Below are 99,687 nucleotides of genomic sequence, written 5' to 3'. Positions count from 1 at the left end.
GTCGTACCCGAGCGGGTACGACGGCGGAGGCCGTTCGCCGTGTGCGGGGTCAGCCGTTCGACGGGCCGCCGACCTGGATCCCGGCCATCCGCGACCACTCGTACGGGCCGGTGCGCACCTTGGCGGCGAATTCTCCGTCGAACGTCTCGTGCATCGTGATCCCGGCCTTCTGCGCGGCGCTCTCGGCGATGGCGTACGAGGGGGCGACCAGGTCGCCCCAGCCGCCGTCCTCACCCACGAGGACGATGCGGGTACCCGTCTGACCGGTGTAGGCGAGCTGCCCCTCGGCCCCGCCGTGCGCCTTGGCGAAGGCGCCGATCTGCTTGGCGAGCTTCGCAGCCCTGCGCTCCGCGCGGGCCGCGTGCTTGCTGTCGTCCGTCTGCTGGGTCTGGGGCTCTGCCGTCTCTGCCATGAAAAGGATGCTACCGACGGGTAGATCGATCGGCGACGGGCGGGGGCGTGGCATCGGCCACGTCCCCGCCCGTCGGCGGAGCTGCGTCACTGCGGGGTTACCTCAGGAAGGGGTCCACCGCGATGGCGACGAAGAGGAGCGAGACATAGGTGATGGACCAGTGGAACAGTCGCATCTCCTTGAGCTTGCCGCCGGTCACCCCGGCCTTCGCCCGGCTCTGCAGGCCGTGCGCCTCCCAGAGCCAGAAGCCGCCGGCCAACAGGGCCACCGCCGTGTAGAACCAGCCGGTGTAGCCGAGCGGGGTCAGCAGCAGCGAGACGCCGACCATCACCCAGCTGTAGAGGACGATCTGGCGGGCCACCACCTGGTTGGAGGCGACGACCGGAAGCATCGGGACGCCGACCCGGGCGTAGTCCTCCTTCACCTTCATCGACAGCGGCCAGTAGTGCGGCGGCGTCCAGAAGAAGATGACGGCGAAAAGAATGACCGCGGCCCAGGACATCGAATTGGTCACGGCGGACCAGCCGATGAGTACGGGCATGCAGCCGGCGATTCCGCCCCAGACGATGTTCTGCGAGGTCCGGCGCTTCAGCAGCATCGTGTAGACGACGACGTAGAACAGAAGTGCGCCGAGTGAGAGGGCGGCGGAGAGCCAGTTGACGAGCAGTCCGAACCAGACCGTGGAAATCACTCCGAGGGCGATTCCGAAGATCAGGCACTCACGCGGGCTCACCATGCCGGTGACCAGCGGCCTCTGGGACGTACGGTCCATCAGCGCGTCGATGTCACGGTCGATATACATGTTGAGCGCATTGGCGCCGCCCGCGGAGAGATATCCGCCGATGGTGGTGGTGACCACGAGCCACAGATCAGGCACGCCCTGAGCAGCAAGGAACATCACCGGAACGGTGGTGATCAGCAGCAACTCGATGATGCGCGGCTTGGTAAGCGCCACGAATGCCTTGATGCGGGCCCCGAACGGGCGATGGCCCACTGGGCTCGGAGTCAAGGCGACCCCTGCGGGTCGGGACTCGACGGCCGTCACGCACACCCCTGACAGAGAAATCCCAGCAAGCTCCAGGCATGAAGGCCCGGTAAAGACTTGCGCGAACCAGACCACTGTAGACGTTGCGGATACGCCGCTCTTCGCGGGGGTGGGGTCGTGTTGAGGTAGCGCAGAAGTGAACGGTGGCGCTCATACGGGAGGCGAACTCCGCAGGTCGCCCGCACTGTGGAAAGGGCAGAAGTGAGGCGTAGTTCCGGGGGTAGGCTCGCCAATGCCCGGTGCGGTATCAGTCACCGGTTTACAAACAGTGGAGAGGAGCCCTGACTCAGGGTGAGCACCAAGCCGACCACCACAGACCTCCAGTGGACCGAATTGGACCAGCGGGCCGTGGACACTGTCCGCGTCCTCGCCGCGGACGCCGTACAGAAGGTCGGAAACGGCCACCCGGGTACGGCGATGAGCCTGGCTCCTGCCGCGTACACCCTCTTCCAGAAGGTGATGCGCCACGACCCGGCGGACGCGGACTGGACCGGCCGTGACCGGTTCGTTCTTTCCGCGGGCCACTCCAGCCTGACGCTCTACATCCAGCTCTACCTGGCCGGTTACGGCCTGGAGCTGGACGACCTCAAGGCCTTCCGCACCTGGGGCTCCAAGACGCCCGGGCACCCGGAGTACGGCCACACCACCGGTGTCGAGACGACGACCGGCCCGCTCGGCCAGGGTGTCGCCAACGCCGTGGGCATGGCGATGGCCTCCCGTTACGAGCGCGGCCTGTTCGACCCGGAGGCGGCCCCCGGCACCTCCCCGTTCGACCACACCATCTGGGTCATCGCCGGTGACGGCTGCCTCCAGGAGGGCATCTCCGCCGAGGCGTCCTCGCTGGCCGGCCACCAGAAGCTCGGCAACCTGGTGCTTCTGTGGGACGACAACCACATCTCGATCGAGGGCGACACGGAGACCGCGGTCTCCGAGGACACCCTCAAGCGGTACGAGTCCTACGGCTGGCACGTCCAGCGCGTCGACCAGTCGCCCAGCGGCGACCTGGACCCCGAGGGCCTCTACACGGCGCTGCAGGCCGCCAAGGCCGAGACGGAGCGCCCGTCGTTCATCGCGGCCCGCTCGATCATCGCCTGGCCCGCCCCGAACGCGCAGAACACCGAGGCCGCGCACGGCTCGGCGCTCGGCGACGAGGAGATCGCGGCCACCAAGCGGGTGCTCGGCTTCGACCCGGAGAAGACCTTCGAGGTCTCCGACGAGGTCATCTCGCACACCCGTGAGGCGCTGGACCGCGGCCGTGAGGCCAGGGCCGAGTGGGAGAAGTCCTTCGCCGCGTGGCGCACCGCCAGCCCGGAGCGCGCCGCCGAGTTCGACCGGATCGCCGCGGGCGAGCTGCCCGAGGGCTGGGAGGACAAGCTTCCGGTCTTCGAGGTGGGCCACGGTGTCGCCACCCGTGCGGCCTCCGGCAAGGTCCTGCAGGCGCTCGGCGGTGTCATCCCCGAGCTGTGGGGCGGCTCGGCCGACCTGGCGGGCTCGAACAACACCACGATCGACAAGACGTCGTCGTTCCTCCCGGCCGGCAACCCGCTGCCCGAGGCCGACCCGTACGGCCGGACGATCCACTTCGGCATCCGCGAGCACTCCATGGCCGCGGCCATGAACGGCATCGCGCTGCACGGCAACACCCGTATCTACGGCGGCACCTTCCTGGTGTTCTCCGACTACATGCGCAATGCCGTGCGCCTGTCCGCACTGATGCACCTGCCGGTGACGTATGTATGGACGCACGACTCGGTCGGCCTCGGCGAGGACGGTCCGACCCACCAGCCGGTGGAGCACATCGCCTCGCTGCGCGCCATCCCGGGCCTCAACGTCGTGCGCCCGGCCGACGCCAACGAGACGACGATCGCCTGGCGCGAGATCCTGCGCCGCTACACCAAGGTGTTCGGCAAGGGCGCCCCGCACGGCCTGGCGCTGACCCGCCAGGGTGTGCCGACGTACGCGGCGAACGAGAACGCTGCCAAGGGCGGCTACGTCCTGTTCGAGGCCGAGGGCGGTGAGCCGCAGGCCGTTCTGATCGGCACGGGCTCCGAGGTCCAGCTGGCCGTCGAGGCGCGGGACGAGCTCCAGGCGGCCGGTGTGCCGACCCGTGTGGTGTCGATGCCGTGTGTCGAGTGGTTCGAGGAGCAGGACCAGGCGTACAAGGACAGCGTGCTGCCGCCGTCCGTGAAGGCCCGTGTCGCCGTCGAGGCCGGCATCGGCCTGACCTGGCACCGGTACGTGGGCGACGCGGGCCGGATCGTCTCGCTGGAGCACTTCGGTGCGTCGGCCGACGCCAAGGTCCTCTTCCGCGAGTTCGGCTTCACCGCCGGGCACGTGGCCGCCGCCGCCCGGGAATCTCTCGCCGCCACCACGCGCTGACCCGGTTATACGACTAGTAGGAGATGCAATTCTCATGACAGACGCACTCAAGCGCCTCTCCGACGAGGGCGTGGCGATCTGGCTCGATGACCTGTCCCGCACACGGATCACCTCCGGCAACCTCGCCGAGCTGATCGACCAGAGCCACGTCGTGGGTGTCACGACCAACCCGTCGATCTTCCAGAAGGCGATCTCCGAGGGCCACGGTTACGACCAGCAGCTCACCGACCTCGCCACCCGCAAGGTCACGGTCGACGAGGCCATCCGCATGATCACGACGGCCGACGTCCGCGACGCCGCCGACATCCTGCGCCCGGTCTTCGACGCCACCGGCGGCCAGGACGGCCGGGTCTCCATCGAGGTCGACCCGCGCCTGGCCCATCACACCGCGGCCACCGTCGCCGAGGCCAAGCAGCTGGCCTGGCTGGTGGACCGGCCGAACACGCTCATCAAGATCCCGGCGACGAAGGCCGGCCTGCCGGCGATCACCGAGGTCATCGGCAAGGGCATCAGCGTCAACGTGACGCTGATCTTCTCGCTGGAGCGCTACCGCGAGGTCATGGACGCCTACCTGGCGGGCCTGGAGAAGGCGAAGGCCGCGGGCCTGGACCTCTCCAGGATCCACTCCGTGGCCTCGTTCTTCGTGTCCCGTGTGGACAGCGAGATCGACAAGCGCCTGGACGCCGTGGGCACCGACGAGGCGAAGGCACTGAAGGGCAAGGCGGCCCTCGCCAACGCCCGCCTCGCCTACGAGGCGTACGAGGAGGTCTTCTCCTCCGACCGCTGGGCGGCCCTGGACAAGGCGCGCGCCAACAAGCAGCGTCCGCTGTGGGCCTCCACGGGCGTGAAGGACCCCGCGTACAAGGACACGCTGTACGTGGACGATCTGGTTGCACCCGGCACGGTGAACACCATGCCCGAGGGCACCCTCAACGCCACGGCGGACCACGGACAGATCACGGGCAACACCATCGCCGGCACCTACGAGCAGGCCCGTGCCGAGCTCGACGCCGTCGGGAAGCTCGGGGTCAGCTACGACGACGTCGTCCAGCTCCTCGAGGACGAGGGCGTCGAGAAGTTCGAGGCTGCCTGGATCGACCTGCTCAACTCCACCGAGGCCGAGCTCAAGCGCCTCGCTCCTTCGGAGGGCTGACCACCTTGTCTGGTGTTCCCGGAGCTAACCCGCTCCGTGACGCCCAGGACCGACGGCTCCCGCGTATCGCGGGGCCGTCGGGCCTGGTGATCTTTGGCGTCACGGGCGATTTGTCCCGTAAAAAGCTGATGCCCGCCGTCTACGACCTGGCCAACCGCGGCCTGCTGCCGCCGGGCTTCTCGCTCATCGGTTTCGCACGCCGCGAATGGCAGGACGAGGACTTCGCCCAGGAGGTCCACGACGCCGTCAAGCAGCATGCGCGTACGCCGTTCCGTGAAGAGGTCTGGCAGCAGCTCATCCAGGGGATGCGCTTCGTCCAGGGCAACTTCGACGACGACGACGCCTTCGAGACCCTGAAGTCCACGATCCAGGAGCTCGACAAGGCACAGGGCACGGGGGGCAACTTCGCCTTCTACCTGTCCGTACCGCCGAAGTTCTTCCCCAAGGTCGTCCAGCAGCTCAAGAAGCACGGGCTGGCGGACCAGAAGGAGGGCTCCTGGCGGCGTGCCGTCATCGAGAAGCCGTTCGGGCACGACCTCACCAGCGCGCAGGAGCTCAACCAGCTCGTGCACGATGTGTTCCCGCCGAACGAGGTCTTCCGTATCGACCACTACCTCGGCAAGGAGACGGTCCAGAACATTCTGGCGCTGCGCTTCGCCAACACGATGTTCGAGCCCATCTGGAACAGGTCGTACGTCGACCACATCCAGATCACGATGGCCGAGGACATCGGCATCGGCGGCCGGGCGGGCTACTACGACGGCATCGGCGCAGCCCGTGACGTCATCCAGAACCACCTGCTCCAGCTGCTGGCGCTGACAGCGATGGAGGAGCCCGGCTCCTTCCATCCCAAGGCCCTGGTCGCCGAGAAGCTCAAGGTGCTCACGGCGGTGGAGCTGCCGGAGGACCTGGGCAAGCACACCGTGCGCGGCCAGTACGCGCACGCGTGGCAGGGCGGCGAGGAAGTGCCCGGCTATCTGGAGGAGGACGGCATCGACCCCAAGTCGAAGACCGACACCTTCGCCGCGATCAAGCTGACGATCAACAACCGCCGCTGGGCGGGCGTGCCGTTCTATCTCCGTACCGGAAAGCGGCTCGGCCGCCGGGTCACCGAGATCGCGGTCGTCTTCAAGCGCGCCCCGTACCTGCCCTTCGAGTCCGGCGCGACGGAGGAGCTGGGCGGCAACGCCCTGGTCATCCGGGTGCAGCCGGACGAGGGCGTCACGGTGCGGTTCGGCTCCAAGGTGCCCGGTACCTCCATGGAGGTACGGGACGTCACGATGGACTTCGCGTACGGCGAGTCCTTCACGGAGTCCAGTCCCGAGGCGTACGAGCGGCTCCTCCTCGATGTCCTGCTCGGCGACGCCAACCTCTTCCCGCGTCACCAGGAGGTCGAGCTCTCCTGGAACATCCTCGATCCGATCGAGAGGTACTGGGACAAGCACGGCAAGCCCGCCCAGTACGCGGCCGGCACCTGGGGTCCGGCCGAAGCCGACGAGATGCTCGCACGCGACGGACGGAGCTGGCGCCGGCCATGAAGATCGATCTCACGGAAACCACGTCCAGCAAGATCAACCAGGCTCTGGTGTCGGCCCGCCGCTCCATCGGCACCCCGGCCATCGGGATGGTGCTCACCCTCGTCGTCGTCACCGACGAGGAGAACGCCTACGACGCGCTCCGGGCGGCGGCCGACTCCTCGCGCGAGCACCCCTCGCGGATCATCGCGGTGATCAAGCGGGTCAGCCGTTCTCCGCGCAGCCGGCGCGACGCACGGCTCGACGCCGAAGTGCGGGTCGGTTCCGACTCGGGCTCGGGCGAGACCGTCGTCCTGCGACTGCACGGCGAGCTGGCCAACCACGCCCAGTCGGTCGTCCTGCCGCTGCTGCTGCCGGACGCCCCGGTCGTGGTGTGGTGGCCCGAGGACGCGCCCGCGGACCCGGCGAAGGACCCGCTGGGTGCTCTGGCCCAGCGCCGGATCACCGACACGTACTCGGCCGAGCACCCGCTCGACGAGCTCGCGGTACGCGCGGCGACGTACCAGCCGGGTGACACCGACCTGGCCTGGACCCGCATCACGCCCTGGCGCTCGATGCTGGCGGCGGCGCTCGACCAGCAGCCCGCCCAGGTCGTCTCGGCGACGGTCGAGGGCGAGTCGGACAACCCGAGCTGCGAACTGCTGGCCATGTGGCTCGCGGACCGGCTCGGTGTCCCGGTGGAGCGCACCCTGTCCGCCGGTCCCGGGCTCACGGCCGTCCGGCTGGAGACCAAGAACGGCGTCATCGTTCTGGACCGGGCCGACGGCTCACTGGCCACGCTCTCCATGGTGGGCCAGCCGGACCGTGCGGTGGCGCTGAAGCGGCGGGAGACCGCCGAGCTCCTCGCCGAGGAACTGCGGCGTCTGGACCCGGACAACATCTACGAGTCCACGGTGAAGTTCGGCGTGGAGCGCCTCGGCGGTCCCGCCGAGGCGTCGTCCGTCGGTGCGGGGCACAAGCCGTCGTCACCGGCCGGTGCCGCCGCCCCGGCCGCGAAGAAGGCCGCGGCCAAGAAGGCGGCCTCGAAGTGAGTGCTCCGCAGCTCGTCGTGCACCGCGACAAGGAGCTGATGGCCCAGGCCGCGGCGGCCCGGCTGATCACGAAGATCGTGGACGCCCAGGCCGCACGCGGATCGGCCTCCGTGGTCCTCACCGGCGGGCGCAACGGCAACGGCCTGCTGGCCGCGCTCGCCGGGTCGCCCGCGCGGGACGCGATCGACTGGTCGCGCCTCGACCTGTGGTGGGGCGACGAGCGGTTCCTGCCCGAGGGCGACCCGGAACGCAACGTCACGCAGGCCCGCGAGGCCCTGCTGGACGCGGTGGCGCTGGACCCGTCCCGGGTGCACGCGATGCCCGCGTCCGACGGTCCCTACGGCGGCGACGCGGATGCCGCCGCCGCGGGGTATGCCGCCGAACTGGCCGCTGCGGCGGGCCCGGAGGACCACGGGCCCGTACCGACGTTCGATGTGCTGATGCTGGGCGTCGGCCCGGACACCCACGTCGCGTCGCTCTTCCCGGAGCTGCCGGCGGTACGGGAGACCGAGCGCACCGTCGTCGGTGTGCACGGCGCCCCCAAGCCGCCGCCCACCCGTGTCTCGCTCACGCTGCCCGCCATCCGGGCGGCGCGCGAGGTATGGCTGCTGGCCGCGGGTGAGGACAAGGCCGAGGCGGCGGAGATCGCGCTGTCCGGTGCCGGGGAGATCCAGGCCCCGGCGGCGGGCGCGTACGGCCGCAGCCGCACGCTGTGGCTGCTGGACGCCGCGGCGGCCTCGCGGCTGCCGCGCGCACTGTATCCGCCGGCATCTGCGTAGGCACGTGCCGCCCGAGGCCCGGTTCGCTCCCAGGAGCGGGCCGGGCCTCGGGCATGCCAGGGTGGTGCCATGGTGCGTATCGGGACTGTGGTGATGGGCGCGTCGGACGTACGGCGCGCGGCGGACTTCTGGATGGCGGCGCTGGGCTATGTGGAGCGTGAGCCGCTCGAGGACGACTGGGTGGTGCTGGTCCCGGCCGAGGGACCCGGCACGGGGCTGGCCCTGGGGCGCAGTGATTCGCCCGTGCAGGAGGTGCCGCGCGTCCACCTCGACCTGTACACCGAGGAGCAGGACGCCGAGGTGGAGCGGCTGATGGGGCTGGGTGCGCAACGGGTGGCGTGGGAGCTCTATCCGCCGGATCCGGACTTCGTGGTGCTCGCGGACACCGAGGGCAACCGCTTCTGCGTCATCGATACGACGCACGGCTGACCCGTGCACCTCAGGTGCGCTCCAGGAACGGCTCCAGCAGGCCGGGAACGGCCTCGGCCGCGAAGGCGAGGCCCTCGGAAGCGTCGGCGTCGTGCGCGGTGTACGCGCCCGCTCCGGCAGCCGTCGTCGCGGTGACGCTCAGCAGCCCGGCCCGGCGCTGGAAGCAGGACTGTTTCACCGTCCAGCCGATCACCCCGGTCCGCTGCAGGGCCGCCGTGGAGCGCCGGACGGTGCCGGACCGGGTCACGAGGTAGTCGCCGCTGACGGTGTGCCCCAGAGACCGGTATGCGTCGAGGGCGAGCAGCACGGCGAGCGGCAGGAACACCACCGCGCAGGCGAGCGCGATCCACAGGAGTACGGGCGTCAGCAGGGCGCCCAGGAGCGCCAGGGTCAGCACGGGGACCAGGACGGCCCCCAGCGCGCGGCGCAGCCGCCTGCCGCGGGCCGCGCGGGGGTGGGCGGTCAGCGGAGCACCGGTCGGGGCCCTCGTCTCGCGCAGGACCTCGGCCGCGATCGTGTCGGCCAGCGGGCGGGGCGCGGCCGGGAGCAGGGTGTTGTGGTCGGCGCCCTGCGACTCCTCGTCCGTGGCCAGTCCTGTGGTGATCGCATCCACCCGGGCGGCGCCGAACAGCCGGATGCCGAGCGGTTCCACCAGGTCCACCCCGCGCAGCCGCCGTTCCTCGACGGAGAGGGAGCGGGAGGTCAGCAGCCCCCGCCGCACCCGCAGGGTGCCGCCGGGTTCGCGCTCCAGGCGGTAGTTCCACCACATCTCGACCCAGAGGCCGAGTGCCCCGACGACACCGGCGGCCAGGGCCGCACCCACAAGGACGACGATCGCCCAGACCAGCGGCGTGTCCCGGAACCGGTCGGTGATCCAGTCGATCACCTCTCCCTGCGCCCCGACCCAGTCGCTGACCTGCATCACGCCGCCGGCCGCGGCACCGCCCAGCGCGGGCGCGACGAAGGAGACCGGTGCGTAGCGGATCCAGCGGGGGTCGAGCGTGGCCAGCTCGCCCTCGCGGTGCGTCCCGGAGCTTCCCCCGTCGGCACGGTCGAGGAGTTCGTGGCGCAGCCGCTCCCCCTCGGCCCGGGTGACGGGGTCGAGCTCCAGGGTGGATTCGCCGCCGGTGTGTTCACCGGTGCCTATGCGCACCGTGACGAGCCCGAGGATCCGCAGGAGCACATGGGCGGTGAGGTCGACGCTGCGGATCCGTTCCCGGGCCAGTGAGCGCCGTTTGACCAGCAGAAGTCCGGTGTGCAGGTCGATGCGTGCGGTGCCGACGCGGTAGCGGGTGCGCCGCCACCGCACGTAGTCACCGGCGGCGGCACAGCCGATCAGGAGGACCGCTCCGGCCAGCGCCCAGCCGATGGCTCTCGCATATCCGAACCGGCCTGACAGCGTGACCACGGCCGGTACGGCGGCGCCCACCGCGACTCCTGCCGTGACGAGCGCGGTGACCAGCACCGTACGCGGGTGGATACGCCGCCACCCGGGGCCCTCGTCCGCGGCGGTGCTCACGTGGCGTCGCCGGGGGTGACCTGGGTGATCCTGGTCAGCCGTTCGACGAGCTCGGCCGCAGCCTCGTGGCCGAGGCCCTCGATCTCCACCGCGCCCTTGGCGGACGCGGTGGTGACCGTGACCGTGGCCAGTCCGAAGAGCTGCTCCAGCGGGCCGCGCACGGTGTCCACGGTCTGGATGCGGGACATCGGTGCGATCCGCCACTCCTGCAGGAAGACGCCGGTCCGTACGTAGACCGCGTCGTCGGTGACCTCCCAGCGATGGGTGCGGAACCACCGGAGGGGGAAGAGGACGGCACACAGCAGGCCGATGACCGCCAGCGCCGCGGCGGGTACCAGCAGCCAGATCCTGGCAGGCGCGATGAAGGCTCCCAGCAGGCCGAGCACGGCCACCGGAGCCGCCGTCAGCAGCAGCCATTGGGCGCGCCACCAGCCGACGGCTCTCGGAGCCGGTGCGTTCCGCGGCGGCCTGAGTACTATCGTCCCCTCCCCCTCACCCATCGGCTCAGCGACCTCGCAGCGTGCGGTAGGCGGAGACAAGGGCGGCGGTGGAGCTGTCGAGCTGCTCCGCGCCGGTGCCGTCGGTCAGGACCGGCTCGATCTTCCTGGCGAGGACCTTGCCGAGCTCGACGCCCCACTGGTCGAAGGAGTCGATGTTCCAGATGGCGCCCTGGACGAAGACCTTGTGCTCGTACAGCGCGATCAGCTGGCCGAGCACCGACGGGGTGAGCCGGTCGGCGAGAATCGTGGTCGTCGGGTGGTTGCCGCGGAACGTCTTGTGCGCAACGAGCTCCTCGGCGACGCCTTCCGCGCGGACCTCGTCGGGCGTCTTGCCGAAGGCGAGGGCCTGGGTCTGGGCGAAGAAGTTGGCCATCAGCAGGTCGTGCTGGGCGATCAGACCGGGCAGCAGATCACCGACGGGCGCCGCGAAGCCGATGAAGTCCGCCGGGATGACCTTCGTGCCCTGGTGGATCAGCTGGTAGTAGGCGTGCTGGCCGTTGGTGCCGGGGGTGCCCCAGACGACCGGGCCGGTCTGCCAGTCGACCGGATTGCCGTCCCGGTCCACGGACTTGCCGTTGGACTCCATGTCCAGCTGCTGCAAGTACGCGGTGAACTTGGACAGATAGTGGCTGTAGGGCAGCACGGCGTGGGACTGGGCGTCGAAGAAGGCGCCGTACCAGACACCCAGCAGGCCCAGCAGGAGCGGGGCGCTCTCCTCGGCGGGCGCGGTGCGGAAGTGCTCGTCGACGAGGTGGAAGCCGTCGAGCATCTCGCGGAACCGGTCCGGACCGATGGCGATCATCAGCGAGAGACCGATCGCCGAGTCGTAGGAGTAGCGGCCGCCGACCCAGTCCCAGAACTCGAACATGTTGGCCGTGTCGATACCGAAGTCCGCGACCTTCTCCGCGTTGGTCGACAGCGCCACGAAGTGCTTGGCGACGGCGTCCTGACCGGCCTTCAGCTCGGTGAGCAGCCAGTCGCGGGCGGAGGTGGCGTTGGTGATGGTCTCGATCGTGGTGAAGGTCTTGGACGCGACGATGAACAGCGTCTCGGCCGGGTCGAGGCCCTGTACGGCCTCGTGCAGGTCCGCGCCGTCGACATTGGAAACGAAGCGGACGGTGAGCGAGCGGTCCGTGAAGGAACGCAGCACCTCGTACGCCATGGCGGGGCCGAGGTCGGAGCCGCCGATGCCGATGTTCACGATGTTCTTGATGGGCTTGCCGGTGTGACCGGTCCACTCCCCCGCCCTGATCCGGTCGGAGAAGGCGGCCATCCTGTCGAGTACGGCGTGCACGGCCGGCACCACGTTCTCGCCGTCGACCTCGATCACGGCACCCCGCGGGGCGCGGAGCGCGGTGTGCAGGACGGCGCGGTCCTCGGTGGTGTTGATCTTCTCGCCGCGGAACATCGCGTCCCGCAGCCCGGTGACCTCCGTGGCGGCGGCGAGCTCACGCAGCAGACGGAGCGTCTCGTCGTTGACCAGGTGCTTGGAGTAGTCGATGTGGAGGTCGCCGACCCGGAGGGTGTACGCGCTCCCGCGGTCCGGTGCGTCCGCGAACAGCTGACGCAGATGGGTGCCGCCGAGCTCCTCACGGTGCTTACCGAGAGCCGTCCACTCGGGCGTCTGGTTGAGCTTGGTTCGGCTTTGTGCGTTCATCCGGGAAATCGCCCACTTCTTCTCGTACCTGCAACATCCCCGCTGCCCCTCCAACCTAATTGATCTGGAGGATGCGACGGGGCAACGGGCGGTACAGCGGGCGACATACGGATTCCGGCCGGGCACCCGTGGGGTGACCGGCCGGTGAACAACTTCCAGGGTCTTTCGTTTGGATCCGGCCTGATCCGAACGAGAGGCCCTAGATCTCGCCGCGGAGTTTCGCGAGGGCTTCGGCGAGGATCGCTTCACCGTCCGCGTCGCTGCGCCGCTCGCGCACGTACGCCAGGTGCGTCTTGTACGGCTCGGTGCGCGGGGGGGCCGGCGGACTGTCCCGGTCCTGGCCGGCCGGGAAGCCGCACCGCGGGCAGTCCCAGGTCTCCGGTACCTGCGCGTCATGGGCGAAGCTCGGCTGCGTCTCGTGCCCGTTCGAGCACCAGAAGGAGATGCGGAGACGCGGCGCGGACTCGCCGCGCTCGGCCTCCCCCATCGGCCCCGCTCCGACCCGGCTTCCCCGGATCGCGTTGCCACTTGCCACGGTCGTAACTCCCTGCGTGATGGTGCTCGAAGATGCCCCAGTCTACGTAAGGCCCAACGCGCGTCCAGTGGAAGGAGTTACACCCTCACCGGGAATCGCAAACGACGGGTCAGCTGTCCAGCTTGATGAGCAGACCAAGGACGACAATGCACGCGAACCAGGACAGACCAATCACAACGGTGATGCGGTCGAGGTTACGCTCGGCGACCGAGGAGCCGCCCACGGACGACTGCATTCCGCCACCGAACATGTCGGAGAGGCCGCCGCCCTTTCCCTTGTGCATCAGCACCAGCAGCATCAGCAGCAGGCTGAAGACGATCAGGGCGATCTCGAACGCCAAAATCACGGCTGGTTCCTACTTTCCGGAATCTCTAGGACTGCATGTACGAACAGCGGGGGCCTGAAGGGGGATACCCCTCTCGGCCCCCGCAAGGGTACGACGGATCGGCGCTACCGCATACTCACTGGTCGCGGAAGCGGACGATCTTGACGAACTCGTCGGCGTCCAGGGCGGCACCGCCGATGAGCGCACCGTCCACATCGGGCTGCGCCATGATGGCCGCGACGTTGCCGGACTTCACCGAGCCGCCGTACTGGATACGGACGGCGTCGGCCAGCTCCTGCGAGTACAGCTCGGCCAGCCGGCGGCGGATCGCACCGCAGACCTCCTGGGCGTCCTCGGGAGTGGCGACCTCGCCGGTCCCGATGGCCCAGACCGGCTCGTACGCGATCACGATCGACTCGGCCTGCTCGGCCGGGACGTCCTTCAGGGCGCCGTCGAGCTGCGCGAGGGTGTAGGAGACCTGCTCACCGGCCTTGCGGATGTCCAGGCCCTCGCCGACGCAGAGGATCGGCGTCAGGCCGTGCTTGTAGGCGGCCTTCACCTTGGCGTTGCAGATCTCGTCGTTCTCGGCGTGGTACTGGCGGCGCTCGCTGTGGCCGACGGCCACATACGTGCACTTCAGCTTGGCGAGCATCGGGCCGGAGATCTCACCGGTGTACGCGCCGGAGTCCTGCGCCGAGATGTCCTGGGCACCGTACTTGATCTTGAGCTTGTCGCCGTCCACCAGGGTCTGCACGGAGCGCAGGTCGGTGAAGGGCGGCAGGACGGCGACCTCTACGGCGTCGTAGTCCTTGTCGGCCAGCGCGAAGGCGAGCTTCTGGGTGTGGGCGATGGCCTCGAGGTGGTTGAGGTTCATCTTCCAGTTGCCCGCCATGAGCGGGGTACGACCTTGGGCAGTAGCAGTCATTGAGGGTCAGTCCTCCAGTGCGGCGAGGCCGGGAAGCGTCTTGCCCTCGAGGTATTCGAGGCTGGCGCCGCCACCGGTCGAGATGTGGCCGAATGCGTTCTCGTCGAAGCCCAGGATGCGGACGGCGGCTGCGGAGTCCCCGCCGCCGACGACGCTGAAGGCCGAGGAGTCGACGAGGGCCTGGGCGACCGCTCGGGTGCCCTCGGCGTAGTCGGGGTGCTCGAAGACGCCCATCGGGCCGTTCCAGAAGACGGTGGCGGCGTCGGCGAGCTTCGAGGCGTAGAGCTTGTTGGTCTCCGGGCCGTTGTCCAGGCCCATCACACCGGCCGGGATGGCGTCGGCGGCGACCGTGCTGGGGTGGGTCGGGGCCTTGGCCTTGAGGTCCGGGAACTGCGCCGAGACGACGACGTCGACGGGCAGCACGAACTCCACACCCTTCTCCTCGGCACGCTTGAGGTATCCGAGCACCGCCGGGATCTGGTCCTCCTGGAGCAAGGAGCTGCCGACCTCGTGGCCCTGGGCCTTGAGGAAGGTGTACGCCATTCCGCCGCCGATGAGGATGCGGTCGGCCCTCTCCAGCAGGTGGTCGATGACGCCGAGCTTGTCGGAGACCTTGGAGCCGCCGAGGACCACGGCGTAGGGGCGCGTGACGTCCTCGGTGAGCTTCTTGAGAACGCCGACCTCGGTGGCGATCAGGCCGCCGGCCGCGTGCGGCAGCCGGGCCGGAAGGTCGAAGACCGAGGCGTGCTTGCGGTGGACGGCACCGAAACCGTCGCCGACGTAGACATCGGCGAGCTCGGCGAGCCGGTCGGCGAAGGCGCCGCGCTCGGCGTCGTCCTTCGACGTCTCACCGGCGTTGAAGCGGAGGTTCTCGATGACGGCGACCCGGCCGTCGGTGAGAGCGGCGACCGTGGCGCGGGCGGACTCACCGACCGTGTCGGTCGCGAAGGCGACCTCGGCACCGAGCAGGTCACCGAGGCGCGCGGCGGCAGGAGCCAGCGAGAACGCCGGGTCCGGGGCACCCTTGGGGCGGCCGAGGTGCGAGGCGACGATGACCCGCGCGCCGGCTTCGGCGAGCCTGGCGACCGTCGGCTGGACGGCGCGGATGCGGCCGTCGTCGGTGATCGTGGTGCCGTCGAGCGGCACGTTGAGGTCGGCGCGGACGAATACCCGCTTGCCGGCGACCCCTTCGGCGAGAAGTTCGTCGATCGTCTTCATCTTTTTGCGGTACTCCTTGGAAGGACGGATGAGCACGCAAGGGGCTCGGACGGCGCCACATTGCGCCGCCCGAGCCCCTTGCTCACATCGAGATGCCTGCCGATCCGAGGATCAGAGCTGCTCGCCGACGAAGACGGTCAGGTCGACGAGGCGGTTGGAGTAACCCCACTCGTTGTCGTACCAGCCGAGGATCTTCACCGTGCTGCCCTCCTGGACCATGGTCAGGGAGGAGTCGAAGGTGCAGGACGACGGGTCGCCGACGATGTCCGAGGACACGATCGGGTCCTCGGTGTACGTCAGGAAGCCCTTGAGGTCGCCGTCGTCGGACGCCTTCTTGAACGCGGCGTTGACCTCGTCCTTGGTGACCTCGCGCTGCAGGGTCACGACGAGGTCGGTGGCGGAACCGGTCGGGACCGGGACACGCATCGCGATGCCGTCGAGCTTGCCCTTGAGCTGCGGGAGGACCAGAGCGGTCGCCTTGGCGGCACCGGTCGTGGTCGGAATGATGTTCTCGGCGGCGGCACGGGCGCGACGCAGGTCCGAGTGCGGGAAGTCCAGGATCCGCTGGTCGTTCGTGTACGCGTGGACCGTCGTCATCAGGCCCTTGACGATGCCGAAGTTCTCGTCGAGAACCTTGGCCATCGGCGCCACACAGTTGGTGGTGCAGGAGGCGTTGGAGATGACGTGGTGGTTGGCCGCGTCGTACTTGTCCTGGTTGACGCCCATCACGATGGTGATGTCCTCGTCCTTGGCCGGAGCCGAGATGAGGACCTTCTTGGCGCCACCCGCGATGTGCTTCTCCGCGTCGGCCTTCTTGGTGAAGATGCCGGTCGACTCGATGACGATGTCGACGCCCAGCTGACCCCAGGGGATGTCGGCCGGGTTGCGCTCGGAGAGCACCTTGATGGTGCGACCGTCGACGGTGATGGTGTCGGCGGTGTGGCTCACCTCTGCCTTGAGACGACCCAGAATGGTGTCGTACTTCAGCAGGTGGGCCGTGGTCGCAGTGTCACCCAGGTCGTTGACAGCCACGATCTCGATGTCCGCACCCTGCTCCAGCAGCGCGCGGAAATAGTTACGACCGATGCGGCCAAAGCCGTTGATGCCTACGCGGATCGTCACGAACCGATCTCCTCGTTAGGTACGCCGGTTTTCGACGCCGGCGAGTTGTATGGGATGTCCCCGACCGCCTCCGACCCTACCTCTCCGACGGCCCGGTAGTGACATCGAGTAGGGGCGGAACAGACCCGAAGGCCCGTACTCCCGAGTAGGAATACGGACCTCCGGTCCTGCGGCAACCATGCGGGTGGGAGCCGGCCCCGCCCGCGCGACGGCTACGGAGCGTCAACGCCCCAGGCTTCTCAGCGCCTTTCCGATCAGCTGCTTCCGTTCGACGGCACCGGCCACGTGTTCGAGACCGAAGCCGAGCAGCACGGTGTCCCGGGTCGTGACGGCGGCCTGCGAATGGAAGAGCGGTCCGGAACGGGTCCAGTCGGCCGTGTTCACCGGGCTGCCGGCCGGTGCCCCGGGGGTGTTCCAGGCCCCGAGTGCGGTCTCGAAGCCCTCGGTGTCCCGGGGCGTTCCGCCGATGACGAGCTCGGTGTCGTCCACGAAGACCCCGATGCCGCCCGAGCCCGGGTCGGTGACGTAGGAGACCGAGAGCTCGACCTGCTTGCCCGCGTACGCACCGAGGTCCACCAAGACCTGCTGCCAGCCGTTGGAGCTGCCCGTGAACCGGTGCCAGCTGCCGGTGGTCCCGGTGCCGGTGCAGGCGTCGCCGCCGACGGTCAGGTAGTGGGTGAGGAAGGGGTGGAGCTGGGCGTAGTAGCCCTCCTCGCAGTCCGCGGGCAGGCCGGTGTCGGTACCGCCGTTGGCGTCGGGCAGGGTCGTCCAGTCGTCCTGGCCCACCGTGCGGGCCTCGATGACGACATTGTCGTACCCCTCCTCCGTGTCGTAACTGAGCTGGAACCGCAGGCCGGGTGAGTCGGCTGCGGCGGTGCCCGTCAGGTCGACGGTGCGGGAGAGCCTCTTGTAGGAGTTGTCCTGGTGGGTGGCTGCTGCGAACCAGGCACCCCCGTGCGGTTCGAAGGGTGTGCGGACCCCCGGGTAGTCACCCGCTGCGGCGCTGCGGAACTGCGGGAACTTCTTCGGGTCCAGCGTGTCGGAGGTGACGGTGTACGCGCCCGCCGCCTCCAGCGCGTTGTCCGGGGCGTCGCCGAGCGTGCCGGTCGCCCCGGACAGCCGTCCGGAGCCGGCGAAGGAGGGCGGGGACTTCAGCCCGACCCGGTTGTACGCACCGAGGTAGTACTGCGAGAAGTCGTCGGTGCCCCCTGCGCCGGTGACGGTTCCGCCCGCCCGCTCGCCGGCGTTGATCAGCTTGCCGCCCTCGTTGACGTAGGAGCGGACCGCGAGCATGGTCGTGGCGGCCGGGCGCTCGGCGCCGGTGTACCAGAGGACGGTGCGGAAGTGGCTGAGCACGCCGAGGGCGTGCGGGGCGCCGTAGGCGGCGACGTCCCAGACGGCGGCTCCGTGGCCGTTGGCCGCGAGCGCCCCGGTGTACGCGGCGGTGTGCCGGGCGGTGGCGCCCTCCTCGGCGATCACCAGGGTGTCGCCGCGCGGCCGGTCGGCGACGGTGTAGGTGAAGGGGGTGCTGGAGGTCCGCTTGCCCGCCGTCGTACGGCCGGTGAACCAGACCGTGACGGTGTCGCCCTCGTCGGCGTCCTCGACCTCGGCGCGGTACTGGTCGAAGTGGAGGTTGTCCTCTCCGCCGTAGGTCTCGCCGCCCTTCCATGCCTTCAGCCGCTCGGTGTGCGTGCGGCCGCCGTCGATGCGGTAGTTGAGGCGCTTGTCGCGGACCGACCTGCGGGCGGTGACCGCCACTTCCTGGTCGTCGCCGCGGGCGTAGGAGGTGGTGAAGGCGTCCGGGGTGAAGTCGGGTGCGTCGATACCGACCGGGGAGACCGGCCGGTCGGGGTGCGCGGAGGACTCGGCGACCGCGAGGGCGAACGGGACGTTCTTGGCGAACTCCTGCTGGATCAGCTTTTCGTCGTCCGGGAAGCGGAAGACCGAGCCGCAGTCGGCCGGCTCCCATGCGTCGTCGGGATCGACCCGAGAGGCGGTTGCACAGGTCGACATCTCCGGCGTGAACATCATCATCCTGTTGACGTTGGCCGCGTGCCCGTCGGCCTCACCGTTGGTGACGTACAGCTCGGAGGAGACCTGCGGGTGGTATCCCGGGACGGCGGAGTTCCCGGGCGTTCCGGCGAGCGCCCGGTAGACGATGTCGTCGGGGGTGTCCGTGGCGACCTGCCAGCCCACCCCGTACAGCAACAGCTGTGCGGCGGAGTGGTAGTTGATCCCGTACTGGAAGCCGATGCGCTTCTGGAAGGCGTCCAGCGCCCGGGTCTCCGGCTCGGAGGCGGGGGCGGTGCCGCGGAAGGTCTCGTCGCCGGGGTCCGGCGACGAACCCTCGTTGTCGTAGCCCCACTTGTAGGGGAAGTTGCGGTTGAGGTCCACGCCGTCGCCGCCGGCGATCTCACCGTCGCCGTTGTTGTCGCGGAGGTTCTTGCGCCAGTCCCGCTCGCCGGTGAACGTGTAGTCGTAGCCGTCGGGGTTGGCGGACAGCACGAACCAGAGTTCGGTGGTGTCCACGATCTTCGTGATCCGCGGGTCCTTGCCGTACCCGTCGAGGTAGTGGTGCATCAGCCGGCGCGTCATCTCCGGGGTGATCCACTCCCGGGCGTGCTGGTTGGACATGTACAGCGTGGCGGGCCTGGAGCCGTCCCTGCTCTTCTTGGCGCCCTTGGTGACCTTCAGGGCCAGGATGTCCTGGCCCCGGACGGTCCTGCCGATGCTGACGACCTTGGAGAGGCCGGGGTTGGCCTGCGCGGTCGCGAGGATCTCCTTCTTCAGGCCGTTCTCGCCGCTGTACGGGCGGAAGACGCCCCCACCGGCTGCCGCGACCCGTTTCGAGGCCGTGGCGGAAAGGGTGTGCTCGGTGATCTCGACACCCTTGCCGCGCAGCTCTCCGGCCTGCCGGTCGGTGAGGTACAGCTCCACGGTGGCCGAGCCGCGGTCCGGCACCTGCTCGCTCAGTTCGTGGCCGTCCGTGCCCGCCTCGGCCAGCAGCGGCACCTGGGCCGCGGTGACCTCCGCGTGCCAGACGGACAGCCCGTCGTCCGCTCCGCCGCCCCTCCCCTGATCGGCCTGCGCAACGGGTACCACCAGTCCGGCCATCAGCAATGAAGCCGCGGCGAGGATCGCTCGCGCTCTGCGTCTCATGAGCCCCCCATGCAGTTGTCTGCCACTTCCGTCCGCCGGGTCGGCGGACAGAGGACAGATTCGTGATGGTCCATGACCATGTCAATAGGGCCTCGATGCGGCACGAAGACCGTGTATCGGGCATGAATGAAGAGCGTGTACTGGGCATACCTACGGTCGCCGCGTACCCGGGAGATGTCGTCGCCGACGCCCCTTGGAGGTGCGCCGGCGACGGAAGGCGGGGAGCCGCTCAGCCGACGAGACCGTCGGCCAGCTCCTCACTGAGGGTGGATTCCGTGCCCGGGATACCGAGGTCCTGGGCCCGCTTGTCGGCCATGGCCAGCAGACGCCGGATCCGGCCCGCGACCGCGTCCTTGGTCAGCGGCGGATCGGCGAGGGCGCCCAGCTCCTCCAGGGATGCCTGCTTGTGCTCCATGCGCAGCCGTCCGGCCGCCGCGAGGTGCTCCGGGACCTCCTCGCCCAGGATCTCCAGCGCGCGCCCCACACGGGCGCCTGCGGCCACCGCGGCCCGGGCGGAGCGGCGGAGGTTGGCGTCGTCGAAGTTGGCGAGCCGGTTGGCGGTGGCGCGGACCTCGCGCCGCATCCGGCGCTCCTCCCAGGCCAGTACCGACTCATGGGCGCCGAGGCGGGTCAGCAGCGCGCCGATCGCGTCGCCGTCACGGACGACGACCCGGTCCACCCCGCGAACCTCGCGGGCCTTGGCCGCGATCGAGAGCCTTCGGGCGGCACCGACCAGGGCGAGGGCGGCCTCCGGGCCGGGGCAGGTCACTTCCAGCGAGGAGGACCGGCCGGGCTCGGTGAGCGAACCGTGGGCCAGGAAGGCCCCGCGCCAGGCGGCCTCGGCATCGCAGGTGGCCCCCGAGACCACCTGCGGGGGCAGACCGCGGATCGGCCGGCCCCGGCCGTCCACCAGACCGGTCTGGCGGGCCAGCTGATCGCCGCCCGCCACCACCCGCACGACATAGCGGGAGCCGCGTCGCAGGCCGCCGGGAGCCATCACGATCAGTTCCGAGCTGTGCCCGAAGATCTCCAGGATGTCCCGCTTCAGCCGGCGCGCCGCCATCGCCGTGTCCAGTTCGGCCTCGATCACAATCCGGCCGCTCACCAGGTGCAGCCCGCCCGCGAACCGAAGAATCGCCGAGACCTCTGCTTTTCTGCAACAGGTCCGGGTCACGGGAAGCCGAGAGATTTCGTCCTTCACCGCTGGCGTCATCGCCATGGGCCGATCCTTCCATGCATCCGAAAAATACGGTCGTACGCGGCGGCCAACAGCTCCGGATCATGAATCGGAACGCCGTCGGGCGAGGCCACCGGGGCCAGCTCGACCGCGGCTCCGAGCCGCTTGGCTGCGTCGGCGAGGGATTCACGGTCGGGCACGGCAGCCTCGTCGGCGAGCACCACGTCCAAGGCGAGTTTAGGGGCGTGTCGTCCCAAAACCTCCAAATGACGCTGCGGTGAGAAGCCTTCTGTTTCACCGGGTTGCGGTGCGAGGTTCAGCGAGAGGACCTTGCGGGCCTTCGTGGAGACCAGTGCGTCGAGCAGTTCGGGCACCAGCAGGTGCGGAATCACGGAGGAGAACCAGGACCCCGGGCCGAGGACCACCCAGTCGGCGTCGAGGACGGCGGCGACCGCTTCCGGGACTGCCGGCGGGTCGGCCGGCACCACGTGGACGGACTGCACCTCACCCGGGGTGAGCGCCACGGTGGCCTGCCCCCGCACGGTCACTATGTCCTCGGGACGCTCCGGATCGTGACCCCGCACGAGCGCCTGGAGCTCCAGGGGTACGGCGGACATGGGCAGCACCCGGCCGTGCGCGCCGAGCAGCTTGCCGACCAGGTCGAGTGCCTGGACGTGGTCGCCCAGCTGCTCCCAGAGGGCGACGATCAGCAGATTGCCCACCGCGTGCTCGTGCAGATCGCCCTTGGACTCGAAGCGGTGCTGGATGACCTGGGCCCACGTCTGGCCCCATTCGTCGTCCCCGCACAGCGCGGCCAGTGCCTTGCGCAGGTCGCCGGGCGGCAGGACGCCGAGCTCCTCGCGGAGCCGGCCGCTGGAGCCCCCGTCGTCGGCGACGGTGACGACTGCCGTGAGATCACCGGTGATCCGGCGCAGTGCCGTGAGCGACGCCGACAGGCCCATGCCGCCCCCGAGGGCGACGACCTTGGGCTGCGCGCCCCGCTTACGGCCGGAGAGCGCGGAGGTGGCTCTGCTCAGCCTGCGCAGGCGCAGATTGCGACTGGTCACTCGCGCCCCATGTCCCGGTGTACGAGCACGGTCTCGACGCCCTCCGTGGCCAGTCGGGCGGCCAGCTTCTCCGACATCGCGACGGAGCGGTGCTTGCCGCCCGTGCAGCCGACGGCGATGGTCACATAGCGCTTGCCCTCGCGGCGGTAGCCGGCGGCGATCAGCTGGAGCAGCTCCGTGTACTGGTTGAGGAACTCCTTGGCACCGGGCTGGTCGAAGACGTAGTCGGAGACCTCCTCGTTGAGTCCGGTGAAGGGACGCAGCTCGGGGACCCAGTGCGGGTTGGGCAGGAAGCGGCAGTCCACGACCAGGTCGGCGTCGACCGGCAGGCCGTACTTGAAGCCGAACGACATCACCGTGGCCCGCAGCTCGGGCTCCTCGTCGCCGGCGAACTGGGCGTCCATCTTGGCCCGCAGCTCGTGCACGTTGAGGCTGGAGGTGTCGATCACCAGGTCGGCGTCACCGCGCAGCTCGCGCAGCAGATCCCGCTCGGCCGCGATGCCGTCGACGATCCGGCCGTCACCCTGGAGGGGGTGCGGGCGGCGGACCGACTCGAACCGGCGTACGAGTGCGTCGTCGGAGGACTCCAGGAAGACGATCCGCCGGGTGACGTGCTTGGCCTCCAGGTCGGCGAGCGACTCCCGGAGATTGTCGAAGAAGCGGCGGCCCCGCACGTCGACGACGACGGCGATACGGGCGACGTTGCCCTGGGACCGGGCGCCGAGCTCCACCATCGTGGGGATCAGCGCGGGCGGCAGGTTGTCGACGACGAACCAGCCGAGGTCCTCCAGACACTTGGCGGCCGTGCTGCGCCCGGCGCCCGACATACCCGAGATGATCACCAGCTCGGGGATGGCCGGCACGGCGGCCTCGGCCTTCTCCTTGGCGCTTCCCGTACTCACGTCTGCTGCTCCGTCTGCTCGGTCGTTCTGGCGTTCGTGCGCGTGCTCGGTCATGACGTGCTGCCCCCGTCGTCCTCTTCCATGATCTCTCCTGTGGCCGTGTTCACGGCGGGCGCGGCCGGGGCGGCCGTGGCGAGGGCTACGGCCACTGATTCCGCCGTCCTGCGGCCTATCCCCGGAACCTCGCAGATCTCGTCGATTGTCGCCTGCCTCAGCTTCTTCACGGAGCCGAAATGCTTGATCAGCGCCTGCTTACGGGTTTCGCCGAGACCCGTGACGTCGTCCAGAGGGCTGCTGCGGATGCGCTTGGCCCGCTTGGCGCGCTGATAGGTGATCGCAAAGCGGTGGGCCTCGTCGCGGATGCGCTGGAGGAGGTAGAGGCCTTCGCTGGACCGGGGCAGGACCACCGGGTCGTCGTCATCGGGCAGCCAGACCTCCTCCAGGCGCTTGGCGAGACCGCAGACGGCGATGTCGTCGATTCCCAGCTCGTCCAGGGCACGCTTGGCCGCGGCGACCTGGGGCTGCCCGCCGTCGACGACGACGAGCTGCGGCGGGTAGGCGAACCGCTTGGGCCGGCCGTCGTCCTCCCGGGGCTCCTCACGGGTGTCGGCGGGGGCGTCGGCCGGGGCGGTGGGTACGCCCTGGCCTGCGGGTGCGGGCCCTCCGGGTACGGGCTGTCCGGGTGCAGGCACTCCGGGTACAGGCACTCCGGGTACGGGCTGTCCAGGTGCAGGCACTCCGGGTACGAGCTGTCCGGGTACGGGCACTCCAGGCGTGGGCAGTCCAGGCGCGAGCACTCCGGGCGCGAGCGACGTGGGTGCGGGCACGGGTCCCGTGGCGGCCGGTGTCTCCTCCCACTCCCCCGTCCGTTCCTTCTCCTGGAGGTAGCGCTTGAAGCGGCGGCCGATGACCTCGTGCATCGACCGGACATCGTCCTGGCCCTCGAAGCCCTTGATCTGGAAGCGGCGGTATTCGCTCTTGCGTGCGAGTCCGTCCTCGAAGACCACCATGGACGCGACCACGTCGTCACCCTGCAGATGCGAGATGTCGAAGCATTCGACCCGCAGCGGCGCCGTGTCCAGGCCGAGCGCCTCGGCGATCTCCTCCAGGGCCCGGGAGCGGGTCGTGAGGTCGGAGGCACGCTTGGTCTTGTGCAGCCCCAGGGCCTGCTGGGCGTTGCGCTGGACCGTAACCATCAGGTCCTTCTTGTCACCCCGCTGCGGGATGCGCAGGCTGACCTGGGAGCCCCGCCGGTCGGCGAGCCACTGGGAGACGGCTTCCGGGTGCTCGGGAAGCGCCGGGACGAGGACCTCCTTGGGGACGGAGTCGCCCGCCTCCTCCCCGTACAACTGCTGGAGGGCGTGCTCGACCAGGCCCGCCGTGTCGACGGCCTCGACCTTGTCGGTGACCCAGCCGCGCTGGCCGCGCACCCTTCCGCCGCGGACATGGAAGATCTGGACGGCGGCCTCGAGCTCGTCCTCGGCCACCGCGATCAGGTCGGCGTCGGTGGCATCGGCGAGGACGACCGCACTCTTCTCCATGGCCCGCTTGAGCGCCTCGGCGTCGTCGCGCAGGCGGGCCGCCCGCTCGTACTCCATCTCCTCGGCCGCCTGCATCATGTCCTTCTCCAGGCGGCGGATGTACGTACCCGTCCGTCCGGCCATGAAGTCGCAGAAGTCGTCGGCCAGTTCGCGGTGTTCCTCGGGGGTGACCCTGCCGACGCACGGGGCCGAGCACTTGCCGATGTATCCGAGAAGGCAGGGGCGGCCGGTCCTGGTGGCGTTCTTGAACACACCTGCGGAGCAGGTGCGCACGGGGAAGACCCGCAGCATGAGGTCGACGGTCTCCCGGATCGCCCAGGCGTGACCGTACGGACCGAAGTAGCGCACGCCCTTCTTCTTGGCGCCGCGCATGACCTGGACGCGCGGGAACTCCTCGTTGAGCGTGACCGCGAGGTAGGGATAGCTCTTGTCGTCGCGGTACTTGACGTTGAACCGGGGGTCGAACTCCTTGATCCAGGAGTACTCCAGCTGAAGCGCCTCGACCTCCGTGGAGACAACGGTCCATTCGACGGAGGCGGCCGTGGTGACCATCGTGCGGGTGCGCGGGTGGAGACCGGCAAGGTCCTGGAAGTAGTTCGCCAGGCGCTGGCGCAGGTTCTTGGCCTTCCCGACGTAGATCACCCGGCGGTGCTCGTCGCGGAATTTGTAGACCCCCGGGGAGTCGGGGATCTGTCCCGGCTTGGGGCGGTAGCTGGAGGGGTCTGCCATGTCTCATACCCTACTTGCGGACAGTGACAGCGCGGCATCCTCGCAGGGGAACCGCCCTCCCGGGGGCGCGGGACCGGCGCCTCTCAGGTGCCGGTGACGGAGGTCGACCGCCGTCCGGTCCGGCACCGGCCCGTCCACGTGCGGGAGCCGGGCCTGCGGCCCGGACCCGTCGAAACGGCCGGGTCCGGGAGGGGGCCACCGCTTCCGGTCAGGCCTCGGGGCCCGCGACGAGCTTTCCGCCCTCGACCTTCACCGGGACGGCGGGCAGCGGCACAGTGGCCGGGCCGTGCAGCGCCTTGCCGGTCGTCATGTCGAACCGGCTGCCGTGGCACGGGCAGTTGCCCTCGTTGCCCTCGACCTTGTCCAGGAGACAGCCCGCGTGGGTGCACTGGGCGCTGAACGCCTTGTACTGGCCCTTCGCCGGGCAGCTCACGACGAGCCGCTGCTCCCGGTAGAGCTTCGCCCCGCCGACCGGTACCTCGTCCGCAGCGCCGAGCTCGACGGGTGCGGTGGGCGTCGGCGTCTGAGCGTGGCCGAGCTTCGATTCGGTCGAGCAGGCGGCCACTCCGAGCCCGGCGGCACCGGCGAGAGCGGCGCCCTTCAGTACGGTACGGCGGGCGGCGGGCAGGCCGGACATGCGGTCTCCACGGGTCGGGGGGACAGAGAGCCGCCGTTCCCGCCCGGGCACCGGATGCCCACGGACATCGGGCACAGGCCGCACCTGAAGGCATCGGCGACAGACCCGACGATACCGACGGAGAACGCCGCTCCTTCGACCGGCCCCGCCCCGTCCACGGGCGGCGGGCCGGGACCGGGCGGGCCCGGACAGCACCGGGGCGGCCCCCGGGGTGCCGGGTGCCGCCTCGGTGAACGGTGTCGGTCAGGCCTTCCGCGCGCGGGTGGCCTTCTTGGGTGCGGGCTCCTCGGCCGCGGCCTTCTTGGCCGTCCTGGCCGTGGCCGTCCTGCGGGCCGGGGCCGTCTTCGCGGCGACCGCCTTCTTGGCGGCCGCCCTGCGGACCGGCTTGCGGGCGGCAGGCACGGTGGCCTCATTGATCCGGTCCGCGCCCAGGACCGACTGGAGGAACTTCCCGGTATGGCTGGCCGGCACCGAGGCCACATGCTCCGGGGTACCTTCGGCGATGACCAGGCCGCCGCCGTTGCCGCCCTCGGGACCCATGTCGATGACCCAGTCGGCGGTCTTGATGACATCGAGGTTGTGCTCGATCACGATCACCGAGTTGCCCTTGTCGACCAGCCCGGAGAGCACCGTGATGAGCTTGCTGATGTCCTCGAAGTGCAGACCGGTCGTCGGCTCGTCCAGGACGTAGACCGTGCGGCCGGTGGAGCGCTTCTGCAGCTCGCTCGCCAGCTTCACCCGCTGTGCCTCACCGCCGGAGAGCGTCGGCGCGGACTGACCGAGCCTGACGTATCCGAGGCCCACCTCGTTGAGCGTACGGAGGTGACGGGCGATCGTCGGGACGGCCTCGAAGAACTCCAGGCCCTCCTCGATCGGCATGTCCAGCACCTCGGCGATGGACTTGCCCTTGTAGTGGACCTCCAGCGTCTCCCGGTTGTACCGCGCACCGTGGCAGACCTCGCACGGGACGTACACGTCGGGCAGGAAGTTCATCTCGATCTTGATCGTGCCGTCGCCGGAGCAGTTCTCGCAGCGGCCGCCCTTGACGTTGAAGGAGAAGCGGCCCGGTAGATAACCGCGCACCTTCGCCTCCATCGTCTCGGCGAACAGCCGGCGGACATGGTCGAAGACTCCGGTGTACGTGGCCGGGTTGGACCGGGGCGTACGGCCGATCGGCGACTGGTCGACGTGCACCACCTTGTCGACGAGGTCGTCGCCCTCGACCCGGGTGTGCCGGCCGGGGACCGACTTGGCCCCGTTGAGCTCGCGGGCCAGGTGGGTGTACAGGATGTCGTTGACCAGGGTCGACTTTCCGGAACCGGAGACACCCGTGACCGCCGTGAGGACACCCAGCGGGAAGGACACGTCGATGTCCTGGAGGTTGTTCTCCCGGGCGCCGTGCACCGTGAGCAGGCGCGAGGGGTCGACGGGACGCCTGATGTCGGGCATCGCGATCGACTTCTTGCCGGTCAGGTACTGGCCGGTGATCGACTTGTCGTTGGCCAGCAGCTCCTTGAGCGATCCGGAGTGGACCACCTTGCCGCCGTGCTCGCCGGCGCCGGGGCCGATGTCGACGACCCAGTCGGCCACCTTGATGGTGTCCTCGTCGTGCTCGACGACGATGAGCGTGTTACCCATGTCACGGAGCCGGACCAGGGTCTCGATCAGCCGGTGGTTGTCGCGCTGGTGCAGGCCGATGGACGGCTCGTCCAGCACGTACAGCACGCCGACGAGTCCGGAGCCGATCTGGGTGGCGAGCCGGATGCGCTGTGCCTCGCCGCCGGACAGGGTGCCGGCCGCGCGGTTCAGCGAGAGGTAGTCCAGGCCCACGTCGACCAGGAACTTCAGCCGCTCGTTGACCTCCTTGAGCACCCGCTCGGCGATCTTCTTGTCGCGGGCGTTCAGCTTCATCCGGCCGAGGAACTCGGCGCACTCGCTGATGGACATTGCGGCGACCTGGGCGATGGACTTCTCCATCACCGTCACCGCGAGGACGATCGGCTTGAGCCTGGTGCCCTCGCAGGTCGGGCAGTGCACCTCACGCATGTAGCCCTCGAAGCGCTCCCGGCTGGAGTCGCTCTCGGCCTCGGAGTGCCGCCGCTTGACGAACTGCACCGCACCCTCGAAGGCGGGGGTGGTGTAGGCCCGCTCACGCCCGTACCGGTTGCGGTAGCGGACCTCGGTCTGGATCTTGTGGCCGTGCAGCAGAGCCTTCTTGGCGCGCTGCGGCAGCCCCGCCCAGGGGATGTCCGTACGGAAGCCGAGCGCTTCGGCGAGCGCGTTGATCTGCCGCCCGAAGTACTCCTTGGTGTGGCCGTGCGACCAGGGGTGGATCGCGCCCTCGTCGAGCGACTTGTCCTCGTCCGGGACGATCAGCTCCGCGTCGACCTCCATGCGCGTACCGATGCCCGTGCAGTCCGGGCAGGCGCCGAAGGGGGAGTTGAAGGAGAAGGAGCGGGGCTCGAGCTCCTCGAAGGACAGGTCGTCGTACGGGCAGTAGAGGTGCTCGGAGAACATCCGCTCACGCTCGGGGTCGCCCTCGGGGATGTCGACGAAGTCGAGTACGACCATGCCGCCGGAGAGGCCGAGCGCGGTCTCGACCGAGTCGGTCAGCCGGCGCTTGGCGCTGTCCTTCACCGTGAGGCGGTCGATGACCACCTCGATGGTGTGCTTCTCCTGCTTCTTCAGCGTGGGCGGCTCGGAGAGCTGGATCGTCGCGCCGTCGACCCTGGCCCTGCTGTAGCCCTTGGTCTGGAGATCGGCGAAGAGGTCGACGAACTCGCCCTTGCGCTCGCGCACCAACGGGGAGAGCACCTGGAAGCGGCTGCCCTCGGGCAGACCGAGGACCTTGTCGACGACGGCCTGGGGCGACTGGCGGGAGATGGGCCTGCTGCACTCGGGGCAGTGCGGCTTGCCGATCCTGGCGAAAAGCAGCCGGAGGTAGTCGTAGACCTCGGTGATGGTGCCGACCGTCGAGCGCGGGTTGCGCGAGGTCGACTTCTGGTCGATGGAGACGGCGGGCGACAGACCTTCGATGAAGTCGACGTCCGGCTTGTCCATCTGGCCGAGGAACTGCCGGGCGTACGAGGAGAGCGACTCCACGTAGCGCCGCTGACCCTCGGCGAAAATCGTGTCGAACGCGAGCGAGGACTTGCCCGACCCGGAGAGCCCGGTGAAGACGATGAGGGAGTCACGGGGGAGGTCGAGCGAGACGTTCTTCAGGTTGTGCTCGCGCGCGCCACGGACGATGAGACGGTCGGCCACGCCGGTCCGCACCTTTCTGGAGAGAAGTGGGGGAACTGAGCCCCTGTCCCAGGGTATGGGGGGCGCCACAGCGATGTAGGAAGTTTCGACTCCGAGCGTATAGCACGCGCATTCGATTTACGGACGACTGATGACTCCTTCACCCGAATGAGTGGCGAGGCTAGGCTCGGCCTCATGATTGATCATGTGCACGACCTGGACGCTGTACGTGAAGCGACCGAACGGCTCCTCAGCGCGACGGGCGAACTGGACAACGCCGCCGTCGCCGAGCCGTCACGGCTGCCGGGCTGGAGCAGAGGACATGTCCTCGCCCACCTGTCACGTAACGCCGACGCCCTCGTAAATGTTCTCCAGGGCCGCCCCATGTACGCGAGCAGCGAAACCCGGGACCTCGACATCGACCGCGATGCGCCCCGGCCCCTCGCCGAGCAGCTCGCCGACCTGCGCGGCAGCGGGGACGGCTTCCTGGCCGCGGCCGCGGCGCCTGCCGACTGGTCCCGCACGATCACGATGCGTAACGGCGTGACGGACTCCGCCTCCCGGGTCCCCTTCCGCCGCTGGGTCGAGGTCGAGCTGCACCATGTCGACCTGGGGATCGGCTACGAGCTGGAGGATCTTCCGGAGGAGTTCGTGATCCGGGAGAACGACTTCCTGGCGGAGCGGTTCGCCGGGCATCCCGATGTGGCTCCCACGACAGCGGTGGCCGAGGACGGCCGCCTCTGGACCACGGGCGGGGGCGCAGACATCGGACCGGTCGTGGTCCGGGGCAGCGCGCCCGACCTCCTGGGCTGGCTCTGCGGGCGTCGCGACGGCTCCGGGCTCACCGCGGAAGGCGGCCCCCTTCCCGCACTGCCCCCGCTATAGGCTGAGATGTATGACGTACAGCGGAGCGGTCAAGGTCGGCGGACCTGCAAATGTGCACGAGCTGACGGATCTGATGATCTCCAAGGTCGCTGTCGGCCCCATGAACAACAACGCTTATCTGCTGCGCTGCCGGGCCACAGGTGAGCAACTCCTGATCGACGCGGCGAACGAGGCCGGAACCCTGCTGCGGCTGATCGGCGAGGACGGCATCACCTCCGTCGTCACGACACACCGGCACGGCGACCACTGGCAGGCACTGGGCGAGGTGGTGGCAGCCACCGGGGCACGAACGTACGCGGGACGGTACGACGCCGAGGGCATTCCGGTCCCCACCGATGTGCTCGTCGAGGACGCTGACACGATCCGGGTGGGCGCGGTCGCGCTGACCGCCCGCCATCTGGTCGGCCACACCCCGGGCTCGATCGCACTGGTCTACGACGACCCGCACGGGGCGCCCCATCTGTTCACGGGGGACTGCCTCTTCCCCGGCGGGGTCGGCAATACGGGCAAGGACGCGGAGGCGTTCGCGAGCCTGCTCCACGATGTGGAGACCAAGCTCTTCGACCCGCTGCCGGACGAGACCTGGGTCTATCCGGGTCACGGACACGACACCACGCTCGGCGCCGAGCGGCCCCGGCTGCCGGAGTGGCGCGAGCGCGGCTGGTGAACACCGGCGGCCGGGTGCCTGTTGGCCCCGGCCGCCGATTCGTGCGCTGGTTCTACTTCTGGGCTACTTCTGGGCTACTTCTGGGCGCCGATGCTCTTGCTCTCCTCGTCGGACGCCTTCGCCTGCTCGGCCTCCGCCGCCGCCGTCTTCTTGTTGGCGATCAGGCTGGTGATCGTCGTGATCACCAGGACGCCGCAGATGACGGAGAGGGAGAACGGGATGGAGATCTCGGGCACGTGCACCCCGGACTCGTGCAGTGCGTGCAGCACCAGCTTGACGCCGATGAAGCCGAGGATCACCGAGAGCCCGTAGCTGAGGTGGACCAGCTTCTTCAGCAGACCGCCGATGAGGAAGTACAGCTGACGCAGGCCCATCAGAGCGAACGCGTTGGCGGTGAAGACGATGTACGGGTCCTGGGTCAGGCCGAAGATCGCGGGGATGGAGTCCAGCGCGAACAGCACATCGGTGGTGCCGATGGCGAGCATGACCACCATGAGCGGGGTCATGACGCGCTTGCCGTTGTTGCGGATGAAGAGCTTGGTCCCGTGGTACTTGTCGGCGACACCGAAGCGGTGCTCGATCGACTTCAGGAGACGGTTCTCCTCGAACTCCTCTTCCTCCTCGTCGGCCCGCGCCTCCTGGATGAGCTTCCAGGCGGTGTAGATCAGGAACGCACCGAAGATGTAGAAGACCCACGAGAAGTTGGCGATGACCGCGGCACCGGCGGCGATGAAGATCGCTCGGAGCACCAGGGCAATCAGCACACCGACGAGCAGCACCCGCTGCTGGAGGTGTGAGGGCACCGAGAACTTCGCCATGATCAGGACGAAGACAAAGAGGTTGTCGACGCTGAGCGACTTCTCGGTGATGAAGCCGGCGAAGAACTCGCCCGAGGCCTGGCTCTCGCCGAAGATCAGCAGGCCGAGCCCGAAGAGCGCGGCCAGGGCGATCCAGACGACGGTCCAGATTCCGGCTTCTTTGGTCGACACGTCATGAGGCTTGCGCCCGATGAAGAAGTCGACGGCGATCAGGGCGGCCAGACCAATAATGGTCAGCACCCAAAGGGTCCATGAAACGTCCACTGCGCCTCCGGCAGTTCGCTACGGCTATAGATCAGCGTCGTCGCTGCCGGAGGTCTCTTCCACCCAGGGTGCGCGGGTTGCGCACGGGGCCGACGCCCCGGGACCGGTCACAGTCCGTACTGACGGGAACGTCGCGATCGGGAGTACTCCCCTCCGCCCAAAGAACAGTACAGGAACTCCCAAGAAAAGGTAAAGCCGCAGGCAAGGAAGCATCAAAACAGCTGGTCAGGCTGCTTTCCTGGTCCCCCTCGGCGCCCGTTGCTCAGCGATAGCCGGTAGTACGCCGCGCGGCTGCCACCAGCGCGAGAACCTGCTCCAGGACGCGGCTTCCCTGCGGCGGCCTCAGTGGCTCGTACGTCCAGGCGTGGCCCACCCACGGGTCGGCGAGATGGTCATCGGCGACGGGGGTGATCCGCAGCAGCGACCGCCACAGCGGATCGAGTACCGGACCGTAGGCACGTGCGTCCTCGCGGTCGGCCACCATCAGCAGATGCACTCCCACCGCGGGGCCCTCGTCGGCCAGATAGCGCAACTGTGTGACGGCCCGGTCATCGAAACCGTGCGGGAAGTCATTGACGATCAGCAGCTGCTCGCCCGTGTCCAGGTCCGGCGGGAGCGAGTCGGCGGCACCGGCCCTGATCGCCATCTGCACGAGGTCGACGCGTCGCGTCAGGCGGGCGAGTACCGAGGCCACTCCCCCGGCACCGGCGGCCGGCGGCCCCGCGAGAACCCCGGAGCCGGCCAGGGGCGCCAGCGCACCGGCGGCGGAGCCTGCCGGGTCGATGACGTGCACCGAGAACTCGTCCGCCGGATAGACAGCGAGCATCCGGGCGGCCAGGGCGACCGCGGTTTCGACAGCCAGACGGCGCAACTGGTCGCTGTCCGTCAGAGCGGCGGCCTCGGACGCCGTACGGCCGCTGTCGACCCAGATCCCGCGCTCCAGAGGCAGCCGCACCAGCAGCGGGATGCGCAGGTCGGTGCGCTCGGGCAGGTGGAGGTCGCCTATCCGCAGCGCCATCGGAATCTCCATCGGCACGCGGTAGGCGTGCCAGACGGGGTTGCCCCAGCCCGCGTACGCGGCGGGGAGCGCGGGCTCGACGACGTCGGACTCGGCGGCCAGCTGGGCGAGATCGCGGTCCAGGGCCTCGCGCGCCCGCGCGGTCAGCTCGTCGCGTTTGGCCCGCGCCTCCTCGCGAGCCCGGTCACCGGTGCCGCCGATGCGGCTGCGCGGGTCGGACAGGGCCCTGTCGAGCTCCTGGTCCATCCGGGACTCGGCGAAGTCGACGGCGCTGCGATAGGCGGCGGTGGCCCGGGCCAGGTCCTCGAACATGCCCCAGATCTGGTTGTAGAGGCGCTCGTCCATGGACCACCCGGTGGCGTCACCGGCGACAGGCTGCGCGGGCTGTCCCGGCGCGGCGGGCGGGGCCGTCGGAGGGGGCGGGGGCGGCGCGGTGGTCTGGCGGCGCGGGTGCGCGTAGTCGATCGGGCTGCCGGTCGTGGGGTCGGCGGCCAGCGGCGCGGAAGGTTCACCGGCGGGCTCGGAACCCCGGGTGGGAGGCTGACCGCCGCCCGTGGACGGAACCGGGCCGGCCGGGTGACGCACGCGCTCGCCGTCCGCGGTGCGGGGCTGCGGGGGTGTCACGGAACGGGCAAGGCCGGAGGCGACCGCCTCCTGTATCGAGGCTGCCAGCTCCGCGGCCTGAGCCAGGCCCTGATCGGCGAGCATCTCGGCAAGCCCGGCGGCATATCCCTGGCCGACGGCACGGACCTTCCAGACACCCTGCCGGCGGTAGAGCTCCAGTGCCGTCACGGCGGACTCGGCGTCCAGGCCCGTGAGGGTGAAGGTGGCGATCTCGGTGCCGTCGAGTCCGGTGACGGCGACGAACGGCGCGGCGACCGCACCGAACCTGACGGGCCTGCCCGCCCCCAAGGGCAGGGCCAGGAGCACGGTGACGCGGTGCACCGCGTCGGGAAGTGCCTCCAGGTCGACTGCGAGCCGGTGATCGGCCGCGGCCTGCCTGGAGACCTCGAGTCCGGGCAGCTGGGGCGATCCGGGATGGGCGATCCATTCGACGCCATGCACCGTGCCCTGCTCGTCCCCGAGCGTGGCACCGGCCACGACGGGCGAGCCCGCCGACACCCTGATCTCCAGACGGGTCTGGGGCAAGGTGTGGTTCTGCCCCCGGACCAGCTCGGCCGTCATTGCCCTGTCCCCTCGACGTTCGGTGTAGTGCCCTGCCATGGGCGCAGCTCCCGGCGGCGAGATGCCTCCGGGAGCTGCTCGTACTGACGTCGGACCGCAGTCCGTTCCTGTCTACAGGTGCGGCAGGATGGACGGCATCAGGTCCTGGAAGGTCCGGCCGTTCGCCGGGTTGCCGAGGGCGGTCATCTGCCATCCGCCGCCCGATCGGTGCACCTTGGCCATGATCTGAGCCGTGTACTGGCCGCCGCCGTCGAGCGTGTAGCGGGCGAGCTCCTGGCCGTTCGTCTCGTCGACGATGCGGCAGAAGGCGTTCTGTACTTCCTGGAACGTCTGGCCGGTGAAGGAGTTCACCGTGAAGACGATCTGGTCGATGTGGACCGGGATCCGCTGCAGGTCGACCAGGATCGCTTCGTCGTCGCCCCCCGAGCCGGCGCCGCCGACCAGGTTGTCGCCGGTGTGCTTGACCGAGCCGTCGTCGCTGACGAGGTGGCGGAAGAACACGACGTCCACGGGCTGCTTGTCGGCGAAGAGCACCGCCGAGGCGTCCAGGTCGATCTCCCGGGTGCGCGAGCCGAACAGACCGCGACGCGGAGCCGCCTGCCAGCCGAGCCCCATCCGTACCGCGGTCAGGGTCCCCCCGTCGCTCTTCTGCAGGCTGATGGCCTGACCCTTGGTCATATTGACCGTCACGCGCTGTCCCCTCTCCGCTTGCCCCGCAACCGTCCGTGTGCGGTTTCCCCGCACCCTACGCAGTCCGCTCAGGACAGAAGCAGGTAAGGGCCGTTTTTGTGTCGTTCTTGCAACACACCCGGTGCACGCCGGTCAGGCCAGTCCCGCTTCTCTCATCTGTCGCAGCTCCTTCTTCAACTCGCCCACCTCGTCGCGCAGTCGGGCGGCCACCTCGAACTGCAGGTCGGCGGCGGCTGCCCGCATCCGGTCCGTCATTTCCTCGATGATTCCGGCGAGCTCCGTGGCAGGCCGGTCGGTGACCACCGCACCATTCCCCTTGGCCTTGCCGGCTGCGGCCTTTCCGCCGAGCGCGGGCACGGGGGCCTTGGCCCCCTTCGACTGCCGGTAGCCGCTGCCGAGCAGCTGCTCGGTGTCGACCTCCTCGCGGGCGATGGACGCGACGATGTCGTTGATCTTCTTGCGGAGCGGCTGCGGGTCGACTCCCCGCTCGGTGTTGTAGGCGATCTGCTTCTCACGGCGGCGGTTGGTCTCGTCGATGGCCTGCTCCATCGCCGGGGTGATCTTGTCGGCGTACATATGGACCTGCCCCGAGACGTTACGGGCGGCACGTCCGATGGTCTGGATCAGCGACGTGCCGGACCGCAGGAAGCCCTGCTTGTCGGCGTCGAGGATCGCCACGAGCGACACCTCGGGAAGGTCGAGTCCCTCACGCAGCAGGTTGATTCCGACCAGGACGTCGTACTCGCCGGAGCGCAGTTCGCGCAGCAGCTCGATGCGGCGCAGCGTGTCGACGTCGCTGTGGAGGTAGCGGACCTGGATGCCGAGCTCGAGGAAGTAGTCGGTGAGGTCCTCGGACATCTTCTTGGTGAGGGTGGTGACCAGGACCCTCTCGTCCTTCTCGGTCCGCTTGCGGATCTCGTGCACCAGGTCGTCGATCTGGCCCTCGGTGGGCTTGACGACGACCTCGGGGTCGACGAGCCCGGTGGGCCGGATGATCTGCTCGACGAAACCGTCGCCCCGGGAGAGCTCGTACTTCCCCGGGGTGGCGGACAGATAGACGGTCTGGTCGATCCGGCCCAGGAACTCCTCCCATTTCAGCGGGCGGTTGTCCAGGGCGGAGGGCAGCCGGAAGCCGTGGTCGACGAGAGTCCGCTTCCGGGAGGCGTCGCCCTCGTACATCGCACCGATCTGCGGCACCGTGACGTGCGACTCGTCCAGGACGAGGAGGAAGTCCTCCGGGAAGTAGTCGAGAAGGGTGTTGGGCGCAGTGCCCGGATCACGGCCGTCGAAGTGCATCGAGTAGTTCTCCACGCCGGAGCAGGTGCCGATCTGGCGGAGCATCTCGATGTCGTACGTCGTGCGCATGCGCAGCCGCTGGGCCTCCAGCATCTTGCCCTGTTTCTCCAGCTCGGCGAGGCGCTGCTGCAGCTCCGTCTCGATGCCGCCGACCGCCTTCTCCATGCGCTCGGGTCCCGCCACGTAGTGGCTGGCGGGAAAGACATGGAGCGACTCGTCCTCGCTGATGACCTCGCCGGTGAGCGGGTGCAGGGTGGAGAGCGCCTCGATCTCGTCGCCGAACATCTCGATCCGGACGGCGAGCTCCTCGTACACCGGGAAGATCTCGATGGTGTCGCCGCGCACCCGGAAGGTGCCACGGGCGAACGCCAGGTCGTTGCGGGTGTACTGGATCTCGACGAAGCGGCGCAGCAGCTGGTCGCGGTCGATCTCGTCGCCGACCTTGAGCTGGACCATCCGGTCCACGTACTCCTGCGGTGTGCCGAGGCCGTAGATGCAGGAGACGGAGGCGACCACGACGACGTCGCGCCGGGTCAGCAGTGAGTTCGTGGCGGAGTGACGCAGCCGCTCGACCTCCTCGTTGATCGAGGAGTCCTTCTCGATGTAGGTGTCCGACTGCGGGACGTACGCCTCGGGCTGGTAGTAGTCGTAGTACGAGACGAAGTACTCGACGGCGTTGTTCGGAAGGAGCTCGCGGAACTCGTTGGCCAGCTGGGCGGCGAGCGTCTTGTTGGGTGCCATCACCAGGGTGGGGCGCTGCAGCTTCTCGATCATCCACGCGGTCGTCGCCGACTTGCCGGTGCCGGTCGCACCGAGCAGGACCACGTCCTTCTCGGCGGCGCGGATACGCCGCTCCAGCTCGGCGATGGCCGCGGGCTGGTCACCGCTGGGCTGGTAGGGACTGATGACCTCGAAAGGCGCCATCGAACGTTCGATCTTCGAAACGGGCCGCATGCAACCACCGTACGACCCGCCACTGACAACGGCGCCGGATCAGCGATTCCGCGGCTGCCGGTACTCCCTGCGGGCCTCCGTGCCGTACGAGGTGTGACGCCGCTGGACGGGGATGCCGGAAACCTGACCGGTACTCCGCGGGCGGTCACCGCGGCGGCGGTCCGCCTCGTCGGGAGTGCCCATCACCACCAGCGGATCGAACATCACGACCGCCCCGGCGAGGAGCAGGAAGCAGCCCGGCCCTATCAGCATCGGCATGAGCAGAGAGGCAGGCGTGTCACCGGCCGCCGCCCCCTGCGCCACGGCCGGGTGCAGATGCACGCTGAGCGCGGCCATGCCCGTGTAGTGCATTCCGCTCACGGCGACGGCCATCACGATGCTCGCGCCGAGGCTGGGCAGGAAACCGTGGATGGAGACGGCGGCCCACAGCGCGGCGGTCGCGGCCACCACGGCGATGACGACGGAGAGCGAGACGGTGACCGTGTCGTACGCGAACTGTCCGTCGAACCGCATTCCGGCCATGCCGAGGTAGTGCATGGAGGCCACGCCGAGGCCGGTGATGGTGCCGCCCGTGACCAGCGCCATGCGGGTCGCGCCCCGGTAGCCGACGATGAAGATGCCGATGCCGACCATCACGATCGCCACGGCGAGACTCGCGAAGGTGAGCGGCCTGTCGTAGCCGACCGGTGTCTCCTCGACGGAGAAGCCCAGCATCGCCACGAAGTGCATCGTCCAGATGCCGGAACCTATGGAGGTCGCGCCCAGAGCCAGCCAGCCGGCCTTGAAGGAGCGTTCGGTGCGCAAGGACCGCGTGGTGCAGCGCAGCCCGAGAGCCGCGCCGAGGCATGCCATGAGGAATGCCGCGACCGGGGTCACGAGGCCGTAACTGAAACCATCAACTGTGCCCTGCATGCTGGTACGCCCTTCGCGGAAGCCCGGGTTCGGGGGTGACCCTAGAGGGCAAGGCCCGGCAGGCAAACATAGGAGAGGCATTTTATCCGCCCCGGAGCCGGTCCACGATCCGGTACCGAACAATCCGTTCACATTGTGGCCATCGCCGCCCTGTCGTCCGTTGGGTACCGACTGCAAGTCTCTGCATGCCCACACCCCGACGCGAGGAGTACACGTGTCCGTACGCACCGCAACCGCCTCCACCGCTGTCGCCGCTCTGCTCGGCGGCTGCGTACTGCTGCCCGCCACCCAGGCACAGGCCGCGGGCGCGAATGACAGCCCGGTCGTCTTCGCTCACCGCGGCGCTTCCGCCTACGCCCCGGAGAACACCCTCGCGGCCGTGGACGCGGCCGACGGCCTCGGCATCGACTGGGTGGAGAACGATGTGCAGCTCACCGAGGACGGTGTGCTGGTCGTCGTGCACGACACCACCCTCGGGCGGACCACCGACGCCGAGCAGATTTTCCCCGGCCGTGCCCCCTGGGCGGTCAAGGACTTCACCGCTGCCGAGATCGCGGAACTGGACGCGGGCAGCTGGTTCGGTACGCAGTACGCGGGGGCCCGGGTGCCGACGCTCACGCAGTATCTGCACCGTGTCGAGCGCAACTCTCAGAAGCTCCTCCTGGAGATCAAGAGCCCGGAGACCTACCCGGGGATCGAGAAGGAGACCCTGCGGATCCTGCGCAAGGAGGGGTGGCTCGACCGCGGTCACGTCAAGCACCGGCTGATCGTCCAGAGCTTCGGTGCAGAGAGTGTGAAAACTGTTCACGCGCAGCGCCCCGACGTCATCACCGGCTTCCTGGGCACCCCCGCGGTGGCCGATCTGCCGTCGTACGCGGCGTTCACCGACCAGATCAATCCGAGCCACACGACGATCGGCGCCGACTACGTCGCCGCGGTCCAGAAGCTGAAGGGCGCGCACGGCAAGCCGCTGCAGGTGAACACCTGGACGGTCAACGACGCGGCGAACGCGGCGAAGGTGGCCGGCTTCGGTGTCGACGGCATCATCACCAACAACCCCGACATCGTGCGGGACGCCACCCGCTGAGGGATCCGGCAGTGCCGGGGGCGGGCGTTGTCAGTGGCCGGGCGTTGTCAGTGGCGGGCCGTACGGTGGTCGCATGGACAGCAACGAGCAGAGCGTGGAGTGGTCCGTCGTGCAGAGCGACATCGGGCCGCTCCTGCTTGCCGCCACCGGCACGGGTCTGGTGAGCGTGGTCTTCCACGCGCGCCCCGCGATCCGGGACAAGGCGCTCGGGCGCATGAGGACGCGGCTGGGCGCGGAGCCCGTGCAGGCACCCGGCTCCGTGCGGCTCGCCGAGCCCGAGCGCCAGCTCGCGGCGTATTTCGCGGGCGGGCTGCGCGCGTTCTCGCTGGACCTGGACTGGTCGCTGACCTCCGGTTTCAACCGCGAGGTGCTCCGCGAACTGGCAGCCGGCGTGCCGTACGGGACGGTCGTCGGCTACGGGGACCTGGCCGGGCGGGTGGGGCAGCCGGGCGCCGCCCAGGCCGTCGGGGCCGCGATGGGCTCCAATCCCCTGCCGGTGGTGGTGCCGTGCCACCGCGTGGTGGAGAGCGACGGCGGGCTCGGCGGGTTCGGTGGCGGGCTGGAGACCAAGCGGCAGCTGCTGGCACTCGAGGGGATACTTCCGCAGCCGCTGTTCTGAGGATTGTCCGGCGCAGTCCACCCCGGGCACACCGGGTGCCGGAAACCGGACCCCGCACCGGCGTACGAGCTGACACACTTCGGCGGTGACAGCAGCCCTCCCCACCTCCCGGTTCACGGCGGCGGACCTGCCCGCGCTGCAGCGCAGGACGTCCGCCGTACTCATCGGCAGCCAGATACTCGGCGGCCTCGGCGTGGCAATCGGTATCGCTCTGGCCCCGATCCTGGCGGCGGATGTGAGCGGCTCCGAGGCACTGTCCGGGCTCGCCCCGACCGCCTCGGTGGTGGGTGCGGCGCTGCTGTCACTGCCCCTGGCCGCCCTGATGACTTCGCGGGGCAGGCGCCCCGGACTCGTTCTGGCCTATCTGATCGGGGCAGTGGGCGCGTCCCTGGTGGTGACCGCCGCCGTGGTGGGCAGCTTCCCGCTGCTGCTTCTGGGCATGGCCGGTTTCGGTGCCGGCTCGTCGGCCAACCTCCAGGCCAGGTTCGCCGCAGCCGATCTGGCCGAGCCGGACCGCCGCGGCCGGGCGATCTCCACCGTCATCTGGGCCACCACGATCGGTTCGGTGCTCGGCCCCAACATCGCGGCACCGGCCGGCCACGTCTTCCGGGGCACCTCCGTGCCCGAGACGGCCGGGCCGTTCGCCTGGGCCGCCGCCCTATTCCTGCTCACCGGCGCTGCGGTCGCCCTGCTGCTGCGCCCCGATCCGCTGCTCACCGCCCGCGCGCTCGCCCCGCAGGACACCGGGGCCACCGAGAGGCGCTCCCTGCGGGCGGGCATCGCGGCGATGCGCGCCTCCCCGATGGCCCGGCTGGCGCTGGTGACCATCGCGGTGTCGCACACCACCATGGTCTCGATCATGGTCATGACCCCGATCCATCTCGGGCACCACGGCGCGGACATCCAGCTGATCGGCATGGTCATCAGCGGTCACATCGCGGGCATGTACGCGTTCTCCCCCGTCATGGGCTGGCTCTCCGACCGGGTGGGGAGGCTGTCCGTCATCGGGCTGGCCGCCGGGCTGCTGTGCTTCGCCGCGCTGCTGGCCGGTACGTCGGGCGCAGGGCATGGCCGGACAGCCGTGGGCATGTTCGTCCTGGGCCTCGGCTGGTCGGCCGGTCTGGTCGCCGGCTCGGCGCTGCTCACCGACTCCGTACCGCAGGCCGCCCGCGCCGCGGTGCAGGGCCTCGCGGACCTCACCATGAATGCGGCGGCGGGCATCGGGGGCGCGGTCGCCGGCGTGATCGTCTCCCGGCTGAGTTACGGCTGGCTGAACATGACCGCCGCCTGTCTGCTGCTGCCGATGGCCGCGCTCGCCCTGCGCCGGGCGCTGAACCGGCCGTCCGTGGTGTCCGGGAAGGCCTGAGCGGTCTCTGGTGTCCGGGAAGGCCTGAGCGGTCTCTGGTGTCCGGGAGGGCCTGAGCGGTCGGCGGCTCCCCGCTCCGGGTTTGCGGGCGCCGTGCCTGCGACAGAGATGGGGCATGCATCGGAACCCATCGGCATCCACGTCGCAGGAAACCGGCCGCCACGCACCCGTGCTCTCCGCCGAGGTCCGGGACGCCCTCGCCGAACACCACCCGGTCGTCGCCCTGGAGTCGACGATCATCGCCCACGGTCTGCCACGCCCCCGCAACCTCCAGGTCGCGGAGGAGCTGGAGGAGCTCGTACGCAAGGCCGGGGCCGTGCCCGCCACGGTCGCCGTGCTCGACGGCCGGGCCCATGTAGGTCTGACCACCGACCGGTTGGAGCGGGTGGCCGGGGATCCGGCGATGCGGAAGCTGGGCCACCGCGACCTCGCGCCCGCACTCGCCCTGGGGGCGAGCGGGGCGACGACCGTGTCCGCGACCGCCTTCCTGGCGGCGCGGGCCGGCCTGAGAATCTTCGCGACCGGAGGGCTCGGCGGCGTACACCGGGAGTGGACGGAAACACAGGACGAGTCCGCGGATCTGCGCCTGCTCGCCCGGACCGGCATCACGGTGGTCTGCGCGGGCGTGAAGTCGATCCTGGACGTGCCGGCCACGCTCCAGCGCCTCGAGACGCTCGGCGTCGGCGTGCTCGGTTACGGCACGGAGCACTTCCCCGGCTTCTACCTGAGCAGTTCGGGCGAACCCGTCGACTGGACGGTCCGCACACCGCAGGAGGTCGCGGACGTGATGCGGGCCCGGGAGGAGCTCGGTGGTCCCGCCGCGGCGCTGATCGTCGCCAACCCCGTACCGGAGGAGGAGCAGTTGGACCCCGAGGTGCACGACCGGGTGCTCGCGCAGGCTCTGGACGCCTGCCGGGAGCGCGGGATCGTGGGGCAGGCCGTCACTCCGTTCCTGCTGGACTACCTGATGCGGGAGACCGAGGGAGCATCCCTGGAAGCGAATCTGGCCGCCGTGCGCGGGAACGTGCAGCTGGCGGCGCGGATCGCTGCGGTGGCGGCGCGGTGACCGAGGGCGGCCTTCTCGTCGTCGGCGACGTGGTCACCGACGTGGTCGTCCGGCACGGCTCGGCCGTGGTCCACGGTACGGACACGGCCGCGCGGATCAGCACGCTGCCGGGCGGGGCAGGCGCCAACGTCGCGTGCTGGGCGGTGCGTTCGGGTTGCCGAGACGTGCGTCTGCTGGCGCGGGCCGGATCCGATTCCGAGGCCTGGCACCGGGACGTGCTGCAGCGTGCGGGGGTGCGACCCCTGCTGGCCGTGGACGCGGAGGCGCCGACCGGCACGGTGGTGGCCCTGGTCGACGCCGCGGCCGAGCGCACCTTCCTCACCGACAGCGGCGCAGTCCTGCGCCTCTCCCCCGGCGACTGGTCGGCGTCGATGCTCGACGGCATCGCCCGGCTCCATCTCTCCGGCTATCTCCTCTTCGCGGCGACGAGCCGCGCGACGGCGCAGCTCGCCCTGCGGGAGGCCCGGCAACGAGGCATCCCGGTGAGTGTGGACCCGGCATCGGCGGGCTTCCTCGCCGGGCTGGGCGCCGGCGCTTTCCTGGACCTGGTCGAGGGCGTGGACCTGCTGCTTCCCAACGCGGACGAGGCCCGAGAACTGACCGGTCTGCCGGATCCGGCGGACGCGGCCGCCAAGCTGAGCCGTCACGCCGGCCGGGTCGCCGTCACCCTCGGGGACCGGGGCGTCGTGCTGGCGGCCGGGGGCACGGTGACCGCACGTGTACCCGCCCCGGCCGTACGGGACCCCGTCGACTCCACGGGCGCGGGGGACGCCTTCACCGGCGGTTTCCTCGCCGCCCTCATCGCCGGGGCCGACGATGCCGTAGCAGCTGCGGCCGGCTGCCGGGCGGGGGCCGAAGCGGTCGCGACGGTCGGCGGTCGCCCTGGACCGCGCCCGGGCTAGTCACGCGAGGGCGCCCCGGACCCCGTCGGTCGTCGTCACGCTCCGATGCCGGTCCAGGCCGGGTGGTGCGGGTCGTCGGCCCGCACCACCGCGTCCGCGTGGTCGGCGGGCGCCACTTCGTCCTCGTACCGCGCGAAGGCGGGCAGAGTCCACCGCTCGCTCTCCTGGGTGCGCCGTCGCAGCGCACCCGGCGAGAGGCGCAGATGAACGCCGAGGTCGAACGGGAACCAGTGCCCGAGGAGCAGCGGTCCGTGCAGGATCAGCACCCCGCCCTCGGGCAGGACGCGGTACGGGCTGCGGGTGGCCAGGTCCGTCACGGGGTCCCAGAGGTCGGGCAGCACCCGTCCGCTGCCGCCGGGCTCCAGCGGACGGAACACCTCGCGCCACAACGCACCGGTGTCGAACCAGCTGTCGGCGTACGAGTCGGGGTCCTCCTTGCCGTACTCGTAGCGCAGACTCGCCGGACGCAGGAACCCTCCGGTGGAGACGGTGAGCACCGCACGGCCGCGCGCCCGCAGTGCCTCGGCGACGCGTTCGGCGGGCTCGCCGGGGCGGGCGGCCGGAGCGCCGTCGACGCCGATTCTGAGCCAGGACCCGCCGTCGGCCGGTTTCAGCTCATCGGCGTGCGCGGCCAGTGCTTCGGCCAGGCGTTCCCAGGTGATCGGTTCAAATCGCACGTATCCATCATCACCCGGCCGCACCGTCTTCCGTATGGATGTTGCCCCGCCCGCCCGGAGCCGGACCTACTTCTCCACCGGGCAGTCCACCGCGTCGGCGTCGTCGGAGAGTTCGCTGCCCTGGGGAAGCAGATAGGTCACCCACAGCACCACGGGTTCCGTACCGAGGTTGCGCCCGATGTGCCGGTGGTCGGCCCCGGACGGTTCGATGAACGACGTCCCCGCCGGTGTCACCTCGACCGAGCAGTCGTCGAGGGTCCGGGTCAGCGTCCCTGACTTGACGACCGCGATCAGCTGGCCTCGGTGGGTGTGCCAGCCGGTGGAGCCGCCCGGTTCCACGGTGATGGTCCGGAAGGTCACATCCGTGGGGCCCTTGGGGGTCTTCACCTTCAGCTTGCCCTCGGACGTGCCCTTGGCGACGACGGTGCCGCTCACACCGCTGCCGGGCGTCGCGACCGCAGCTGCCGGGACGAGACCGAGCGCCGCCACACAGGCGCCCACGAGCATGACCTTGCGCAGCGTGCCCCGCTGCTTCGTGCCGATCCTGCTGTCGAACCCCATGGCCAACTCCCTCGCCCGCCGGATCAGATGAACGATCCACGCTACGCGCGAGTGGGGCTGCCGTCACCGGTGGCGCGACTGTTGTCCTCCGCGGAGTTCGGTGGCGAGCGGGCCCTCGCCGAGCACCTCTGCCCGGCCCTCCGCGACGGCCTCGGCCAGCGTCAGTTCGCCGCGCCCCAGTGCGAGGCAGAGCTCGGCGTCGAGCACGATGCGGGCGTCGGGGTGCAGGGCGGGACCGTACCCGTACGCCTCTTCCCCTCGTGTGTCCCCGCCGGTGCGGATGTGGAACTCCCCTTCCTCCAGCTTGACTTCGACGACGCCCGCGTGGTTCAGCCCGTCCATGGCGCGCAGCAGCGGCAGCGCGAACCAGTGGGCGCGGACCGCGTCGGTGGGACGGCGCTCGGTGAGCGCGGGCGTTCCCCACCGGGCGAGGGCGGTGAGGACCGGGAGCAGTCCGCGACCGTGTTCGGTCAGTTCGTAGACCGAAGCGGCGGCGGGTGGCGGAAGCCGGCGGCGCACGGCCAGGCCGCCCTGCTCCATGTCCTTGAGCCGGGAGGCAAGCACGTCCGTGCTGACTCCGGGCAGGTCGGCGTGCAGGTCCGTGTACCGGCGCGGGCCGGCCAGCAGTTCACGGACAATCAGCAGCGTCCACCGGTCGCCCACGGAGTCGAGGGCCCGGGCGGTGGCACAGAACTGGTCGTAACTCCGGCGACGGGCGGGGCGTGTTGGTGGCTGCTGCTGACGTGGCATGCGACGCAGTCTAGACATGTTGTTGGACTTTCCAAGCTCAAGCTTGGTAAAACCAAGTATCGCAATTCAGGGTCGGGGAGGCACCGCATGGAGTTCCGGCAGTCCAGCAAGCTCAACGAGGTCTGTTACGAGATCCGGGGCCCGGTCATCGAACAGGCCAACGCCCTCGAGGAAGCGGGCCACAGTGTGCTCCGCCTCAACACGGGCAATCCGGCGCTCTTCGGGTTCGAGGCCCCCGAGGAGATCGTCCAGGACATGATCCGGATGCTCCCTCAGGCGCATGGCTACACCGACTCGCGCGGCATTCTCTCCGCGCGCCGGGCCGTGGCACAGCGCTATCAGGCCATGGGCCTGTCCGACGTCGACGTCGACGACATCTTTCTCGGCAACGGCGTCTCCGAGCTGATCTCCATGTCGGTACAGGCACTCCTGGAGGACGGCGACGAGATCCTCATCCCGAGCCCCGACTACCCGCTGTGGACCGCCGTCACCACACTCGCGGGCGGCAAGGCCGTGCACTACACCTGCGACGAGGCCGCGGACTGGAATCCGGACCTCGCCGACATGGCCTCGAAGATCACCGACCGCACCAGGGCCATGGTGATCATCAATCCGAACAATCCGACGGGTGCCGTCTACCCCCGCGAGGTCCTCGAAGGCATGCTCGATCTGGCGCGCAGGCACGGGCTGATGGTCTTCGCCGACGAGATCTACGACCAGATCCTGTACGACGACGCCGAGCACCACCCGGTGGCGGTCCTGGCCCCGGATCTGCTCTGCCTCACCTTCAGCGGGCTCTCCAAGACGTACCGTGTCGCTGGATTCCGCTCCGGCTGGATGGTGGTGTCGGGACCGCAGCAGCACGCCCGCAACTACCTGGAGGGGCTCACCATGCTCGCCTCCATGAGGCTGTGCCCCAACGCCCCTGCCCAGTACGCGATCCAGGCGGCGCTCGGCGGCCGCCAGTCGATCCGGGAACTCGTCGCCCCCGGGGGCAGGCTCCATGAGCAGCGCAACCGGGCCTGGGAGCGGCTGAACGAGATCCCCGGGGTGTCGTGCGTGAAGCCGAAGGGCGCGCTGTACGCGTTCCCGCGCATCGACCCGAAGGTGCACAACATCGTCGACGACGAACGGTTCGTCCTGGATCTTCTTCTCCGGGAGAAGATCCAGGTGGTGCAGGGCACCGGCTTCAACTGGCCGCGCCCCGACCACTTCCGGATCCTGACCCTCCCGCACGCCGACGATCTCGACGCGGCGATCAGCCGCATCGGCCGCTTCCTGAGCGGATACCGCCAGTGATCTGTGCGACCTGCCGGACCCCCGTCCACACGCAGTTCGCGTCGCCCGGCCTGGTGGGGGCGATCGTGGAGGGCGGGCTCGATCCGGCCGAGGACCCCGGCTGGGCGGATTCGGGCGCCGCCTCACCCGCCGAGTACGCGCGCTGGGCAGGCCATCTGTGCGGTATGACCTGCCTGCGCATGGCACTCGGCACCGGCGCTCCGACCCTGTTCGCGCTGCGCGACGGGGCCCTGAAGTACGGCGCGTACACCGAGGATCCCCAGGGGATGATCCGGGGCCTGGTCTACGCCCCGTTCGCCGAGTACGTGACCGAGGCGCACGGCCTCGACGCAGTCGTCCACCGGTACCTCTCGCCCGCCGGAATCCTCGGGCTGCTGGACGACGGCAGAAGCGTGATGGCGTCCGTGCACTACGGAATCCGCCACCCGGAGCTGCCGGCTCCGGGGCGGGGCGGACACCTGGTCCTGCTGACCTCGCGCACGACGGACGGGTCGGGTGTGCACTTCCACAACCCGTCGGGGACGACAGCGGATACACGCGCGGCCGAGCTGCCGCTACCGGTCTTCGAACGCTTCTTCGCCGGCCGCGGGGTGTCCCTGCCCGGCGGTAGGACAACGGGTTCGGCGGGGCTGTAACACCTCACCATTACGGGTGGTAGGGCCCGGATCCCGGTGTCCTGCCGTGTCGTCGTGCCGGCCCCGTGTCACGGTGGGCGCCGTTCCGGCATCCGACCGCCCCGTGGGAGATCACCTTGCTGTGTCTGCGCAACCGCCCGAAGCCGGGCCCCGAGCGCTCCGGGCGGCGCACCACCCTCATGGCGGGCGTGGTCACGTGCGCCGTACTCGCCACGGGCGCGCCGATCGCGTACGCCGCACTCGGCAGCGAGGCACCACCGACGGCCCCGGCCGCTGCCGTGCGGGGCGCGGACTACGTGGAGACCCGGCTCTTCTTCGGTACGGAACGCCCCGACGGCGGAACGGATGTGACCGACCCGCAGTTCCTCGCCTTCATCGACCGGTATGTCACGCCGGGGTTCCCGAGCGGCCTCACGATCCAGGACGGCCGTGGGCAGTGGCGTGACTCCAACGGGATGATCGAGCGGGAGCGTTCGTACGAGCTGATCCTGCTCTATCCGGCGTCGGAAGCGCGCCTGCGCGACCCGCAGATCGAGCAGATCCGCGCCGCGTACGCGAAGGCCTACGCCCAGGACTCGGTGGCCCGGCTGGACGAACGTACCCTCGCCGACTTCTGAACCCCCGGCCCTTCGCCACGCCCTGCCGCTCCTCCACGCAGAGCCGACGATGCGTCAGCCGCGCAGGGCGGTGAGCGCGCCCACCGGATCGGTGTCCGGGGTGGCGCGGGGCCACCAGTCGTCCTCGCCCCGGTCTGATTCGTAGCCGTACCAGCGGCCGTCGTGGCCGAAGCGGAGCTGGAGGGTTCCGCCCGCGTTCGTCAGGCGGTTGTGCCAGGGCTGGAAACGCGGGTGACCGGCCGCCACGAGAGCGGGGCGGGCCCGGTCGAACGGGCCGGCCGGTGGGTCCCACGGGCTCTCCAGGACGGCGAGGCCCGCGGGGCCGCCCTGCCGCCAGGCGGCGACGGCGCGGGCCAGGTCCGTGGTGCTGCGGCCGGTGGCGTGGGCCAGCTCGCGGTAGAGCGCCCGGGTGGTGGCGGTGAGCCCGGCGGTGGGCCGGGACGCGGCGATGCGCACCGCGTCCTGCCAGGTGCTGAGACCGGCTATGGGATCGTCCCCGGTCGTCAGGAGTGCATGGGCGCGCGCCGCCGCGTCCGAGGCGAGGTGGTCCAGGGACAGCGGGTCATGGGCCCCGGGCAGATCCGGGTAGGAAGGCGGCTGCCCGGGATACGGCGGCACGGGCAGAGGCGCCGGGAGCGGCGGCAGGAAACGGTCGGCCAGAGCCTCGTCCGCCGGAACCGAGGGCATGGCCGGGACGGCGGGGCGCTCGCGGGCGGAGTGTTCGGCGTTGCGGCGGCCGAGCTCGTCGAGGAGTTCGCGCTCGCCCCGGCCGCGCATCAGCAGCAGGACGAAGGGGTCGCTGTCCAGGAGCCGTGCCGTCTGGAAGCAGAGCGCCGCCACATGCTTGCAGGGCCAGCCGCGGTCCGGGCAGGAGCAGTCCGGGTCGAGGTCACCGGCGGCGGGCAGCAGCCGGATGCCGGTCTCCCCCGCCATGTCGATCAGGGAGTGCGGCATCTCCTTGTCGAGCAGCGCGGACAGATGCCCGGGCCGCGCCGCGGCGGCGTCCAGGAAGGTGTCCCAGTCGGAGGCGGAGAACGTACGCAGGCGCAGCTCCGCGCGGTACGGGCGGGGGCGGCTGCCATGGACGTAGGCGATGACCCGGCCGGGGGTGACGGTGATCGCGGCGACCTGGCCGCCGTCGGCGTACGTGCGGCCGCGGGCGAGCCGCCCCTCGTCCATCGACAGGGATTCCAGGGCGTCCACCCAGGCCCTCCCCCACCAGCTGTCCGCGAAGGGCTCCGCGGACTCGGAGGCCCGGGCGGGCACCGCCTCGAAGGTGCGCCGCAGATCGTCGGGGCCGGGACGGGCCGCGGGACGGGCCGCGGGACGGGCCGCTGCCGGGCTCATGGTGTCCTCCGGAGCGAGACGAGGTCGGCCAGGTCACGGTCGCTGAGCTCGGTCAGAGCGGCCTCGCCGGACCCGAGCACCGCATCGGCGAGGGCGCGCTTGGACTCCAGCAACTCGCCGATCCGGTCCTCGACGGTGCCCTCCGCGATGAGCCGGTGCACCTGCACGGGCTGGGTCTGGCCGATGCGGTACGCACGGTCGGTTGCCTGTTCCTCGACCGCAGGATTCCACCAGCGGTCGTAGTGGATGACGTGGGCGGCCCGGGTGAGATTCAGCCCGGTGCCGGCCGCCTTGAGGGAGAGCAGGAAGACGGGGACCTCGGCGGACTGGAAGCGGTCCACCATCCGCTCCCGCTCCGGCACCGGGGTACCGCCGTGCAGAAGCTGGGAGGGGACGGAGCGGGAGGCCAGATGGGCGGAGAGGAGGCGGGCCATCGACACGTACTGGGTGAAGATCAGGACGGAGGCGTCCTCGGAGAGGATCGTGTCGAGGAGCTCGTCCAGCAGGGCGAGCTTGCCCGAGCGACCCACGAGCCGGGTCGGCTCCTCCTTCAGATACTGCGCGGGGTGGTTGCAGATCTGTTTGAGCGAGCCGAGCAGCTTCATGATCAGGCCACGGCGGGCGATGCCCTCGGACTGCTCGATGAAGGCCATCGTCTCGCGCACGGCCGCTTCGTAGAGCGTGGCCTGCTCCCGGGTGAGGAAGACGGGGTGGTCGGTCTCCGTCTTCGGCGGCAGCTCGGGCGCGATGCCCGGGTCGGACTTCTTGCGGCGCAGGAGGAAGGGGCGGACCAGCCGGGAGAGCCGCTCGACCGCCTCCTCGTTGCCCAGGCCCGCCGCGGTGCCGGTGTTCTCGACGATCCGGGCGTGCCGGGCCCGGAACGCCTTGAGCGGGCCGAGAAGCCCGGGAGTGGTCCAGTCGAGCAGCGCCCAGAGCTCGGAGAGGTTGTTCTCGACGGGGGTGCCGGTCAGCGCGACGCGGGCCGGGGCCGGGATGGTGCGCAGCGCCCTGGCGGTGGAGGAGTGCGGATTCTTCACGTGCTGCGCCTCGTCGGCGACGACCAGTCCCCAGGTGTGCTCGGCGAGCCGGTCCGCGCTGGACCGCATCGTGCCGTAGGTCGTGAGGACGAAGCCGCCGTCCGGGTCGGTGAGCGTGCGGTCGGTGCCGTGGAAACGGCGCACGGGGACGCCGGGTGCGAAGCGGTTGATCTCCCGGTGCCAGTTGCCGAGGAGGGAGGCGGGACAGACGACCAGGGTGGGGGCGGCGTGGGCCCGGTGCAGGTGGAGCGCGATGACGGTGATGGTCTTGCCCAGGCCCATGTCGTCGGCCAGGCAGCCGCCCAGGCCGAGCGAGGTCATCCGGTCCAGCCAGGCCAGGCCCCGCAGCTGGTAGTCGCGAAGGGTGGCGTCGAGGCCGGGCGGCGGCGGGAGGGTCGCGTCGTCGTCGAGGATGCGTGAGCGGAGTGCGGCGAGCGCTCCGGCCGGTACTGCCTCGACCTGTTCGCCGTCGACCTCGGCGCTGCCGGTCAGAGCAACGGCGAGCGCGTCCACCGGGTCCAGCAGACCGAGCTCCCGCTTGCGCGCCTTGCGTACCAGCGCGGGGTCCACGACCACCCACTGGTCACGCAGCCGCACCACCGGCCGGTGCGCCTCGGCCAGCGTGTCCATCTCGGCCTCGGTGAGCTGCTCGTCGCCCAGTGACAGCTGCCAGTTGAAGGCGAAGAGCTGCTCGGCGTCGAAGAACGAGGTGCCGTCGGTGGCCGAGCCCGGCGCGGGCCGGACGACGGCCGCGGCGGTGAGCGAGCGGGCGAGCTCCCGGGGCCAGTGGACAGCCACCCCTGCCGCCGCCAGTCGCGGTCCCGCGTCGCCGATCAGCTCGTACAGCTCCTCCTCGGTGAGCGCGAGCACGTCGGGGACGGGCTGGTCCAGCAGCCGCTCCAGCGGGGGCCAGACCCGGGCGGCGCGGCGCAGGGCGAGCACCGCGTCGATCCTGGCCCGCGGCCCGAAGGGCTCCCCCGCGCCGCCGCTCCACAACGTCGCCGCGTCGGTGACGTACGTCGGGTCGGCCAGGCTGTGCACCTGGGTGATGGCCGCGGCGGCGTGGCGGGCGGCTGCCGCGGCGGGGTGTGCGTCCTCATCCGTCTCCCCGGAGGGGCCGGAGGTGTCGAAGAGTTCGTAACCGGAAAGGTCGAGCCGGAGGGAGACGCGCACCCCCGCGTCGAGTCCGGCGGCCACCTCGACGGCCCAGGCGCGGGCACCGGGCAGCTGCTGGGCCTCGCGCGCGGCGAACGGCGCGCCCATCGCATGGCCCGCGGCAGGTGTACGGGGCAGGGTGTCCGCCACTGCATCGAGGAAGGCTCCGAGCAGGGCCTGGGGGGCCGGGACCCGCAGGGGCGATCCGTCCAGCGGGACTGCGTGCCCCTCGGGGGGCATCGAGGCGGCGACAGCCCTGAGATGTGCGATGTCCTCCGCGTCGCGGGGCCCGGCCCGCCAAGCGTCGTGATCGTCGGCCGTCAGCCCGGGCAGGAGCCTGCCGCGCGCCACCAGCGTGAGCGCGTGCAGCGCGGCCGCACCCCAGGCGCGGGTGGCGGGATGGGCGGAGGCACGGTGCCGGGCGTGGGCGAGCAGCGGCACGGCATCCGCGACGGACAGCAGCACCGCGGGCACCGTGCGGCGCCCGGCTGTGCCCGTGTCGCCCCGCCCGACGACCGTCAGCTCGGTGACGGTGTACAGCGGCTCCCCGGTGTCGTCCAACGGCTCGTCGGCGCCGGCGAAAGCGGTACCCCCCTCGGGATTCCAGAAGGCGATCCGGCCGTCCCGGGGCAGTGCGGCCGGCAGGAAGACCGCCGCGCACCGCACCAGCCGGTCGACGGCTGCGTCCCTGGTCTGCTGTGCCATGTCCACCGCCCCTCCCGCCTCGGTCCGAGTGCCTGATTCCCTGTCTTCGCGAGTCTAGGCGGGGGGTACGACAACGCCCGCCGCGCCCGTGTTTCCACAAGGCCGGGGCGGGCGGACGTCTCCGTCAGTGACGGGTGAGGGGCCTGGCGTGCGCTCCGCCGGGCTGCCGCTCCTCCCCGGAGTCCGGCTGTGCCGTCCCGGGATCGACCGGCGCGGGGGGATCCAGCGCCGACAGACGCTCGGCCCGCGACTCGGCGCGCGAAAGATCCTCGCCCCGCGCATGGGACTCGCCCCGCGCATGGGACTCGGCCTGCGCATGAGCCTCGGACGGCGCATAGGTCTCGAAGTGCGAAGGAGGCTCGGACTGCGAAAGGGACTCGGACCGGGGAAGAGCCTCGGACCGGGAAGGAGGCCGGTCCGCCTCGTACCCGGACGGCTCCCGCTCCGGCACGACCTGCCCAACGGGGGGCTCGGAGGACGGCTCGGACGGGCTCTGCGGCTGCGGCACCTCGGCGGGCGGCTGCCCCTGCTGAGCCCGCTCCAGGAACCGGAGCAGCTCGACGGGGAACGGCAGCACCAGCGTCGAGTTCTTCTCCGCCGCCACCGCGACCACGGTCTGCAGCAGACGCAGCTGGAGCGCCGCCGGCTGACTGGACATCTCCTGGGCCGCCTGGGCCAGCTTCTTCGAAGCCTGCAGTTCCGCGTCGGCGTTGATGACCCGCGCGCGCCGCTCACGGTCGGCCTCGGCCTGCCGGGCCATGGACCGCTTCATCGTCTCCGGCAGCGACACGTCCTTGATCTCGACCCGGTCGATCTGTACACCCCAGCCGACCGACGGGCTGTCGATCATCAGTTCCAGTCCTTGGTTCAGCTTCTCCCGGTTGGACAGCAGATCGTCCAGGTCGCTCTTGCCGATGATCGACCGCAGGGACGTCTGCGCCATCTGCGAGACCGCGAACCGGTAGTCCTCCACCGCGATCACCGCGCTCGCCGGGTCCACCACCTTGAAGTAGATGACGGCGTCCACGCGGACCGTCACGTTGTCCCGGGTGATTCCGTCCTGCGCGGGCACCGGCATCGTGACGATCTGCATGTTCACCTTGCGGAGCCGGTCCACACCCGGAACGATCATGGTGAATCCCGGCGGGCGCACACGGTCGTGGAGCCTGCCCAGCCGGAGCACCACTCCGCGTTCGTACTGCTTGACCACCCGGGCCGCGGCCATCGCGTACACCGCGCCGCCCGAGACCGCCGCCACCGCTGCGATCACCAGTTCCTGGACCATCACGGCCCCCTGCGTCCGAGAGTGCGTTCCAGCACCCATCCATCACGCCCTATTACCACGGTATGCCCGCTCTGTGCACCCGTCGAACCTCTGTCCGGGTGTCAGTGGCCCGGCCGGCCGCGCACCGGATGCCGGGGCTCCGCGGAACGGGCAGGGTGACCAGCACCAGCACGTCTCTGTGATGTACCGATGAGCCGGACGAGCAGACGAGGACCCGCCCATGTCCGTCACCGCGACCGCCACCGACCGCCGACGCCGCACCGGCATCGCAGCAGGTGCGACCCTGCTCACTCTCGCCCTCACGGGCTGCTCCGGCCTCGGGCGCACCGCCGTCGGACCGGTCACCTACACGACCGGGCGGGACAGGGTCGTCAGCGTGAACAGCCCCTCGGTGAATGGCTGCCACAGGATGGCCCCCTCGGGCGCTCACGAGGTCATGAACAGGACCCTGATCGACATGATCCTGTACCGCACACGCGACTGCAGCGGCGGCGGAACCACCTACGTCGCCACCACGGTCACCGACGTCAATTCCCCGCGCAGCCTGCCCTGGCGCAGCTACAGGTTCGTTCACTGACCGCGGCGCCGCGTACGGCCGCGCCCCCGGACCAGCGCGACCAGCTCAGCGGTCCGCTCCCGCCGGTCCCGGGCGATCAGGACGACCACGGCGATGAGAAGCGCCGGCATGACCGCGTTCGCAGGGTCCAGGAGCGTCAGCTGAACGATCGACGCACCGGCCAGCAGCCCGGCGAAGGCCATGGCGGCCACCCCGGACAGCAGGGGGATCAGAAGGGCCACGGCGCCGGCCGTCTCCAGGCCGCCGATCGTGTACATCGCGCCGCTGCTCCAGCCCATTCGGTCGAAGGACTCCACCGCGGACTCATGGGCGACGAGCTTGGCCACCGCACTGAATCCGAAGAACAGCGCGAGGACGATCCGGGCCGCGGTCAGGACGGCGGCGACCCGGCCGCGGCGCGGCGAGGCGGTGGTTTGAGCGGCGGGGGAAAGGGCGGCAGCGGTGGTTTCGGACATGAGGGTCTCCTCCGAGGGCGTCGTGGATGACATGCGCCGGTGCGGGGGGCGGCCCGGCCGCTTCGCTTTCCTGGCGCTTACAGAGGGGTAGACCCTGCCGGGGTCCGGAACTCATCGCGCTCCGGACCCCCGGTTCACCTTCTTTCAGGGCTGCTCGGGGCGGGCACGCACCCAGACCCCGTCATCGGTGAGATAACGGTCGACGGCGAGTCCGGCCGCTTCAAGACAGGCTTCGAACTGCTCCACGGAGAGTTCCCTCGACCGGAACGTCTGGGTCCACCGCGCGTCCTCGAATACGTACTCGGCGCGCACCTCGCTCACCCCGTCGCCCAGAGGCTCCGCCGAGAGAATGCGTATCGTGCAGCCCGCGGCCGAATCCTCCCGCTCCCGCGGCAGATCGGTGCGGTAGTCGGCACCCTCCCGCTGGAGAAGGACGACACCGCCGTCCTTGACGTACCTACGGCAGGTCCGCAACAGCCCCTCGCGGACGCGGTGATCGCTCGAGTGCACCAGGAACGACGCGAGCGTGACGACATCGAACCTCTCGTCGCCGAGGTCCAGCGACTCGATGGGGCTCCGCACGGTGCGTGCGCCCCTGATGTGTCCCAGCATCTGCGCCGACTCGTCCACAGCGGTCACCTCGAAGCCGCGCTCGACCAGTGGATGCGTCACCCGGCCTGCCCCGCAGCCCAGTTCGAGAATGCTCGCTCCGGCGGGCACCGCCGCCTCGATCACATCCGGTTCGTTCCCGGCGGACAGCCGCGCGTACAGCTCGACCGCGCAGCCGTCCGGTGCGATGGAGCCCGGCCCCGTCCCGGAATGTCCCTCACGTATCAGTTGTCCGCTCATACCCGGCCGAACGGATGGAAGTCCTGCCCCGTTCCCGGGCCGTCGCGGACGGTACCCCGTCAGCACCGCGGGTAGCGGTCGTCCGGCCACACCACCGGCTGCTCGAGCTCCATGCACAGATCGTCGGCAAGCTCCGTGATCACGGTCCTGCCCTGCGTCGAGGCGAGCCAGGAAGCCGGCAGCGTTACGTCCCCGTGGTGCGCGCCGAGCAGATTGCCGCAGACCGAGCCCGTGGAGTCGCTGTCGCCCGAGTGGTTGACGGAGAGCAGCAGCGCCTCGGCCACGTCGTCCGCTCCCGGCAGCACCAACGCGCAGTAGACAGCGATGGCGAGGGCCTCTTCGGCGACCCACCCCGCGCCCAGCGACTCCACCCGCTCGGCGGTCGGCCGGCCGTGGGCGGCCAGGTCGACCGCGGCACGCAGCGCGGCCGTCGTCTCCTCGTGACCGCGATGGCGGGCCAGCAGGTCCATGGCCCGCAGGACGGCGCCCGCCGGGGAGTCGCCCTCCAGCAGATGCGTGACGATCGCGGCGAGCGCTCCTGCCGCGTACGCCCCGGTGGGGTGGCCGTGGGTGATCTGCGCGCACCGGGCGGCCAGCTCGAAGCCCGTCGGCGCCTCCGCACCGAGCAGCCCGAAGGGGGCGGACCTCATCACCGTGCCGCAGCCCTTGGAGTGCGGATTGACGGGGCCCGGTACGTCGAGAGGCGCGCCGGGGCCGGGGACATGGCCGACCGCGAGCCCCGTCAGACAGGCGTTGCCGGGCGCCCGGCGCGCGTACAGCCAGGGGTGCTGCCTGAGCCATCCGGTCCGTACGGTGTCCTGCACGCCCCGCGTCGGCGGGGAGGGGTGGTTCTGGGTGTCGAGCCAGCGCAGATAGGCGTTGCGTACGAGGGTGGTCTCCGAGCCGCCGACGCCCTTCGACCTGGCCCTGGCATGGGCCCTGATCAGACCCTCGACCGTGAACAGCGTCATCTGGGTGTCGTCCGTGATCCGCCCGACGACCCCGTCCGCGTCCGCGACGGGCTCCCGCACGCCCTGCTCCCCGTAGGTGCGGCGGATGCCGCTGAGCGAGAGGAATTCGACCGGGTTCCCCAGCGCGTCCCCGATCGCACCGCCCAGCAGTGCGCCGCGCACCCGGGCCCGGCGGGCTACGACGTCACCCCACACGGCGTTTCCCCGGCCGGCGTTCCCCTGTCCTGTGGCGTCCACAGCCCGCTCCCCTCGTCCGTCCGGCATCGGTTTCCGTACACCGCACCGCGGGTTCATGCTGGGAGGAGAGGCGATGCCGATGCGTACCGGAAGTGAACCGTCCACCGCGCGCAGTCCCCTGCGGATGCGACTCTGGCTGAGTCTATGGGGCATGCTCTGGGCTGCCTTCGGCCTGATGGCGTTCGTGCTGACCGGACGCGTCGGCTGGGCGACGGCGTGCGGCGTGCTCCTCGCGGTGACGGTCACGGACCTCTGCGTCGTCGTCCACCACATCCGCCAGGGCGCGCACTACCAGCCGGGAAGGGACATTCCGCCGTACGAACCCGACCGCGGTGAGCAGGGCAGGTCACGTCACTGACAGCCGGTGCGGGGAAGGGCCGGAGGGCGGGGACCGGGTCAGGGGCGCTCGTCGAAGCGTGCTGCCTTCAGATACTCCGGCTTCGGATCGAGCGCTGCTGCCAGCCGGAAGTGGCGGGTTGCCTGCTCGGGACGGCCGGCGCGCTGGAAGGTGCGGGCCAGGGCGAAGTGCGCGAAGGCGTTGTCCGGCTCCCGCTCCAGGACGAGCTCGAATTCGAGCTCGGCCGGGCGGAGTTGGGCTGCGGCGAAGAAGGCACGGGCACGCAGCAGCCGGGCCGCCGTGTTCTCCGGATGGGCAGCTATCACCGAGTCGAGCAGTTTCACCGCGCCCCTCGGATCCCGGGCGGCGAGCAGCTGCTCCGCCGCGCGGAAGTCGATGACATGGGTCTCCGGGTTTCTCTCGGGCACGCCGACATCCTTCCCCTGGCTTGCGGCACTGCAACGTCCGCGGCATGTGAACATCCGGCCGAATCCTGGTATTCCGCGCCCGGCACGGGCTCAGCCTCCGGCGGCCCGCGCGGTCAGCTCCGACCAGACCGTGCGGACCTGCGGCTCCAGAGCCTCCAGCGGCCCGTCGTTGTCGACGACGAGATCGGCGACGGCCTTTCGCTCCTCGCGTGTTGCCTGCGCGGCCATCCGTGCGCGCGCGTCGGACTCCGTCATCCCGCGCAGCCGTACGAGCCGGTCGAGCTGCGTTTCGGGGGTGGCGTCCACGACGACGACCAGATCGTAGAGCGGGGCGAGGCCGTTCTCGGTGAGGAGGGGCACGTCGTGGACGACGACGGCGTCGGGTCCGGCCGCCCGCTCCAGCTCCGCGGACCGGGCGCCGACGAGGGGGTGGACGATGGCGTTCAGTGCGGCCAGGCGCTCGGGGTCGGCGAAGACCACCGTGCCGAGTGCCGGTCGGTCCAGTGCACCGTCCGGCGTGAGGATCCCGGGCCCGAAGGCCTCGATGACGGCCGCGAGCCCGGGTGTACCGGGCTCGACGACCTCACGCGCGATCCGGTCGGCGTCGATCAGTACGGCGCCGTAACTCACGAGCAGCCGTGACACTTCGCTCTTGCCGGCGCCGATCCCGCCGGTCAGGCCCACTTTCAGCATGCGCCGAGCCTAGAGGTGTCCCGCGAGCGGCCGGGAGCCGCCCTCAGGAGTCGCCTTCGCGCTCTGCCAGGAAACGTTCGAACTCGAGGCCGATCTCGTCCGCCGACGGCAGGTCCACCGGTTCCGCGACGAGATTGCCACGGGTTTCGGAGCCCGCCATCGCGTCGTACTGGTGCTCGAGCCCCTCGACGAGCGAGACGAGCTCCTCGTCGCCCTGGCCGATCTGCCGGTCGATCTCCGTCTGGGTACGGTGCGCCTCCGTACGCAGACTGTGCGCGACGCTCGGCAGGACCAGTCCGGTCGCCGCGGTGATCGCCTCGAGCGCGGTGAGCGCCGCATCCGGGTAGGACGACCGGGCGACGTAGTGCGGGACATGGGCGGCGACGCCGAGGACGTCGTGACCCGATTCCATCAACCGGTACTCGACGAGGGCCTCGGCGGAGCCGGGGACCTGCGCCTCGTCGAACGGGCTGCGGTGACCGGGCATGAGGTCGGTGCGGTTGCCGTGCGGGGTGATGCCGACCGGGCGGGTGTGCGGGACGCCCATCGGGATGCCGTGGAAGTTGACCGAGAGGCGGACACCGAGCCGCTCGACGATCTGCTCGACCGCGGCGGCGAACCGCTCCCACTCCACATCCGGCTCGGGGCCGGACAGCAGCAGGAACGGCGCGCCCGTCGCGTCCTGGACCACCCGCACGTCCAGCGTCGGCACCTCGAAGGCCGTCCAGCGGTCCCGCCGGAAGGTCAGCAGCGGGCGCCGCGCGCGGTAGTCCACGAGTCGGTCGTGGTCGAAGCGGGCCACGATCTGGTGCGGCAGTGTCTCGAGCAGGCCGTCGACGATCTGCTCGCCGGTCTCGCCCGCGTCGATGTATCCGTCGAAGTGGTAGAGCATGACCAGGCCGGCCGACTCCTGCGCGAGCGCCATGTCGACGACGTCCAGGCCCTTCGGCTCCCATTCGTACAAACTCTGCGGATCTGGCACGGTTACCGCTCCTCCTCGTGTTCCTCGACAAGAACACCCCGCACGGCACCGGCATTCCCGCCCGCACCCTTTCGCGGGTGGTTACGTCAGAACACGGCTGTGGAGCGCGGTGACCGCCTTCCGCGCGGAGGTGAAGGCCCCGTGCTGCCAGGCGTCCGTGTGGCTGAGGTAGTCGCCGGCGAAGTACACGTGTCCTGCGGCCTCGTTGAGCGGTGCGAACGCGGGAGCGTCGGGGCCCCCGGAGAGGGAGTGCCAGGCAGCCTCCACATAGGGGGTCTGGCGCCAGTGGTGGGAGAACGACGTGGCGAGTTCCGTGCGGTACTTCTCACCGTGGATCTTGACGCCCTGGGCGACGGCGCGCGCCTCACGCTCCCGCGGGGCGAGTGCGGCGTACGAGTCGGCCTGGGAGCCGTAGTTGTAGTACCCGATGACGAGCCCCCGGTCTCCGTTGTGACCGTAGGACGGGTACCAGATGTGGGACAGATCCAGATCCGTCTCCGTGATGCCGCCGTAGATCCGGTGGTCGCTCTCCCACCAGCGGCTGCGGTACTCCAGCCCGATCTTGCCGGCCGAGGACGGCTTGCACGCCTCCAGGGCGCTCTGGACGGCGGGACCGAGGTTGTGAGCCGTCTTGGCAAGGATGTTGGGCGGCAGTGCGGCGATGCAGTAGTCGGCGTCGATGGTCCGGGTGCGTCCCGACTGGGTGTAGGTGACGGTCACGCCGTGCGCCGTGTCGGTGATGTCGGTGACCGCTGCGCCCGTCCTGATCCGGCGCTCCCCTACGGCCCGGGTGAGTGCGGCCGGTATCCGGTCCATGCCACCGACCGGCTGGAACATCAGCATGGCCTGGTCGTACTCGAACTCGAAGGAGAAGTACCGCCCGACTCCGCTCGCGAACACCTCGGAAGCGGTGGGTACGGAGCCGAGCTCCTCGCCCGGGGTGCCGGCCGCCGCCGGGTCGACGCGGTAGCCGCGGCGGGGGCTTCCGGTGTAGTCGAGACTGTCGCCGATGTCCCCGAAGTCCTTGAGGAACTCCAGGAGCCGTTCCTGGTCCTCGACGGTGACCTGCCGGTCGAGGGCGCCCTTGTCCGTGGCCTTCGCGAGGAGTTCGGCGACGTAGCCGTACACGTCGGCCTTCGCGGTGCGGTAACGCACCGGGGCCTTCATGCCCGCCGTTTCGTTGTATATATAGGCATTGGCGTTCACGTTGGTGAACACCTCGACGGGTACGCCGAGTTCGCGGCAGTAGTCGAGGGTGACCATCCACTGCGGGATCCGGCCGGGGCCGGCATTCATGTACTGCCCGTCGTGGAATTTCGCGGTCTGATTGTTGCCGTAGGTGTCGGTGGTCGAATCCCCGCCGCGCACGGTGAAGTTACGACCGCCCGTGCGACCCCGGGCCTCCAGGACCGTACAGTCGTAGCCCGCCTTGCCCAGTTCGTATGCGGCGGCGAGACCGGCGATGCCTCCGCCGACCACGACGACTTTCGCCGCCGCCCGCCCCTTCAGGGTGAAGTCCCCTCTGCTCGGCGCCCGGAAGGCGGGTTCACGGCCTGCAGCCTGCGCGGTGGGCGCGAGACCGAGCGCCCCCATGGTGGCGAACATGGCGCCCGCGCCGCCCGTGATACCGACGTTGCGCAGGAAACTCCGACGGCTGGCACCGGCCGCCACGGGGGAAGTCTGCGAGATGCGAGAGGTGTTCGACGTGTATGTCATGTCCTGGCTCACCTTCGTTCCTGAGGTTGTCGGGATCTTGGCAAGCGCTTGTTACAGGCCGTCAGTTACTCGTGTATCCCGCATGTTTCTCTCCGTTCACCGCCCGTGCGGGCAATGGTCCAGACCTTGACATGGCCACATCTGATCCCTACCGTCACTGGGCAGCAGATTCAGAAACTCGCCCCATGTTCATGTACGAGAACATGGTGGAACGTCTGAACCCTTCGACGGGAAGGCACCCCCATGCGCACCCGCACACTGCTCCCCACCCTGCTGGCCACCGTGCTCGCCACCGGCGGCCTGTCCCTCGCCCTCGCCGGCAGCGCGGCGGCCGAGGCGGTCATCGACGTGAGCACAACGGCCCAGCTCAAGGCGGCGCTCTCCGCCGCAGCCCCCGGCGATACGATCCGGCTCGCAGACGGCACGTACACGGGCAACTTCAAGGCGACCGTCCCCGCCACCTCCTCCGCCCGGATCACCCTCACGGGCTCCGACAAGGCGGTCCTCACGGCCGGCGGCGGCTACGGACTGCACCTCAACGGCGCTTCCTACTGGACCGTGCGGGGCATCACCGTCACCGGCGGCCAGAAAGGGATCATGGCGGACGCCGCCAGTGGTGTCGTCATCGACGGCGTGACCGTGTACGACCTCGACATGGAAGGCGTCCACTTCCGTAAGTCCAGCAAGGACGGCGTCATCAAGAACTCCCGGATCTACGACACGGGGCACGACGGGCGCGGCATGGGCGAGGGCGTGTACGTCGGGTCCGCGGGCGACCTCTCCGACCGCAGTGACGCGGTCCAGATCCTCAACAACACCATCGGACCCGGCGTCGGCGGAGAGAACATCGACATCAAGGAAGGCACGACCGGGGCGCAGATCATCGGCAACACCTTCGACGGCAGCGGGCTGACCGGCGCCAACTACGACGACTCCTGGGTCGACGTGAAGGGGAACGACGTCCTGGTCGAGGACAACAAGGGTTCCCGCACGACGAACAACGGATACGAGACGCACAGCCAGCAGACCGGCTGGGGCTGCGGCACGGTGTTCCGCAACAACGCCTCGGACCTGACCGGCACCAGCGGCGACAAGCAGCTCGCCATCAACGTCACCAACCAGAGCTCCACCTGCCGCACGACCGTCCACAGCAGCAACACGGTCACCGGCGGCAAGGGACTGACGAACATCGCCGTCACGCCGTAGGACAACCCTGCTGCGGGACAGGCGCTGGAAGCATCGGGTTCGCAGAATCGTGTTCGCAGATACGAGTAAGGCCCGCCCCCCGAAGGGAGCGGGCCTTACCGACAAGCTCTACAGCTCTACAGCCGATGAGCGACTGGGGTCAGAGCGTCAGCTCTGGCCACCGGCCAGCTTCTCGCGCAGGGCAGCCAGTGCCTCGTCCGACGCCAGGGCGCCGGAGGTGTCATCGGACTCCGAGGAGTACGAGCCGCCGCCACCGCTGCCGCCGGAGGCAGCCGGGGCGCCGGCGGCCGGGGCAGCAGCGCCCTCGGCAGCGGCGGCCTCGTCGGCCTCGCGGGACTTGATGACCTGGGCCTGGTGCTGCTCGAAGCGCGTCTGCGCCTCGGCGTACTGGGTCTCCCAGACCTCGCGCTGAGCCTCGAAGCCCTCGAGCCAGTCGTTGGTCTCGGGGTCGAAGCCCTCGGGGTAGATGTAGTTGCCCTGGTCGTCGTACGACGCGGCCATGCCGTACAGCGTCGGGTCGAACTCGACCGAAGCCGGGTCGCCACCGAAGGCCTCGTTGGCCTGCTTCAGCGAGAGGCTGATGCGACGACGCTCGAGGTCGATGTCGATGACCTTGACGAAGATCTCGTCGTTGACCTGGACGACCTGCTCCGGGATCTCCACGTGGCGCTCGGCCAGCTCGGAGATGTGGACCAGGCCCTCGATGCCCTCGTCGACGCGCACGAACGCACCGAACGGAACGAGCTTGGTGACCTTACCGGGAACAACCTGCCCGATCTGGTGCGTGCGGGCGAACTGCTGCCACGGGTCTTCCTGCGTCGCCTTGAGCGACAGGGAGACGCGCTCGCGGTCCATGTCGACGTCGAGAACCTCGACGGTGACTTCCTGGCCGACCTCGACAACCTCGGAGGGGTGGTCGATGTGCTTCCAGGAGAGCTCCGAGACGTGCACGAGACCGTCGACGCCACCCAGGTCCACGAAGGCACCGAAGTTGACGATCGAGGAGACGACGCCGGAGCGGACCTGACCCTTCTGCAGGGTCGTGAGGAACGTCTGGCGCACCTCGGACTGGGTCTGCTCGAGCCAGGCGCGGCGGGACAGGACCACGTTGTTGCGGTTCTTGTCCAGCTCGATGATCTTGGCCTCGAGCTCCTTGCCCACGTAGGGCTGGAGGTCGCGGACACGACGCATCTCGACGAGGGAAGCCGGCAGGAAGCCACGGAGGCCGATGTCGAGGATGAGACCACCCTTGACGACCTCGATGACGGTACCGGTGACGATGCCGTCTTCTTCCTTGATCTTCTCGATGGTGCCCCAGGCACGCTCGTACTGAGCGCGCTTCTTCGAGAGGATCAGGCGGCCTTCCTTGTCCTCCTTCTGGAGAACCAGGGCCTCGATCTCGTCGCCGACCTTGACGACCTCGTTCGGGTCGACGTCGTGCTTGATCGAGAGCTCGCGGCTCGGGATGACGCCTTCGGTCTTGTAACCGATGTCGAGGAGAACCTCGTCCCGGTCAACCTTGACGATGATGCCGTCAACGATGTCGCCATCGTTGAAGTACTTGATCGTCGCGTCGATCGCCGCGAGGAACGCGTCCGCGTCGCCGATGTCGTTGACCGCAACCTGCGGAGTGGTGGCGGTGGTCTCGGTGCTGCTCGTCATGTGGGAAAGGGCTCCGGTACGGACAGAGAGTCGAAGTTACTGCTACGCCGAAAGCCCGTATCGCCTCTGAAGAAGCCGGACAGCCTTGAAAGCACCCCACCGGATTCCGGTAGGCGCCTCGACAACCGAGGGGACATACAACAGACGCGAGCGCGGCCTGCTAGGTCTGAAGCGCGCAGGCTCGCGACGCAACTTGTAGCATACGGGGGCAGCCGGAAGCGGTCAATGCGCGAAGGCGCACACGCGGGGCACAACACCCCATTCCCGGCACAACTCATGTTGTCCGAGGCCACATCGGCCAGGACACGGTTCCGCACGCACGCGGCCGTATTCACCCGTACAGCCCGGGTGGGCACCGTGTGCGGCGGGTGAAGGCAAACTACAACGACGGGCACGATGAGCCAAGAGATCCACGGGTCCGATCCTGAAGCGACTCGCCGGGAGGCCGGGGAATCGGAGAGCAGCCGGGCAAGTCGCGGCTGGTGGGACCGGAACGCCGACGAGTACCAGAGCGACCACGGGGCCTTCCTGGGGGACGACCGCTTCATCTGGGGTCCGGAGGGGCTCGACGAGGCCGAGGCGGGCCTGCTGGGCCCCGCACCCCGGCTGAAGGGCCTGGACGTCCTGGAGATCGGTGCCGGCGCGGCCCAGTGCTCACGCTGGCTGGCCGCCCAGGGCGCCCGCCCGGTGGCCCTGGACCTCTCCCACCGCCAGCTCCAGCACGCGCTGCGCATCGGCGACGACGTCCCGCTCGTGGAGGCCGATGCGGGCAGGCTCCCGTTCCGGGACGGCTCCTTCGACCTGGCCTGTTCCGCCTACGGGGCGGTGCCCTTCGTCGCCGACCCCGTACAGGTGTTCCGTGAGGTCCACCGGGTACTGAGGCCCGGGGGCCGCTGGGTCTTCTCGGTGACGCACCCCGTCCGCTGGGCGTTTCCCGACGAGCCGGGTCCGGAGGGGCTCTCGGTCGCCGCCTCCTACTTCGACCGTGTCCCGTACGTGGAGCAGGACGAGCAGGGCAACGCCGTCTACGTGGAGCACCACAGGACGCTCGGTGACCGGGTGCGCGATGTGGTGGCGGGCGGCTTCCGGCTGACCGACCTGGTGGAGCCCGAGTGGCCCGCCTGGAACAACCAGGAGTGGGGCGGCTGGTCCCCCCTGCGCGGCCACCTCATCCCCGGGACCGCGATCTTCGTGTGCGAGCGGGACCGCCGGACCTGGTGACGGGCCGGCGTACGAGACTGGGGGCGTGATCCGTACCGACGCCCTCGGCCAGTTGCCCGTACGCACCGCTGTGCCCGCTCTGGAGCGAGCACTCGACGACCGGGGGGTCGCGGTGCTCTGCGCACCGCCCGGGACCGGCAAGACGACCCTTGTACCCCTGGTCCTCGCCGGCCTCACCGGTGGCGGTCCGGTCCGCCGGGTGGTGGTGGCCGAGCCGCGGCGGATCGCGGCCCGGGCGGCGGCACGGCGGATGGCCTGGCTGATCGGCGAGCAGCCGGGCGGCCGGGTCGGCTTCACCGTGCGCGGTGAGCGGGTGGTGGGGCGCGACACGGTGGTCGAGGTCGTGACCACCGGGGTGCTGCTCCAGCGGCTGCAGCGCGACCAGGAGCTGGCCGGGGTCGATGTCGTGATCATCGACGAGTGCCACGAGCGCCATCTGGACGCGGACACGGTCGCCGCGTTCCTCCTCGACGTGCGGGAGGCGATCAGGCCCGACCTGCGTCTGGTCGCGGCGTCGGCGACGACGGACGCGGAGGGCTGGGCCCGCCTGCTGGGCGGCGCTCCCGTGGTCGAGGCGCAGGGTGTGTCCCATCCGGTCGAGGTGGTGTGGGCGCCGCCGGCGGGCTCCGTGCGCCCGCCGCACGGGATGAGGGTCGATCCGGCGCTGCTGACGCACGTGGCCGCCGTGGTGCGCCGGGCGCTCGCCGAGCGTGACGGCGATGTGCTGTGTTTCCTCCCCGGGGTCGGGGAGATCGGCCGGGTGGCCGGGCAGCTCGCGGGAGCGGCCGCCGAGGTGCTCCAGGTGCACGGGCGGGCCCCCGCGGCCGTGCAGGACGCGGTGCTGGCCGGGTCGTCGCAAGGGCGCCGGGTGGTGCTCGCGACGTCCGTGGCGGAGTCGTCGCTGACGGTGCCGGGGGTGCGGGTCGTCGTGGACTCCGGGCTGGCCAGGGAGCCGCGTACCGACCATGCGCGGGGTCTGAGCGCGCTCACCACCGTGCGGGCGTCCCAGGCGGCCGGACGGCAGCGCGCGGGCCGGGCGGGGCGCGAGGCGCCCGGCGCGGTGTACCGCTGTTGGGAGCAGGCCGAGGACGGGCGGCTTGCCCGGTTCCCGTCCCCGGAGATCAAGGTGGCCGATCTGGCCGCGTTCGCGCTGCAGGCGGCGTGCTGGGGCGATCCGGACGCCTCGGGGCTCGCCCTGCTGGATCCGCCGCCGGCCGGGGCGATGGGTGCGGCACGGGAGGTGCTGACGGCGGTGGGCGCGGTGGACGCGTCGGGGCGGGTGACGGACCGGGGTGTGCGGATGTCCCGTCTGGGACTGCATCCGCGTCTGGCGCGGGCCCTCCTGGACGGTGCGGACGAGGTGGGCGGGCGCCGGGCCGCGGAGGTCGTGGCGCTGCTGAGCGAGGAACCGCCGCGGGAGTACGGGGACGATCTGGCGGCCGCACTGCGTACCGCTCGGCGGGGCGGGGACGGCTATGCGGCGCGCTGGCGGCAGGAGGTGCGGCGGCTGTCGTCCTCGCTCGGCAAGGCCGGCAGCGGGGGTCCGGGCTCGGACGACGCGGCCGCAGGGCTGGTGGCGGCGCTGGCCTTCCCGGAGCGGGTGGCGCGGGCCCGGGGTGAGGGCGCGTTCCTGATGGCGTCGGGGACCGGGGCGGAGCTCCGGGACGGCTCGCGGCTGCGCAGCGCACCGTGGCTGGCCGTCGCGGTCGCCGACCGTCCCGCGCACGCGGCGTCCGCCCGGGTGCGGCTGGCGGCGGTCGTCGACGAGGACACGGCGCGGCTGGCGGCCGGGCATCTGCGGTTCTCCGGCGAGGAGGTCCGCTGGGTCGACGGGGATGTGGTGGCCCGTTCCGTGGAGCGGCTCGGGGCCATCGAGCTGTCGGTGCGCGCGCTGAAGCAGCCGGCGCCCGACCTGGTGCGGGGGGCGCTGCTGGACGGTCTGCGGCGCGAGGGCACCGGGCTGCTGCGGTGGACCCGCGACAGCGAGCAGCTGCGGCTGCGGCTCGCGTTCCTGTACCGGGAGCTGGGGGCTCCGTGGCCCGATGTGTCGGACGGCGCGCTGCTGTCGCGTACCGGGGAGTGGCTGGAGCCCGAGCTGTCGCGGGCGCGGCGCCGCTCCGATCTGGCGCGGATCGACGCCGGGCAGGCGGTGCGGCGGCTGCTGCCGTGGGCGACGGGCGATGCCGCCCGGCTGGATGCGCTGGCCCCGGAGCGGATCGAGGTGCCGAGCGGTTCGAGGATCAGGGTGGAGTACGGCGGTGAGCAGCCCGTCCTCGCGGTGAAGCTCCAGGAGCTGTTCGGGCTGCGGGAGACGCCTCGGGTGGCCGGGGTGCCCGTCCTGGTCCATCTGCTCTCCCCCGCCGGACGGCCTGCGGCGGTGACGGCCGATCTGGCGTCGTTCTGGCGGGAGGGCTACAAGGCGGTACGGGCCGAGCTGCGCGGCCGGTATCCGAAGCACCCGTGGCCCGAGGACCCGACGACGGTGGAGGCGACGCGCTTCACCTCGGCGCGGCTGCGGCGCGATTGAGGTCCGGTACTGCGCAGCAGACCCCCTGCCGCAGTGCGGCAGGGGGTCTGCTGTGTCGGCGGTACGGGTCAGGCGGCGGGCGCCGCGACCGTGAGCTCGACGACGAGCGTAGCGCCGCTCTCGGTGGTGAGACGCAGCAAGAAGGTGCCCGCGGTGTCGTCGGCGAAGATCTTCGGGAGCTTCAGGACTCCGTCGGCGTCGGCCTTCAGGTCCGTCAGGGTCCTGACCGCGTTGCCGTCCGCGTCCTTGAAGAAGGGCCCCTTGTCGTTCTCGGCGGGCGTCTCGCCGCCGGTGATCATCGTGGCTGTGACGGCGGTGCCGGCCACTCCGATGCCCTTGTACGTCGCCTTGACCTCGAGGGTGTCGGCGAACTCGGCGCCGGGGGCGGCCGTCAGGGCCTTCTCTTCGGTCCGGGCGATCGTGTCGGCCTGCCGGGCGGCGACGGCCGCCGCGTAGGCAAGGGTGAGCGGCTTGATGGTGCCCGCCAGGGCCGTCACCTTGAACTCGCCCGTCTTCTCACCCGCGTTGAGGACGGGGGCGGTGACGGTGCCGTCCGACGCGGTGGGCAGCGTGACCGTGCTCCGCCCGCCGGAGAAGCGGGCGTCGGTGTCGCCGGTGATCGTGAAGGTGACCGAGGCCTTGGCGAGCGGCGTGCCGAGCGTGTTCCTGGCCCGCACCTTGATGCGCTCGGCGAACGCCTCGCCCGCCGTGGCGGCGAGGGGGCCGGTGCCCGCGTTCTCGATGCTGCCCAGCGTCCGGGACGGCGTGGGAGTGGGTGCCGGCTTGGGGGGCGGCGTCGGCGACGGGCTGGGGGAACCGCTGCCGCCCGGCTCGGGCGGCGTCGGCGAGGGGCTCGGAGTCGCACCGCTGCCGGGCGAACCGGACGGGGGCGGGGTGGGGTTCGGCGACGAGCCGGAACCGGAGCCCGAGCCGGAACCGGAGCCGCTGCTGGTACCCGAGGGGAGAACACCCGTGCCGTCCGGGACCTCATGGGTGCCGCGCTTGTAGAACTCGAACCAGGAGCGCACCGTCCGCAGGTACTCCCGCGAGTGGTTGTAGCTCAGCACCGCCCGGTCGAGGTCCGCCGCGACGGCCAGATCGCGGGAGCCCGCACAGAGGTAGTGCCCGGCGGCCAGCGCCGCGTCGTAGATGTTGTTGGGGTCCTTGCGTCCGTCGCCGTTTCCGTCCTGGCCCCAGGTGGCCCAGGTCTGCGGGATGAACTGCATCGGGCCGACCGCGCGGTCGTGGGTCGAGTCCCCGTCGTACGCCCCGCCGTCGGTGTCCTTGATCAGCGCGAAGCCCTGGCCGTTGAGGGCCGGGCCGAGGATCGGGGAGAACGTGGTGCCGTTGGCGTCGACCTTGCCGCCGCGGGCCTGGCCGGACTCGACCTTGCCGATCGCCGCGAGGAGTTGCCAGGGCAGTCGGCAGGCCGCGTCGGTGCTCGCGAGGTCCTGCTGGGCCTTCTTGTACGCCGCCAGGATCGAGGCCGGTATGCCCGCTTCCGCACTGCCTGTGACCGGTAGATTGACGGACGAACCGGGCTTGTTGGGCGTGTTGAGCGGCGGCAGGTCCGTGTAGTACGGCGAGTTGCCGGTGGCCGCGCTGTCGCCGGGCGACGTGGAACCGGATGCTGCCGGGTCGCCACTGCCCCCGGCAAGTGGTGCGCCGGGGGCCTGCGAAGCGGAGAGAGCTGCCACAGCGACTGCAGCCACCGCAGTGGTGGTGGCCCCCCTGCGCAGCCGTCGGCCGAATTGCGCTGCCATACGTTCTGGTCCCTCCCCGTCGACGGCTGTTCGCGCTCCCCAGCGCGAGGACTCAGGCGACCCTACGGCAACTTGTGCGGCCCGAACACTGGCACATGACCGGTTCTTACTGATTTTTCACGAAGCTGTCAGCGCCTTGCACGACAGGTTCGGGCAGGTGATGAGGGCTCACGCATACTTGCCGTCATGCCGTTCACGCTCAGCCACGCCGCAGCCGTACTGCCGGGCATCCGCCGGTCCGGGACGGGCCGCGGTCCGCTGGTCGCCTCCGCGCTCGTCGCGGGTTCGTTCGCACCCGATATGACCTACTTCGCGGACACCGTCATCCCCGGGGCGATGGAATTCGGCGCAGTCACACACGCGGTGTGGGGTGTGTTCACGGTGGACGTGGTCATCGCCACGGTCCTGGTGGCGCTCTGGCTGCTGCTGCGCGAACCGCTCGTCGCGCTCATTCCCGCCGCGTGGCAGGGGCGTGTGCACACCTTCGTACGGGGCCGGCGGCGGGAACCCGGCGCGGTTCCGGCCCTGCCCGAAGCCATGTGGTTCGTCCTGTCCGCGGCCATCGGCGCGGGCACCCATGTCGTATGGGACGCCTTCACCCATCACGACCGGTGGGGCACAGAGCTGGTTCCCGCGCTCGGCCGCAGCATCGGCGGCTTCCCGGTGTTCCAGCTCGTCCAGTACGGGAGTTCGGCCGTGGCCCTGACGGTCCTGGCCTGGTTCATGTACACGGGCATGCGGCGGACCGGGCCGACGCCGGCCCCGGAGTCCGTACCGGTACTCGGCCGGGCGGAGCGCCGGTGGGCGTGCCTCCTGCTCGCCCTGTGCGTACTGCTCGGCATTGTCCACCGATGTGCCCGCTGGTACGCGTACTTCGGGCACATCAGCACACCGCTCGACATCATCCCGACCGCGTGCTTCGGGGCCGGGGCAGGTCTGGCGGTCGGACTCGTGCTGTACGGGGCGTGGATGCGGCTGCGGAAACCGCGCGGCCCCCGGCCGCCGGACAGGCCCGGTGCACGGACCCGTCCGGCGAACGAGGATGCCGTCTGAGGGCCCGCCCCTTCGACGGGGCCCTGCAGGCGGCAGCCGTGTCAGTGCGCGGCCGATTCCCAGTCCGCGCCCACACCGACCGAGACGTCCAGCGGGGCACGCAGCTCCACCGCCGTCGACATCTCGCGGCGCAGGATCTCCTCGACCTGCTCGCGCTCCCCCGGAGCGATCTCCAGAACGATTTCGTCATGGACCTGCAGCAGCATCCGTGACGTCAGCTTCGCCTCGGTCAGCGCCCGGTCCACCTGCAGCATCGCGACCTTGACGATGTCGGCGGCCGTGCCCTGGATCGGTGCGTTGAGCGCCATCCGCTCCGCCATTTCGCGCCGCTGGCGGTTGTCGCTGGTCAGGTCGGGGAGGTAGCGGCGGCGGCCGAAGACCGTCTCCGTGTACCCGGTGGACCTGGCCTCCTCCACGACGCGGTGCAGATAGTCACGGACCCCGCCGAACCGCTCGAAGTAGGTGTCCATCAGCCCGCGTGCCTCACCGGCCTCGATGTTCAGCTGCTGGGAGAGGCCGAACGCGGAGAGCCCGTAGGCCAGTCCGTACGACATCGCCTTGATCTTGCGGCGCATCTCCGCGTCGACGGCGGACTTGTCGACGCCGAAGACCTGCGAGGCGACCGTGGTGTGCAGGTCCTCGCCGGAGGCGAAGGCCTCGATCAGACCGGCGTCCTCGGAGAGGTGCGCCATCACCCGCAGCTCGATCTGGCTGTAGTCGGCCGTCATCAGCGTCTCGAAGCCCTCACCGACGACGAAGCCCCGGCGAATGGCCCGCCCCTCGTCCGTACGGACCGGGATGTTCTGCAGGTTCGGGTCGGTGGACGAGAGCCGCCCCGTCGCCGCGACCGTCTGGTTGAACGTGGTGTGGATACGGCCGTCCGCACCGACTGTCTTGACCAGACCCTCGACCGTGACCCGCAGCTTCGCCTGCTCACGGTGGCGCAGCATGATGACCGGCAGCTCGTGCTCGGTCTGCGCGGCCAGCCACGCCAGCGCGTCGGCGTCCGTCGTGTAACCCGTCTTCGTCTTCTTCGTCCTGGGCAGCGCCAGCTCACCGAAGAGAACTTCCTGGAGCTGCTTGGGCGACCCGAGGTTGAACTCGCGGCCCACCGCGGCGTGCGCCTCCTTCACCGCCTGCTGCACAGCGCCCGCGAACTGCTGCTCCATGCCTTCCAGATGGGTGCGGTCGGCGGCGATGCCGTGCCGCTCCAGCCGGGCCAGCAGGATCGAGGTGGGCAGCTCCATGTCGTGCAGCAGACCGGTGGCGCCGACCTCACCCAGCCGGACCGTGAACGCTTCGCCCAGGTCCAGGACCGCGCGGGCCTGCGCCATCAGGGCGTCGGCCTCGGCCCGGTCGTCCGCGCCGAACGCCAGCTGCCCGTCCGAGGACGCGGCGGGCGCCAGCTCACGGCCGAGGTACTCCACGGACAGGGCGTCCAGGGCGAAGGAACGGCGGCCCGGCTTGACCAGGTACGCGGCGAGCGCGGTGTCCATGGCGACACCCTCGATCTGCCAGCCGTGCTCGGGAAAGACCCGCATGGCGCTCTTCGCGTTGTGCAGGACCTTGGGCCGCTGCGGGTCCGCGACCCAGGCGGCGAACGCCTGCTCGTCGGCCTCGTCCAGCTGCGTCGGGTCGAGCCAGGCGGCGGCGCCGTCGGCAGCGGCCAGCGCGATCTCGGTCACGCTGCCGGTGCCCAGCGCCCAGGTGTCGACCGTGACGACGCCGAGCGGCTGCCCGCCGTGCGCCGCGAGCCACGACGCCACCTCACCGGAACCCAGCACCGAGCCGTCCAGCTCGACACCGGCCGCGGGCTCGGGCGCCTCGGCCTCCCCCGTGGCACCGGGGTCGACGGCCAGCAGCCGCTCGCGCAGGCTCGGGTTACGGATCTCCAGGACATCGAGCACCCCGGTGACCGCCGTGCGGTCGTACGGTGCCCGCTCGAGCTCCTGCGGGGTCTTCGGCAGCGCCACGTCCCGGACCATCTCGGTCAGCCGCCGGTTCATACGGACAGCGTCCAGATGGTCCCGGAAATTCTGCCCCGCCTTGCCCTTGACCTCCTCGGCACGCGCCACCAGATCCTCGAACGAACCGAACTGGTTGATCCACTTCGCGGCGGTCTTCTCGCCGACACCCGGGATGCCCGGCAGATTGTCCGACGGGTCGCCACGCAGCGCCGCGAAGTCCGGATACTGCCGCGGCGTGAGCCCGTACTTCTCCTCGACCTTCGCCGGGGTGAAGCGCGTCAGCTCGGAGACACCCTTGGTGGGGTACAGCACCGTGACGTTGTCCGTGATCAGCTGGAAGGAGTCCCGGTCACCGGTGACGATCAGCACCTCGAAGCCGGCCGCCTCGGCCTGCGTGGCCAGCGTCGCGATCACGTCGTCCGCCTCGAAGCCGTCGACCGCGAACCGGTCCGCGTGCATCGCGTCCAGCAGCTCACCGATCAGCTCGACCTGCCCCTTGAACTCGTCGGGGGTCTTGGAACGGTTCGCCTTGTACTCCGGGAACTCCTGCGAACGCCACGTCTTGCGGGACACGTCGAACGCCACCGCGAAGTGCGTGGGCGCCTCGTCGCGCAGCGTGTTCGCCAGCATCGACGCGAAGCCGTACACGGCGTTCGTCGGCTGCCCCGTACCGGTCGTGAAATTCTCCGCGGGCAGCGCAAAGAACGCCCGGTACGCCAGGGAGTGCCCGTCCATCAGGAGCAGGCGCGGTCGGTTGTCTGCCGTCTTCTTCGATGCCGTCTCAGCCACGCCCCCGATCCTGCCACGGACCACCGACAATGCGGACCGGCCGCCGCTCGTCCCCCGGTCGAGCACGGCTCGGGCGCACCCGTACCACGCGTCCCGCACAGGACCGCAGCACCCGGCCTCCCTCCGGACGCGACGGCAGCCGTGCGTGACAGGATCGAAGGCAGTCACATCACCCACAGGGAAAACGTGACAGGACGCCACGACGCGTACGGACGTATCGCGGGTTCGCAAGCGCTCGAAGGGGAGCACCATGGCCACCAAGCCCCCGACCGGTGACCCGGTCCAGGACGCGCCGCAGGTCGAAGCGGTCCAGCACGCCGCCGCGGGAATGACCGCCGTCGCCCACAGCCTGCTGATCGCCCAGCAGCAGATGGGGGTGCGACGCACCGCGCAGACCCTCCTCAAGGTCAACCAGAAGGACGGCTTCGACTGCCCCGGCTGCGCCTGGCCCGAGGGCGACAAGCGGCACACCGCCGAGTTCTGCGAGAACGGTGCCAAGGCCGTCGCCGAGGAAGCGACCCTGCGCCGCGTCACCCCCGACTTCTTCGCCGCACACCCCGTCGCCGACCTGGCCACCCGCAGCGGCTACTGGCTCGGCCAGCAGGGCCGCATCACGCAACCCATGTATCTGCCCGCCGGCGCCGACCGGTACGAGGCCGTGACCTGGGAACGCGCCTTCCAGGTCCTCGCCGAGGAACTCACCGCGCTCGGCTCCCCCGACGAGGCGCTCTTCTACACCTCCGGCCGCACCAGCAACGAAGCGGCGTTCCTGCTCCAGCTCTTCGCCCGCGAGTTCGGCACCAACAACCTGCCGGACTGCTCCAACATGTGCCACGAGTCGTCCGGATCCGCACTCACCGAGACCATCGGCGTCGGCAAGGGCAGCGTCAGCCTGGAGGACCTCCACCACGCCGACCTGATCATCGTCGCGGGGCAGAACCCGGGCACCAACCACCCCCGGATGCTCTCCGCCCTGGAGCAGGCCAAGGCCTCCGGAGCGAAGATCATCTCGGTGAACCCGCTGCCCGAGGCGGGCATGGAACGGTTCAAGAACCCGCAGACCGCCCGCGGCATGATCAAGGGCGCAGCCCTCAACGACCTCTTCCTGCAGATCCGCATCGGCGGCGACCAGGCCCTCTTCCGGCTGCTCAACAAGATGATCCTCGACACCGAAGGAGCCGTCGACACCGACTTCGTCGCCGGACACACCCATGGATACGAGGAGTTCGCCGAAGCGGCCCGCGCCGCGGACTGGGCGCAGACACTCACCGCCACCGGCCTGGACCGCGCCGATATCGAAGAGGCGCTCGCCATGGTCCTCGCCTCGAAGCGCACCATCGTCTGCTGGGCCATGGGCCTGACCCAGCACAAGCACTCCGTGCCGACCATCCGGGAAGTCGTCAACTTCCTCCTGCTGCGGGGCAACATCGGCAGGCCCGGCGCCGGCGTCTGCCCCGTGCGCGGCCACTCCAACGTCCAGGGCGACCGCACCATGGGCATCTTCGAACGGCCCTCGACCGCCTTCCTGGACGCCCTGGACAAGGAATTCGCCATCACTTCGCCGCGCCACCACGGCTACGACGTCGTACGGTCCATCCAGGCGCTGCGCGACGGCGACGCCAAGGTCTTCTTCGCCATGGGCGGCAACTTCGTCGCCGCGACACCGGACACCACCGTCACCGAAGCGGCGATGCGCCGCGCACGGCTCACCGTGCACGTGTCGACCAAGCTCAACCGCTCCCACGCCGTGACCGGCACCCGCGCCCTGATCCTGCCCACACTGGGCCGCACCGACAAGGACATCCAGGCCGGGCAGAAGCAGTTCGTCACCGTCGAGGACTCCATGGGCCTGGTCCACTCCTCCCGCGGCAACCTCACCCCCGCGAGCCCCCACCTGCTCTCCGAACCGGCGATCGTCGCCCGGCTCGCCCGCGCCGTCCTCGGCCCCGCCTCCACGACGCCCTGGGAGGAGTTCGAGAAGGACTACGGGACGATCCGGGACCGCATCTCACGCGTCGTACCCGGCTTCGAGGACTTCAACGCCCGCGTCGCACACCCGGGCGGCTTCGCCCTCCCCCACGCCCCCCGCGACGAACGCCGCTTCCCCACCGCCACCGGCAAGGCCAACTTCACCGCCGCGCCCGTCGAATACCCCGAGCTCCCCGAAGGCAGGCTGCTGCTGCAGACCCTGCGCTCCCACGACCAGTACAACACCACGATCTACGGCCTCGACGACCGCTACCGCGGCATCAAGGGCGGCAGGCGCATCGTGATGGTCAACCCCGAGGACGCCCGCACGCTGGGGCTCGCCGACGGCTCGTACACCGACCTCGTCAGCGAGTGGAAGGACGGCACCGAGCGCCGCGCACCGGGCTTCCGTGTCGTCCACTACCCGACCGCACGCGGCTGCGCCGCCGCGTACTACCCCGAGACCAACGTGCTCGTCCCGCTCGATGCCACCGCCGACACCAGCAACACCCCGGCCAGCAAGTCCGTCGTCATCCGCTTCGAGAAAGCCTGATCCCACCGCGGCTAAGCGTTCGCTCAGCCGTCTGGTAAGAACAGTGCACACAGCAACGAACGACCGCAGACGAACGGAGCCGGACCCCATGGGCGAGCACACCGCACCCACGTTCCCCCAGGAGATCATCGACGAGTACGCGGCACTCGGCGTCGACCTACCCGCACTCTTCTCCGCCGGACACCTCGGCGAGCGCATGGGCGTGCAGATCATCGAGGCCTCCGCCGAGCGCGTCGTGGGCACCATGCCCGTCGAAGGCAACACCCAGCCCTACGGGCTGCTCCACGGCGGCGCCTCCGCCGTCCTCGCCGAGACGCTCGGCTCCATCGGCACCATGCTCCACGGCGGCGCCACCAAGATCGCCGTCGGCGTCGACCTGAACTGCACCCACCACCGCGGGGTCCGCAACGGCCTCGTCACGGGCGTCGCCACCCCCGTACACCGTGGCCGGTCCACGGCCACGTACGAGATCGTCATCACTGACGAGCAGGACAAGCGGGTCTGCACGGCCCGCCTCACCTGCCTGCTCCGCGACGTACCGCGCCCCGCGGCCGACTGAACCACCTGCCCCAACACCCCCTGCCCGGCCCGGAGAACGCACCGCATTCCGGACCGGGCAGACCCATATCCGGGGAGGGAGACGAATGTTGACCGACACTCTCGGTCAACACCCTTGACCACGGCGCACGTTCCATGAGCCACTTCAGCAGCGCGGCGATCACCGCAGCGAATCGAACGCATCACCCAGATGTAACACTGCGTAACAAGTGTGCAATACACGAAAAAGACCGCGCGCCGCGCCCCCATCTCGGAGGGACAGCCTCGCCGCGCCCCTTGCGCCCCGGTTCGTGCGACAGCACCAAGATCGCCTCAAGCGCCTTAGCAGAGCTGCACGTTCTCAGCATGCGGTCATTTCACAAGCCGTAAATGTCCACACTGCGCCCACCAACCCTTCCCCATGGCATAACAAGACAGTCACATCATCAGCGGACTTGTCCCGCACCCCCTCACCTGCCCTTAGAGTCACGGCCAGTCACCGCGCCGCCGGGCGCGTCGCTGCACGGCCCTGTATCGACCAGTACGGCCCGGCGAATCCACGGCACCTCATGCAGAGGAGGCCGCGCCAGGGAAAGGACCTTTCGTGCGACACCGTTCTTTGATCATCCTCACCACAGTGCTCACCACCGGTGCACTCACCCTCACCGCCTGCGGATCGCGCGACGACAGCGGCAAGAACGACGGCAGCGGCAGCAAGACCACCGTCGTCATCGGCGTCGACGCCCCGCTGACCGGCTCCCTCTCCGCACTCGGCCAGGGCATCAAGAACTCCGTTGACCTCGCCGCCAAGACGGCGAACAAGAACAACGAAGTCCCGGGCATCGAGTTCAAGATCGAAGCCCTCGACGACCAGGCCGTGCCCGCCTCCGGAAAGGCCAACGCAGCCAAGCTCGTCGGCAACAAGGACGTCATCGGAGCCGTCGGCCCGCTGAACTCCGGCGTCGCCCAGTCGATGCAGGGCGACTTCGACAAGGCCGGCCTCGTCCAGGTCTCCCCCGCCAACACCAACCCGGCCCTCAGCCAGGGTGACAACTGGGGCAAGGGCGACTTCAAGCGCCCCTTCGCGACGTACTTCCGCACCTGCGCCACCGACGTCGTCCAGGGCAAGTTCGCCGCCCAGTACCTGTACAACGACGCCAAGAAGAAGAAGGTCTACGTCGTCGACGACAAGCAGACCTACGGCGCCGGCCTCGCCGCCATCTTCTCCGCGGAGTTCGAGCGCCTCGGCGGCAAGGTCGTCGGCACCGACCACGTCACCGTGAAGGAGACCGACTTCTCCAGCACCGCCGACAAGGTCAAGGGCTCCGGCGCCGACTCCGTCTACTTCGGCGGCCAGTACCCCGAGGGCGGCCTTCTCTCCGACCAGATCAAGAAGACCGGCGCGAAGATCCCCACCATGGGTGGCGACGGCATCTACGACCCCGCCTTCATCAGCGCCTCCGGTGAGGCCAACGAGACCGACCTCGCCACCTCCATCGGCTACCCGGTCGAAGCCCTCCCGACCGCCAAGAAGTTCATCGCCGACTACGCGGCAGCCAAGTACAGCGACCCGTACGCGGCCTACGGCGGTTACTCCTACGACGCAGGCTGGGCCATCATCCAGGCCGTCAAGGCCGTTGTCGCCGCGAACGACGGCAAGCTCCCCGAGGACGCCCGCGCCAAGGTCGTCGAGGCCATGGCCAAGGTCTCCTTCGACGGCGTGACCGGCAAGGTTGCCTTCGACGAGTTCGGTGACACCACGAACAAGCAGCTCACCGTCTACGAGGTCCAGAAGGGTGCCTGGAAGGACGTCAAGAGCGCCACGTTCGAGGACTGAACCGCTTAATCCCCGTCCCACCTGCTCATAACCGCGCGAGGGCGAAAACAGCGCCCTCGCGCGGTGTCATATCCGACAAGCTCATCGGAGGCCCTGCGGTGAACGAACTGCCGCAACAGCTGGCCAACGGTCTCGCACTCGGCGCGCTCTATGGCCTCATAGCCATCGGGTACACCATGGTGTACGGGATCGTCCAGCTCATCAATTTCGCCCACGGCGAGATCTTCATGATCGGGGGCTTCGGCGCCCTCACCACCTACATGGCGCTCCCCAGCGGAACGTCGCTTCTGGTGGCCATACCCCTCATGATCGTCGGCGGCGCAATCGCCTCCGTCGCCATAGCCACAGCCGCGGAACGCTTCGCATACCGACCACTGCGCGGCGCCCCCCGGCTCGCCCCGCTCATCACCGCGATCGGCCTCTCGATCGTCCTGCAGCAGCTCGTCTGGGGCTTCTACCCCGACGCGAAGAAGCCCCTCAGCTTCCCCGAATTCCACGGCGGCTCCTTCCAGCTGTTCGACAACCTGTACATCCAGCGCGCCGATGCCTTCATCCTCGTCCTCGCGCCCCTGTGCATGCTCGCCCTCGGCATGTTCGTCTCCAAGAGCCGCAGCGGCCGCGCCATGCAGGCCACCGCGCAGGACCCCGACACGGCGAAGCTCATGGGCATCAACACCGACCGCATCATCGTGATGGCCTTCGCCATCGGAGCCGCGTTCGCAGCCGTCGCAGCCGTCGCCTACGGAATCGACAAGGGCCAGATCGGCTGGGAAATGGGCTTCCTCCTCGGACTCAAGGCCTTCACCGCCGCAGTCCTCGGCGGGATCGGCAACATCTACGGAGCCATGGTCGGCGGAGTCGTCCTCGGCCTCGCCGAAGCCCTCTCGATCGCTTACATCGAAGAGATCCCCGGCATGCAGCAGCTCGGCGGCGGCGCCTGGGCCAACGTCTGGGCCTTCGTACTTCTCATCGTCGTCCTCCTCGTGCGGCCACAAGGCCTGCTCGGCGAGCGCGTCGCGGATCGGGCGTGAGTGCCATGACAACCGACACCACCAAGACCACCGCCGCCGTTCCGGTCGGCATCGGCTCCCGGACCGCCGGCCTGCGCCGCCTCACCGCCCTCGGCGGCATCGCGACCATCGCCAGCACCTTCATGTCCTGGACCTACACCGACGAATTCCCCGGCGACCTCACCGTCTACGGCTACCCCGGCGGCCTCCAGGTCCTCACCCTCGTCGCAGGCATCCTCGTACTCCTGTACGCACTCGCCGCCCTCGACATCCGAGGCCTCCGCTGGCTCGCCCCCACCGGCACCACCAAGGCCCTCCAGCTCCTGGCCCTCGGCGCCTTCGCCACCACCTGGTTCACCGTCATCGCCATCACCGTCGACCTCGGTGGCGTGGTCAACCTCGAGCCCGGCGGCTTCGTCGCAGCGGTGGCCTCCGCCATCCCCCTCGTCGCATTCCGCCTGCCCGACGACACCCGCAAGGCAACGCGCCCCAAGGAACTCCCCTCCTGGGCCGAGATCCTCATCATCGTCGCCGCCTTCGGAACCGGCCTCTTCGTCGTCACCTACGGCATCGACACCGAATACGCCGAACTCTTCACCGGCTACATGATCACCGCAGGCTTCGCCGTCGGCGCCCTGTTCAAATCCGGCATCATGGCCCGGCTCTCGGTACTCACCACCAAGTACCGCCCCATCGCCGTAGCCGCCGCATTCGTCGCCGCCGCGGCATTCCCCTTCACCCAGAACACCGACCAGTACACCCTCATCGCGGTCAACATCCTCATCTTCGCGACCGTCGCACTCGGGCTGAACATCGTCGTCGGCCTCGCCGGGCTCCTCGACCTCGGTTACGTCGCGTTCCTCGGTGTCGGCGCCTACACCGCCGCACTCGTCTCCGGAACCACCGCCTCCGCCTTCGACGTCCACTTCCCCTTCTGGGCAGCGGTCCTCACCGGAGCAGCCGTCTCCCTGATCTTCGGCGTCGTCATCGGAGCGCCCACCCTGCGCCTCCGCGGCGACTACCTCGCCATCGTCACCCTCGGTTTCGGCGAGATCTTCCGCATCACCGTCGGCAACCTCGACGGCGTATCCGGGCCCCAGATCACCAACGGCCCCAACGGCGTACCCAACGTCCCCGACCTCGTCTTCTTCGGATACGACTTCGGCGACTCCCACACCGTCCTGGGCTTCGAACTCGGCGGATACGCCAACTACTACCTGCTCATGCTGCTCGCGATGATCCTCGTGGTCCTCGTCTTCAGCCGCGCAGGCAGCTCCCGTATCGGCCGCGCCTGGGTCGCCATCCGCGAGGACGAGACCGCCGCCACCGCCATGGGCATCAACGGCTTCCGCGTCAAGCTCATCGCCTTCGCCCTCGGCGCCACCCTCGCCGGCCTCGCCGGCACCGTCCAGGCACACGTGCAGAGCACCGTCGTCCCGGAGATGTACGTCTTCGCCGGCCCCGTGCCGCCCAACTCCGCCTTCCTCCTCGCCGCAGTCATCCTCGGCGGCATGGGAACGATCAGCGGACCCCTGCTCGGCGCCACGCTCCTGTACATGATCCCGGCGAAGCTGCAGTTCCTCCAGGACTACCAGCTCCTCGGCTTCGGCCTCGCGCTCATCCTGCTGATGCGCTTCCGCCCCGAAGGCCTCATCGCCAACCGGCGGGCCCAGCTCGAGTACCACGAGACCGGCCAACTCGACACGCCCGAGGGCACATTGCCCGAATCCGGCGTCGGCACCGTGAAGGCGGGGGCGTGAACGACATGACGACCACCACCGCAACCACCACGCCCGTGCTGGACGCCAGCGGCGTCACCATGCGCTTCGGCGGCCTCACCGCCGTACGCAACGTCGACCTCACCGTCAACGCGGGCGAGATCGTGGGCCTCATCGGCCCCAACGGCGCGGGCAAGACCACCTTCTTCAACTGCCTCACCGGTCTCTACATCCCCACCGAGGGCAAGGTCCGCTACAAGGGCACCGTCCTGCCCCCCAAGCCCCACCTCGTCACCCAGGCCGGCATCGCCCGCACCTTCCAGAACATTCGGCTCTTCGCCAACATGACCGTCCTGGAGAACGTCCTCGTCGGACGCCACACCAGGACCAAGGAAGGCCTCTGGTCCGCCCTCGTGCGCGGCCCCGGGTTCAAGAGGGCCGAAGCCGCCTCCCACGCACGCGCCATGGAACTCCTCGAGTTCATCGGCCTGCAGGACAAGGCCGACCACCTCGCGCGCAACCTCCCCTACGGAGACCAGCGCAAGCTGGAAATCGCGCGCGCCCTCGCCAGCGACCCCGGCCTCCTCCTCCTGGACGAGCCCACCGCCGGCATGAACCCGCAGGAAACCCGGGTCACCGAAGAGCTCATCTTCGCCATCCGGGACATGGGCATCGCCGTGCTCGTCATCGAGCACGACATGCGCTTCATCTTCAACCTCTGCGACCGCGTCGCCTGTCTCGTCCAGGGCGAGAAGCTCGTCGAGGGCACGCCCTCCGTCGTCCAGAGCGACGAGCGAGTCGTCGCCGCCTACCTCGGCACGCCCTTCGAGGCCGACACCCCCGAGAAGGCCGACACCCCCGCCCAGGCACCCGAGGCTGAGGCCGAGCCCAAGGCCGCGGCCGCGGCAACCCCCGAGGCCGAGGCCGAAGCGACCCCCGAGGCCGAGGCCGCGCCTGAGGCCGAAGCCGAGGCGGAGGCCGCACCCGAGGCCGAGGAGGCCCGGGCCGAGGCAGCAACGCCCGAGTCCGAAGTCGTCGCGGCGGACAAGGCACAGCGCACCACCAGCACAGAAGGGGAAGGCCAGTGACCGCACTGCTCGAGGTCGAGGACCTCAGGGTCGCCTACGGCAAGATCGAAGCCGTCAAGGGAATCTCCTTCAGCGTCGAAGCCGGCCAGGTCGTCACCCTCATCGGCACCAACGGTGCGGGCAAGACCACCACCCTGCGCACCCTCTCCGGCCTCCTCAAGCCCTCCGGCGGCCGGATCCTCTTCGACGGGAAGCCCCTCAGCGGCATCCCCGCCCACAAGATCGTGGCTCTGGGCCTCGCCCACTCCCCCGAGGGCCGCCACATCTTCCCCCGCCTCACCATCGCGGAGAACCTCCAGCTCGGCGCCTTCCTCCGCACCGACAAGGCAGGCATCGAGAAGGACATCCAGCGCGCCTACGACCTCTTCCCCATCCTCGGGGAACGCCGGAAGCAGGCCGCGGGAACCCTCTCCGGCGGCGAGCAGCAGATGCTCGCCATGGGACGCGCACTCATGTCCCAGCCCAAGCTGCTCATGCTCGACGAGCCCTCCATGGGACTTTCGCCGATCATGATGCAGAAGATCATGGAGACCATCGTCGAGCTCAAGGCGGCGGGCACCACGATCCTGCTCGTCGAGCAGAACGCCCAGGCGGCCCTCTCCCTCGCGGACCAGGGCCACGTCATGGAGGTCGGCAAGATCGTCCTCACCGGCACCGGCAGCGACCTGCTCCACGACGAGTCGGTCCGCAAGGCCTACCTCGGCGAGGACTGACACCCTCCGCTCCCGCACGCGAAAGAGGCCCGTACCCCGATCGATCCGGGGTACGGGCCTCCTTCATAGGTCCGTACGGGGCTACTCGGCCGCCTTCTTCTTCTCCTCGGCGTCCTCGATCAGCGCCTCGGCGAGCTGCTGCATGGACAGCCGGCGGTCCATCGACGTCTTCTGGATCCACCGGAACGCGGCGGGCTCGGAGAGGCCGTAATCCGTCTGCAGAATGCTCTTCGCCCGGTCCACCAGCTTCCGGGTCTCCAGCCGCTGAGAGAGGTCGGCGACCTCGTTCTCCAGCGCCTTCAGCTCCGAGAACCGGGACACGGCCATCTCGATGGCCGGCACGACGTCGCTCTTGCTGAACGGCTTCACGAGGTACGCCATCGCGCCGGCATCCCTGGCCCGCTCGACGAGGTCGCGCTGCGAGAACGCGGTGAGCATCAGCACGGGGGCGATGGACTCCTCCGTGATCTTCTCGGCGGCGGAGATCCCGTCCAGTACGGGCATCTTCACGTCGAGGATGACCAGGTCCGGCTTGTGCTCCCGGGCGAGCTCGATGGCCTGCTGCCCGTCGCCGGCCTCACCGACGACCGAGTATCCCTCCTCCTCCAGCATCTCCTTGAGGTCGAGACGGATGAGCGCCTCGTCCTCGGCGATGACGACACGGGTCGTCAGCGGCGGGACGTGCGACTTGTCGTCGTCGGCGGCGTCTACGGGCTGGGGCGACTCGGGGGTGGTCACGGGGCTCCTCGGTATGGGGCAGATACTGCTCCCACGAGCCTACCTACCTGCCGCGCCCATTGGTCACCAGGTACACTTCTGACCGGCTACCAAGCCGGGTTGGCGCAACTGGCTGACGCGGAGGTCTCAAACACCTCTGTCCGAAAGGACATGTGGGTTCGAATCCCATACCCGGCACAACAAACAAAGCGGATGTTCACGTTCTCGTGAACATCCGCTTTGCGTTACGCAAGGCGACTCGCAGTAACTCATGGTGGTCATATGAACTTCCATGGACCTGAAGTCCGGCACAGGGCAGTCGCAATGCTCCGGAACGGTGTCAGGAATGCCGATGTGGCCCGCAAGCTCAACATTCCCACAGGCACCATCAGCTACTGGAAGCACATGGACCGCGCCAAGCGCGGAGAGTGCCCCGGAGCCCATCGTTATCCCTGCCCTCGATGCGACGGAGAGCTGGACCAGGCCGCTTACGCCTACCTTCTCGGCCTCTATCTCGGAGATGGGCACATCATCCAGAACAGAGCCATGAAGACGCCCAGCCTGTCCATCACCTGCGCCGATTCCTGGCCCGGCCTCATGGACCGGTGCGAGAGCGCCATGCGCACCGTCTTCCCCGAAAACTCCGTGTGCCGGGTGCGTCGGAAGGGGTGTCGCGAGGTGAAGATGTACTCCAAGCATCTGTGGTGTCTTTTCCCCCAGCACGGTCCCGGCAGAAAGCACGAGCGCCCGATCATCCTCGAACCATGGCAGCAGGAAATCGTCGACGCCCACCCCTGGGACTTCATCCGCGGCCTCATCCATTCCGACGGCTGCCGGAACATGAACTGGACGACCCGGATGGTCGGCGGCGTACGGAAGCGGTACGAGTACCCGCGGTACTGGTTCACCAACGTCTCGGACGACATCCGGGAGCTCTACACGGACACCCTCGACAAGCTCGGCATCGAGTGGACCCACTGCACCCGCGCGGGCAAGAAGTACAACGTCTCCGTCGCCCGACGGGCATCCGTCGCGCTCATGGATGCTCACGTCGGGCCGAAATACTGAGTTGAGCCGCCCTACTTCGGGCTGTCGTCCTCGCCGATGTGGTGCACCCGCACCAGGTTCGTCGAGCCCGCGACTCCGGGCGGGGAGCCGGCCGTGATCACGACGACGTCCCCCTTCTGGCAGCGCCCGATCCGCAGCAGTTCCTCGTCCACCTGCGCCACCATCGCGTCCGTCGAGTCCACGTGCGGCCCGAGGAACGTCTCCACGCCCCACGTGAGGTTCAACTGTGCACGGGTGGCCTCGTCCGGAGTGAAGGCCAGGAGCGGGATCGGGGAGCGGTAGCGGGAGAGACGCTTGACCGTGTCGCCGCTCTGGGTGAAGGCGACCAGGAACTTGGCGCCCAGGAAGTCGCCCATCTCGGCTGCCGCGCGGGCGACCGCGCCGCCCTGGGTGCGGGGCTTGTTGCGGTCGGTGAGCGGCGGGAGGCCCTTGGCGAGGATGTCCTCCTCGGCCGCTTCGACGATGCGCGCCATCGTGCGGACCGTTTCGATCGGGTACTTGCCGACACTGGTCTCGCCGGAGAGCATCACCGCGTCCGTGCCGTCGATGATCGCGTTGGCGACGTCGGAGGCTTCGGCACGGGTGGGGCGGGAGTTGTCGATCATCGAGTCGAGCATCTGCGTGGCGACGATGACCGGCTTGGCGTTGCGCTTGGCGAGCTTGACGGCGCGCTTCTGGACGATCGGGACCTGTTCCAGGGGCATTTCGACGCCGAGGTCTCCGCGGGCGACCATGATGCCGTCGAAGGCGGCGACGATGTCGTCGATGTTCTCGACGGCCTGGGGCTTTTCGACCTTGGCGATGACGGGGAGGCGCCGACTCTCCTCGTCCATGATGCGGTGGACGTCGTCGATGTCGCGTCCGCTGCGTACGAAGGAGAGGGCAATGATGTCCGCGCCGGTGCGCAGGGCCCAGCGGAGGTCGTCGATGTCCTTTTCGGAGAGTGCGGGGACGGAGACGGCGACGCCGGGGAGGTTGAGTCCCTTGTGGTCGGAGACCATGCCGCCTTCGATGACGGTGGTGTGGACGCGTGGTCCGTCGACCTGGGTGACTTCGAGGGTGACGCGGCCGTCGTCGACGAGGATGCGTTCGCCTGCGGTGACGTCGGCGTTGAGGCCGGCGTAGGTGGTTCCGCAGGTGTGGCGGTCACCTTCCATCGGTTCGACGGTGATGGTGAAGTCGTCGCCGCGTTCAAGGAGTACGGGGCCTTCGGCGAAGCGTCCGAGGCGGATCTTCGGGCCTTGAAGGTCGGCGAGGATTCCTACGCTGCGTCCGGTCTCTTCGGATGCTTTGCGTACGTGGTGGTATCGCTCTTCGTGTTCGGCGTAGGTGCCGTGGCTGAGGTTGAGGCGGGCGATGTCCATTCCCGCTTCGACCAGTGCCTTGATCTGGTCGTATGTGTCGGTTGCGGGTCCCAGGGTACAAACGATTTTCGCTCGGCGCATGGTTCGAGCCTAGACCTTACCTACGGGTAGGTATTTGCCCCTGCGTGACTCCTCAACAACCTTTGAGTGAAAGCTTATTGACAAGTGTTGAATTGTGCAGCGGGTCGCTCCGATGAGCGTCCGGCTGGGGCTGCGCCGGGGTGCGCGGGCCCGTGGTCATCAGATCGAAACCTGCACGGGGTGTTGCGGGGCGTGGTGACTGGGTCAGAATCTACGCGCGTTGTTCGATTGAACGAGGAGTCAGGAATGCCGTTGAACCGTAGGAACTTTCTGGGCCGATCGGCTGCCGCCGGTGCCGGTGTGGCGCTGGCGGGCGGGGCTGTGGCCGGGCCTGCCGGGGCCGCGGAGGCGAAGGGGCACGGGCATGACCGTCCGGCCGTGCGGTACTCGTTCACCGTGATGGGGACGACGGATCTGCACGGCAATGTCTTCAATTGGGACTACTTCACGGACAAGGAGTTCGACGACAAGGCGCACAACGATGTGGGCCTGGCGAAGATCTCGACGCTGGTGGAGCAGATCCGCGAGGAGCGCGGGCGTCGGAACACGCTGCTGATCGATGCGGGTGACACGATCCAGGGCACCCAGCTGTCGTACTACTACGCGAAGATCGATCCGATCACGGCGAAGCGTGGTCCGGTGCATCCGATGGCGCAGGCGATGAACAGGATCGGGTACGACGCCGCGGCGCTCGGCAACCACGAGTTCAATTACGGCATTCCGGTGCTGCGGAAGTTCGAGGAGCAGTGCGATTTCCCGCTGCTGGGTGCGAACGCGCTGGATGCGAAGACGTTGCGGCCGGCGTTCGCGCCGTATGTGATCAAGCGTTTGCGTACGCCGCACGGTCGTGATGTGCGGGTGGCCGTGCTCGGCTTGACGAATCCTGGTATCGCGATCTGGGACAAGGCGAATGTGGGCGGGAAGATGGTGTTCCCCGGCCTTGAGGAGCAGGCGGCGAAGTGGGTGCCGAAGCTTCGCTCGATGGGTGCGGATGTGGTGATCGTTTCGGCGCATTCGGGTTCGTCGGGTACGTCGTCGTACGGGGATCAGTTGCCGTACGTGGAGAACGCGGCGGGTCTGGTGGCGGAGCAGGTGCCGGGTATCGACGCGATTCTGGTGGGCCATGCGCACTCGGAGATTCCCGAGTACTTCGTGACGAACAAGGAGACGGGTAAGCAGGTTGTTCTCTCGGAGCCGTTGAAGTGGGGGCAGCGGTTGACGTTGTTCGACTTCGACCTGGTGTGGGAGAAGGGCCGCTGGACGGTGGAGAAGGTCGGCGCCGAGGTGTTGAACTCGAACACGGTGGCGGAGGATCCGCGGATCACGTCGTTGCTCGGGGATGAGCACACGAAGGTGGTGGCCTATGTGAATCAGGTGATCGGTTCCTCGGTGGTGGCGATGTCGACGGTGGATGCGCCGTGGAAGGACGAGCCGGTCATCGATCTGATCAACCTGGTGCAGGCGGACACGGTGAAGGCGGCGCTGGTGGGCGGGGAGTATGCGGCGCTGCCGGTGCTGTCGCAGGCGGCGTGCTTCTCGCGTACGGCGGCGATTCCGGCGGGTGAGGTGACGATCAAGGATGCTGCGGGACTGTATCCGTTCGAGAACACGCTTGAGGCGCGGTTGCTGACGGGTTCGCAGCTGAAGGATTATCTGGAGTATTCGGCGCAGTATTACGTGCGGACGGCTTCGGGTGCGCCGGTGGATACGTCGAAGCTGACGAATGCTGATGGCATTCCGGACTACAACTACGACGTGGTGTCGGGGGTGTCGTACGACATCGATATCGCGCAGCCGGTGGGTTCCCGGATCGTGGGGCTGTCGTTCGAGGGGAAGCCGGTGGATCCGGCGGCACAGTTCGTGTTTGCGGTGAACAATTATCGGGCGAGCGGTGGGGGCAACTTCCCGCATGTTCCGGGTGCGAAGCAGTTGTGGGCGAATTCGGACGAGATCCGGAACACGATCATCGGCTGGGTGCGGGCGAAGGGGTCGGTGGATCCGGCGGAGTTCGCATCGGTGGACTGGCGGTTGACGCGGGACGGTGTGCCGGTTTTCTGATCTGTGTGTGCCGGTGGGGCTGTCGTGGTCCTGGGTCCGTGGGTTGTCCGGGTCCGGGGTTCGCGGTGGCCCCATCGGCGTGTTCGGGGTCCCGAGGGGCTGCGTTGTCCCTGTGCGGTTATCCCCGTGCGAGGGGGATGAGGGTGGGGCCTTGCTGGGGGATCTTCGGTGCGGGGTGGGGGGTGAGTCCGAAGGTGGTGAAGGCGGTGCGCTGCGGGAGCGGGTACGGGGTGGCGCCGGTGAGGTCGTTGAGGATCGTGGCGCTGCGCCAGGCGGCGAGTCCGAGGTCGGGGGCGCCGACTCCGTGGGTGTGGCGTTCGGCGTTCTGTACGTAGATGTGGCCGGTGACGGCGGGGTCGAGGCCGAGGCGGTAGGTGTCGTCGATGTGGGGGCGTTCGGAGGCGTCACGGCGGATGTGGGGGCTGAGGCCGGTGAGGAGGGTGTCGAGGGGGCGTTCTCGGTAGCCGGTGGCGAGGACGACGGCGTCGGTGGTGAGCCTGGTGCGGGTGTGTTGCTGGGTGTGTTCGAGGTGGAGTTCGATCCGGGTGCCGGAGTGCCGCACTGCGGTGCGTACGTGGACGCCGGGGGTGAGCGTGGCGTCGGGCCAGCCGCCGTGGAGCGTGCGCCGGTAGAGCTCGTCGTGGATGGCGGTGATGGTGTCGGTGTCGATGCCCTTGTGGAGCTGCCATTGGCTGGGGACGAGTGTGTCGCGTACGGCTTCGGGGAGTGCGTGGAAGTAGCGGCTGTAGTCGGGGGTGAAGTGTTCGAGGCCGAGCTTGGAGTACTCCATGGGGGCGAAGGCCTGGGTGCGGGCGAGCCAGTGGAGCTTCTCGGCTCCTTGGGGGCGGGCACGGAGGAGGTCGAGGAAGATTTCGGCGCCCGACTGGCCTGATCCGATCACGGTGATGTGGGCGGCGTCGAGGAGGCGTTCGCGGTGGTGGAGGTAGTCCGCGGAGTGGATGACGAGGATGTCCGGGGCCTCGGCGAGTGGGCGCAGGGGTTCGGGGACGAAGGGTTCGGTGCCTACGCCGAGGGCGATGTGGCGGGTGTGGGCGCGGCCGAGTGCTTCTGCTTCGCCGTCGGCGTCGAGCTGGGTGAAGTCGACTTCGAACAGGGCGCGGCCGGGGTTCCAGCGGACGGCGTCGACCTGGTGGCTGAAGTGGAGTCCGGGGATCTGTTCGCTGACCCATCGGCAGTAGGCGTCGTATTCGGCGCGCTGGATGTGGAAGCGCTCGGCGAAGTAGAAGGGGTAGAGCCGGTCCTGGGCGCGGAGGTAGTTGAGGAACGACCAGGGGTTCGAGGGGTCGGCGAGGGTGACGAGGTCGGCGAGGAAGGGGACTTGGAGGGTGGCCCCGTCGATGAGCAGGCCGGGATGCCAGTGGAAGGCGGGGCGTTGTTCGTAGAAGGCGGTGGTGGGGCGGCCGGGGATGGTGTGGGCGAGGGCGGCGAGGGAGAGGTTGAAGGGGCCGATGCCGATGCCGATGAGGTCGTGTGGCTGGTCGGGGGTGGGCCGGTCTGTCATCGGGGGGTGCTGCCTTCTGCGAGGCCGGTGACGGCGTGGGTGACGAGCTCGGTGAGCTGGTGGAGGTTTTCGGGGGTGGTGTGGGGGTTGAGGAGGGTGGCTTTGAGCCAGAGGCGGCCGTCGGCGCGGGCGCGGCCGAGTACGGCGACGCCGCGGGTGAGGAGGGTGCGGCGGATGGCGGCAACGGTGGTGTCGTCGGCCTCGGTGGGGCGGAAGAGGACGGTGCTGATGGTGGGGGGGCCGTGGAGTTCGAGTGCGGCGGTCCTGGTGATGATGCCGGCGAGGTGATGGGCGGCGGCGATGGTGCGGTCGATGAGGTCGGCGAGACCGTCGCGGCCGAGTGCTTGCAGGGTGACGGCGATTTTGAGGGCGTCGGGGCGTCGGGTGGTGCGCAGCGAGCGGCCGAGCAGGTCGGGGAGGCCTGCGTCGGTGTCGTCGTCCGCGTTGAGGTAGGGCGCGTGGTGGTGGAGTGGGTCGAGGTGGTGGTGGTCGGGGACGGCGAGGATGCCGGCGGATGCGGGTTGCCAGCCGAGTTTGTGCAGGTCGAGGGTCACGCTGTGGGCGCGGTCGAGGCCTTGGAGCTTGGTGCGGTGGGTGGGGCTGAAGAGGAGGGGGCCGCCGTAGGCGGCGTCGATGTGGAGTTCGGCGCCGTGGGCGGTGGTGAGCTCGGCGATCTCGGTGAGGGGGTCGATGCGGCCGGCGTCGGTGGTGCCTGCGGTGGCGGTGACGAGGAGGGGGCCGTACAGGCGGGTGAGGGCTTCGTCGAGGGCTGCGGGGTTCATGACGCCGGTGGGGGCGGGGATCACGACAGGCGTGGGGAGACCGAGGAGCCAGGCGGCGCGGGTGATGCTGTGGTGGGCGTTGGCGGCGCAGATGGTCTGTACGGGTCCGTGGCGTTCGCGGGCGAGGAGGAGGGCGAGTTGGTTGGCCTCGGTGCCGCCGGTGGTGATGACCGAGTCCGGTCGGAGGGCGTGGGGGTAGATCTCGGCGGCGAGTGCTGCGGTGAGGTCGGTTTCGAGGGTGGAGGCGGCGGGGGCCTGGTCCCAGGAGTCCATGGAGGGGTTGAGTGCCGATGCGGCGAGGTCGGCTGCCGCGGCGAGTGCGAGGGGTGGGGTGTGGAGGTGGGCGGCGCAGTGGGGGTGTGCGGGGTCCGCGGCGCCTTCGGCGAGTGCGGTGACGAGGGTGCGCAGGGCGTGGTGGGCACCGGTGCCGCGGTCGGGGATGAGGGGGCCGGTGGCGTTGCGTGTCCGGCGGGTGACGGTGTCGGGGCCGCCTGTGGGGAGGGGGCCGTTGCGGCGGGTTGCGCCGTTGTGCAGTGCGGTGAGCACGGTGTCGAGGAGGGGGCGCAGGTGAGTGGGGCCTGCGGTGCCTCCGGCGAGGGGCGGGATGGGCATGGTGGTCCTTCGGGTGCGCGGGGGCGGGCGTACCAGCTTGTCCGGGTTTCGGGAAGCCCGGCCGAAGAGACCAACGATCTGACCCCGAAAGGGGTATTGCTCCGTGGTGTGGGTGGGGTGTGCGGGGTGGGGCTGCTATAGGAGTGCGTTGTTCGCATGGCTGTGCCCGGCCCCTGTGGTTCGGGGGCCGGGCACGGTGGCGGTGGGTCAGTGGGCGTTGCGTACGGCGAGGGCGCGGCGCAGGTCGTCCAGCTGGTCGGTGAGTTTGCGGCGGAGGGCGGGGGTGAGGGCCTGGTCGTCCAGGGCGTCGGTGCCGAGCCGGAGGCTGTCGGTGTCGACGTGGTGGGCGGGGAAGGCGTGGCGGCCGGCTGCTTCGGCGATGGCGGGGCCGCGGCGTACGGCGAGTGCGGTGGCGTCGGGGTAGTAGCGGGCGACGTAGTCCTGGAGGAGTTCGCCCTGTTCGGGTTGCCAGAAGCCTTGGGCGGTGGCGGTGAAGAGGTAGTTGGACAGGGTGTCGTCGCTGAACATGGCTCGCCAGGCGGCGGCTTTGGCCTCGGGGGTGGGCAGGGCGGCACGGCAGCGGGCGGCGCCTTCCTGTCCGGTGGCGCTGGGGTCCCGGGCGAGTTCGGCGTCGATGGCGGTTTCGTCGGTGGCGCCGAGGACGGCGAGGCGCGTGAGGATGCGCCAGCGCAGTTCGGGGTCGAGTTCGGGTCCGCCGGGGACGGTGCCGTCGGCCAGCCAGTCCTGGATGGCATCGGGGTGGGTGGCGGCGTCGATGAAGTGGCGTACGGCGGTGAGCCGGAGGCCGGGGTCGGCGCCGGCGGGCCGGGTGCTGTCGGGGGTGTGCTCCCAGTCCTTGGCGGTGAGGCCTTCGGTGCGGCGGAGCAGGTCGCGGCAGAGGGAGGTGAGGGTGGCGAGGGCTGCGGGGCGGTCGTGGGGGGCCAGGTAACGGCCGGCGATCTGGGTGGCGGCGAAGCCGAGGACACCGTTGACGAGGGCGAGATCGGTTTCGTGGGGGAGGTGGGTGCGGGCGGCTGTCAGGTAGGTGGTGGGGGGGAGTTCGCCGTCGCGGACCATGTCGCGTGCGGTGTTCCAGACGAGAGCGCGGGTGAGGGCGTCCGGAATGCCGGAGAGGCCGGTGAGGACGGTGTCCCAGGATGCGGGGTCGAAGCGGACCTTGGCGTAGGTGAGGTCGTTGTCGTTGAGGACGACGAGGACGGGGCGCCGGCCGGGCAGGCTGGTGGGTGCACCGGTGTGCGGGATGTCGAGGTCGAAGCGGTCGCGCAGGACGAGCCGGCCGTTGCCGGACTGGGTGTCCAGGGTGTGGTCGTAGGTGCCGACGGCGATGCGGTGGGGGCGGCTGCCGTGGTGGTCGACGGTGAGGGTCCAGGCGCGGTCGGTGTCCTCGACGTGGGCGGTGAGGGTGTCGATGCCGGTGGTGCGCAGCCAGGTGTCGGCCCAGGCATGGACGTCGCGGTCGGTGGCGGAGGCGAGGTTGTCGATGAAGTCGGCGAGGGTGGCGTTGGCGAATTTGTGCCGGGCGAAGTGGGTGTTGATTCCGGCGAGGAAGTCCTTTTCGCCGAGCCACGCGACGAGTTGGCGCAGGGCGGAGGCGCCCTTGGCGTAGGAGATGCCGTCGAAGTTGAGCAGCGCGGATGCGGTGTCGGGGACGGCGTCCGGGTCGGGTGCGACGGCGTGGGTGGAGGGGCGTTGGTCCGCGTCGTAGCCCCAGCCCTTGCGGGCGACGCCGAAGTCGACCCAGGTGTCGGTGAAGCGGGTGGCTTCGGTGAGGGTCTGGTAGCCCATGTATTCGGCGAAGGACTCGTTGAGCCAGATGTCGTCCCACCAGGTGAGGGTGACGAGGTCGCCGAACCACATGTGGGCCATTTCGTGGGCGATGACCATGGCGCGGGTCTGGCGTTCGGTGTCGGTGACTGCGGAGCGGTAGATGAAGTCGTCGCGGAAGGTGACGAGTCCGGGGTTCTCCATGGCGCCGGCGTTGAATTCGGGGACGAAGGCCTGGTCGTAGGAGTCGAAGGGGTAGGGCTCGTCGAACTTCTCGTGGTAGCGGTCGTAGCAGTCGCGGGTGAGGGAGAGGATCTCGTCCGCGTCGGCGTCGAGGTGGGGTGCGAGGGAGCGGCGGCAGTGGATACCGAAGGGCAGGCCGGCGTGTTCGGTGGTCACGGAGTGCCAGGGGCCTGCGGCGACGGCGACGAGGTAGGTGGAGATCGGTGGGGTGGCGGCGATGGTCCAGCGGCCTCGGGTGGCTTGGTGGGCGGTGCCGTTTCCGAGGACGGTCCAGTCTTCGGGTGCGGTGACGGTGATGTCGAAGACGGATTTGAGGTCGGGCTGGTCGAAGGCGGCGAAGACCCGTTGGACGTCTTCCATGAAGAGCTGGGTGTAGACGTATGTTTCGCCGTCGGCGGGGTCGGTGAAGCGGTGCATGCCTTCACCGGTGCGGGAGTAGCGCATGGTGGCGTCGATGCGCAGTTCGTGGGGGCCCGCGGTGAGCCGGTCCAGCGGGTAGCGGTTCTCGGTGAGGCGTTCGGGGTCCAGGGGCTGTCCGTCGAGGCTGAGCGAGCGCAGGTTCTGGGGCTTGACCTCGACGAAGGTGTCGCCGGCCGCGAGGGCGGTGAACTGGATGACGGTGCGGGAGTCGAAGGTCTCCTCGCCTGTGGTGAGATCGAGGTCGACGGTGTACCGGTGTACGTCGAGGAGCTGGGCTCGGGTCTGCGCTTCGTTGCGCGTCAGTACGGACATGCCGCCCATGCTGCCGTACGGCTGGGGCGGTGTGCAGGGGCGTTCTCGCAGGGCTGACGACGGTGGCAGGTGCGGTGCGTGCTGGTCCGTCGCACGGTTGCGGGGGCGCTTCCGCGGGGTGCGGAGCCCGGGTGCCGGCTTCCGTGGAGGGTGTGGGGGTGTTCTGTGTCAGAGGCCGGGGGCCGGAGTTTCTCCCGCTGATTCCTCCGCGATGCGTTCGTGGTGGCGGATGACCTCCGCCACGATGAAGTTGAGGAGTTTCTCGGCGAAGGCGGGGTCCAGTCTGGCGCTCTCCGCGAGTTGCCGCAGCCGTGCGATCTGGCGGGCCTCACGGGCCGGGTCGGCGGGTGGGAGCTGGTGTTCCGCCTTGAGGTGGCCGACCTGCTGGGTGGCTTTGAATCGCTCGGCGAGCATATGGACGACTGCGGCGTCGATGTTGTCGATGCTTTCGCGCAGCCGGTTCAGTTCGGCGCGTACGGACTCGTCGATGTCGCTCGTCGTCATGGGCAACGAGCTTAGACGTACCTATGCGGGTGCGATCGTGGGCGGGTGTTCCGGGTCGGGGATCCGGTCGCTCCAGCCGCCGGGGACGCTGCGGCCCTGCTGTTCGCGGAAGCGGACCGGAGCCTGGCCGACGCGGCGGGCGAAGAGCCGGGAGAAGTACGCCGGGTCGTCGTATCCGACCCGGCGGGCAACTGCGGCGACGGGCAGGTCGGTGGCTGCGAGCAGTTCCTTGGCGCGTCCGAGCCGGATGGTCAGCAGGTAGTCCTTGGGGCTGCACCCTGCTCCGCGCCGTACGGCGGTGCGCAGTTCTGCCGGCGTCATGCCGTGCCGGGCCGCGTGTTCGGCGACGGAGAGCGGCTGGAACGCGTCGCGTGCCAGGGCCTGGAGTACGGGGGAGCCGTCGGGTCCGATGTCTGCACGGGCTCGGCGCAGGGCTACGAGGAGTTCATGGACGGCGGCGCCCGTCTCGACGTCGAGGAGCGGGTTTCCGCGGCGTGCGGCGCGCACGATGCGGCCGATGGCGGCGCGTGGTCCTGCGGTGTCGGAGAGCGGGACCAGGGGGCGGTCCGCTTCGATGTAGCCGAGTTCGGTGTATGTGGTGATGGCGGGGCCGGTGAAGTCGACGAAGCTCTCGTCCCAGCCGGTGGGGTCGGCGCCGTAGTGGTGCGGGGTGCCGGGGGTGAGCCAGATGAGGCTGGGTGCTTGGACGGTCTGCCTTCGGCCGTCCGTTCCTCTGAACCAGCCGCTGCCCGAGGTGATGACGACGGCGACGTGGTGGTCGAGTGTGCGTGGGCCGACGGTGGGCAGGGCGCCGTGCTGCAGACCGACGCCGAGGCAGGCCAGTCCCAGGCGGTGGTGCAGTGCGCTGGGTGTGAAGAAGCGCATCCAGGTCTGGTACACCGGCTCCCCCACTTCCCTGTCGGGTGTTGCGTCCAACGAGCAGTGATCTTTCTCCATGGACCGGCCGGGCACCAGAGGGCGAACCTGGTGGCCGGCAGGGATCCGCACTCAGGAGCGTACGAGCACCATGACTGACTTCACCGTGGGGGACGACCATTTCCGGCTCGGCGGCAAGCCTGTACGGCTGTTGTCGGGGGCGATGCACTATTTCCGGGTGCATGAGGCGCAGTGGGATCACCGGCTGTCGATGCTGCGGGCGATGGGCCTCAACTGTGTCGAGACGTATGTGCCGTGGAATTTCCACGAGCCGCGTCCTGGCCGGTTCCGGGATGTGGGGGCGCTCGGCCGGTTCCTGGACGCGGCGGACCGGGCGGGGCTCATGGCGATCGTGCGCCCGGGACCGTATATCTGTGCCGAGTGGGAGAACGGTGGGCTGCCGGCCTGGGTGACGGGGCGGTTCGGCAGGCGGGTACGGACCCGGGATGCGCAGTACACGGCGGTGGTGGAGCGCTGGTTCGGGGAGCTGCTACCGCAGGTGGTGCGGCGCCAGGTCACCTACGGCGGTCCGGTGATCATGGTGCAGGCGGAGAACGAGTACGGGAGCTATGGCTCGGACCGGGTGCATCTGGAGGAGCTGGCGGGGTTGCTGCGCCGGTGCGGGGTGACGGTGCCGCTGTTCACTTCCGACGGGCCGGAGGACCACATGCTGACGGGTGGTTCGGTGCCTGGTCTCCTGGCTACGGCGAATTTCGGTTCCGGGGCGCGCGAGGCGTTCGAGGTGCTGCGCCGGCACCGGCGCCGGGGGCCGCTGATGTGTATGGAGTTCTGGTGCGGCTGGTTCGAGCACTGGGGTGCCGAGCCTGTCGTACGGGATCCCGCCGAGACGGCGGGTGCGCTGCGCGAGATCCTGGAGTGCGGGGCTTCGGTCAATATCTATATGGCGCACGGTGGTACGAATTTCGCGGGCTGGGCGGGAGCCAATCGTTCCGGCCCGCTGCAGGACCAGGAGCTTGCGCCGACGGTGACGTCGTACGACTACGACGCTCCGGTCGACGAGTACGGACGGCCCACGGAGAAGTTCCTGCTGTTGCGGGAGGTGCTGGCCCAGTACGCGGACGGCCCCCTTCCGGAGCTGCCGCCGGAGCCGGTGGGGCTGGCCGGTCCGGTGCGGGTCACGCTGACGCAGGGGGTTCCGCTGGCCGGAGTACTGGAGGCGCTGGGTGATCCGGAGACGGCCGCGTCGGGTGTTCCGCCGACGTTCGAGGATCTCGGCGTCGACCGGGGCCTGGTGCGCTACCGGGTGGACGTTCCGGGGCCGCGGCAACCGTACCCGCTGGGTGCGGCGGGTCTGCGGGACCGGGCGGTGGTGTACGTGGACGGGGTGCGGGCGGGGGTCCTCACCGAGGAGCTCCCTGTGCTCGACGAACCGGTCGCGGGGCCTGCGGAGGTCGAGCTGTGGGTGGAGTCGCTGGGCCGGGTCAACTACGGGCCGCGGCTGGGTGAGCAGAAGGGCATCACGGGCGGGGTGCTCCACGAACGCCAGTTCCTGCACGGGGTGCGGGCCCGGGCACTGCGGCTGGACGCGTTCGACGACGCGGGGGCGGTGGCCGGGCTGCGGTTCGGGAGTGTCGGGGAGGCCGGCCGGACGGGTCTGTTCCGGGGGTTCTTCGAGGTGACGGGCGCGGCGGGGACCGGTCATGCGGGGCTCGAACTGCCGGACTGGACACGGGGGTTCGTGTGGGTGAACGGCTTCTGCCTGGGGCGCTACTGGTCGGTGGGGCCGCAGCGGACGCTGTACGTACCCGGGCCGGTGCTCCGCGAGGGCGCCAACGAGCTGTGGGTGCTGGAGCTGGAGGACGCCGGGGCGCCGTTCGTCGAGCTGGGCCCGGGGGCACCCGTCAGGACGGGCACCCCCGGGGGCGATCAGCGGTGACTGCGGGTCAGAGACCCGCTGCCGCGGACGCTATGGCGGAGGCGAAGGTCGAGACCTCGGTGTACACGCCGGGGTAACCGGGCCGTGCGCAGCCTTCACCCCAGCTGACGATGCCTATCTGGATCCAGGCTCCGGCGTTGTCCTTGCGGAACATGGGGCCGCCGGAGTCACCCTGACAGGTGTCCACGCCGCCGGTGTCGACCAGCCCGGCGCAGATTTCCTCGCTCGGGACGAGGTCGCTGCCGTAGGCCTGCTGACAGACGGCGTCGGAGACGAACGGCACGGTCGCCTTCCGCAGGTAGCGCTGCTGGCCGCCGCCTTCGGTGGCGGCTCCCCAGCCGGCGATGGTGAAGGTGCCCGTGTTGTACGCGGTGCTGGTGGCGATCTTCAGTGTGGGCTGGTTGATCGGCTTGGCGAGCTTGATGAGTGCCCAGTCCTTGCCCACGCCGTTGTAGCCGGGCGCCTGGAGGACCTTGGTGGACTTGACCTTGACGGCGCTCGCGGACTGCAGGTCGACGACCCCGCCGGTGGCGGTGATCGAGGTGTTGTTGCCGGAGCCGCTCACACAGTGCGCGGCGGTGAGCACGATGTCCTGGGCGTAGAGCGCGCCGCCGCAGCCCATGGAGAGCCGGACCATGAAGGGGAATTCGCCCTGTGCGGCGCGGGTTCCGCCGACGACGGGGTTGGGGGCTGCGGTGGCGCCGGAGGGCTGGAGGCTGACGGTGGCGAGGGCCACCGCGGCGATGACGGAGCATCTTTTCAGGGCGCGCAGAAGCTTCTTCAACGGAGTGCCTGCTTTCGTGTGGGGGCGGTGGGGTTGCGCTGTGCAGGCGTGCGGGCATGCAGGCCCAGGTCAGGGGCACAGCCGAGATGGATCTCGACATGCTCCCGACAAGAGCGCTCCGATTATCGGGAAGTGATCACCGCTGCCACAAGGCAGACTTTCCAGCCAAGATCATCAAGCTGTCCACAGGTCCCCTCGCCCGCGACTCCGCCTAAGGTGAAGGTCCGTTGAGCGTCACTGATGGGGGTTCGGACGTGAGGGACGGCAGTAACGGCAGCAGCGGCAGTCCGGTCGTCCACGGGTTTCCGCATCTCGACACCGTCCGGTCCGCGATCACCGCGCTCTACCGGCGGATCTCCTACGACGGTGTGCACAGCTACGCCACCAGCCTCGTCCCCGCCGACGCCGCCTTCTCCGACGCGGACGATCTGTACCTCGGCTCCCAGCGCGTGGCACACGCCCTCGTGCAGCACCTGCACCTGCCCCAGGCCCGGATGATCGTCGGCTTCCGGGAGATGGAGCACGCCGCGAGCGTCGAACTCGCTGCGGGCCCGGAGTACTTCATCGAGCTCAACGACCGATTCCGGACGCACCGCAGGGACATCGGGGCAGCGCTCGCGCACGAGATCACGCATGTCCTGCTGCACCGTCTGGGCCTCGAGTTCCCCGGCACCCGCGACAACGAGATCCTCACCGACACGGTGACGGCCTACCTCGGCGCCGGCTGGCTCCTGCTGGACGCCTTCCGGGAGGACGCCGCATCGAGCCAGAAGCTCGGCTATCTCACGCCGGAGGAGTTCGGGTACGTGCTGGCCAAGCGTGCGCTCGTCTTCGACGAGGACCCGTCCGTGTGGTTCACCAGCCCGCAGGCGTACGCGGCATACACCAAGGGCCGCATCCAGGCCCTGCGCGACTTTCAGCAGCCACCGCTGACGGCCGCGGGGTGGTCGGGCCGGCGCCGATACGCCAAGGACCGGCGTGGTGCCGGTGACCACCCGGGTACCGGGCCCGGCCCGGGTGTTCCCTACGCCTTCGAGCACGGCGACGCGGGGCTGCGGGTCTCCTTCGCCTGCCCGACCTGCAACCAGCGCATCCGGGTCCCGGTCCGTGGCCGGGTGCGGGCCCGGTGCGGGCTGTGCCGCACGGTCCTGGAGTGCGACACCTGAGGTGCATCCGGATGCGCCGTAAGGTCGAAGTATGACGAAAGATCCGGCCGGGGACGCAGGCAACCTTCTCGAGGCGTTGTACGAGGGTGAGGACGCCGTCGTACGTGCGCTCCGCGCGGGCGCCTCGTCCGAGTCGAGCGACACGGACGGGACCACGGCCCTGTATGCGGCGTCGGTGGAGGACCTGCCGGTCGCGGTGCGGCTGCTGCTCGCCGCGGGTGCGGATCCCAACCGGGCGAGCGGCCCGGAAGCGGGCGATCTTCCTCTGTGCGGAGCGGCGTGCGGCGGCCACGGCGAGGTCGTCGAGGCGCTGCTCGCGGCCGGGGCGGAGCCGGATCTGCGCGAGGAGTTCGGCTTCACGGCGCTGCGGTGGGCGGTCGGCCTGGGACACGCGCGGATCGCGGAGATCCTGCTCTCCCACGGTGCGGATCCCGGTCTGCCCGGCCCGGAGGGTGAGTCCCCGCTGGTGCTCGCGGCCCGGCGGGGATCGGTGCACACGGTCCGCACCCTGCTCCGGCACGGTGCGGCCGACCTGACCCGGGCGCTGGAGGAGGCCCGGCGCTTCCTGCGGCTGGACATCGAGCAGGAACTGCGCGGGGCCTTGTTCGCGCTGTACGGCGACGGCACCGGAAGCGGCGGGATCGACGGCGGATACGCGACGGTGGTGCGCCGCACGCCGGTGGACGGCGGAGTGACGGTCACGGTCGAACTGCAGCGGGACGGAGAGCCCTTCGCGTCCCAGGACCAGCAGACCGGCCACGGCGCGATCGCGACGCTCCTGGAGAACGAGCTGGGTCTGCGGGCCCCGTTCGAGGAGCTCGCGGCCCGCGCACTGCGGGGTGTGGACCCGGAGCTGGACGACTGGCACGAGTCGGTCGAAGCGCTCTGGCTGCGCGGCGACGAGGAGACGTTCCAGGCGGCGGCCGCGTGGACGGCGAGCGGAGATCCGCTGCGGCAGGCCTTCGGTGCGGATGTGCTCGCACAGCTCGGATTCCGTACCGGAGCAAAGCCGTTCACCGCGCGATCGGTGCCGCTGCTGCGGGAACTGGCGCGGGAGGCCGTGGACGCGGAGCTGATCCAGTCCGCGGTACTGGGCCTCGGCCACCACGAGGACCCGGCCGCTCTGCCGGAGATCCTGCGCCACGCGGAACACCCGGACCGGATGGTGCGGCGCGCGGTGACGTTGGCGCTGTTCGGCCCGGTGGCCTCGGACCGGCCCGAGGCCGTCGTGGCACTGATCGCCCTGAGCGGGGACACCGACGAGGGGGTCCGTGACTGGGCGACGACGGCGCTGGCCGCCGCGGACGACGACACCCCGGAGATCCGTGAGGCCCTGGCACTGCGCCTGGACGACGCGGACCCCGACACGGTGGCGGAGGCGGCGCGGGGTCTGGCACGACGCGGGGACCCACGCGCGGCAGAGGTCCTGACGCGCCTCCTGGCCGAAGAGCCGGCGGACAGCTACGCGGGCGCGACGGCTGCGGCTGCCCTGGAGGGCGTCGCCGACCCGTAGGCAGGCGCCCTTGGGCAGCGTCCTGCCCCTGCCACCAGGGCGCGGGCACCCGGCATGCACCCGGCCCGCCCGGCGATGGAGGACACGGGTCCGGGGCGGAGCCCCGAATCGAGCCCGCCCGGCGATCGAGATCAGTCGTGGGGGGGGGGGGGGCCGCCCGCCCCCGACCAACCCGGCCGGCCCCGAGTGAGGCGCGAGCGACCCCCGCCGCGCGCCGGAACTCGGCCCGCACGAGGCCGGCCCCCCCGCC

General features: G+C 69.9%; 80 protein-coding genes and 1 tRNA gene. 35 read left to right on the top strand and 46 right to left on the bottom strand.

Annotated elements, in window-relative coordinates:
• Window positions 1-49: 49 nt before the first annotated feature.
• Both ACFWBQ_RS21060 and ACFWBQ_RS21055 read right to left on the bottom strand, forming a co-directional pair.
• Complete coding sequence (locus ACFWBQ_RS21060; protein ID WP_385491045.1) at window positions 50-412, bottom strand: hypothetical protein; 363 nt, start codon at window positions 410-412, stop codon at window positions 50-52.
• Between the two features lie 97 nt (window positions 413-509).
• Window positions 510-1,463, bottom strand: a complete 954-nt coding sequence (locus tag ACFWBQ_RS21055; RefSeq protein ID WP_385491042.1) for a heme o synthase — start codon at window positions 1,461-1,463, stop codon at window positions 510-512.
• 285 nt (window positions 1,464-1,748) lie between these two features.
• On the opposite strand from ACFWBQ_RS21055, the gene tkt reads away from it, so the two are divergent.
• The 6 genes from tkt (at window position 1,749) to ACFWBQ_RS21025 (ending at window position 8,763) form a co-directional block, all read left to right on the top strand.
• The gene (gene tkt, locus ACFWBQ_RS21050; protein ID WP_385491039.1) at window positions 1,749-3,836 is read left to right on the top strand and encodes a transketolase; all 2,088 of its coding nucleotides are present in this window, start codon (window positions 1,749-1,751) and stop codon (window positions 3,834-3,836) included.
• 34 nt (window positions 3,837-3,870) lie between these two features.
• Window positions 3,871-4,989, top strand: coding sequence for a transaldolase (tal, locus tag ACFWBQ_RS21045; protein WP_385491036.1), 1,119 nt, complete (start codon window positions 3,871-3,873; stop codon window positions 4,987-4,989).
• 5 nt (window positions 4,990-4,994) lie between these two features.
• Window positions 4,995-6,527, top strand: coding sequence for a glucose-6-phosphate dehydrogenase (zwf, locus tag ACFWBQ_RS21040; protein WP_385491033.1), 1,533 nt, complete (start codon window positions 4,995-4,997; stop codon window positions 6,525-6,527).
• Complete coding sequence (opcA, locus tag ACFWBQ_RS21035; protein WP_385491031.1) at window positions 6,524-7,555, top strand: glucose-6-phosphate dehydrogenase assembly protein OpcA; 1,032 nt, start codon at window positions 6,524-6,526, stop codon at window positions 7,553-7,555. The genes zwf and opcA overlap by 4 nt, the downstream gene beginning before the upstream one ends.
• Complete coding sequence (gene pgl, locus ACFWBQ_RS21030; protein ID WP_383182105.1) at window positions 7,552-8,334, top strand: 6-phosphogluconolactonase; 783 nt, start codon at window positions 7,552-7,554, stop codon at window positions 8,332-8,334. Before opcA ends, pgl begins: the two co-directional genes overlap by 4 nt.
• Window positions 8,335-8,403: 69 nt before the next feature.
• On the top strand, window positions 8,404-8,763 hold the full coding sequence (locus tag ACFWBQ_RS21025; protein ID WP_385491028.1) for a VOC family protein: 360 nt from the start codon (window positions 8,404-8,406) through the stop codon (window positions 8,761-8,763).
• A gap of 10 nt (window positions 8,764-8,773) precedes the next feature.
• On the opposite strand, the gene ACFWBQ_RS21020 is transcribed toward ACFWBQ_RS21025, so the two are convergent.
• The 15 genes from ACFWBQ_RS21020 to uvrA form a co-directional block, all read right to left on the bottom strand.
• Window positions 8,774-10,282: a PH domain-containing protein gene (locus ACFWBQ_RS21020; protein WP_385491026.1), complete on the bottom strand. Its 1,509-nt coding sequence runs from the start codon at window positions 10,280-10,282 to the stop codon at window positions 8,774-8,776.
• Complete coding sequence (locus ACFWBQ_RS21015) at window positions 10,279-10,782, bottom strand: PH domain-containing protein (RefSeq protein WP_385491023.1); 504 nt, start codon at window positions 10,780-10,782, stop codon at window positions 10,279-10,281. The genes ACFWBQ_RS21020 and ACFWBQ_RS21015 overlap by 4 nt, the downstream gene beginning before the upstream one ends.
• A gap of 4 nt (window positions 10,783-10,786) precedes the next feature.
• Entirely contained in the window at window positions 10,787-12,439 is a 1,653-nt protein-coding gene (pgi, locus tag ACFWBQ_RS21010) for a glucose-6-phosphate isomerase (RefSeq protein ID WP_385491020.1), read from the bottom strand.
• Window positions 12,440-12,638: 199 nt separating this feature from the next.
• Window positions 12,639-12,974: an RNA polymerase-binding protein RbpA gene (locus ACFWBQ_RS21005; protein WP_078598194.1), complete on the bottom strand. Its 336-nt coding sequence runs from the start codon at window positions 12,972-12,974 to the stop codon at window positions 12,639-12,641.
• Between the two features lie 109 nt (window positions 12,975-13,083).
• Entirely contained in the window at window positions 13,084-13,320 is a 237-nt protein-coding gene (gene secG / locus ACFWBQ_RS21000) for a preprotein translocase subunit SecG (protein WP_385491016.1), read from the bottom strand.
• A gap of 115 nt (window positions 13,321-13,435) precedes the next feature.
• Complete coding sequence (gene tpiA / locus ACFWBQ_RS20995; protein WP_385491013.1) at window positions 13,436-14,224, bottom strand: triose-phosphate isomerase; 789 nt, start codon at window positions 14,222-14,224, stop codon at window positions 13,436-13,438.
• A gap of 6 nt (window positions 14,225-14,230) precedes the next feature.
• Window positions 14,231-15,442, bottom strand: coding sequence for a phosphoglycerate kinase (locus ACFWBQ_RS20990; protein ID WP_385491010.1), 1,212 nt, complete (start codon window positions 15,440-15,442; stop codon window positions 14,231-14,233).
• 111 nt (window positions 15,443-15,553) lie between these two features.
• Entirely contained in the window at window positions 15,554-16,564 is a 1,011-nt protein-coding gene (gene gap / locus ACFWBQ_RS20985) for a type I glyceraldehyde-3-phosphate dehydrogenase (RefSeq protein WP_385491007.1), read from the bottom strand.
• Window positions 16,565-16,786: 222 nt separating this feature from the next.
• Entirely contained in the window at window positions 16,787-19,723 is a 2,937-nt protein-coding gene (locus tag ACFWBQ_RS20980) for a M14 family zinc carboxypeptidase (RefSeq protein ID WP_385491004.1), read from the bottom strand.
• A 229-nt stretch (window positions 19,724-19,952) separates the two neighbouring features.
• Window positions 19,953-20,942, bottom strand: a complete 990-nt coding sequence (gene whiA / locus ACFWBQ_RS20975; RefSeq protein WP_030919772.1) for a DNA-binding protein WhiA — start codon at window positions 20,940-20,942, stop codon at window positions 19,953-19,955.
• Window positions 20,933-21,967, bottom strand: a complete 1,035-nt coding sequence (gene yvcK / locus ACFWBQ_RS20970) for a uridine diphosphate-N-acetylglucosamine-binding protein YvcK (RefSeq protein ID WP_329212221.1) — start codon at window positions 21,965-21,967, stop codon at window positions 20,933-20,935. Before yvcK ends, whiA begins: the two co-directional genes overlap by 10 nt.
• On the bottom strand, window positions 21,964-22,923 hold the full coding sequence (rapZ, locus tag ACFWBQ_RS20965; protein ID WP_385490999.1) for an RNase adapter RapZ: 960 nt from the start codon (window positions 22,921-22,923) through the stop codon (window positions 21,964-21,966). Before rapZ ends, yvcK begins: the two co-directional genes overlap by 4 nt.
• A complete protein-coding gene (uvrC, locus tag ACFWBQ_RS20960; protein ID WP_385490996.1) occupies window positions 22,920-25,139 on the bottom strand; it encodes an excinuclease ABC subunit UvrC in 2,220 nt (739 codons plus the stop codon). The genes rapZ and uvrC overlap by 4 nt, the downstream gene beginning before the upstream one ends.
• A 208-nt stretch (window positions 25,140-25,347) precedes the next feature.
• Complete coding sequence (locus ACFWBQ_RS20955; protein ID WP_385490993.1) at window positions 25,348-25,776, bottom strand: Rieske (2Fe-2S) protein; 429 nt, start codon at window positions 25,774-25,776, stop codon at window positions 25,348-25,350.
• 243 nt (window positions 25,777-26,019) lie between these two features.
• Window positions 26,020-29,040 (bottom strand): excinuclease ABC subunit UvrA, encoded by a 3,021-nt coding sequence (uvrA, locus tag ACFWBQ_RS20950; protein WP_385490990.1) that lies wholly within the window; start codon window positions 29,038-29,040, stop codon window positions 26,020-26,022.
• Window positions 29,041-29,214: 174 nt separating this feature from the next.
• Between uvrA and ACFWBQ_RS20945 the strand changes: the two genes are divergently transcribed.
• Together ACFWBQ_RS20945 and ACFWBQ_RS20940 are read left to right on the top strand one after the other, a co-directional pair.
• Window positions 29,215-29,904 carry a maleylpyruvate isomerase family mycothiol-dependent enzyme gene (locus ACFWBQ_RS20945; RefSeq protein WP_385490987.1) on the top strand — a complete coding sequence of 230 codons (690 nt, stop codon included), beginning with the start codon at window positions 29,215-29,217 and terminating at the stop codon, window positions 29,902-29,904.
• Window positions 29,905-29,914: 10 nt separating this feature from the next.
• Window positions 29,915-30,571, top strand: a complete 657-nt coding sequence (locus ACFWBQ_RS20940; RefSeq protein WP_385490984.1) for an MBL fold metallo-hydrolase — start codon at window positions 29,915-29,917, stop codon at window positions 30,569-30,571.
• Window positions 30,572-30,645: 74 nt separating this feature from the next.
• On the opposite strand, the gene ACFWBQ_RS20935 is transcribed toward ACFWBQ_RS20940, so the two are convergent.
• The 5 genes from ACFWBQ_RS20935 to ACFWBQ_RS20915 all read right to left on the bottom strand — a co-directional run bounded on the left by ACFWBQ_RS20935 (window position 30,646) and on the right by ACFWBQ_RS20915 (window position 37,708).
• Window positions 30,646-31,653, bottom strand: coding sequence for a TerC family protein (locus ACFWBQ_RS20935; RefSeq protein ID WP_385490981.1), 1,008 nt, complete (start codon window positions 31,651-31,653; stop codon window positions 30,646-30,648).
• A gap of 262 nt (window positions 31,654-31,915) precedes the next feature.
• Entirely contained in the window at window positions 31,916-33,856 is a 1,941-nt protein-coding gene (locus tag ACFWBQ_RS20930; RefSeq protein ID WP_385490979.1) for a TerD family protein, read from the bottom strand.
• 111 nt (window positions 33,857-33,967) lie between these two features.
• The gene (locus ACFWBQ_RS20925) at window positions 33,968-34,546 is read right to left on the bottom strand and encodes a TerD family protein (RefSeq protein WP_385490977.1); all 579 of its coding nucleotides are present in this window, start codon (window positions 34,544-34,546) and stop codon (window positions 33,968-33,970) included.
• Between the two features lie 132 nt (window positions 34,547-34,678).
• Window positions 34,679-36,796, bottom strand: coding sequence for an excinuclease ABC subunit UvrB (gene uvrB / locus ACFWBQ_RS20920; protein WP_385490975.1), 2,118 nt, complete (start codon window positions 36,794-36,796; stop codon window positions 34,679-34,681).
• Window positions 36,797-36,835: 39 nt separating this feature from the next.
• Window positions 36,836-37,708, bottom strand: coding sequence for an MHYT domain-containing protein (locus ACFWBQ_RS20915; RefSeq protein ID WP_385490973.1), 873 nt, complete (start codon window positions 37,706-37,708; stop codon window positions 36,836-36,838).
• A gap of 214 nt (window positions 37,709-37,922) precedes the next feature.
• On the opposite strand from ACFWBQ_RS20915, the gene ACFWBQ_RS20910 reads away from it, so the two are divergent.
• The 5 genes from ACFWBQ_RS20910 to ACFWBQ_RS20890 all read left to right on the top strand — a co-directional run bounded on the left by ACFWBQ_RS20910 (window position 37,923) and on the right by ACFWBQ_RS20890 (window position 42,748).
• Entirely contained in the window at window positions 37,923-38,795 is an 873-nt protein-coding gene (locus tag ACFWBQ_RS20910; protein WP_385490971.1) for a glycerophosphodiester phosphodiesterase, read from the top strand.
• 73 nt (window positions 38,796-38,868) lie between these two features.
• Window positions 38,869-39,414, top strand: a complete 546-nt coding sequence (locus ACFWBQ_RS20905; RefSeq protein WP_385490969.1) for a methylated-DNA--[protein]-cysteine S-methyltransferase — start codon at window positions 38,869-38,871, stop codon at window positions 39,412-39,414.
• Window positions 39,415-39,499: 85 nt separating this feature from the next.
• Window positions 39,500-40,780 (top strand): MFS transporter, encoded by a 1,281-nt coding sequence (locus ACFWBQ_RS20900; RefSeq protein ID WP_385490967.1) that lies wholly within the window; start codon window positions 39,500-39,502, stop codon window positions 40,778-40,780.
• A gap of 115 nt (window positions 40,781-40,895) precedes the next feature.
• The gene (locus ACFWBQ_RS20895) at window positions 40,896-41,846 is read left to right on the top strand and encodes a pseudouridine-5'-phosphate glycosidase (protein ID WP_385490963.1); all 951 of its coding nucleotides are present in this window, start codon (window positions 40,896-40,898) and stop codon (window positions 41,844-41,846) included.
• On the top strand, window positions 41,843-42,748 hold the full coding sequence (locus tag ACFWBQ_RS20890) for a carbohydrate kinase family protein (protein WP_385490961.1): 906 nt from the start codon (window positions 41,843-41,845) through the stop codon (window positions 42,746-42,748). The genes ACFWBQ_RS20895 and ACFWBQ_RS20890 overlap by 4 nt, the downstream gene beginning before the upstream one ends.
• Before the next feature lie 35 nt (window positions 42,749-42,783).
• Here the strand turns inward: ACFWBQ_RS20890 and ACFWBQ_RS20885 are convergent, their stop codons facing one another.
• The 3 genes from ACFWBQ_RS20885 to ACFWBQ_RS20875 form a co-directional block, all read right to left on the bottom strand.
• On the bottom strand, window positions 42,784-43,425 hold the full coding sequence (locus ACFWBQ_RS20885) for a uridine kinase (RefSeq protein ID WP_385490959.1): 642 nt from the start codon (window positions 43,423-43,425) through the stop codon (window positions 42,784-42,786).
• Window positions 43,426-43,491: 66 nt separating this feature from the next.
• On the bottom strand, window positions 43,492-43,986 hold the full coding sequence (locus ACFWBQ_RS20880) for a cupin domain-containing protein (protein WP_385490957.1): 495 nt from the start codon (window positions 43,984-43,986) through the stop codon (window positions 43,492-43,494).
• Window positions 43,987-44,049: 63 nt separating this feature from the next.
• Window positions 44,050-44,736 (bottom strand): winged helix-turn-helix transcriptional regulator, encoded by a 687-nt coding sequence (locus ACFWBQ_RS20875; RefSeq protein ID WP_385490955.1) that lies wholly within the window; start codon window positions 44,734-44,736, stop codon window positions 44,050-44,052.
• Window positions 44,737-44,823: 87 nt separating this feature from the next.
• On the opposite strand from ACFWBQ_RS20875, the gene ACFWBQ_RS20870 reads away from it, so the two are divergent.
• The 3 genes from ACFWBQ_RS20870 to ACFWBQ_RS20860 all read left to right on the top strand — a co-directional run bounded on the left by ACFWBQ_RS20870 (window position 44,824) and on the right by ACFWBQ_RS20860 (window position 47,287).
• Entirely contained in the window at window positions 44,824-46,035 is a 1,212-nt protein-coding gene (locus ACFWBQ_RS20870; protein WP_385490953.1) for a pyridoxal phosphate-dependent aminotransferase, read from the top strand.
• Window positions 46,032-46,670: a peptidase gene (locus tag ACFWBQ_RS20865; RefSeq protein WP_385490951.1), complete on the top strand. Its 639-nt coding sequence runs from the start codon at window positions 46,032-46,034 to the stop codon at window positions 46,668-46,670. The genes ACFWBQ_RS20870 and ACFWBQ_RS20865 overlap by 4 nt, the downstream gene beginning before the upstream one ends.
• 179 nt (window positions 46,671-46,849) lie before the next feature.
• Window positions 46,850-47,287: a DUF3574 domain-containing protein gene (locus ACFWBQ_RS20860; RefSeq protein WP_385491079.1), complete on the top strand. Its 438-nt coding sequence runs from the start codon at window positions 46,850-46,852 to the stop codon at window positions 47,285-47,287.
• A gap of 54 nt (window positions 47,288-47,341) precedes the next feature.
• Here ACFWBQ_RS20860 and ACFWBQ_RS20855 read toward each other — a convergent pair whose 3' ends face one another.
• The 3 genes from ACFWBQ_RS20855 to ACFWBQ_RS20845 all read right to left on the bottom strand — a co-directional run bounded on the left by ACFWBQ_RS20855 (window position 47,342) and on the right by ACFWBQ_RS20845 (window position 52,816).
• Window positions 47,342-48,634 carry an SWIM zinc finger family protein gene (locus ACFWBQ_RS20855; protein ID WP_385490949.1) on the bottom strand — a complete coding sequence of 431 codons (1,293 nt, stop codon included), beginning with the start codon at window positions 48,632-48,634 and terminating at the stop codon, window positions 47,342-47,344.
• Window positions 48,631-51,531 carry an SNF2-related protein gene (locus ACFWBQ_RS20850; protein ID WP_385490946.1) on the bottom strand — a complete coding sequence of 967 codons (2,901 nt, stop codon included), beginning with the start codon at window positions 51,529-51,531 and terminating at the stop codon, window positions 48,631-48,633. The genes ACFWBQ_RS20855 and ACFWBQ_RS20850 overlap by 4 nt, the downstream gene beginning before the upstream one ends.
• Window positions 51,532-51,655: 124 nt before the next feature.
• On the bottom strand, window positions 51,656-52,816 hold the full coding sequence (locus tag ACFWBQ_RS20845; protein WP_385490943.1) for an SPFH domain-containing protein: 1,161 nt from the start codon (window positions 52,814-52,816) through the stop codon (window positions 51,656-51,658).
• Window positions 52,817-53,036: 220 nt separating this feature from the next.
• Here ACFWBQ_RS20845 and ACFWBQ_RS20840 point away from each other — a divergent pair, with 220 nt between their 5' ends.
• Window positions 53,037-53,393 carry a hypothetical protein gene (locus ACFWBQ_RS20840; protein WP_385490940.1) on the top strand — a complete coding sequence of 119 codons (357 nt, stop codon included), beginning with the start codon at window positions 53,037-53,039 and terminating at the stop codon, window positions 53,391-53,393.
• Here the strand turns inward: ACFWBQ_RS20840 and ACFWBQ_RS20835 are convergent.
• The 3 genes from ACFWBQ_RS20835 to ACFWBQ_RS20825 all read right to left on the bottom strand — a co-directional run bounded on the left by ACFWBQ_RS20835 (window position 53,387) and on the right by ACFWBQ_RS20825 (window position 55,905).
• On the bottom strand, window positions 53,387-53,848 hold the full coding sequence (locus tag ACFWBQ_RS20835) for a DoxX family protein (RefSeq protein ID WP_385490937.1): 462 nt from the start codon (window positions 53,846-53,848) through the stop codon (window positions 53,387-53,389). The genes ACFWBQ_RS20840 and ACFWBQ_RS20835 overlap by 7 nt on opposite strands.
• Window positions 53,849-53,992: 144 nt before the next feature.
• Entirely contained in the window at window positions 53,993-54,697 is a 705-nt protein-coding gene (locus ACFWBQ_RS20830) for a class I SAM-dependent methyltransferase (protein WP_385490934.1), read from the bottom strand.
• A 59-nt stretch (window positions 54,698-54,756) separates the two neighbouring features.
• On the bottom strand, window positions 54,757-55,905 hold the full coding sequence (locus ACFWBQ_RS20825) for an ADP-ribosylglycohydrolase family protein (RefSeq protein WP_385490931.1): 1,149 nt from the start codon (window positions 55,903-55,905) through the stop codon (window positions 54,757-54,759).
• A gap of 79 nt (window positions 55,906-55,984) precedes the next feature.
• Here ACFWBQ_RS20825 and ACFWBQ_RS20820 point away from each other — a divergent pair, with 79 nt between their 5' ends.
• Window positions 55,985-56,263 carry a DUF6343 family protein gene (locus tag ACFWBQ_RS20820; protein WP_385490928.1) on the top strand — a complete coding sequence of 93 codons (279 nt, stop codon included), beginning with the start codon at window positions 55,985-55,987 and terminating at the stop codon, window positions 56,261-56,263.
• A 38-nt stretch (window positions 56,264-56,301) separates the two neighbouring features.
• On the opposite strand, the gene ACFWBQ_RS20815 is transcribed toward ACFWBQ_RS20820, so the two are convergent.
• The 4 genes from ACFWBQ_RS20815 to ACFWBQ_RS20800 all read right to left on the bottom strand — a co-directional run bounded on the left by ACFWBQ_RS20815 (window position 56,302) and on the right by ACFWBQ_RS20800 (window position 59,950).
• Window positions 56,302-56,670: a tetratricopeptide repeat protein gene (locus ACFWBQ_RS20815; protein ID WP_385490925.1), complete on the bottom strand. Its 369-nt coding sequence runs from the start codon at window positions 56,668-56,670 to the stop codon at window positions 56,302-56,304.
• A gap of 90 nt (window positions 56,671-56,760) precedes the next feature.
• Complete coding sequence (gene coaE, locus ACFWBQ_RS20810) at window positions 56,761-57,363, bottom strand: dephospho-CoA kinase (protein ID WP_385490922.1); 603 nt, start codon at window positions 57,361-57,363, stop codon at window positions 56,761-56,763.
• A 43-nt stretch (window positions 57,364-57,406) separates the two neighbouring features.
• A complete protein-coding gene (locus ACFWBQ_RS20805; protein ID WP_385490920.1) occupies window positions 57,407-58,345 on the bottom strand; it encodes a PAC2 family protein in 939 nt (312 codons plus the stop codon).
• Between the two features lie 81 nt (window positions 58,346-58,426).
• Complete coding sequence (locus ACFWBQ_RS20800; protein ID WP_385491076.1) at window positions 58,427-59,950, bottom strand: flavin monoamine oxidase family protein; 1,524 nt, start codon at window positions 59,948-59,950, stop codon at window positions 58,427-58,429.
• 354 nt (window positions 59,951-60,304) lie between these two features.
• Here ACFWBQ_RS20800 and ACFWBQ_RS20795 point away from each other — a divergent pair, with 354 nt between their 5' ends.
• Complete coding sequence (locus tag ACFWBQ_RS20795; RefSeq protein WP_385490917.1) at window positions 60,305-61,267, top strand: right-handed parallel beta-helix repeat-containing protein; 963 nt, start codon at window positions 60,305-60,307, stop codon at window positions 61,265-61,267.
• Window positions 61,268-61,414: 147 nt separating this feature from the next.
• Here ACFWBQ_RS20795 and rpsA read toward each other — a convergent pair whose 3' ends face one another.
• Entirely contained in the window at window positions 61,415-62,929 is a 1,515-nt protein-coding gene (rpsA, locus tag ACFWBQ_RS20790; RefSeq protein ID WP_385490914.1) for a 30S ribosomal protein S1, read from the bottom strand.
• Window positions 62,930-63,325: 396 nt separating this feature from the next.
• On the opposite strand from rpsA, the gene ACFWBQ_RS20785 reads away from it, so the two are divergent.
• Both ACFWBQ_RS20785 and hrpB read left to right on the top strand, forming a co-directional pair.
• A complete protein-coding gene (locus tag ACFWBQ_RS20785; RefSeq protein ID WP_385490912.1) occupies window positions 63,326-64,150 on the top strand; it encodes a class I SAM-dependent methyltransferase in 825 nt (274 codons plus the stop codon).
• A 25-nt stretch (window positions 64,151-64,175) separates the two neighbouring features.
• A complete protein-coding gene (gene hrpB, locus ACFWBQ_RS20780) occupies window positions 64,176-66,677 on the top strand; it encodes an ATP-dependent helicase HrpB (RefSeq protein WP_385490909.1) in 2,502 nt (833 codons plus the stop codon).
• Between the two features lie 68 nt (window positions 66,678-66,745).
• On the opposite strand, the gene ACFWBQ_RS20775 is transcribed toward hrpB, so the two are convergent.
• Window positions 66,746-68,440, bottom strand: a complete 1,695-nt coding sequence (locus tag ACFWBQ_RS20775) for a lytic transglycosylase domain-containing protein (protein WP_385490906.1) — start codon at window positions 68,438-68,440, stop codon at window positions 66,746-66,748.
• A 186-nt stretch (window positions 68,441-68,626) separates the two neighbouring features.
• On the opposite strand from ACFWBQ_RS20775, the gene ACFWBQ_RS20770 reads away from it, so the two are divergent.
• Entirely contained in the window at window positions 68,627-69,493 is an 867-nt protein-coding gene (locus ACFWBQ_RS20770) for a DUF4184 family protein (protein ID WP_385490903.1), read from the top strand.
• Between the two features lie 41 nt (window positions 69,494-69,534).
• Here the strand turns inward: ACFWBQ_RS20770 and polA are convergent, their stop codons facing one another.
• A complete protein-coding gene (gene polA / locus ACFWBQ_RS20765) occupies window positions 69,535-72,249 on the bottom strand; it encodes a DNA polymerase I (RefSeq protein WP_385490900.1) in 2,715 nt (904 codons plus the stop codon).
• Between the two features lie 250 nt (window positions 72,250-72,499).
• Between polA and ACFWBQ_RS20760 the strand changes: the two genes are divergently transcribed.
• From ACFWBQ_RS20760 to ACFWBQ_RS20730, 7 genes are all read left to right on the top strand, one after another.
• Window positions 72,500-74,770: an FdhF/YdeP family oxidoreductase gene (locus ACFWBQ_RS20760; protein ID WP_385490898.1), complete on the top strand. Its 2,271-nt coding sequence runs from the start codon at window positions 72,500-72,502 to the stop codon at window positions 74,768-74,770.
• A gap of 88 nt (window positions 74,771-74,858) precedes the next feature.
• Window positions 74,859-75,329, top strand: a complete 471-nt coding sequence (locus ACFWBQ_RS20755; RefSeq protein WP_385490894.1) for a PaaI family thioesterase — start codon at window positions 74,859-74,861, stop codon at window positions 75,327-75,329.
• 582 nt (window positions 75,330-75,911) lie between these two features.
• Window positions 75,912-77,144: a branched-chain amino acid ABC transporter substrate-binding protein gene (locus ACFWBQ_RS20750; protein WP_385490891.1), complete on the top strand. Its 1,233-nt coding sequence runs from the start codon at window positions 75,912-75,914 to the stop codon at window positions 77,142-77,144.
• Between the two features lie 98 nt (window positions 77,145-77,242).
• The gene (locus ACFWBQ_RS20745) at window positions 77,243-78,175 is read left to right on the top strand and encodes a branched-chain amino acid ABC transporter permease (RefSeq protein WP_385490888.1); all 933 of its coding nucleotides are present in this window, start codon (window positions 77,243-77,245) and stop codon (window positions 78,173-78,175) included.
• A gap of 5 nt (window positions 78,176-78,180) precedes the next feature.
• Window positions 78,181-79,914, top strand: a complete 1,734-nt coding sequence (locus ACFWBQ_RS20740) for a branched-chain amino acid ABC transporter permease (RefSeq protein ID WP_385491073.1) — start codon at window positions 78,181-78,183, stop codon at window positions 79,912-79,914.
• A 5-nt stretch (window positions 79,915-79,919) separates the two neighbouring features.
• Window positions 79,920-80,960 carry an ABC transporter ATP-binding protein gene (locus tag ACFWBQ_RS20735; protein ID WP_385491071.1) on the top strand — a complete coding sequence of 347 codons (1,041 nt, stop codon included), beginning with the start codon at window positions 79,920-79,922 and terminating at the stop codon, window positions 80,958-80,960.
• Entirely contained in the window at window positions 80,957-81,673 is a 717-nt protein-coding gene (locus ACFWBQ_RS20730; protein ID WP_385490885.1) for an ABC transporter ATP-binding protein, read from the top strand. Before ACFWBQ_RS20735 ends, ACFWBQ_RS20730 begins: the two co-directional genes overlap by 4 nt.
• 81 nt (window positions 81,674-81,754) lie before the next feature.
• Here ACFWBQ_RS20730 and ACFWBQ_RS20725 read toward each other — a convergent pair whose 3' ends face one another.
• Window positions 81,755-82,411, bottom strand: a complete 657-nt coding sequence (locus ACFWBQ_RS20725; RefSeq protein ID WP_329212156.1) for a response regulator — start codon at window positions 82,409-82,411, stop codon at window positions 81,755-81,757.
• A 93-nt stretch (window positions 82,412-82,504) separates the two neighbouring features.
• Between ACFWBQ_RS20725 and ACFWBQ_RS20720 the strand changes: the two genes are divergently transcribed.
• Both ACFWBQ_RS20720 and ACFWBQ_RS20715 read left to right on the top strand, forming a co-directional pair.
• Window positions 82,505-82,588, top strand: a tRNA-Leu gene (locus ACFWBQ_RS20720).
• An 84-nt stretch (window positions 82,589-82,672) separates the two neighbouring features.
• The gene (locus ACFWBQ_RS20715; protein WP_385490882.1) at window positions 82,673-83,458 is read left to right on the top strand and encodes a helix-turn-helix domain-containing protein; all 786 of its coding nucleotides are present in this window, start codon (window positions 82,673-82,675) and stop codon (window positions 83,456-83,458) included.
• An 11-nt stretch (window positions 83,459-83,469) separates the two neighbouring features.
• On the opposite strand, the gene pyk is transcribed toward ACFWBQ_RS20715, so the two are convergent.
• The gene (gene pyk / locus ACFWBQ_RS20710; protein WP_385490879.1) at window positions 83,470-84,903 is read right to left on the bottom strand and encodes a pyruvate kinase; all 1,434 of its coding nucleotides are present in this window, start codon (window positions 84,901-84,903) and stop codon (window positions 83,470-83,472) included.
• A gap of 246 nt (window positions 84,904-85,149) precedes the next feature.
• Between pyk and ACFWBQ_RS20705 the strand changes: the two genes are divergently transcribed.
• Window positions 85,150-86,961 carry a bifunctional metallophosphatase/5'-nucleotidase gene (locus ACFWBQ_RS20705; protein ID WP_385490877.1) on the top strand — a complete coding sequence of 604 codons (1,812 nt, stop codon included), beginning with the start codon at window positions 85,150-85,152 and terminating at the stop codon, window positions 86,959-86,961.
• Between the two features lie 118 nt (window positions 86,962-87,079).
• Here ACFWBQ_RS20705 and ACFWBQ_RS20700 read toward each other — a convergent pair whose 3' ends face one another.
• The 5 genes from ACFWBQ_RS20700 to ACFWBQ_RS20680 form a co-directional block, all read right to left on the bottom strand.
• A complete protein-coding gene (locus tag ACFWBQ_RS20700) occupies window positions 87,080-88,483 on the bottom strand; it encodes a lysine N(6)-hydroxylase/L-ornithine N(5)-oxygenase family protein (protein WP_385490874.1) in 1,404 nt (467 codons plus the stop codon).
• Complete coding sequence (locus tag ACFWBQ_RS20695; protein WP_385490871.1) at window positions 88,480-89,877, bottom strand: pyridoxal phosphate-dependent decarboxylase family protein; 1,398 nt, start codon at window positions 89,875-89,877, stop codon at window positions 88,480-88,482. Before ACFWBQ_RS20695 ends, ACFWBQ_RS20700 begins: the two co-directional genes overlap by 4 nt.
• Before the next feature lie 207 nt (window positions 89,878-90,084).
• A complete protein-coding gene (gene pepN, locus ACFWBQ_RS20690) occupies window positions 90,085-92,637 on the bottom strand; it encodes an aminopeptidase N (protein ID WP_385490867.1) in 2,553 nt (850 codons plus the stop codon).
• Between the two features lie 168 nt (window positions 92,638-92,805).
• The gene (locus ACFWBQ_RS20685; protein WP_385490864.1) at window positions 92,806-93,141 is read right to left on the bottom strand and encodes a chorismate mutase; all 336 of its coding nucleotides are present in this window, start codon (window positions 93,139-93,141) and stop codon (window positions 92,806-92,808) included.
• Between the two features lie 21 nt (window positions 93,142-93,162).
• Window positions 93,163-94,041, bottom strand: a complete 879-nt coding sequence (locus ACFWBQ_RS20680) for a helix-turn-helix domain-containing protein (RefSeq protein ID WP_385491068.1) — start codon at window positions 94,039-94,041, stop codon at window positions 93,163-93,165.
• 127 nt (window positions 94,042-94,168) lie between these two features.
• On the opposite strand from ACFWBQ_RS20680, the gene ACFWBQ_RS20675 reads away from it, so the two are divergent.
• Window positions 94,169-95,974, top strand: coding sequence for a beta-galactosidase family protein (locus ACFWBQ_RS20675; RefSeq protein WP_385490861.1), 1,806 nt, complete (start codon window positions 94,169-94,171; stop codon window positions 95,972-95,974).
• Between the two features lie 7 nt (window positions 95,975-95,981).
• On the opposite strand, the gene ACFWBQ_RS20670 is transcribed toward ACFWBQ_RS20675, so the two are convergent.
• The gene (locus ACFWBQ_RS20670; RefSeq protein ID WP_385490859.1) at window positions 95,982-96,758 is read right to left on the bottom strand and encodes a S1 family peptidase; all 777 of its coding nucleotides are present in this window, start codon (window positions 96,756-96,758) and stop codon (window positions 95,982-95,984) included.
• Window positions 96,759-96,985: 227 nt separating this feature from the next.
• On the opposite strand from ACFWBQ_RS20670, the gene ACFWBQ_RS20665 reads away from it, so the two are divergent.
• Both ACFWBQ_RS20665 and ACFWBQ_RS20660 read left to right on the top strand, forming a co-directional pair.
• Window positions 96,986-97,924: a hypothetical protein gene (locus ACFWBQ_RS20665; protein ID WP_385490856.1), complete on the top strand. Its 939-nt coding sequence runs from the start codon at window positions 96,986-96,988 to the stop codon at window positions 97,922-97,924.
• Between the two features lie 31 nt (window positions 97,925-97,955).
• Window positions 97,956-99,437, top strand: coding sequence for an ankyrin repeat domain-containing protein (locus ACFWBQ_RS20660; protein WP_385490853.1), 1,482 nt, complete (start codon window positions 97,956-97,958; stop codon window positions 99,435-99,437).
• Window positions 99,438-99,687: the final 250 nt, after the last annotated feature.

It is taken from the genome of Streptomyces sp. NPDC060035 (assembly GCF_042736635.1).
Classification (GTDB): Bacteria; Actinomycetota; Actinomycetes; order Streptomycetales; family Streptomycetaceae; genus Streptomyces.
Note: the sequence above shows the minus strand (reverse complement) of the source record. Positions and strands in the feature narration are given on the sequence as shown.

Bases quoted from the DNA above. Each gene is read 5' to 3' on its own strand.
- ACFWBQ_RS21060 (WP_385491045.1), bottom strand. From the start codon at position 412: ATGGCAGAGACGGCAGAGCCCCAGACCCAGCAGACGGACGACAGCAAG.
- tal (WP_385491036.1), top strand. From the start codon at position 3,871: ATGACAGACGCACTCAAGCGCCTCTCCGACGAGGGCGTGGCGATCTGG.
- opcA (WP_385491031.1), top strand. From the start codon at position 6,524: ATGAAGATCGATCTCACGGAAACCACGTCCAGCAAGATCAACCAGGCT.
- ACFWBQ_RS21025 (WP_385491028.1), top strand. From the start codon at position 8,404: ATGGTGCGTATCGGGACTGTGGTGATGGGCGCGTCGGACGTACGGCGC.
- ACFWBQ_RS21015 (WP_385491023.1), bottom strand. From the start codon at position 10,782: ATGGGTGAGGGGGAGGGGACGATAGTACTCAGGCCGCCGCGGAACGCA.
- pgi (WP_385491020.1), bottom strand. From the start codon at position 12,439: ATGAACGCACAAAGCCGAACCAAGCTCAACCAGACGCCCGAGTGGACG.
- tpiA (WP_385491013.1), bottom strand. From the start codon at position 14,224: ATGACTGCTACTGCCCAAGGTCGTACCCCGCTCATGGCGGGCAACTGG.
- ACFWBQ_RS20990 (WP_385491010.1), bottom strand. From the start codon at position 15,442: ATGAAGACGATCGACGAACTTCTCGCCGAAGGGGTCGCCGGCAAGCGG.
- ACFWBQ_RS20980 (WP_385491004.1), bottom strand. From the start codon at position 19,723: ATGAGACGCAGAGCGCGAGCGATCCTCGCCGCGGCTTCATTGCTGATG.
- whiA (WP_030919772.1), bottom strand. From the start codon at position 20,942: ATGGCGATGACGCCAGCGGTGAAGGACGAAATCTCTCGGCTTCCCGTG.
- rapZ (WP_385490999.1), bottom strand. From the start codon at position 22,923: ATGACCGAGCACGCGCACGAACGCCAGAACGACCGAGCAGACGGAGCA.
- uvrC (WP_385490996.1), bottom strand. From the start codon at position 25,139: ATGGCAGACCCCTCCAGCTACCGCCCCAAGCCGGGACAGATCCCCGAC.
- ACFWBQ_RS20955 (WP_385490993.1), bottom strand. From the start codon at position 25,776: ATGTCCGGCCTGCCCGCCGCCCGCCGTACCGTACTGAAGGGCGCCGCT.
- ACFWBQ_RS20945 (WP_385490987.1), top strand. From the start codon at position 29,215: ATGATTGATCATGTGCACGACCTGGACGCTGTACGTGAAGCGACCGAA.
- ACFWBQ_RS20940 (WP_385490984.1), top strand. From the start codon at position 29,915: ATGACGTACAGCGGAGCGGTCAAGGTCGGCGGACCTGCAAATGTGCAC.
- ACFWBQ_RS20930 (WP_385490979.1), bottom strand. From the start codon at position 33,856: ATGACGGCCGAGCTGGTCCGGGGGCAGAACCACACCTTGCCCCAGACC.
- uvrB (WP_385490975.1), bottom strand. From the start codon at position 36,796: ATGCGGCCCGTTTCGAAGATCGAACGTTCGATGGCGCCTTTCGAGGTC.
- ACFWBQ_RS20915 (WP_385490973.1), bottom strand. From the start codon at position 37,708: ATGCAGGGCACAGTTGATGGTTTCAGTTACGGCCTCGTGACCCCGGTC.
- ACFWBQ_RS20905 (WP_385490969.1), top strand. From the start codon at position 38,869: ATGGACAGCAACGAGCAGAGCGTGGAGTGGTCCGTCGTGCAGAGCGAC.
- ACFWBQ_RS20895 (WP_385490963.1), top strand. From the start codon at position 40,896: ATGCATCGGAACCCATCGGCATCCACGTCGCAGGAAACCGGCCGCCAC.
- ACFWBQ_RS20880 (WP_385490957.1), bottom strand. From the start codon at position 43,986: ATGGGGTTCGACAGCAGGATCGGCACGAAGCAGCGGGGCACGCTGCGC.
- ACFWBQ_RS20875 (WP_385490955.1), bottom strand. From the start codon at position 44,736: ATGCCACGTCAGCAGCAGCCACCAACACGCCCCGCCCGTCGCCGGAGT.
- ACFWBQ_RS20870 (WP_385490953.1), top strand. From the start codon at position 44,824: ATGGAGTTCCGGCAGTCCAGCAAGCTCAACGAGGTCTGTTACGAGATC.
- ACFWBQ_RS20860 (WP_385491079.1), top strand. From the start codon at position 46,850: ATGGCGGGCGTGGTCACGTGCGCCGTACTCGCCACGGGCGCGCCGATC.
- ACFWBQ_RS20855 (WP_385490949.1), bottom strand. From the start codon at position 48,634: ATGAGCCCGGCAGCGGCCCGTCCCGCGGCCCGTCCCGCGGCCCGTCCC.
- ACFWBQ_RS20850 (WP_385490946.1), bottom strand. From the start codon at position 51,531: ATGGCACAGCAGACCAGGGACGCAGCCGTCGACCGGCTGGTGCGGTGC.
- ACFWBQ_RS20845 (WP_385490943.1), bottom strand. From the start codon at position 52,816: ATGGTCCAGGAACTGGTGATCGCAGCGGTGGCGGCGGTCTCGGGCGGC.
- ACFWBQ_RS20840 (WP_385490940.1), top strand. From the start codon at position 53,037: ATGTCCGTCACCGCGACCGCCACCGACCGCCGACGCCGCACCGGCATC.
- ACFWBQ_RS20835 (WP_385490937.1), bottom strand. From the start codon at position 53,848: ATGTCCGAAACCACCGCTGCCGCCCTTTCCCCCGCCGCTCAAACCACC.
- ACFWBQ_RS20830 (WP_385490934.1), bottom strand. From the start codon at position 54,697: ATGAGCGGACAACTGATACGTGAGGGACATTCCGGGACGGGGCCGGGC.
- ACFWBQ_RS20820 (WP_385490928.1), top strand. From the start codon at position 55,985: ATGCGTACCGGAAGTGAACCGTCCACCGCGCGCAGTCCCCTGCGGATG.
- coaE (WP_385490922.1), bottom strand. From the start codon at position 57,363: ATGCTGAAAGTGGGCCTGACCGGCGGGATCGGCGCCGGCAAGAGCGAA.
- ACFWBQ_RS20800 (WP_385491076.1), bottom strand. From the start codon at position 59,950: ATGTTCGCCACCATGGGGGCGCTCGGTCTCGCGCCCACCGCGCAGGCT.
- ACFWBQ_RS20795 (WP_385490917.1), top strand. From the start codon at position 60,305: ATGCGCACCCGCACACTGCTCCCCACCCTGCTGGCCACCGTGCTCGCC.
- rpsA (WP_385490914.1), bottom strand. From the start codon at position 62,929: ATGACGAGCAGCACCGAGACCACCGCCACCACTCCGCAGGTTGCGGTC.
- ACFWBQ_RS20785 (WP_385490912.1), top strand. From the start codon at position 63,326: ATGAGCCAAGAGATCCACGGGTCCGATCCTGAAGCGACTCGCCGGGAG.
- ACFWBQ_RS20775 (WP_385490906.1), bottom strand. From the start codon at position 68,440: ATGGCAGCGCAATTCGGCCGACGGCTGCGCAGGGGGGCCACCACCACT.
- ACFWBQ_RS20770 (WP_385490903.1), top strand. From the start codon at position 68,627: ATGCCGTTCACGCTCAGCCACGCCGCAGCCGTACTGCCGGGCATCCGC.
- ACFWBQ_RS20760 (WP_385490898.1), top strand. From the start codon at position 72,500: ATGGCCACCAAGCCCCCGACCGGTGACCCGGTCCAGGACGCGCCGCAG.
- ACFWBQ_RS20755 (WP_385490894.1), top strand. From the start codon at position 74,859: ATGGGCGAGCACACCGCACCCACGTTCCCCCAGGAGATCATCGACGAG.
- ACFWBQ_RS20740 (WP_385491073.1), top strand. From the start codon at position 78,181: ATGACAACCGACACCACCAAGACCACCGCCGCCGTTCCGGTCGGCATC.
- ACFWBQ_RS20735 (WP_385491071.1), top strand. From the start codon at position 79,920: ATGACGACCACCACCGCAACCACCACGCCCGTGCTGGACGCCAGCGGC.
- ACFWBQ_RS20715 (WP_385490882.1), top strand. From the start codon at position 82,673: ATGAACTTCCATGGACCTGAAGTCCGGCACAGGGCAGTCGCAATGCTC.
- pyk (WP_385490879.1), bottom strand. From the start codon at position 84,903: ATGCGCCGAGCGAAAATCGTTTGTACCCTGGGACCCGCAACCGACACA.
- ACFWBQ_RS20705 (WP_385490877.1), top strand. From the start codon at position 85,150: ATGCCGTTGAACCGTAGGAACTTTCTGGGCCGATCGGCTGCCGCCGGT.
- ACFWBQ_RS20700 (WP_385490874.1), bottom strand. From the start codon at position 88,483: ATGACAGACCGGCCCACCCCCGACCAGCCACACGACCTCATCGGCATC.
- ACFWBQ_RS20695 (WP_385490871.1), bottom strand. From the start codon at position 89,877: ATGCCCATCCCGCCCCTCGCCGGAGGCACCGCAGGCCCCACTCACCTG.
- pepN (WP_385490867.1), bottom strand. From the start codon at position 92,637: ATGTCCGTACTGACGCGCAACGAAGCGCAGACCCGAGCCCAGCTCCTC.
- ACFWBQ_RS20685 (WP_385490864.1), bottom strand. From the start codon at position 93,141: ATGACGACGAGCGACATCGACGAGTCCGTACGCGCCGAACTGAACCGG.
- ACFWBQ_RS20675 (WP_385490861.1), top strand. From the start codon at position 94,169: ATGACTGACTTCACCGTGGGGGACGACCATTTCCGGCTCGGCGGCAAG.
- ACFWBQ_RS20660 (WP_385490853.1), top strand. From the start codon at position 97,956: ATGACGAAAGATCCGGCCGGGGACGCAGGCAACCTTCTCGAGGCGTTG.